We start from the raw sequence: 115,343 nt of genomic DNA on the forward strand, positions 1-115,343 counted from the left end.
GAAAAGTGCCGCCGAGTATCAGACCTCGAGTTAGCTTGAGGTCAAGCGCGCTGTAGGACTTTTCACATGACGCGGTCAGCGTGTTGAACCACGTGTGTGTTTTCAGCGGCGTCTGCCTGCCGCTAGAGTGCAAAACCCGGCACGGAGGCCTGCCCGCAACAAGGAAAGCGACAATGACCAAGCACCACTTTCAACTTGCCTACACCATTAACCCACGGCATGACGGCGATGACGACGAGGCCGCCCGCGCCCGGCTGCACTTGCGCAAAATCGGCTGGGACACCGTGGACCACATCGAAACCACCCTGCTAGGCGTGGTCCAGCTTTACCAAAGCACCACGGCAGCCCGTGTCGATGAAGCCGAAAAGCAGATTCGCGACCGCATACACGAAGAGCTCAAAAGCCTGCGTGTGGTGTCGCGGGTGAAGTTTCACGGCAGCCTGATGGTCGACGGCCTGGGCCAGGCCATTCACTTCAGCATCGTGCCCTGAGCCGCGAGCAGTGACCGCACCAGGCGCCCCCGCGCCTGGTGCCATGGCCATCACTTTTCTTGCAGCACTGCCCTGCCCTTCACTGCTCGCGGCCCGCGCCACGCCCAGAACAACAGGCCGGGGAACGGCGCATAGACCACGAAGACGACCCACAGCATCTTGCGCTCGGCGCGGCGGTCACTGCCGATGATGTGCCAGATGGCCCAGATTTCCAACAGGATCACAAAGGCCGCGATGATGATCCAGATCGTTCCGATTTCCATGAGCGCTCTCCCATTTGGCATGTAATGGGTTGGGTTGCCTTGGGCGCTGAGGGTTCAGATTGATTTCCCGGGGAACGTGCCGTCGGGCTTGCAGCGCCTGTTGGATCGAGCGCCGCGATGGCGGCGCTTCGCAGCACAAGGCTGCTCCTACAAACCCTACGCGCGGGCGGCGCTCGATTTCACAACCACCCTTCAACCCATTGCCTTAACACGACCTGAAATACGACAGGCCCACCCGAGAGATTGTCTTTCCCCCGGCCACCCGCCACACTCCGCCTGGCCAGCCAGGAAGCGGAGTCCAGAGTGCCCACCCCACGCCAGTTCAGCAAGAAGACCAGCACCAGCAACATGCTGAGGCTAAAGTCCACCACCGGAAATGCCCAAGCGCCCTATCGGGTCGACTTCGTATTGCTCGAACACTTCTCCATGGCCAGCTTCACCGTGGCCATGGATGTGCTGGTCACGGCCAACCTGCTGCGCGCCGACAGCTTCCAATTCACCCCACTGTCGCTGGACGGCGACCGGGTGCTGAGCGACCTGGGGCTGGAGCTGGTCGCCAGCGAACTGTCCGCCGAAGCGCTCAAGGAACTCGACCTGCTGATCATCTGCGGTGGCCTGCGCACCCCGCTCAAGTACCCTGAGCTCGACCGCATGCTGGACGACTGCGCCGCCCATGGCATGGCCCTGGGCGGCCTGTGGAACGGCGCCTGGTTCCTGGGCCGCGCAGGCGTGCTGGACGACTACGGTTGCAGCATCCACCCCGAGCAACGCGCCAGCCTCTCTGAACGCAGCCCGCAAACCCGCATCACCCCGGCCAGCTTCACCCTCGACCGCGACCGCCTCAGCGCCGCCAGCCCCAATGGCGCGATGGAGCTGATGCTCGGCCTGGTCCGCAGGCTGTACGGCGATGGCCTGGCCGAAGGCGTCGAAGAAATATTGTCGTTCTCCGGCGCGCGCTATCGCCAGGTCGGGCCCGGGGCGAAAAAGTCCATGAGCCTGCACATGCGCACCATTGTCGAGCTGATGGAAAACAACCTCGAAGAAACCCTCAGCCTTGATCAACTGGCCGCCTACAGCGGGCGCTCACGCCGGCAGATCGACCGCCTGTTCCAGGCCCAACTTGGCACCTCGCCGCGGCGCTACTACATGGAATTGCGCATCACCAAAAGCCGCCGGCTGCTGCAGTATTCCGACCTGTCGGTGATGGAAGTGGCAGTGGCCTGCGGATTCGTGTCGGTGTCGCACTTCAGCAAGTGCTATGCGGCGTACTTCGGCTACCCGCCGTCACGCGAGCAACGGCTGGGCGAGTGACCCCGCTCAGGCGCGGATATAGCGGATGACTGCGTCACAGATCATGTTCTTGTGGCGCTGCTTGATCTCGTCGTCGGCGAGGTCTATCTGGAAGATCTCGCCGAAGGTGTGGCGGTTCGACACCCGGTAGAAGCAGAACGAACTCATCAGCATGTGCAGGTCGATGACCTCGATTCCGGAACGGAACACGCCTTCCTGCTCGCCCCGACGCAGGGTGCTGCCGAGCGCTTCGAGCACCAGGCTGCTCATCTCGCGGATGACCGGCGACTGCTTGACGTACTCGCCATAGTGAATGTTTTCGGTGCAGATGATGCGCACGAAATCGACATTGCGGTCGTGGTGATCGAAGGTGAACTCCACCAGGCGACGGATCGCCTGCTCGGCCGGCAGCGACTCCAGGTCCAGGCTTTGTTCGGTCTTGCGGATATCACCGTAGAGCTTGACCAGGCACTCGACGTACAACTGCTCCTTGCTGCCGAAGTAGTAGTAGATCATGCGTTTGGAGGTGGCGGTGCGCTCGGCGATGGCATCGACGCGCGCGCCGGCCAGGCCCTGCTGGACGAACTCGTTGATGGCGGCCTGAAGGATGTCCTCGCGCGTTTTCTCGGGGTTGTTCTTGCGCGACTTGCGCACCCCTTCGATCTCAGGCTGGCCGAGGCTGACTACGGAATCACTCATACCCACTCACAGGCTGTTTATTGGAATGAGGGGATTATCCGTGAGCGCGGCCATGCAGGGAAGCACGCTGTTGGTCGGGTAGCCATCAAAGGGCATTACAGGCAAACCACTGGCGGCGCTTGTAGTCACGCCCCTCAACCCGCTAGCCTGCGTTTCTCTGCCCCGGACGGACCCTGCCCCATGCAACCGCGTGACCTTGCCGCTTACCTGTTTCTGGCCATTGCCTGGGGCTTTTCCTTTCTGGTGGTGCTCAAGACGGTGCACGCCTTTGGCTGGGTCGGCGCGGTCAGCCTGCGCTCGCTGATTGCCGGCAGTACTTTGGCCATTCTGGGCGCGGTGTGCGGCCGTGCCTTGCGCCTGCGACCGTTGCTGAAACCGCTGCTGGTGATCGGCGCCACTACCGTGGCCGGGCAGTTGATCGGGATGTCTTACGCCACGCCACGGATCGGCACCGCCATGGCGGCGATCTTCGTGGCCACCATCCCGCTGTTTTCGATGATCATCGGCCGTGTCTGGGGGCTGGAGAAGATCACCCTGCAAGGCCTCATCGGCCTGCTGCTGGGCTTTGTCGGCATCGCCATGCTGGTGGGCTTTCCGGCCCAACCGGTCAACGACGTCTTCATCCACGGCTGTATCGCGTCGCTGTTCGGTGCCTTGAGCGCGGCGTTCGGCAGCAACTACGCCAGCCTGCACGTTCGTGGCCAGGACCCATGGACGGTGACCGGCGGCGCATTCCTGGCCGGCGGCCTGATGACCTTGCCGCTGTTGCTGGTGGTGCCCGTGCCTAGCGTGCCCCAGGCCAGCGACTGGCTTTACCTGCTGATCAGCGGCGGGGTCATGAGCGCTACCACGTATGTGCTGTTTTTCGGCCTGGTCGCCCGTATCGGTGCCACCCGCGCCATCAGCGTAGAGTTCGTGGTCACCCTGGTGGCGGTGCTGGTGGGGGCGTTGTTCCTCGATGAAACCTTGAGCCTGCTGCAGGTCGCCGGCGGCGGGGTGATCCTGCTCGGCTGCATGCTGGTGCTGGGCTTGCTGCCCGGGCGCAAGCAACGCCTGCCGAGCTGAACGATTGGTCAGTCACGCTGCGCGGTGCTGCGCTCCACCGGTGGGGTCAGGTGCAGCACGCGGTTGCGCCCGCCCTCAGCCAGCAGGTAGCCGCCCTTGCCATCGGCGACGATTGACTGCGGCGCCTTGAGGAACGACAGCACGGTCTGGCGCGAGCCATCAGCGTCGATACGCAGCAGGCGGGCGCGGTGCGTGTTGTCTTCGCTGATCCACAAACCGCGCTGGTCGCAGAACAGGAAGGTTGGGTTACGCAGGCCATCGACCACCACCGGGTCCTGGCCGTCTTCGGACAACGCGCGGACCTTGCCGTTGGCTTTCTCGGTATACAGCAGGCGGCCATCGCTGCAGCGGGTCAGGCCTTCGGTTTCGGTAAGCCCGGAACGCAGCACGTCAAGCTGGCCAGTGCGCCAGTCATAGCGCATCAAGCGGCCATTGCCCTTGCGGTCCTCGATGGCATAGAGGAAATCGCCATCATTCCACAACCCTTGCACGCTCTCGCCGTCGAACAGCCGGGTCACCTGGCCATCGCGCGACAGGCTGACCGGCGCGAAGCCCCCTTCCTGGCTGAACACCCAGCCGCCGTCGACGGCGACCATGCCATCAGGTTTGGACAGGTTGTCGATCACCACGACCCGGTCGCCCTGGGCGGTGATCTTGAGGATGCTGCCTTTGCCGTCGTCCAGTTCGCGGCTGACCAGCAGGCTGCCGTCAGCTTGTGGCAGCAACGAGGCTGCTTTGGCCACGTCGCGGTGCAACACGTCGACGTCCCAGCCGCTGGCAGCCTGGACGGGGTAGAAACTCTGCCAGGCAAAGAAGCCAAGCGTGGCCGCGAGTAGGCTGGCAGTAGCGGTCAGGGCGATGCGGGTGCTGCGCTTGCGCAGGGTGTGCGGCATGAAAAGGCTCCTCAAACGTGATCGGGATCCTAACAAAGCGATGTGAAAAAAAAGTGATGGCACAGTGCCCTTCTGTGCAATCGCACGCCGCTAAACTACAAAAAGGATATAAAAATAACTAAACATTCTAACCAAATGGAATTAAAAAATTGAAAGCCAAACGCCACCTCCTTAGTCTGGGCGCACGGATTACCACCCCCTTCCAGGAGCCCCCTCATGCCCACCCGTGCCTTTTCCCCCTTGCGCCGCCTGTTGATCGGCGGCCTATTGGCCAGTGTCGCCAGCGCCTTGCTGCCCTGGTCCAACGCCCTCGCCGAAGACGCCAAAACCCTGCGGATCGGCTATCAGAAATTCAACAGCATCAACATTCTCAAAGGCAGTGGTGCCCTAGAGAAGGCCCTCGCCCCGCAGGGGGTGACCGTCAGCTGGCACGAGTTCGCCGCGGGCCCGCAACTGCTCGAAGCGCTGAGCACCGGCGCCATTGACCTCGGCCACGCCGCCGACGCCCCCTCGGTCTTTGCCCAGGCCGCCGGCAAACCAGTGGTTTACCTGGCCGCCGAGCAACCCTACCCGCGCGGTATCGGCCTGGTGGTGCGCGAACAGGACCACCTCACAGGCGTGCAGGACCTTAAAGGCAAGCGGGTAGCCACCGGCCGTGGCTGGAACGCGCAATACCTGTTGGCCGTCGCACTGGAGCAAGCTGGCCTGAGCTACCAGGACATCACCCCCGCCTACGTCAATAACGCGGCTGATGCCGTGGCCGCCCTGCAATCGGGCAGCGTCCAGGCCGTGACCCTGTGGGACCCGTTCCTCGCCGCGGCAGAAAGCCAGCCGGGCCTGAAGAACCTGCGTGACGGCAGTGGCTTGTCCAATAACCGCACCTTCTACCTGTCCACCGCGGCATTCGCCGACCAGCACCGCGCCCTGCTGAAGACCTTCTTCGCCGAGCTGGGCAAGGTCAGCCAATGGGCCAACGCCAAGCCCGCCGACGTCGCCGCGCTGCTGGCGCCGCAGTTGGGGATCAAGGCTGATGTGCTGGAAGTGGCCAGCGAGCGCCGTAACTACAACGCCGTCGCCATCACCCCGCAGATCGTCGCCGAACAGCAAAAGCTGGCCGACACCTTCCAGGGCCTGGGCCTGATCCCGCGTAAGTTGCAGGTAGCCGATGCGGTCTACCCGGCTTCCGTGCTGCCGTGACCGGAGACTGACCGCCATGCCCCGCCCGATCCGCTTCAACGCGTTCAGCATGAACGCCGCCAGCCACCAGTCCCCCGGCCTGTGGCGCCACCCGCGTAACACCAGTGTGGCTTTCAACCGCCTGGGCTACTGGACCGACCTGGCCCGCCTGCTGGAGCGCGGCCTGTTCGACGCGCTGTTCATTGCCGACGTACTGGGCATCTACGACGTCTACCAGGGCGGCCCTGAAGCGGCCTTGCGCGGGGGTGTGCAGGTGCCGGTCAACGACCCGCTGCTGCTGGTCCCGGCCATGGCCGGCGTAACCGAGCACCTGGGCTTTGGTGTGACTTTTTCACTGACCTACGAACACCCCTACCCCTTTGCCCGGCGCATGTCCACGCTCGACCACCTGAGCAATGGCCGCGTCGGCTGGAACATCGTCACCGGTTACCTGGACAGCGCCGCGCGTAATTTGGGCCTGGCCCGCCAACTGGGCCACGACCAGCGTTACGACCTGGCCGAGGAATACCTGCAGGTGCTGTACAAACTGTGGGAAAAAAGCTGGGACGACGACGCGGTGGTGCTGGAGCGTGACAGCGGCCGGTATATCGACCCTTCCCGGGTCCACCCGATCGGCCACGTCGGCCAGCACTTCCAGGTGCCCGGCACGCACCTGTGCCAGCCCTCGCCGCAACGCACGCCGGTGTTGTTCCAGGCTGGCGCCTCGGCACGCGGCCAGCAGTTTGCTGCGCAGCATGCCGAGTGCGTGTTCATCAGCGGGCCGACGACTACGGTACTGCGCCGCTATGCCGATGGCATTCGCCAGGCCAGCGAAGTGGCCGGGCGTGGCCGCGACGAGGTGTTGATCTACGCCCAGGCACTGTTGATCGTCGCCCCCACGCGTGAAGAGGCCGAAGCCCGCTTTGCCGAGTACCGGGGCTATGTCGACCTGGACGCCGCGTTGGCCCTGCTGTCGGGCTGGACCGGCATCGACTTCGCCGGCATCGACCCCGACGCACCGATCGAGTATGTCGAGAACGATGCCGGCCGCGCCGCCCTGGCCGCCTTCACCGCCGCCGACCCCAACCGCCGCTGGACCGTGCGCGAGGCGGCCGAATTCGTCGGCCTGGGGGGCCGTGGTCCGGTCCTGGTCGGCGCTGCCACTGACATCGCCGACCAGTTGGAAACGTGGCTGGACGAGACCGGCATCGACGGTTTCAACCTCACGTACGCGGTGCAACCGGATGACCTGGCCAACGTCGTCGAGCTGCTGGTGCCCGAGCTGCAACGCCGCGGCCGCTACCCCTTGCACTACCAGGACGGCACCCTGCGCCACAAGCTGTTCGGCCAGGGCGACCGCTTGCCGGAGCAGCATGCAGGGCGCCAGGTTAGCATTCAGCAAGCAAATACCGGGTATTCCAACATTTAATTTGTAGATGGCACGCGCTCGACCCTATTCTGTCGGCACATCCCCTGCGCCGCACCGGCCGGTGCGGTTCACGGCACGGGGAGAGAACAACAAGTCGAGATCGTCCATGTCGAATCATTCCTACTTCGCCCCCCACGGTGGGCACCCAGCTCAAACCGAGCTGCTGACTGACCGTGCCATGTTCACCGAAGCCTATGCCGTCATCCCCAAGGGCGTGATGCGTGACATCGTCACCAGCCACCTGCCGTTCTGGGACAAGATGCGCATGTGGGTCATCGCCCGCCCATTGACCGGCTTTGCCGAGACCTTCTCGCAATACATCGTCGAAGTGGCCCCGGAAGGCGGCAGCGAGCGCCCAGAGTTGGACGTAAACGCCGAAGCCGTGGTGTTCGTGGTCGAGGGTGAGCTCGACATCACCCTGGAAGGCAAGCACCACACCCTGAAGCAAGGCGGCTACGCCTTCATCGCCCCAGGCGCCGAATGGAGCCTGCGCAACCACAGCAAGGCCAACGTCACCTTCCACTGGCTGCGCAAGCACTACCAGAAGGTTGAAGGCCTGGACCTGCCAGAGTCCTTCGTCACCCACCGTGACAACGCCACCGTCATCGAGATGCCAGGCACCGAAGGCCGCTGGAAAACCACCCGCTTCGTCGACATGGCCGACATGCGCCACGACATGCACGTCAATATCGTGACCTTCCAGCCAGGCGGCGTGATTCCGTTCGCTGAAACCCACGTCATGGAACATGGCCTGTACGTGCTGGAAGGCAAGGCGGTATACCGCCTGAACCAGGACTGGGTCGAAGTCGAAGCCGGTGACTTCATGTGGCTGCGCGCCTTCTGCCCGCAAGCCTGCTACGCCGGTGGCCCAGGCAACTTCAGCTACCTGCTGTACAAGGACGTCAACCGCCACGTGCACCTGACGCTCAACCCACAGCGCTAAGCGTTTAGTTAAGCCCAGCCTGTTGGACCGAAGCCCGCCTCCCTGGCGGGCTTTCTGTTTGCCGCTCATACTGAACAATCCTGCCCTGCGCGGTGCTCACCATGAACCGCTACCGCCTGCTTGCCGCCTTGTTGCTGGCGCTGTCCAGTACCGTTCAGGCGACCGACGACTGGAACCTGGCCTACGACAGAGAAGGCATCCGTGTCTACCTCAGCGGCGACGGCGATTCCCCCTACCAGCAGTTTCGCGGTGTCAGCACCATGAAGGCCAGCGTACGCACGTTGACAGACCTGCAGGAAAACCTGCGCGTGGCCTGCAAATGGCTGTATGCCTGCGCCGAGATGCGCTTGCTGGAGGTCGACGGCGACAGTACCTGGGTCTACCTGACCACCAACCTGCCGTGGCCGACCCTGCCGCGCGACATCGTGGTCAAGGTGACCACTGAACAGCGCGACGACGGCACCCTGCTGCGCCACCTGAGCGCCGACCCTGGCAAGATCCCCGAAGTGGAGGGGCTGATCCGCGTGCAGCGCCTTAGTGGCCAGTGGGTGATGAAACCGCTGGGTGACAAGCAGACCGAAGTCACGTACCAGCTCAAGGCAGACCCGGCCGGGGATGTGCCGGGGTGGCTGGCCAACCGCTTTGTGGTGGATGCACCGGTGGTGACGTTGCGCACGCTGCGGGCGGTGGCCGAGCGCCAGCACTGAAGGCATGCTGGCGACTACCGCCCTGGCGGTTTTTCTGCCACTGTCTGGGCGCGACGCGGACCAGCGCGTCGCGCCTTGCCAGGACGTCGCATGAAAACACAAGAATACGGCAACAAGCACAAAGGCTACCGGCGCATCATCCCGTCGATGACGGCACTGCTCGAATTCGAAGCCGTGGCCCGGCACAACAGCTTCACCCTGGCCGCGCAGGAGTTGGGCGTGACCCAGGCAGCGGTGAGCAAACAGGTCAAGCAGCTCGAAGAAACCCTCGGCAGCCAGCTGTTCCAGCGCCTGCACCGGGGCGTGCGACTGACCAGCGAGGGCCAGGCCCTGTATGTGGTCATTTCCGATTCGCTGCAAAAGATCGCCGCGGTCTTCGACCGCCTCAGCGAGGGTGGCAACGAGCAAGAACTGGTGCTGAGCTGCACCGCGACGTTTTCCCAGCTGCGGGTCATGCCGCGCCTGGGCACCTTGCGCACCGCCCTGCCCCACGTGCGCCTGCGCCTGGCCACACAGATGTTCATGGGCGACCTGCGCAATCACGATGTCGATCTGCTGGTGCGCTATGGCAACGGGCGCTGGGAGGACGGCACCGCCGTGCAGCTGTTCGAGGAAGAAATATTTCCGGTGTGTTCACCCGACTGGCTCACCCGCAACAGCCTGCCGGAGTCACTAGAAGGGTTGTACGGCGCCGACTTGCTCGATGCCGATGCCACGACCGAGGGCTGGATGACCTGGCCTACCTGGTTCCGCGAAGCGGGTGGGCACCCGCCCAAACTACGCTACAGCCTGCGTTGCCACTTGTACGCCGACACCGTCCAGGCAGCGCTGCATGGGCATGGTGTGGCGCTGGGGTGGGGCCGAATGGTCGATCACCTGTTGGCGTCCGGTGAGCTGGTGCGCCTGACCGACCTGGTGGTCAAACCCCGCGAGGCCTACTACTTGGTAGTGCCCCATGGCCGCAGCACTACCCCGACCACTCTGGGCTTGGTGGACTGGCTGCGCGACAGCTGAAAGCGGCAATGGCCGTGGGCGTTACCCCACGGCCAACTGCACTGCGTTTCAGGAAGCCGTAGCCGCTACTTGCCGCGCGCACACCTTAACCCGGCGCCGGTAGGCGAGCAGCAAGCCGATGTACCACAGCGGCATCACATACAGCGCGGTGCGTGTGTCAGGCTCGAGCGCCAACAGGCACAACACGAAGATCAGGAACAGCTGCGCCGATGCCGCCGTCACTTTGCCCCCTGGCAGCTTGAACCTGGACTGCTCATGCGCCTTGGGGTTCTGGCGGCGGTAGGCAAAATAGGACATCAGGATCAGCGACCAGGTGACGATGATCATCACCGCCGAAATGGTCGACACCAACGTGAAGACCGTCATGACCTCCGGGATCACGAACAACAGCGTCAGCGCAATCGCCATGCACACCCCCGAAAACACCAGCGCCCTGACCGGCGTGCCCGACCCGGACAGCCGCCCGAACGCGGTCGGCGCCTGTTGCTGGTGGGACAGGCCGTAAAGCATCCGCGACCCCGAATACACACCGCTGTTGGCCGACGAGGCGGCAGACGTCAACACCACGAAATTGATGATGCCGGCCGCAGCCGGCAGGCCGCCCAGCAGGAACAGCTCGACGAACGGGCTGCGGTTTGCCGGCACATTCGCCCACGAGACCACGCTGATGATGCACACCAGCGAGCAGATGTAGAACAGCAGGATGCGCACGGGAATGGTGTTGATCGCTTTGGGCAGGGTCTTTTCCGGGTCCTTGGCCTCTGCGGCCGCGGTACCGATCAGTTCGGTGCCCACGAACGAGAAAATCGCGATCTGGAAGCCGGCGAGGAAGCCGAGAATGCCATGGGGCATGACCACGCCGGGTGCCACCAGATGGCTGAAGGACGCCGTAACCCCGGCTGGCGACGTGTAGGACGTGGCCACCATCACCAGCCCCGTGACCACCAGCAGCACGATCGCGACAATCTTGATCAGCCCGAACCAGAACTCGACCTCGCCAAACGCCTTTACCGCCAGCATGTTGAGGCCCAGCAGCAGGAACATCGTGGCAAATGCCGGTAGCCAGGTGGGCACATCGGGGTACCAGTACTGGAAAAAGCCTGCCACCACGACCACATCACCCACCGCCGCGACCACCCAACTGAGCCAGTAGGACCAACTGAGGATGAAACCGGCGCGCGGCCCCAGGTAGTTGTGTACCAGGTCTGCGAACGACTCCATGTGCAGGTTAGCCAGCAGCATCTCGCCCATCGCACGCATGATGCAGAACACGAAAAAGCCGATGATGGCGTACACCAGAATGATCGAAGTGCCGGAAAGCGCGATGATCTTGCCCGAGCCCATGAACAGCCCGGTGCCGATCGCACCACTGATCGAAATGAGCTGAATGTGCCTGTTTTCCAGCCGTCGCTTCAGCGTACGGCCAGGCTGCCCAGTCGCGTCTTGCGAGTTGCACGTTTGCTGCATAGTTGACCTCTTATTCTTTTTCTGTGAAACCACATGCCCTTCACTGCGCACTTTAATTGGTACGCACGTGCACACGTGTTGTAATAACAAGCGCAGCAGGCATGGGTATTAACGCAGACGGAAATACACGCCCCGATGAAACTTCTCATCAGGCTTAATTAATCATGAAAGCCCATCACACGTGCACGCCGATTAATCTGGTCATGCCCGGCAAGACGTTTAAACGTGAAACACAGGGTGCTGACGCTGTTTCATTTTGCCAGCCGTTGTAGTCAATCGGAACGCTACAGACTGCACACACGAAATGGGATTTGTTGCACTGTGAAAGGCCGGGGTGACAGTTTGCGCCAGGCGCCTGCCCATTCCGGCTATCGCGGTGCTCACATCTTGAAGGTGGAGAGCAAAATGCTGGTCTCGGTGTTCTCGATGTGTTGTATCGAGCGAATGGTGTTCAACGCCCGGTCGAAGGCCTCGAGGGTGTCCGCCCGCAGCTCGGCCATCAGGTCCCAGCGGCCATTGGTGGTGTGGATGGCCACCACGTTGGGGTGCCCGCGCAGCGCGTGCTTGACCTCCGCAGCATGGTGGCCGCTGATGCCGATGCTGGTAATTGCCCGTACGCCTTGCTCCAGGGCATCTGACCTGAGGCGAATCGTGTAGCCCATGATCACCCCTTGTTCCTCAAGCTTGGTGATGCGGTTCTGCACCGTTGCCCTGGCAACCTTGAGTTTCTTGGCAAGGGTGAGGATCGGCGTGCGTGCATTATCACGCAACAGCGCGATCAGTTCCCGGTCTACAGTGTCCATGGTGCCTGCCCATTAATCAGATTGTTATTCTGGGGTCGCAGATTGTCTAGAAAGATGACGAAACTGGCAACCTGCTCTCTTCAATTTGACGCAACCTTTCATCAAACTCTTCGTGCTGGCAACCCCTCAACAATCTTAAGCGTTCACCCTGCAGGCCTTGAGGTGAGAGCGCGCGCATAAAAGGTGCAAGAGCATGACGTATTTCATTGATGTTCCAACCATGTCCGATTTGGTCCATGACATTGGCGTAGCGCCCTTCATTGGTGAACTGGCCGCGGCCCTGCGCGAAGACTTTAAACGTTGGCAGGACTTTGATAAGTCCGCCCGTGTTGCCAGCCATTCGGAAGTGGGTGTGATCGAATTGATGCCGGTCGCCGACACGCATCGCTATGCGTTCAAATACGTCAACGGGCACCCTGCCAATACAGCAAAAGACCTTCATACCGTCATGGCCTTTGGCGTGTTGGCCGACGTGGCGACCGGTTACCCGGTGCTGTTGTCTGAACTGACCATCGCCACCGCCCTGCGCACTGCCGCCACATCGTTGATGGCCGCCCAGGCGCTGGCCCGGCCGAACGCGAAAAAAATGGCGCTGATCGGCAACGGCGCGCAAAGCGAATTCCAGGCACTGGCCTTCCACAAACACCTGGGTATCGAAGAAATCGTCGCCTTCGACACCGACCCGCTGGCCACCGCCAAGCTGATCGCCAACCTCAAGGAGTACAGCGGCCTTACCATTCGCAAGGCCCGCTCTGTTGCCGAGGCGGTCAAAAGCGTCGACATCATCACCACGGTGACCGCCGACAAGGCCTACGCGACCATCATCACCCCCGACATGCTCGAACCCGGCATGCACTTGAACGCAGTGGGCGGCGACTGCCCAGGCAAGACCGAACTGCATGCCGATGTATTGCGCAGCGCACGCGTGTTCGTCGAGTACGAACCGCAGACCCGTATCGAAGGTGACATCCAGCAATTGCCTGGCGACTTCCCAGTGGTCGACCTCTGGCGTGTACTGCGGGGTGAAACCGAAGGCCGCCAAAGCGACAGCCAGGTAACCGTATTCGACTCGGTGGGCTTCGCGCTCGAAGACTATACCGTACTACGGTATGTACTACAGGAAGCCGAAAAACGCGGCCTGGGCTCAAAAATCGACCTAGTACCCTGGGTGGACGAAGACCCGAAAGACCTGTTCAGCCACACCCGCGGCCGCGCTGCCAAAAGCCGCATCCGACGCGTTGCATAACCCTACGGTCAGCTCTTAATTTCGGTATTCCAGATGGCATTTCCAACGCGTTCGATTCAAGCACCTGCGGCAGTGGTCATGGTCAGGCCGCACGCCTTCACCCCCAACCCGGAAACAGCGGCAGACAACTCGTTCCAGAGCACCCACCCTGACGTCGCCGCGCAGGCCGTGGCCGATGTGGCGCGCGACGAAGTCACCCAGGCCGCGGGGCGGCTTGAAGCCGAGGGCGTGCGCGTGCACCTGTTCGACGACTTTGGCGAGCAGAACACGCCGGACTCGGTGTTCCCGAACAACTGGTTTTCCACCCACCCGGGCGGCCACATCGCGATCTACTCGATGTACTCGCGCAATCGCCGCCGCGAACGGCGGGCGGATGTCATCGAAATGCTCAAGCATGAGTACCGGGTGCAGGATGTGATCGACTATTCCGGGCTGGAACAGGACGAGCTGTTTCTCGAAGGTACTGGGGCGATGGTGTTCGACCATTTGTCCAGGGTCGCCTATACCGCCCGCTCCAACCGCGCCGACCCGATCGCCCTCGAGCGTTTCAGCACGCACTTCAACTTCGAGCCCATGGTGTTCGACACGGCCGACGAACAAGGCACGCCGATTTACCACACCAACGTCCTGATGTGCGTGGCGACTGAGTTTGCACTGGTGGGGTTTGACACGTTCACCAACCCGAGCCGTGCACAGGAGGTGCGCATGCGCCTGATCGAGTCAGGCCGTGATGTGATCGACCTGAGCAACCAGCAGATCAGCCAGTTTGCCGGCAACGCCATCGAGCTTTCTGGGCGTGATGGTCGAATCCTTGCGCTTTCGCGCAAAGCGTTCGACAGCCTTACGGGTGAGCAGCGTCAGCGCATCGAGCGTTCGGCGCGGCTGGTACCTTTGGATGTGCCGACCATCGAGATGGCCGGGGGCTCGGTGCGCTGCATGATCGCCGGGATTCACCTGTCACCGAGAAGCTCACGCCCGCTTTCGATCAATTGATTGAAAGCCACCTGTAGGAGCAGCCTTGTGCTGCGAAGAGGCCGGTACAGCTGTTGCAGATGATGTGCCTGCAATGGCCTCTTCGCAGCGCAAGGCTGCTCCTACCCGCCGTTACTGCACAACCCCGCATGCCATCCGCGCACCACCACCGCCCAGTTTTTCCGGGTGGTCACTGTGGTTGTCGCCACCGGCATGCACCATTAACGCATGGCCTTTGAAGTCCGCAGCCTTGAGGCGTGGCGCGAGCACCGGATAGCTGGCCTTACCATCGGCACCCACGTACAGCGCCGGCAAGTCACCCCGGTGGCCGCTGTCATCGTAGGGGCCTTTATGCGCCTGGGTCGAATCCGGGTCCCAGTGGCCACCCGCCCCGCCAGCAGGCACCGGCTTGCCGTTCTCCTCGGTGGGTGCGCACGACGCATTCTGATGCAAATGGAAGCCATGCACGCCGGGCGGCAGGTCCTTGAGATCAGGGGTCAGAAGCGTGCCGTATTGGTTTTGCTCGATGCTGATGGTCCCGATCGACTTGCCTGGGCCGTCGGGGCCTGCCAGCTTGAGTTCCACCGTCTGGGCGGCCTGCGCAAGGCCGGTGCTGGCCAGCAATGCAACGAAAAGCGCTGCTTTCATGTTGGTTCTCCATGGCATGGGATGACGGGTGTCGTACCCAGGTAACAGTTGGGACTGCGCAGCCCGCCAGGTATTCCAGTTGGCCACAGACTGAAACACTTACACGTGTGCGGTGTACCCTCAGGCAGGTTGCTTGCGCGGTGTCAGCGACACCCAGTAGCGGGTCCGGTAATGCACCTGCAGCGGCAGGCTGGCGGCCAACAAGGCAAGGATGCGGTCGTTGTCGTCGAGCTGGAAGGTGCCGGTCACGCTCAGGCGCTCCAGGGCCGGGTCCCAACGCAGCAGCCCGGGGCGATAGCGGTCGAGTTCGCGCAATACATCGCCCAAGGGCTGGTTGTCGACCATCAACAGGCCTTGCTGCCAACCCGGTAACTGCGCGTCGAACGCCTCTATAGGCCCTGCCCCGCTTGCAGCAAGGGTTACCCTCTGCCCAGCCTGCAATGACAGCGCGCCGCCCTGGGCCGTTTGCAGGCGCACGGCGCCATCGCTGACCGACACGTGGTAGTGCTGCCCTTGCTGACGCACGCAAAAACTCGCCTGGGTAGCAAAGACAGCGCCTTGGGCGGTCTGCACCTGCAACGGGCCGACGCAGTCCACGGCAATCTCACCCCGTACCAGTTGCACAACGTGCTGGCCGCCCTGCACAGACAGGTTCACCGCACTGGCAGTGTTCAAATGCACGCGCCCTCCCCCTGCCAGCACGTGGCCACGCCGTTCGCCGGTGGCGGTGTGCAGGTCGGCGCGCCAGCTGTCCACGGGTAGCTGACGGTAGCCATACCAAGCTAGCGGCGCCAGCGTGCCGATCGCCAGGGCCTGGCCCAGCAACCGGCGGCGGTCAGGGTCCGGACGGTCCAGGCAGGCCACGGCAAGCGACGATGGCACGGCGGAAAACTGCGTGCGCAGGGCCTCGGCTTTTTGCCACAGCGCTTCATGGGCAGCGCTGCGTGCACGCCAGCTAAGCAGCGCGGCAACCTGCCCATCATCCAGTGGGCCAGCGTCCTGCAAGGCCAGCCACTGCGCGGCCTCGCGGGCCAGCTGCCGAGCGCGGGCGTCGACGGACGCGCTCACAACGCCACCAACAGGCAATGCGCGTACGCCTTGACCATGTAGCGTTTGACCGTACGCTCAGAAACCTGCAAACGCTCGGCAATGGTTGCGTAGTCGACCCCTTCCAACTGCGCCCACAAAAAAGCCCGGCGCACGGCGCGTGGCAGGCCGTCGAGCAGTTCGTCCAGGGCCTGCAAGGCTTCAAGCAGTATCCAGCGTTGCTCCGGCGAGGGTGCCAGCGCTTCGGGCAGGTTGGCCAGGGCTTCCAGGTAAGCGCGCTCCAGGCTGCGTCGCTTGTAATGGTTGATCAGCAGCCGCTTGCCCACGGTCAGTAGATAGGCCCTGGGCTCACGCAGACTGGGCAGCTTTTGCCCCGGGTGCGCGGCGAGCACCCGCAAAAAGGTGTCCTGGGCCAGGTCGGCAGCCTCCCAGGCATCGCCCAGGCGGCGCGAGAGCCAGCCTTCCAGCCAACTGCGATGGTCGCGGTAAAGCGTGCCGAAGGAGGTTTCGTCTGCCGGGGTGGAGTCGGTCATTCAAGGGCACGCTAGCGGGCTAAAGGTATGAATGCGACTGATTCTAATTGCTTTTAGATCCCACCTCCAGCCAACAATTGCGTCATCACCTCGGCCAGTGCCTTGACCATCACGTCTGCGGTGGGCCGATGGACGATGACGATTTCGTAGCTGTCGACCTCGGGCAGCCCGTGCTCGCCCCCCAGCACCCGGTGCTCGCGCGTTGCCGCCCGCGGCGGTAGCAAGCTGATGCCCATGCCATCGGCGACTGCAGCCTGGATGCCGCTGAGGCTGGAACTGGTAAAACTGATGCGCCAGCGCCGGCCCATGCCTTCGATGGCGGTGATCATGTCATCGCGGTACAGCCCGCGTGGCGGAAAGGTCACCAACGGGATCGGGTCGAGTTCAAAAGCCGGCGTGCGCGCACTGTCGATCCACTGCAGGCGCTCTGGCCAGCAGGCCACCCCTTCGCGGCTGTTGCGCCGCTGCTTCAGCAGCACCAGGTCGAGCTCGCCATTGTCGTAGGCTTGGCTGAGGTCACGGCACAGCCCGCTGGTCACTTCCAGTTTGACCTGCGGGTGCAGCCGGCTGAACGCCGACAGGGCGTTGGTGGTGCGCCCACCGACGAAATCCTCGGGCACGCCAAGGCGCACGGTGACACCGACCATCGCCCCTGCCAGCGCTTCGAGCATCTGGTCGTTCAAGGCCAGCATATGGCGGGCATAGCCGAGCAAGGTCTGCCCAGCGTCGGTGGGCAGCACGTCACGGTTGCCGCGCACCAGCAAACGGTGGCCGACCATTTCTTCGAGTCGCCGCACCTTCTGGCTGATGGTGGACTGGGTCGAGTGCAGGCGTGCGGCGGCGGTGGTGAAACTGCCGCAATCGGCCACCACGACGATCGCGCGCAGCAAGTCGAGGTCGAACAGTGCTCTATTCGATTTCACGCTGATAGACATCTGGGTATTCAACTTCTGAATGGCAAGGTAGCGTTCTATCACGCCACCTAATACCCCGCAACGCGCTTGCTCAATCGCCGAGTGCCGCGCCTTCGCGTCGCGGGTCGGCGCCCCCCGACCAGCCAGCGCCAGTGCGCTGGATGATCTGCATGCCGCTGGTCATGGTCATGGGCGTGACCTCGTGCCCCCAGGCCGCCAGTTGCCGGATCAGCGCCGGGCTGGTCAGCCCCGCTTCCACCTCGGTGCCGGCATTACGGCTGCCGAAATTGGGCAGGTTGCTGGCTTGTTGCGGGTTTAGTTGCCAGTCCAGCAGGCCGACTAGCGCTTTGTTCACGTAGCCGATGATCTGCGAGCCGCCGGGGGAACCGAGGCTGGCCACCAGTTCACCCGATGACCGCGAAAACACCAAGGTCGGCGCCATGGCCGACAAGGGGCGCTTGCCCGGCTCGACCCGGTTCGCCACGGGCTTACCTTGCTCCTGTGGCAAAAACGAGAAATCGGTCAGGTGGTTGTTCAGCAAAAAACCTTTGACCATCACGTGTGCGCCGAACGCCGCCTCCACTGACGTGGTCATGGCCAAGGCCTGGCCACTGTCGTCCACGGCAGAGAGGTGCGACGTGGAAATACGCAGCGGCGAACGGTCGGGGGCCATGGCCAGGTCGGCGCCCTGCGGGGTACCGGGGCGGGCGCGCTTCATGCTGTAGGTACCGATCTGGGCGGCGCGCCCAGCGAGGTAGGCAGGGTCGATGAGGGCTTTGACCGGCACCGGCACGTAGTCGCTGTCGGCCAGGTATTGGGCGCGGTCGGCATAGGCCAGGCGTTCGGCTTCGGCGATCACGTGAACCGCCAGCGGCGTGGGCTCCAGGCCGGCGGGCGATGACGTGGCGCGTGGCGCAAGTTTCGCCAGGTCATAGTATGGCGACGCGCGCTGTAGCGCTTCAAGGATGCCCAGTGTCTGCAGTACAGCGACCCCGCCCGAAGAAGGCGGCGGCATGCCACAGATACGCCACAGTTTGTACGGGCCACAGACCGGCTCACGCTCGCGTGCACGGTACTGGCTCAGGTCCTGCAATGACAGTTGCCCGGCATTGGCATGCCCACGCACCTGGGCAACGATCGCTTCGGCCACCTCGCCGGTGTAGAACGCATCAGGCCCCTGCGCGGCGATGCGCGCCAGGGTCTGCGCAAGCTCGGGGTTGCGCAGCATCGTGCCGACCGGCAGTGGCTTGCCGTTTTCGCCAAGGAAATAGCGGGCCATGCTGGGTGAGCGGGCGACATAAGGGTCAGCTGCCAGCAAGGTGTGTAGACGCTCAGAGACTGGAAAGCCGTTTTGCGCCAGCGCTATCGCAGGCGCGAACAAATCCTGCCACGGCAGCTTGCCATGCTGTTCATGGGCCAGTTTAAGCGCCCGCAGCACGCCAGGAACGCCGACCGCGCGCCCACCGATTTGCGCCGCCCTGAATGGCATCGGCGATCCGTCGGCTTGCAGGAAGAGTGATTCCGTGGCCGTTGCAGGCGCCGCCTCACGGCCGTCGAACGCCTGCACACGCTTGCCGTCCCAATAGAGGATGAAGGCCCCACCACCAATGCCACTGGATTGTGGCTCGACCAGGGTGAGCACCATCTGCATGGCGATCGCCGCATCGATGGCACTGCCACCGGCGCGCAGCATCGCACGCCCCGCCTCGCTGGCCAGCGGGTTGGCAGCTGCGGCCATGTGCCGGCTGGCGTGGACGGGTTGCAAGGCGCTGCGGTAGCCGGACTGCAATTCTGGGGGTGGGGGTAGTACCTGGTCGGCCCAGGCTGGGCCAGCGGTGGTGGCCAGGCACAGGGCGGTTATCAGTTGCCGGGGACGTGATGAGAGGCTTGAGTGCATGGCGATGGATTTTTTTCGCTCTTGAGGTCGAGCGCCGCTGGCGCGGCGCTTCGCAGCACAAGGCTGCTCCTACAGTTTAATTCGGGCTAATTATGCCTGTGGACTCACCGGCCCGATACAAACTGTAGGAGCAGCCTTGTGCTGCGAAGCGCTGCGCCAGCGGCGCTCGATCTTTACCCCTACGCCACCTCTTCGAACGGCAAGCCCACATAGTTCTCGGCAATGTTCACCAACCCCGCCGGCGACGACAGGAAGTACTCGCGGTCAGCCTCCTGCATCTTCTGGTCCCAAGCGTCCTTGTGCGTGCCAAAGTCATGCAGCAACTGGGTCATGAACCAGCTGAAACGCTCGCCCTTCCAGACCCGGCGCAAGGCCAGCGGCGAGTACTGCTGCAACAGGTCGGTGCGCCCTTCGTGGTAGACCTTGACCAGGATCCGGTACAGGTAATTGACGTCCGATGCCGCCAGGTTGAGGCCCTTGGCACCGGTAGGCGGGACGATGTGGGCGGCATCGCCGACCAGGAACAGATGCCCGTACTGCATCGGTTCGACCACCAGGCTGCGCAGCGGGGCAATGCTTTTTTCCAGCGCAGGGCCGGTCACCAGGCTCGCCGCCACGTCCTCGGGCAAGCGGGCCTTGAGCTCGTCCCAGAAACGCTCGTCGGACCAAGCTTCGACCTGGTCGTCCAACGGCACTTGCAGGTAGTAGCGGCTGCGCGTCTGCGAGCGTTGGCTGCACAGCGCGAAGCCCCGCTCGTGATGGGCATAGATCAGCTCGTGATTGACCGGCGGGGTGTCCGACAACAAGCCCAGCCAGCCAAACGGATACACTCGCTCGTACTGCTTGAGCACACCCTCGGGGATGCTCTGCCGGGAAACGCCATGGAAGCCATCGCACCCGGCGATGTAGTCACAGTCCAGGCGGTGAACCTGCCCGTCCTTTTCGAACGTGAGGTACGGACGCTCGCCTTTGAGCTCATGCGGCTGCACATTGCTCGCCGCGTAGATGATCGGTGCACCACTGGCTTCACGGGCTTGCATCAAGTCACGGGTGACCTCGGTCTGGCCGTAGACCATCACCGTCTTGCCACCGGTCAGGGCCTTGAGGTCGAGGCGCTGGCGACGCCCGCCGACCAGCAACTCGACGCCTTCATGCACCAGCCCTTCGCGGTCCATTCGCGCAGCCACGCCGGCCTCACGCAACAGGTCGACCGTGCCCTGCTCCAGCACGCCGGCACGGATGCGGCCGAGCACGTATTCGGGAGTCTGGCGTTCGACGATGACCGTCTCGATGCCGGCCTTGTGCAGCAACTGGCCGAGCAGCAGGCCGGAGGGACCTGCACCGATGATTGCAACCTGAGTTTTCATTGTTGTTGTCTCTAGTCGGGCGATGCCGGCCCTGGACTGGCAGTGGCATGGCATCTGCTGTTAGGGTTTACACCTGCATTTTTACTGGCAAAGGCTGCCGGTTAAGTGTGCTATTCCATGCAAAACCTGCACTTTTACAAAAAACGTTCGATTAACGGACAGGCAAAACCGCATGAAATCCACCCTCCCCGGCATTCCGTTGTTCCAGCTGTACGGCGAAAACCAGGCGTGGCCTGGCACCGACCTGTTGCACTGCGAGTCGATCCCGGCACGCAGCCGCTTGCACCACTGGGAGATCAAGCCGCACCAGCATGCCGAGCTGTTCCAGTTGCTGTATGTGCAGCGTGGCCAGGCCGAGGTGGAGATCGAAGGTGTCCGCAGCTCGATCAGCCAGGCCGCCATCCAGGTGGTACCGCCACTGACCGTGCACGGCTTTCGCTTCAGTGCCGACATCCAGGGGCATGTACTGACCTTCGGCACCGCGCTGGTGGCCGAACTGGAACAGCAACTGGGCGCGCCCGTGGGCATGCTGGCCACGCCGGCGTGCTATGCGTTGGGCAAGGACCGCCAGCGTTTACGCAGCCTGATCGACACACTGCAGCAGGAATACCAGGGCAATGCCCCGGCACGGGCGACGATGCTGCAGGCGCTGGTGACCGCGTTGATGGTCTGGATCAGCCGCCGGCAGCAACTGGGCCAGGCGCCCCGTAACCGTGACGAACGGGACCGGCAGTTGCTCGGGCAATACCTGCGCCTGGTCGAGGCGCATTACCGCGAGCATTTGTCCGTGGAGGACTTCGCCGCGCGCCTGAACGTCTCGAGCCTGCAGCTCAACCAGCTGTGCCGGGCACTGAGCGGGCAAACGGCTTTGCAGGTGGTGCATCAGCGGCTGCTGCTGGAGGCGCGGCGCAACCTTCTTTATACGCGCATGAGCATTGGGCAATTGTCGGATAGTCTCGGGTTTACCGACCCCACCTACTTCGCGCGGTTTTTCAAGCGGCTGAGCGGGCAGACGCCCAATGGCTATCGCCGGGTGGGGGTGCCTGAATAGCGCCCCTGCTTGACGTAAACGTCAACCTGCATTCAGGATAGCCCCATACCCCACGCCGAGCCCCCGCATGAGCCTGCAGACCTACAGCATCTCCGACCTGTCCCGCGAGCTGGACATCACCACCCGTGCCATCCGCTTCTACGAGGAACAGGGCTTGCTGAGCCCCGAGCGACGTGGCCTGGAACGCATCTACTCGGCGCGTGACAAAGTCAGCCTGAAGCTCATCCTGCGCGGCAAGCGCATTGGTTTTTCCCTCGCCGAATGCCGTGAACTGATCGAGCTGTATGACCCCACCAGCGGCAACCTGAAACAGCTCAACAGCATGCTGGTGAAAATCGCCGAACGACGTGCCCAGTTGGAGCAGCAGATGCTCGACATCCACCAGATGCAACTGGAGCTCGACACCGCCCAGGAGCGCTGCGAGCAGGCCCTTGCCGCGACCTTGAACAATAAAGACAACCGTTGACCCGCCACAGGAAACCCGCCATGCCCTTGCCTAAAGAAGTCCGTCTGGTCGAAGTAGGCCCCCGCGACGGTCTGCAGAACGAAGCCCAGCCCATCAGCGTCGCCGACAAGGTGCGCCTGGTTGACGACCTTACCGAAGCAGGCCTTGCCTACATCGAAGTCGGCAGCTTTGTCTCGCCCAAGTGGGTACCGCAGATGGCTGGTTCCGCAGAGGTGTTCGCAGGCATCGTGCAGCGCCCCGGTGTTACCTATGCCGCCTTGGCGCCGAACCTGCGCGGCTTCGAAGATGCGCTGGCTGCCGGGGTGAAAGAGGTGGCGGTGTTTGCCGCAGCGTCCGAGGCGTTCTCGCAGCGCAACATCAACTGCTCGATCAGCGACAGCCTCAAGCGCTTCGAGCCGATCATGGAGGCTGCGCGCAGCCACGGCGTGCGCGTGCGTGGCTATGTGTCGTGCGTCTTGGGCTGCCCTTATGAAGGCAAGGTCAGCGCCGAACAGGTCGCCCCGGTCGCCCGCGCCCTGCATGACATGGGCTGCTACGAGGTATCGCTGGGCGACACCATCGGTACCGGCACTGCGGGCGATACCCGCCGGCTGTTCGACGTGGTCTCGGCCCAGGTGCCGCGCCAGCAGTTGGCCGGGCACTTCCACGACACCTATGGCCAGGCCTTGGCCAACGTCTATGCCAGCCTGCTTGAAGGTATCAATGTGTTCGACAGCTCGGTGGCCGGGCTGGGGGGCTGCCCCTATGCCAAGGGCGCCACCGGCAATATCGCAACCGAAGACGTGGTGTACCTGCTACAGGGGCTGGGCATCGAGACGGGCATCGACCTGGACCGCCTGATCGCCGCAGGGCAACGCATCAGCACGGTGCTGGGCCGCGCCAATGGGTCGCGAGTGGCGCGCGCACGCAGCGCGCACTAGTCACACGGGTGTCACATGAATGTGGGTGGAGTGTTACCTCCCCCACGTTTCGCAGCAAAAAATCGGGTAACAGGGAAACAAATCGACAAAATTTCAGGTCGAGCGTTTTCAACCAAAACACCTAAGTGCTTGATTTTAAAGGATTTGAAAAAGTTGGCACGGGCCATGCTATATCTTTGGTACAAGAACAATAAAAATGTGACACCCAATAAAAACAACAGGTAACGGCTCTGACATAACAAGAACAACACGGCAGAGGCGTAGCAAGCAGATTTTTTTGGAGTAGACACGCTTTTCAGGGGTACGCCCCGCGGTCTGGCACAGAACAATAAAACTACCTCAAGGTAGCGGCAGTCAGCATCGGATCAGTCATGATGAAAGCAGGTCAGCGCTCAAAAAAATACGTTTGTTCTTGACCCCGCATGGGGGTCGCCCGCGACACAAAGACAGGCTGACAAAAACAACAAAAGGCCGTCTTCAATAATAAAAAGAGCAGGCAACAACGCTTTGGGGGGAGCTTCGGCTCCCCTCAGTGCTTCCTGCCCTCCTCCTCGCTCTGTTTCTCCTCATCCTGTTTCTCGACCTTGTCCACCAACATAGGCATCGTGCCCAGCACCAGCAGTGCCAGCACCGTGCTGATCAATGCCGTGGCTTCGCGCCCCATGCCGGCGGCCGTACCGATCGCGGCAGTCATCCACAGCCCTGCTGCGGTAGTCAGCCCTTTCACATGGCTGGTGTCTTGGCCGTTACCCTTGAGAATGGTACCCGCCCCCAGAAAACCGATCCCGGCGACAATGCCCTGGATCACCCGGCTTAGCGCCTGCTCGTCGGCCCCGGCCATGCTTGGCGCCAACACGAACAGCGCAGCGCCCAGCGAGACCAGCATGTGGGTGCGCACGCCGGCAGACTTGCCTTTGTGCTCACGCTCAAAACCCAGCACCGCACCCAGCACGGCCGCCATCAGCAGGCGCACCAGCACTCGCGTGACTTCGCGCTCGTCGCCGAGGTCGGCGAACTCGGCCTGAATGGTTTGCCAAATCGGATGCCACCAAGGGTTCATCGTGACGCTCCTAATCAGAATGCGCTGGGGCTGCCTCTGTGAGAGTTGACTCGCGCAGCGCCGGCAAGTGCGATACATCCCGCCCAGCGGATCGATGCAGCAACCACCTCTGCACAGTGGTCACACGTGTAACCGCCACCAAGAGGACATTCCCATGCCGGTTGAAATCGACGAAAGCACCCGCCGTTGCACGCTCATCGGCGACCATGTGCACCTCGAAGGCGATGGCCCTGCCATCGAAATCATCACCGATGAGCAGCTGCGCATGTCGGTGGCGGTGCTGGCGGGGGAACGGGTGCCGATCACCGAAGCGGAAGCTGATGCCCTGACCGTAGCGGGTGCGGTGGATAGCCGCAGGCATCTGAAGACCAGCGTGCCAGGCTCGGTAATCTAAGGCCTGGCGTGGTTTTGCTGATCATCTGATACGGTTTTTATCGCCAAACCTGAGCCTGTGCTGATAACAGCTCGGGGGCCATAGTGCTCATGCCTGATCGAGGCCTGATGAGCACCGAGCCATGAACGATAGAATCCCCTTTACCGAGATCGCCGCGCCCGCAAGTTCAGCCGCCAAACGCCACGTTGACAGCGGCCTTCACACCCGCAGTTTCACCGGGCTGTACCGCAACCTGCGGATCGGTTTTGCGGGGGCGTTGTTCGCACTGTTCTTCGGCACCGCCTGGCTGACCTGGAACGGCCGCCAGGCAGTGCTCTGGGACTTGGGCAGCAGCAAGTTCCATATCTTCGGCGCAACCTTCTGGCCGCAGGACTTCATCCTGCTGTCTGCGCTGTTGATCATCTGCGCCTTTGGCCTGTTCGCCATCACGGTCTACGCCGGCCGTGTGTGGTGCGGGTACAGTTGCCCACAAAGTACCTGGACCTGGTTGTTCATGTGGTGCGAAAAGGTCAGCGAAGGTGACCGCAACCAGCGCATCAAGCTTGCCGCTGCCCCCTGGAGCCTGGAAAAACTGGCCCGTCGGGCGCTCAAGCACAGCCTGTGGCTGGCCATCGGCTTGCTCACCGGCCTGACCTTTGTCGGCTACTTCACCCCGATACGGCCCCTGGCGGCAGAACTGTTCACCTTGCAGTTGGGTGGCGTCGCGCTGTTCTGGGTGTTGTTCTTCACCGCCGCCACCTACATCAATGCCGGCTTGCTGCGCGAGGCGGTGTGCCTGCACATGTGCCCTTATGCCCGCTTCCAAAGCGTGATGTTCGACAAGGACACCCTGGCGGTGGCCTACGACCCGCGCCGCGGCGAAACCCGTGGCCCGCGCAAGAAAGGCAGCGACGCCCACGGCCAAGGCCTGGGCGACTGCATCGACTGCACGATGTGCGTGCAAGTCTGCCCTACCGGCATCGACATCCGCGACGGCCTGCAGATGGCCTGTATCGGCTGCGCGGCCTGCATCGACGCCTGTGACGGGGTTATGGACAAAATGGGTTATGCCCGCGGCCTGATCGGTTACAAGTCCGAGCACAGCCTGCAGGGCGGCACCACCCACTGGCTGCGCCCGCGCCTGTTGGGCTACGCCGCGGCACTGGTGGTGATGATCGGCGCGCTGGTAGTTGCCTTGCAACTGCGCCCGATGGTGTCGCTGGACGTGATCAAGGACCGTGGCCTGTTCCGCGAGAACGCCCAAGGCCAGATCGAGAACATCTACCTGCTCAAGGTCATCAACAAGACCGAAAGCACCCAGCGCTATCACCTGCGTCTGCTGGACGCTGACGGCTTCACCCTGCAGGGCAAAACCGAGTTCATCATCCCGGCTGGCGAAATGAGCGAACTGCCGGTCTCGGTGGCGATGCTTGCAGAACGCCCGACCAGCAGTTCGCAAACCTTGAGTTTCGAAGTGCAGGAGAGTGACGAACCTGCCGTGCGCAGCGTGGCACAAAGCCGCTTCGTCGCACCGATGAACCGCTGATCCCTTACACTGTTTTTCCACCTTGCCTGCCAGGCTTCGACAGAAGGCCAGAATGAAACGCTACGAACGATTCGCCGATGACATTGCCGAACTGATCCGCTCGGGTGTGCTAGGCCCTGGCCAGCGGGTGCCCTCGGTGCGCTATGCCAGCCAGACCCACGGGGTCAGCCCATCCACGGTGTTCCAGGCCTATTACCTGCTGGAACGGCGCGGGTTGATCCGCGCGCGCCCGCGTTCGGGGTACTTCGTCAACGCCCATGCACCGCGCCAGTTCTGCGAGCCGCAGGCCTTGCAGCCGGTCAGCGAGTCCACCGATGTCGACGTCAGCGCGCTGGTGTTCTCCATCCTCGACTCGATAAAGGACCCCAACACCGTGCCGTTCGGTTCGGCCTTCCCAAGCCCCGAACTGTTCCCGCTGCAGCGTTTGTCGCGCTCGCTGGCCAGTGCCAGCCGTGCGATGGACCCGCGCATGGTGGTCACCGACCTGTCGCCCGGCAACCCTCAATTGCGCCGGCAGATTGCGCTGCGCTACATGGTCGGCGGGCTGATGCTGCCGATGGAAGAGCTGCTGATCACCAATGGCGCGCTGGAAGCCCTGAACCTGTGCCTGCAAGCCGTGACCGAACCCGGCGACCTGGTGGCGATCGAAGCGCCGGCCTTCTATGCCTGCCTGCAAGTGTTGGAGCGGCTCAAACTCAAAGCTGTGGAAATTCCCGTTCACCCCCGCGAAGGCATGGACCTGAGCGTGCTGGCGCAGACCCTGGAGAAGCACCCGGTCAAGGCCGTATGGTGCATGACCAACTTCCAGAACCCGGTTGGCGCCAGCATGCCGGAGGCCAAGAAGCAGGCGCTGGTGGAGTTGCTGGCACGCCATCAGGTGCCGCTGATCGAAGACGACGTCTACGCCGAACTGTATTACGCGCAACAGGCGCCCAAACCCGCCAAGGCCTTCGACACCCAAGGCCTGGTGATGCACTGCGGTTCGTTCGCCAAGAGCCTGGCGCCCGGATACCGCATCGGCTGGGTGGCCGCCGGGCGTTTCGCGCAGAAGATCGAACGCCTCAAGTTGATGACTTCGCTCTGCGCATCGATGCCGGCACAGGCGGCCATCGCCGACTACCTGCAACACGGCGGCTATGACCGCCACTTGCGCAAGCTGCGCTACGCGCTGGAAGGCCAGCAAGCCAACATGCTCGCCGCCATCTCCCGCCACTTCCCGGCGCAGACGCGGGTCAGCCAACCGTCTGGGGGCTACTTCCTGTGGCTTGAACTGCCAGAGCAGATGGATGCGCTCAAGCTGTTCCACATGGCCTTGGCCCAGGGCATCAGCATCGCGCCCGGCCCCATCTTTTCACCGACCCGTCGCTTCGGTAATTGCATCCGCCTGAACTACGGCAGCCCCTGGCATGACGGCGCCGAAAAGGCCATGGAAACCCTGGGGCGAATCATTCGTTCATTTTGATAGCTGTCAGCCTGCGCCGCGTCTATAGTTGCCCGATCCGCTCACCGGTTCGCCACCATGCAGCCAGTCACGCAAGCTTCCTACGAGCAACTGCAGGCACGTGTCGCAGAGCTTGAAACCCTGCTGGCCCAGCGCGGTGACATTGCGCAGGCAAACAACAATCTGCTCGGCGAACTGGTCGATAACAGCTTGGCCAACGTATTTGCAGCCGACCGCAAAATGCGCCTGTTGGCGATCAATCGCACAGCCCGCGAAACCTTCCAGCGGTGGCGCGGTTTTGTGCCGCAGATCGGCGATTACATCCCGCAGTTTCTGGCCAACCAACCGGACATCATGGGCCGCTTGGCCCCGGTGTGGCCGCGCCTGCTGGCCGGCGGAGCGTTCATCGACACCATCGCCCTCGGGCCACCTGACGCCCTGCGCCACTATGAAATCCGCTACCACCCGCTGCTCGACGCGCAGCAGCGCATCCAGGGCGGCTATATGTTCGCCTACGACATTACCGAGCGCATTGCCGAGCAGGAACGCCTGCACCAAACCGAAGAGGCGCTGCGCCAATCACAGAAAATGGAAGCGGTCGGCCAATTGACCGGTGGCATTGCCCATGACTTCAACAACCTGCTTGGCAGCATCCTCGGCGCACTGGAGCTGGCCGAGCAACGCCTGAGTCAGCATCGTGTGTCCGACACCGCCAGGCTGCTCGAACTCGGCAAGAACAGCGCGCTGCGTGCAGCCTCGCTGGTGCAGCGCCTGTTGGCTTTTTCCCGCCAGCAGACACTGCTGCCGCAACCCGTCGATGTACAGCGGTTGGTGGCCGGCATGCACGACCTGATCCGCAGTTCGATCGATGCGCACATCGACTTGCAGGACCGGACACTGGCCGGTCAGTGGTCGATCCGCATCGACCCCCAACAGTTAGAAAACGCCCTGCTGAACCTGTGCATCAACGCCCGCGATGCCATGCCCCTGGGCGGCACCCTGCGCATTGGCTGTGAGAATGCCGAGCTCGACGACGAGCAGGCCCGCCGCCTGGACGTGCCGCCAGGGCAATTTTTGCACATACGGGTGGACGACACTGGCATGGGCATGAGCAAGGACGTGATGCAGCGTGCCCTCGACCCGTTCTTCACAACCAAACCCATGGGCCAGGGTACTGGCCTGGGGCTGTCGATGGTCTATGGCTTCGTGCGCCAGTCTGGCGGGCAATTACGCATTGACAGCACGCCTGGGCAAGGCACCAGCGTCCACCTGTATCTGCCCCGGAACGAAAGCACCACCCCCGAGCATCCTTGCGCTGCGCCTGAAAATACTGACGCCAGGCCGCTTCACAGGCCACACCGGATCATGCTGGTAGAAGACCAAGCGACCCTGCGCCTGGTACTCGGCGAAGTGCTAAAAGAGCTGGGCCACGAGGTCCAGGTTTTCGAGGACGGCCGCAGCGCACTCCAGGCGTTGCAGCACAGCCCATTGCCTGACTTGTTGATCACCGATGTTGGCCTGCCCGGCGGCATCGACGGCAACCAGCTCGCAGAGGCCTATCGGGGCCTTGCCAACGAAGCACCGGTGATACTGATCACCGGCTACGACATTGCCAGCAGCATGGCCCTAGGCTGGCCTGCAGAGCGCACCGAGGTGCTGTCCAAGCCCTTCGAGCTCAAGGCACTGGGTGAGCGGATCGATCGCTTGCTGGGCGTGGATGCGCATTTGCGTTAAGGGTGTTCTCGCCCTTGGGGTGAACACGTTAGAGTTTGGGCCTTTAATTTCGTCGGACGTCGGCATGCCTTCCCGCGACCTGCTTTCCCTGCGCCAACATGTCGAAGACCTGGAGCGCCGTAACGCGCTGCTGGAGTCGCAGTTGGCGAGCCACCAGGAGCACGATCAGATCCTCTATCGTTCGTTGTTTGACACCATGGACGAAGGGTTCTGCATCATTGAATTCTTCGATGGGCCACATGGCCCATTGAGTGACTACGTGCATGTCGTGGCCAATGCGGCGTATGCGAAACATGCCGGCATCCCCAATGTGGTCGGGCAAAAACTGCGCGAGATGGTCCCCGATGAGGCCGACGATTGGGTAGCCCGCTACGGTGAAGTGCTGCGCACCGGCGAGCCGCTGCACTTCGAACAGGAGCTGGTTGCCACTGGCCATGTCCTGTCCGTCACGACCTTTCGCGTCGAACCCGCCGAGCGGCGCCAGGTGGCGGTGCTGTTCAAGGATGTCACCGCACGGCGTCGTGCAGAGCTGGCCTTGCAGCGCATGAACGAAGAGCTCGAAGAACGGGTCAATGCGGCGCTGGCAGAGCGCCGGTTGTTTGCCGAAGTGGTCGAGCACAGCCTGGCTAACGTGCACATGATCGATAGCAACATGCGCTGGCTGGCGATCAACCGGCAGGCCAAGCTGGAATTTCATTACCTGTACGGCGCCACCCCGGAAGTGGGCGACTCTGTGACCACGCTGATGGGCGACAACCTCACCGACCTGAACGTGATCATGCCGATGTGGCAACGTGCGCTGGGGGGCGAGCAGTTCACAATAACTCAGCGTTTCGGCAAGGGGGCTACACAACGGCATTACGAGCTGCGCTTCAACTGCCTGCGCGACCCTGATGGCGCGATTCTTGGTGCCTACTTATTCGCGTATGACATCAGCGAACGCGTCGCCGCCCAGCAGCGCCTGCTCAGCGCTGAAGAGGCACTGCGGCATGCGCAGAAAATGGAGGCCGTGGGGCACTTGAGTGGTGGCATCGCCCATGACTTCAACAACCTGCTGGGTAGCATTCTGGCGGCCCAGGAATTGATGCAGCAACGCTTGCAACAGGCGCGTCACGACCAACTCGGCAGCCTGCTGGACGTTGCCAGTGGCGCGGCGCAGCGTGCCGCCGCCGTCGTGCATCGCCTGCTGGCGTTCTCGCGCCAGCAGACGCTGCAACCCCAGCCCACCGATGTCACCCAATTGGTCAATGACATGGAGCAGCTGGTCCGTGGCAGCATCGGTCCGTCCATCCAGTTGCACAGCCACTTCCCGCAGCACCTGTGGCCAACGTTCATCGACCCGCCACAACTGGAAAACGCCCTGCTCAACTTGTGCATCAACGCCCGAGACGCACTGCCAGAAGGTGGCGCGATTACCCTCAGCGGCGACAACCTGACCCTTGACCTGCAGCGTGCCCAAGGGCTCGACCTGGCTGCAGGCGATTACCTGCGCCTTGGGGTCAAGGACAACGGGCGAGGCATGTCGGCAGAGGTCGCGGCGCGCGCCGTGGATCCGTTCTTCACCACCAAGCCGATGGGCCAGGGCACTGGCCTTGGGCTTTCCATGGTTTACGGCTTCGTGCGTCAGTCAGGGGGGCAGATGCGTATCCTGTCCAAGCCCGATGAAGGCACGCTGGTCGAACTGTATCTGCCCCGCCACCTTGCGTGGCAAGCGATGAACAGCTTCCAAACCCCGGCTCAGCGCCCGGCGAGTTGCAACACCGTGCAGGCTGGGCAAATCGTGCTGGTAGAAGACCAGGAGCCCCTGCGCTTGGTCATCCACGAAGTACTCGAAGAGCTCGGCCATGACGTCCAGGCATTCGCCGACGGCCCAAGCGCGCTGGCGTACCTCGAGCGCTGCCCGCCGCCGCACCTGCTGATCAGCGATATCGGCCTGCCCGGGGGCCTGAACGGTCGGCAGGTCGCCGACCGATGCCGCGTACGGCACCCGCACATAAAAGTGCTGTTCATCACCGGTTACGATGAAAGCGCTGTACTCAGCCACGGCCAACCCCTGGAAGCATCCAGTGTATTGACCAAACCCTTTGACCTGGCGGCACTCGTGGAAAGGGTCGCACAGCTGCTGATGCATTAGCGGCCTGTGGTTTATCGATGGAGCGAAATGAATGCCCGGTGAATGCTTGAATACAACCGATGAGCTGGAGGGTTTACGCCAGCGAATCGATCAGCTCGAACAGCAAAACAGCCAGTTGAACAGCGAACTGTTGCGCTTGAACGCACGCGCGCAGGCGTCGGAAGGCTACCGCTTTCTGTTCGAGAACATGGAAGAAGGCTTCTGCATCATCCAGTTCATCGATGGACCGCTTGGGCCGTTGAGCGATTATGTACACCTGATGGCCAACCCGGCTTACTGCAGGCATGCCGGGCTGCCCAATGTCGTGGGCCGGACCCTGCGGGAAGTGATACCCGACGAGGCCCATGTCTGGCTGGACTACTTCGGCACCGTGGAGCGGACTGGCAATCCGCTGTACTTCGAGCATGAGTTGCTTGCCACCGGCCGCTGCCTTGGCCTAGCGGCAATCCGTATCGAACCGGCCCACAACCATCAGGTGGCGGTGATCTTTCGGGATGTGACAGCGCGCAAGCGCGCTGAGAGTGCCCTTCAAGACCTCAACGCAGCGCTTGAGCAGCGTGTCGAACAAGCCGTGGCGCAGAGCCAGAAGGCCGAAGAGGCTTTGCGCCAAGCGCAGAAAGTCGAGGCTGTAGGTCAGCTGACAGGGGGCGTTGCGCACGACTTCAACAACCTGCTCGGCGGCATACTCGGCGCACTGGAGCTGGCCAGGGACAGGGTGGCCATCGACCAGCCCAAGGCAACCATCACCCCCTTGCTGGAAAGCGCCCATAGCGCGGCACAACGGGCTGCGGCGCTTGTTCATCGATTACTCGCGTTCTCCCGTCAACAGACCTTGCAGCCACGCGCCACCGACGTCGCGGTGCTGGTCACCGGCATGCTAGACCTGATCAGCCGCAGCACCGGCCCCCACATCGAACTCGACTACCAGTGCAGCGACGCTTGCTGGACGGTGCATATCGACCCTCCTCAACTTGAGAGCAGCCTGCTCAACTTGTGCATCAACGCACGCGATGCCCTGCCCGACGGGGGCAGGGTCCGTATCGCCCTGTGCAATGTCTCGTTGACCAGCGAGCAAGCTGCGCAGCTTGAGCTGACGCCTGGCGACTACCTCTGCCTCAGCGTCGAAGACAACGGCAGTGGCATGACGGATGAGACCCTGACCCGCGCCGTCGACCCGTTCTTCACCACCAAACCGCTTGGCCGCGGCACGGGCCTGGGGTTGTCGATGGTCTTCGGTTTTGTGCGCCAGTCCGGTGGGCAACTGCACATCGCATCGTCCCTGGGCCAGGGCACCACGGTGCGCTTGCTGCTGCCCAGACACCACGCGCAGCCTGCGCCTGCCGTACTCAAACCCGTTGCACCGGCACCGCGCTCCAATACAAGCGCGACAAAGCGAATCGCCGTGGTCGAAGATGTCAGCGCCATGCGCCTAGTGATTGCTGAAGTGCTGCATGACCTGGGCCACGACGTGATGATGTTCGAAGATGGCCCCCAAGCGCTTGCAGGCTTGGCAGAGCAACCCGCGCCCGACCTGCTGATCAGCGACGTGGGCTTGCCGGGCGGGATCAACGGGCGCCAGTTGGCCGGCACGTTGCGCGGGCGTTACACCGGGCTCAAGGTGCTCTTCGTCACGGGCTACGACGAAAGTGCAGCGCTGGCTAACGGCAACCTGGAAACCGACATGCGCGTGCTGACCAAGCCCTTCAGCCTCGAGGCACTGGCCGAGCAGGTCGGCCAGTTACTGGAAGGATAAGGCGCCTCAGCGCCCGCCGCCCAAATCGACGAAGCTGCCGGTGGAATACGAGGCCTTGTCCGAGAGCAACCAGACAATGGCCTCGGCAACTTCTTCTGGCCGACCGCCGCGGCCCATGGGCAACCCGGGTTCGAGCTTGGCGACCCGGTCCGGGTCCCCGGAAAGCGCATGGAAGCCGGTGTGTATATAGCCTGGGCGCACGCCATTGACCCGCACGCCCTCGCCTGCCACTTCCTTGGCCAGGCCAAGGGTAAAAGTATCCAGCGCGCCCTTGGAGGCCGCGTAGTCGACGTATTCGTTGGGCGAGCCCAGGCGCGCAGCCACTGAAGAGACGTTGACGATCGCCCCGCCCTGCCCGCCATGCCGACGCGCCATGCGCAACAGCGCATGTTTGGCGCAAAGCATGGGCCCAACGACATTGGTCTTCATCATCTTGAGCAAGCGAAACTCGGACATCTCCTCGACACGGCTCTGCTGGCCGATGGTGCCCGCGTTGTTGACCAGCGCAGTCACCGGGCCAAGCGCCTCATCGACACGCTGGAACAGCTGAATGATCTCATCCTCGACACTGACATCGGCCCGCACCGCAATCGCTTCGGCGCCAAGCGCGCGAACCTGCCCAAGGACGCGCTCGGCAGCCTGGTCATCCGCGTGGTAATTGATGCAGATACGATACCCCTGCCGAGCGGCCAGCAGGGCTGTCGCCGCGCCGATACCTCGGCTGGCGCCAGTAATGACGATGACGTTCTCCATGGGCCTGCCAATGCTGTTGAAAGTGGGCTTTCGACAATAGGACAAATGCCAACGCATGGGAATGCCACCCCTTCCCAAAGCGCGCAAGAGCACGCGACGTTGACCCAGCTCTTGATCCGGCCCTTGATCCAGCTCTTGATCTTGATCTTGATCTTGATCTTGATCTTGATCTTGATCTTGATCTGGCTTTTGACCTTCAGCGACTCAGGAGGCCGAGCGCAGGCCTTGCGGAGGGAGGTGACGGGCAAGGATGCCCGTCAAGCGCTGGGGCCCAGGATGGGCCCTGCAGCGCGGCCCTCCCGGGAGCAAGGCCGGAGCGAGGGGACCCCGAAGCGCAGCGTAGGGGCCGGATGATGGAGCGCAGCCCTTTTTGGTTACTTTTTGGGGCGTTTGCCAAAAAGTGACCCGCCGTAAGGGCGGAAAGGTGATTAAGCGTCGCCTTGGCAACTGGCCCCTGCCACACCTTCAACACCAACAACACCAACAACACCAACAACTACTATCCCATCAGTGCCCCGCAGAAGGCCCAGCCTTAGCCGTAAACGGCGGCCGCGCAAACCAAACCAACAAAATCAACCCCGCAAACACCCAAGTCATCATCATGAAATAGTCCACCGTAGACATCATGTAAGCCTGCGCATTCACGATCTGCTCCAACCGCGCATAGTTCTGCACACTGCCCCCCCCAAGCTGCTCCAGCGTATGCCGCGTCGCCGGATCAAACTGGCTGATATTCTCACTCAGATACGCATGATGCTGATCCGCCCGCCGTATCCAGATCCACGTCGTCAGCGACGCCGCAAAACTCCCCCCCAACGTACGCAGGAAAGTCGCCAGCCCCGAGCCATCGGCAATCTGATGCGGTGGCAAGTCCGACAGCAAAATGCTCAACGTCGGCATGAAGAACAGCGCCACGCCAATCCCCATGAACAATTGCACCAACGCCACATGCTGGAAGTCCACCTCACTGGTAAACCCAGCCCGCATGAAGCAGCTCGTGCCAATCGCCAGAAACGCCAACCCCGCCAGCAGCCGCAAGTCGAACCGATGCGCGTACTTGCCGACAAAGGGCGACATGATCACCGGCAACAGCCCGATCGGCGCAACCGCCAACCCCGCCCAAGTCGCCGTATAACCCATCTGCGTCTGCAACCACTGCGGCAGGATCAGGTTGATACCGAAGAACCCCGCATAGCCCCCGACCAACACGATGGTGCCGACCCGGAAGTTGCGGTGCACGAACAGCCGCAGGTTGACCACCGGATGCCGATCGGTCAGCTCCCAGATCACGAACACCGCCAGGAACACCACCGAGATCAAGCTGCCCATGATGATGAACGACGACTCGAACCAGTCCAGGTCATTGCCCTTGTCGAGCACCACCTGCAACGCCCCCACCCCCACGATCAGCGTCAAAAGGCCGATGTAGTCCATCGGCTGGCGGCTGGTCACCACCGGCCGCGAGCGCATCTGTTGGCGTACAACAGCAGCGGCGAACAGGCCGATCGGCACGTTGATGAAGAAGATCCACGGCCAGCTGTAACTGTCGGTGATCCAGCCCCCCAGTATCGGCCCGGCGATCGGCGCCACCACCGTGACCATCGCCAACAACGCCAGGGCCATCCCCCGTTTCGCCGGCGGGTACACTGCTATCAGCAAGGTCTGGGTCATCGGGTACAACGGCCCCGCCACCACGCCCTGCAACACACGAAAGCCCACCAGCTCCGGCATCGACTGGGCGATGCCGCACAAGAACGATGCCAGCACGAACAACAACGTGGCCCAGATGAACAGCTTCACCTCGCCAAAGCGCCGGCTCAGCCAACCCGTCAGCGGCAAGGCGATAGCGTTGCTCACGGCGAACGAGGTGATCACCCAGGTGCCCTGCTCATAGCTCACCCCCAGGTTGCCGGAAATGGTCGGCAAGGCCACGTTGGCGATGGTGGTGTCGAGCACCTGCATGAACGTTGCCAGCGACAGGCCGATGGTGGTCAGCAACAGACTCGGCGGCGTGAACTGGGCGGCAGCCTGGTTGCTCATCGCTGCGCCGTCTTGCCGGATGCGCTGTTCTCGTGAATCAGCCGGGCGATCAGGTTATCGGCATCGACCAGTTGGCGGTCGTACACCTGTGTGGTGTAGCTGGCCTGCTGCGGCGGTTGCTGGGCCAGGGTCGGGCCACTCTGGTCGTGCAAGTCGACCTCCACCAGCGTCGACAGGCCGATACGCAGCGGATGGTCCTTGAGCTGGTCCGGGCTTAGGTGAATACGCACCGGCACCCGCTGCACGATCTTGATCCAGTTGCCGGTGGCATTTTGCGCCGGCAGCAGGGCGAACGCGCTGCCAGTGCCGGCACCGAGGCTGTCGACCGTGCCGCTGTACTTGACCGCGCTGCCGTACAGGTCGGCGCTGATTTCCACCGGCTGGCCGATACGCATGTCGCGTAGCTGGGTTTCTTTGAAGTTGGCATCGATCCACACCTGGTCCAGGGGGATCACCGCCATCGTCGCGGTGCCCGGCTGCAGGCGTTGGCCCAGTTGCACGGTGCGCTTGGCGACATACCCGGTCACCGGCGCCACCAAGGTGGTGCGGGCGTTGTCGAGGTAAGCCTGGCGCAGGTCGGCAGCGGCTGCCATCACTTCAGGGTGCGAGGAGACCACGGTGTCGTCGACCAGCGCGGTGCTGGTGTTGAGCTGCTGACGGGCACTGGCCAGGGCGCTCTGGGCCACACTCAGGTCGTCACGGGCGTGGGAGATTTCTTCTGCAGCAATCGCACCGCTGTCGGCCAGCACCTTGCGCCGGTTGTAGTTGTCCTGGGCCTTTTGCAATTCGGCCTGGCGCGTCTGCAACTGGGCCTTGAGCCCATCGACGTTACTGTACAGGCCACGCACCTGGCGCACCGTGCGCGCCAGCTTGGCTTCGGCGGACTGCAGCGCCACCTCGCTGTCGGACGGGTCGAACTGCAGCAGCACTTGGCCGGCGTGAACCAGGTCGCCGTCATCGGCACCAATGCTGGTGACAGTGCCGGTCACCAGCGGGGTGATCTCCACCACGTTGCCATTGACGTAGGCGTCATCGGTGCTTTCGTGCCAGCGCCCGACCAGGGAATACCAGGCCCAGGCGCCGACACCGCCAAGTATCAGCAGCAGAAGCAGGCCAAGCAGCCAGGCCTTGCGTTTGCGCGACGGCGCAGGTGGGTCGGCGGGGGTTGGGGTGTCTGTGGAAGTGGCCATGACAATACCTTGGATAATGCGTAACAGGGGTCAACGATCGCCAAAGCGGCGGATCGTCAAAGGGTCGCCAGCGCTGAGCAGCACCTTGGCCAACAAGCGCTCGAGCGTTTTGAGCTCTTCGGGTTCCAGTGCGCCGCACAATTCGTTCATCGCTGCCGCACCGATTTCTGGCAGCCGGTCCGCCAAGCGCTGGCCATCGGCGGTCAAGGCCAGGCGCACCTGGCGTCGGTCATCGGCGCAGCGGTTGCGCAGGATCAGGCCCTTCTGCTCGAGGCGGTCGAGCATGCGGGTCATCGAACCGCTGTCCAGGCCCAGGTAGCGGCACAGTTCGGCCGGGGTGTCCACCTGGTACTGGGTGACGATGATCAACACCTTGAACTGCGCGGCGGTGACGCCCTCTGATTCGAGGTGCCAGTCGAGAATGCGGTCCTTGAGGATCGCCGCGCGGCCCAGCAGCATGCCGATGGCACAGGTCTGGAAGTTTTCTGGAGAGAAATGCGCCATGGAGTCTGCCCGGGTAATTGTTTAAAAATATTACTGCCTAGGCAGTGAATGTCAAAGCTTTGATTAGGGTGCTATGCAAAATTTCATGATTTGGCCGCGCTTTTCTTGAACAAGGCACAACCCTTGTGGGAGCCGGCTTGCCGGCGATGAGGCCGGCACAAGCACCACAAGACAGTTGCTCCCACAAGTCCCTGCCAGATCAAATTTCTGTTAGGTCACCGCTCAGGTGCCAAACCCAACGCTGGCACCGCGCCGCAGGCGATCGCCATGCCTACCAGTTCCGCCAGGCTTCCTGCTTGCAGCCGTTTCATCACCCGCCCCCGGTACAGGTCAACGGTCTTCACGCTAACCCCGAGGCGCTCGGCGATCTCACGGTTGTTCAAGCCTTGGGCCAACGGCACGAACACATCGCGCTCACGCGGCGTCAGGCCATCGACCCGCGCCTGAACCTGGGCCAACGCCTGGTCGCCCTGACGCGCGCGCCCTGCCCGCTCCAATGCCGCCTGCACACTGTCGAGCAGCAACTGGTCGCTATAGGGTTTCTCGATGAAATCGCAGGCACCCGCCTTGAACGCCCTAACCACGATCGGCACGTCGGCATGGCCACTGACAAAGATCACCGGCAGGTCCAGGCCCCGTTCCTTCATCAACTGCTGCACCGCCAGCCCGCCCAGCCCAGGCATGCGCACATCCAACAGCACACAGGCCGGGCCGTCATCGATGCACGCGTCCAGAAACGCCTGCCCACCGGCAAACGACAGGGCCTCGAGCCCCACCGACTGCAGCAGCCAGACCGTGGAATCACGCATGCCCTGGTCGTCGTCGACCACATACACCTTCGCTTGCACCCTGACCTCCCGTTATTCCCTGCTCACTGCCAAGCGGCAGCACAACACCAACCCACCGTTCGCGCCCGCACGCGCCCATAAGCTGCCACCAAAGCCTTCGATGAGGCTGCGGCTCATGCTCAGGCCCAGCCCTAGGCCATCAGCCTTGCTGGTGGTGAACGGGGTAAAGATTTCATCCAGGCGCTCGGCCGCCACGCCCGGCCCTTGGTCCGTCACTTCGACCAACACGCCGTCGCCTTCGCGCACGGCGCCCAGCAGGATACGTGAGGGCCGTGCGCCCTGCTGCTCGCGATTGGCATCGATGGCATTGCGCAGCAGGTTCAGCAGCACCTGCTCCAGCAACACCCGGTCGGCATACACCGCCGGCAATTGCGCGCTCATACGCAGTTCGATGCTGACCTGGTCACGCGCCACCTCCCAGGCACACAGGCGCATGGCTTCATTGGCCACATCGAGCATGTCGAGCGCTTGCAGCCGGCGGGGCCCTTTACGCAGGAACACACGTAGCCGGCGGATCACCTGCGCGGCGTGGGTAGCCTGCTCGGTGATGCGCTGCAGCCCCTGCCCGACCCGCTCACGCGCCTGCGGGTCGCGCTCCAGGCCTTGCAGGTAACGCTGGCTGGCGTTGGCATAGTTGACCACCGCCGCCAACGGCTGATTGATCTCGTGGGCGATACCGGACGCCAACTCGCCCAAGGTAGCCAGCCGCGCGCTGTGGGCCAGGCTCTCCTGGGCTTCGATGCGCAAGGTGATATCACGGGAAACACTGACGATTTCCACCACTGCCCCGGTGTAGGTCTCGCGGATGGCGCGGCTGGCAATCTCGAACCAGCGGTAGCCGCCCGCCGCCTGGCGCACCCGGCAGGTCATGGTGTGGTAGCCGTCCTGGTCCAGGGCAGCAGCAGCCTGGGCCAGCACCTGGCGGCGTTCACGCGGGTGCAGCAAGGTCCGCACGGCCATGCCCCGCAGTTGCTCGGGCCACCGGCCCAACAGGCGGAAGGCCGCCGGCGAGGCGTCGAGGAAGCGCCCGTCAGGGCTGTGCCGGGAGATCAGGTCCGTGGTGTTCTCGATGATCAAGCGGTACAAGCGCCGGGCGCGGCTGGCTTCGCGTGCACCCTGGCGTTCGGCGCTGGCGTCACGGCAGCGGCCAAGCACCTGCTGGCCCCGGTCATCTGGGATGAACGTCCACAGCACGATGCGCTCGCCAACCTGTACTTCCACGTCGGCAATTGCCCGGTGCTGCCGCAGGCAGGCCCGCACCAGCGCGGCGCAGTTGGCCGGTAGCCAGGCCGCCAGCGGCGGGCCTTCCTGCAGCAAGGCCTGCAAGGCCGGGTTGGTGGCCAGCGGCCTGGCATCGGCGGCCAGCAACAGGCTGGGCTGCGGGTCTTTGGCAAGCAAGGGAGACAGGGTCTTGTCCACGGCGTACAACTCGTTGTTATAGTAGTTTTACTATATTGCTATAGTCGATATTCCATCTACCATAGCGACTCGCGTAAAACTGCGACAGGGGAAAGCGGCCAACCGTACGCTTTTCCACACCCTGAACAGAGCTAACAATCAGCCACCGGGGGTCACGCGCACAGGCTGCGCCTGCCTCCCCTACAGGATTACCGCATGTCGATCTATGCCCAGGGCCTGATGCCCGCTGCCGTCAACCATGTCGCCCTCACCCCACTGAGCTTCATCGAACGCACCGCTGCGGTGTATGGCAACTACCCGGCTGTCATCCATGGTGCCATCCGCCGTAACTGGCAGGAAACCTACCAACGCTGCCGGCGCCTGGCCAGCGCCCTGGTGGGGCGCGGCATCGGCCGTGGCGACACGGTCGCGGTGATGCTGCCAAACACCCCGGCCATGCTCGAAGCGCACTTCGGCGTGCCCATGACCGGTGCAGTGCTCAACACCCTCAACGTTCGCCTGGACGCCGAAGCCATCGCCTTCATGCTGCAGCACGGCGAGGCCAAGGTGCTGATCACCGATCGCGAGTTCCACACGGTCATCGAAGCCGCCCTGGCCTTGCTCGAACACCCGCCCCTGGTGGTCGACGTCGATGACCCGGAGTACGGCGAAGGCCGCGCGGTCAGCGCGCTTGACTACGAAGCCCTGCTGGCCGAGGGCGACCCGGAATTTGCCTGGGAATGGCCCGATGACGAATGGCAGGCCATTTCGCTCAACTACACCTCCGGCACCACCGGCAACCCCAAGGGCGTGGTCTACCACCATCGCGGTGCCTACCTCAACGCGCTGGGCAACCAGATGACTTGGGCCATGGGCCACCGCCCGGTGTACCTGTGGACCCTGCCCATGTTCCACTGCAACGGCTGGTGCTACCCCTGGACCATCACCGCCTTGGCCGGGACCCACGTGTTCCTGCGCCGGGTCGACCCGCAAAAGATCCTCACCCTGATCCGCGAACACCGGGTCACCCATCTGTGCGGCGCGCCCATCGTGCTCAACGCCCTGGTCAACATGCCTGAGGCCGCCAAAGCTGCCATCGAGCACCCGGTGCAGGCCATGGTCGCAGGCGCCGCACCACCCGCCAAGGTGATTGGCGCGGTGGAAGAAATGGGCATTCAGGTGACCCACACCTACGGCCTGACCGAGGTGTACGGCCCGGTGACAGTCTGCGCCTGGCATGAGGAATGGGACGCGCTGCCGCTGGAAGCGCGCGCGCGCATCAAGTCCCGCCAGGGCGTGCGCTACCCGACGCTCGACGGCCTCATGGTCGCCGACCCGCAAACCCTCGCCCCGGTGCCGCGCGACGGCAACACCCTGGGCGAGATCTTCATGCGCGGCAACACGGTGATGAAGGGTTACCTGAAAAACCCTGAGGCCACGGCCGAAGCCTTCCGCGGCGGCTGGTTCCACACTGGCGACCTGGCAGTCTGGCATGCCGATGGCTATGTCGAAATCAAGGACCGGCTCAAGGACATCATCATTTCCGGTGGCGAAAACATCTCCACCATCGAAGTCGAAGACGCCCTCTACAAACACCCAGCGGTGCTGGAAGCGGCCGTGGTGGCGCGCCCCGACGACAAATGGGGCGAAACGCCCTGCGCCTTCGTGGCACTCAAGCCTGGCCGGGAAGACACCCGCGAAGCCGACATCACCCACTGGTGCCGTGAGCACCTGGCCGGGTTCAAAGTGCCGAAGACCGTGATTTTTGGCGAGCTGCCCAAGACCTCCACCGGCAAGATCCAGAAGTACGTCCTGCGCGACCGCGCCAAAGCCCTTTAAGGCTGTACCTGCCTCTTCGCGGGTAAACCCGCTCCCACAAGAACAGCGCCGTTCTTGGGAACTGCATTAAACCAGTGGGAGCGGGTTTAACCGCGAAGAGGCCCGGCCAGACAACCTATTACTCACTTCCTCGAGCCGACGATGCCCCACTACACCGCCCCACTGCGCGACATGCGCTTCATTCTCCACGATGTGTTGCAGGGCCCTGCCCTGTGGGCACGCCTCCCTGCCCTGGCCGAGCGCATCGACGCCGACACCGCCGACGCCATCCTCGAAGAAGCGGCCAAGGTCACCAGCCAGCTGATCGCCCCGCTCAGCCGCAACGGTGACGAGCAGGGTGTGCACTTCGAAGCCGGCCAGGTCACCACCCCGGATGGCTTTCGCGACGCTTGGCGCACCTACCGGGAAGGTGGCTGGGTTGGCCTGGGCGGCAACCCCGAGCATGGCGGCATGGGCATGCCGAAGATGCTGGGCGTACTGTTCGAAGAAATGCTCTACGCCGCCGACTGCAGTTTCAGCCTGTATTCAGCCTTGAGTGCCGGCAGTTGCCTGGCAATCGACGCCCACGCCAGCGAAACACTCAAGGCCAGCTACCTGCCGCCGCTCTATGAAGGCCGTTGGGCCGGCACCATGTGCCTGACCGAACCCCACGCCGGTACTGACCTGGGGTTGATCCGCACCCGCGCAGAACCCCAGGCCGATGGCAGCTACCGCATCAGTGGCAGCAAGATTTTCATCACCGGCGGCGAGCAGGACCTGACCGAAAACATCGTCCACCTGGTGTTGGCCAAGTTGCCGGACGCACCGGCGGGGGCTAAAGGCATCTCGCTATTCCTGGTGCCTAAGTACCACGTCAATGACGATGGCAGCCTGGGCGAGCGCAACGCTGTGCAGTGCGGGTCGATCGAGCACAAGATGGGCATCAAAGCCTCGGCCACCTGCGTGATGAACTTCGATGGCGCCATCGGCCACCTGGTCGGCGATGCGAACAAGGGCCTGGCGGCCATGTTCACCATGATGAACTACGAGCGGCTGTCCATTGGCATCCAGGGTATCGGCTGCGCCGAAGCGTCGTACCAGAGCGCCGCACGCTACGCCAACGAACGCCTGCAAAGCCGTGCCGCCACGGGCCCGCAGGCGAAGGACAAGGGGGCCGACCCGATCATCCAGCATGGCGATGTGCGGCGCATGCTGCTGACCATGCGCACGCTTACCGAAGGTGGCCGGGCCTTTGCGGCCTACGTGGGGCAACAGCTGGACCTGGCCCGCTATGCCGAAGACGCCGGAGAACGCGAACATGCCCAGCGTCTGGTGGCACTGCTGACGCCCGTGGCCAAGGCGTTTTTCACCGACAATGGCCTGGAAAGCTGCGTGCTCGGCCAGCAGGTGTATGGCGGCCATGGCTACATCCGCGAATGGGGCCAGGAACAACGCGTGCGCGACGTGCGTATCGCACAGATCTATGAGGGCACCAACGGCATCCAGGCCCTCGACCTGCTCGGGCGCAAGGTGCTGGCAGACGGTGGCCAGGCGCTGGCCAGTTTCACCGCCGAAGTGCGCGCCTTCAGCGTTGCCGCGCCACTGTACCGCGAAGCCCTGCAAGCCAGTGTTGCGCGCCTGGAAGCCACCAGCGCCTGGCTGCGGGCACGCGCAAGCCAGGACGCCAACCTGGTCAGCAGCGTGGCCGTGGAGTATTTGCACCTGTTCGGCATGACCGCTTACGCCTACATGTGGGCGCGCATGGCCGCCGTGGCGCAGGCCAAGCGCGAACAAGACCCGGCCTACCATGAGGCGAAACTGGCGTGTGCAGCGTTCTTCTTCCAGCGCGTGTTACCACGCAGCCTGGGGCTGGAAGCCAGTATCCAGGCCGGCAGCGCGAGCCTGTACGGGTTGACCGCGGAACAGTTCTGATCAGCGTGGGGGCGTAAAGCGCCCCCAGGCACTGCCCGCGAAGGGTTCTCAAACGCTGAAATTCCATTGCAAATCCGACGAAAAACCGGCACAACTGATAGTCATTCGCCATTACCTCGGTTCTCGGGAACCCTCTAGCAAGGGTAGAATGCGCAAAACCCGGAGCCGCAATGAATCACGACCGCCTCAATCCCAGCCCAGACGATGCCATTACCGACGCCGCCGCGCAGTGGTGCATGCGCCTGCACGCCGATGATTGCACGGCGGCAGAGCGCGAGGCGTTCGCCCGCTGGCTAGCGGCTGACCCACGGCACGCTGAGGAATACCAGGCGATGCTGGAAATCTGGCAGACTGCCGACCTGCTGCCGCGCAACGCGACCGTGGTCGACTTCAACCCGCCGTCACGCCAGGCCGCACGCGTGCGCAACTGGCGCCCGCTGGCCTCGGCTGCGGCCATCGCCCTGGCGGTACTGCCATTGGCAGGCTGGATGGGCTGGGAACAAGGTTGGCTGCCCAACCATTACCAGCACTTCGAAGCCAGCGACCGGATGCAGACAGTAGAGCTGAGCGACGGCAGCACGGTGCAGCTCAACCTCAATACCGAGCTGACATACCTCAACTTCAAGGACCAGCGCCAGGTTACCCTCAAGCGCGGCGAGGCGTTCTTCAAGGTCCAGCACGACAGTGCGCACCCCTTCATCGTCCACGCTGGCCGCGGCCAGACCCGAGTAACCGGCACCCAGTTCAACGTCTGGAAGTACCAGGACCAGGTTAAGGTCACCTTGGTGGAAGGTTCGGTGCTGGTGTCCAGCGACGGCAGTGCCGGTGGCTACCGCCTGGGCCCTGGGATGCAGGCCAGCTATCACAAGGGCGATTTCGAGCCGCAACTGGCGCAAAGCGACGATTACGGCAATGCCCTGGCTTGGCGCAATGGCAAGCTGGTGCTCGATAACCTGAGCCTGGAACAGGCGTTGCCGGTGATCAACCGCTACCTCGACGCCCCGCTGCTGCTGGCCGATGCCAGCACCGGGCGGATCCGCATCAGCGGCATCTATAACACCCGCGAAGTCGCGCGCCTGGTCAACAACCTGCCCAAGGTGCTGCCGGTCTACCTGACCCGCAGCAAGGACGGCAGCACAGTCCTCAACAGGATCTCGCCGCCGCCCGACAAGGGCTGACGCCCTTCCCGCCTTACAGCGTCATCGCCGCCAACCAGCCAAACGCCAGCAGCGGCAGGTTGTAATGGATGAAGGTCGGCACCACCGTGTCCCAGATATGGTGGTGCTGGCCGTCCACGTTCAGGCCCGAGGTCGGGCCCAAGGTCGAGTCCGACGCGGGCGAACCTGCATCCCCCAATGCCCCGGCGGTACCCACGATGCACACCGTGGCCACGGGGTCGAAGCCCAGTTGCACGCACAGCGGTACAAAGATCGCGGCCAGAATCGGCACGGTGGAGAACGACGAGCCGATGCCCATGGTCACCAGCAATCCCACCAGCAGCATGAGCAAGGCGCCAACGCCCTTGCTGTGGTCGATCCACTGCGCCGATGTCTCGACCAGGCTCTTGACCTCGCCGGTGGCCTTCATCACGTCGGCAAAACCCGATGCGGCAATCATGATGAAGCCGATCATGGCCATCATCTTCATGCCTTCGGTGAACAGGTCGTCAGTGTCTTTCCAGCGCACGATGCCCGACAGCGAGAAGATCAGGAACCCGACCATGGCGCCAATGATCATCGAGTCCAGCAACAGCTGGACGATAAACGCCGCCGCGATCGCCAGGCCAGCGACCATCAGGGTCAACGGGTTGTATTGCACGCTGACCTGCTCGACCTGCTCGATACGCGCCAGGTCGTAGTCGCGCTTCTTGCGGTAGCTGAAGAACACCGCCAGCAACAGGCCGGCGAGCATGCCCGCCGCCGGAATGGCCATGGCATGGGTGACATTGACGCCGCTCACATCGACCCCGGCGCGGGCGACGTTGGCCAACAGGATTTCGTTGAGGAAGATGTTGCCAAAGCCCACCGGCAGAAACATGTACGGGGTGATCAGGCCAAAGGTGATCACGCAGGCGATCAGCCGACGGTCGATGCGCAGACGCGTCAACACATACAGCAGCGGCGGCACCAGCAGCGGGATGAAGGCGATGTGAATGGGCAGGATGTTCTGCGACGACACCGCCACCACCAGCATCAGGCCGATCATCATCCACTTCACCTTGCCGCCATTGGCATGGCCCTGGCGGTCGATCATGGCCAAGGCCCGATCGGCCAGGGCGTGCGCCAGCCCTGACTTGGCGATGGCCACGGCAAAGGCGCCCAGCAGCGCATACGACAATGCCACGGTGGCGCCGCCACCCAGCCCGCCATTGAAGGCCTTCAGCGTGCCCTCGATGCCCAAGCCGCCGACCAGGCCGCCGACCAAGGCACCAATGATCAGGGCGATGACCACGTGTACCCGCGACAGGCTGAGTATCAGCATGATGCCGACCGCGGCGATCACTGCATTCATGGTTGGCTTACCTCATAAGGACAGAAAAAAAGCGCGCACTCTGAAGCAGTGGGCGGCAGATGTCAAAAGCGCCATGTTGCGGCGCATTACTCAGCCCCGCCTTAATTTAAATTGAACGTTTGAATAAAGAAAAAAGCGCGATGGCCGACACAGTCGACAGCCAGAACTATTACAAGGGATTCGCCCCATGCCTTTGCGACAACTTTCCATCCAGTGGAAGATCACCCTGCTCGCCGGTCTGTGCCTGGCCGGCATCGTCACCCTGCTCGTCGGCCTTTCGCTGTACCGCATGGACCACAGCTCGGACCTGGTCAAGGCGAGCAGCATGCAGATGCTCACCGATGCGGCCCAGGGGCGCATCGAGTCGCAAGGTGAAGTGCAAGCCTTGAACATACGCCGTCAATTCATGGACGCCTATCAGTACGGCGCCGGCTTCGCCCGCCAAGTGCTGTTCCTGCGCGAGCAGGCTGAAAAGCGCTTCCTCGACGCCTACGACCTGCGTGAGGACATGACCCGCCAGGTGCGCGCCGCGTTGCAGGCCAACCCTGACCTGCTCGGCATGTCGCTGGTGTTCGAGCCCAACGCCCTGGACCACAAGGACAACCTGTTCACCGCCAAGCCAGCGCTGGGCAGCAACGAAACCGGGCGTTTCGCGCTGTACTGGTCGCAACCACGTGCCGGTCAGCTGACCGCCATGGCCCTGCCCGAGCATGACATGGCCAACACCGAGATCGGCCCCAGCGGCCAGCCCGCGAACACGTGGTGGGTGTGCCCACGCAGCAGCGGCAAGGTCTGCGTGGTGGAGCCCTACTTCTATGACATCGATGGCCAGCGGGTGCTGATGACCAGCATCGTCTTCCCCCTGGCCGTCAACGGCAAGGTGATCGCCACCCTGTCGATCGACATCAACCTCAACAGCCTGCAGGCCTTGACCCAGAACGCCAGCCGCAGCCTGTACGAAGGCCGCACCACCGTGGGCATTCTCAGCCCGGCGGGCCTGTTGGCCGGTTACAGCGCCGATGCCGGCAAGCTGGCTCAGCGCTTCGACCAGGTCGACACGGCCAAGGGCGCCGAACTGGTGCGCAAGCTGGCCGAGGGCAAGCTGAGCATCCTGCACGACCAGCAACGCCTCAAGGTGCTGGCGGCCTTCGAGCCGATCCCCGGCGCACAGCCCTGGGGCGTGCTTCTGGACGTGCCGGAAAACGCCCTGACCGGGCCCGCCGAAACGTTGAAACAGGAACTCGATACACTGAACACCAGTGGCACCTTGCTGGAGCTGGGCCTCGGCCTGGCCGCTGCAATCGCCGGCCTGCTGCTGGTGTGGCTGATGGCACGTGGTGTGACCCGGCCGATTCTGGGCGTGGCAGCGATGCTCAAGGACATCGCCAGTGGCGAAGGTGACCTGACCCGCCGCCTGACCTACCAGAAGCAGGACGAACTGGGCGAGTTGGCCGGTTGGTTCAACCGCTTCCTCGACAAGCTGCAGCCCACCATTGCCGAGGTCAAACGTTCGGTGCAGGCCGCCCGTGGCACGGCTGACCAGTCCTCGGCGATCGCCAGCGAGACCAGCGCTGGCATGGAGCAGCAGTACCGCCAGGTTGACCAGGTGGCGACCGCCTCGCACGAAATGAGCGCCACCGCCCAGGACGTTGCCCGCAGCGCTGCCCAGGCTGCGCAGGCAGCCCGCGAGGCCGACCAGGCCACCCGCGAGGGCCTGGCCGTGATCGACCGCACCACCCACAGCATCGATGCCTTGGCCGCCGACATGAACAACGCCATGGCCGAAGTCGAGGGCCTGGCGCAGAACAGCGAGAAGATCGGCTCGGTGCTGGAAGTGATCCGCTCGATTGCAGAGCAGACCAACCTGTTGGCACTCAACGCCGCCATCGAAGCCGCCCGCGCCGGTGAGGCCGGCCGTGGCTTTGCCGTGGTCGCCGATGAAGTGCGCAACCTCGCCCGGCGCACCCAGGAGTCGGTGGAAGAAACCCGCCAGGTGATCGAGGCCTTGCAGGCCGGTACCCGCGAAGTGGTCGGTGCCATGGACAACAGCCATCGCCAGGCCCAGGGTGGCGTGGAGCAGGTCGGCCAGGCCGTTACTGCACTGCAGCGCATCGGCCAGGCAGTGACGGTGATCACCGACATGAACCTGCAGATTGCTTCGGCCGCCGAAGAACAAAGCGCGGTGGCCGAAGAGATCAACAGCAATGTCGCAACCATTCGCGACGTCACCGAATCGCTGTCAGGGCAAGCCAACGAGTCGGCGCGGGTCAGCCAGTCGCTCAACAGCCTGGCCAATCAACAACAGGCGCTGATGGATCAATTCCGCGTCTGATGCGTTAGAGGCCGGCGCTTGCCGGCCTCACCTCAAGGTTCGAAGCGGCCGTTGCCGAGTATGCGATCGAGCATGACCAACGCACCGTGCACGTTGGGCCTGGCCCCCATCGGCAGTACATCGGTACCCGGCTCGGTGGCGTCTTCATATCCGGACGCCATGACCAGCAAGTGCATCTGGTCGGCATTCAGGTAGACGTGATGGTGCTCCATGGCATACGACTGGATCAGGCTCAGGGCGCCCGTCACCATGGGGGTTGCACTGGAGGTGCCGGCGTAGTTCTCGGAGTAGTCCCTGTTTTCACCCGGCAAGTCCTGCAAGTCACCCCTGGACAGGGTTACCACACTGTCGCCCCAGGCGTTGAGCATGCGATGGCGGTAGCGGTAGTTGGAGTACGTGTGGGGCTTGCCGCTGTACGATTGGCACGCGCCAATCAAGATGACACCGGCGTCGCCGTAGTCGTCGAAGTAGGGCCAATTGGCAAGGTCGACGCCCTGGTTGGCTTGAGTCCCTTGTTGCGCCAGGGTCTTGCTGCTGCCATTGGCCGCCGCGTTGACCACCACAGCGCCGCGCTGGGTCAGTTGCTGCATCACTGTCCACCAGGCCTTATCGTGCAAGGACGGCAGCAGGGTGCTCAATACTGCGGGGTTGGCGGATTGACGATTGATGGCGACAATATCCCCGGGTTCCACGTTGCGCAGCAGGTCTTTGAGCACCTGATTGTTGCCGTGAATATCCTTGGAGCGGTTGTGGTACAGGTACAATTCGCTGTCGTGACTGACCCCCGTTGCCCCAAACCCATTGCGCGCTGCCAGAATGACTCCCACAGAGGCAGTCCCGTGCTTGGGATCGTCGTTGGGTGCTAGCGACACGATCTTCAGGTCAGGGTTGCCCCGCAGGTCCTCGTGTTCCGCAAACAACCCGCCGTCACTGAAATGGATCCGCGAGCCTCGCCCAGTTACTCCCCCGGCCCACGCCTTGCGCACGTTCAATCCTTTCCATCTTGGCCCTGGTGCGTCGAGGTAATACTGGCGATGCTCGAAGTCGGGCGTGGGCTGGGCATTTTCGTGGGCTCGATTGCCCGCCACCACGGCGGCGCCGGTCAACAGCGTGGCTACCACCGCCGCCGCGCCAAGCAAAATAAGGTTTGGCTCAGCGCTGGCTTGCAGAAAGTGCATGGACTGCACGTACTCCAGCGCGGCCAGGGTCTTGAGCAGTGCGAGGTAAGTGTCGTTGAGCATGCTGGGGGGCTGCTCCAGATAGCAGAACTGGCGTAATGCCTGAAGCCGATCGTCATGCTGCTCCTGCTCATCCAGAATAGGCCGGTGGGTAAGCACGGTATTCAGATTCGGCCAATAACGAACCAGTACCGAGCCTGAATCGGGCTGCAGATCATCAAGCAGCCGTTGGTAGCCACCCGCTTCGAACGCGATAACCAGCGTGGGGTACGCGGCACCTGGCGCCACTGCCGCAAGGCCTTGCGCGAGCTGCTCACGAGGTTCGTATTCGCGGCTGCTCTGGCCCACCTCACGCTTGCCTCGCCCGCCCGCAGACGGCAGCGGTATTTTTTCGAGCACGCGTTGGTTCAACTCCTCGGCCTTGATCTCGAGCACCAAGGGCGGCAAGTCAATGATCCCGGAAGCGCCGGTAGGCCGGTTCATGGCCCGGGCATGTTCATCCAACAGGACGACTCTTGGCCGGATGCTATAGACACCTGACGCTTCTTCGGCGATCAACGTGGCCGGGCATCCATGGTCCCCCAAGCGGCCAGTGTGCACCTCGGACTGTACCGAAACCCCTCTGAACGACACCGCACCCTCAGGCCCGGCCCGCTCCAGCTCGTAGCGAATACGGCTGACCTTGTGCAGGTCTGCACCCATGCACCGAACGTGAAATTTTCCATCGAAACAGAAGTTGCGGTAATAGACGAAACTCAAATCAAGGGTCATCAGGAATGCCTCGCGCCGTGGGCCAAGTGTGCTGCCGAAATGGCAACGCACACTCTTGCAACCGCGCGCCACGGGGCACAGAGAGAGCGCCTTCCCTGCCTCCCGCCAGGCAAAGCAGGCAAAGGTGTCGTCTACACTTGCCGGCACTGACTCAGCGGCTACCGAGGAGGCCCCGATGAAAAAAATTCCAACGCTGCTGGCCGGCCTGCTGCTCACTGTTGGCTTGGCCAGCACCGACAGCGCCGCCTCAGCGGAACGCAACGCGCCGATTCACTTTGGCGCAATTGGTTGGGAAAGCGGTGCACTGACCACCGAGATACTGCGCCTGATCGTCGAACGGGGTTACGGCTACCCCACCGACACACTGCCCGGCAGCACCGTGAGCATGGAAGTAGCCTTGGCCCGCAACGACCTGCAGGTGATCGCCGAGGAATGGGCCGGGCGTAGCCCCGCGTGGATCAAGGCCGAGCAGGCCGGCCAGGTGTTCGCCCTTGGCGACACGGTCAAACACGCTGAAGAAGGCTGGTGGGTGCCAGCCTACGTGATCCAGGGCGACCCGTCGCGCAACCTCAAGCCCTTGGCACCGGACCTGCACAGTGTCGACGACCTCAAGCGTTACCCCAAGGTGTTCAGCGACCCTGAAATGCCGGACAAAGGGCGCTTCCTCAACAGCCCCAGTGGCTGGACGTCCGAGACGGTCAACAGCCAGAAACTCAAGGCCTATGGGCTGGATGCGCTGTACAACAACTTCCGCAGTGGCTCTGGCGCAGCGCTGGATGCCGAGATCAGCTCGTCCATCCGTCGCGGCCAGCCAGTGCTGTTCTATTACTGGAACCCGACCCCTCTCATGGGGCGCTACAAGCTGATCCGCTTGCAAGAGCCGCCCTTCAATGAAAAGGCCTGGGCCACCCTGACAGATGCCAGCAACCCCAACCCGCAAGGTAGCCAGTCACTGCCAGCCAAATTGTCGATTGGCGTTTCCAAGGCGTTCAAAGAAGGCTACCCGGACCTGGTGGCGGTGTTCGAAAAAGTCGACCTGCCGATCGATCGGCTCAACAGCGCCCTGGCCGAGATGAGCGAAAAGCGCATCCCGCCCAACCAGGCTGCCCTCGCCTTTTTGCGCGATAACCGCGATGTGTGGAAAGCCTGGTTGCCTGCGCAGGTCGCAGCCAAGGTCGAGGGCAGCCTATGAGCGGCGGCTTTCCCGAAGCCCTGCAATTTTCCTTCGCGGGTCGCGTCAACCAGCTAGTCGACTGGCTGGTGTTGAACTACGGCGACCACTTGCGCAGCCTCTCGGATCAACTGCTGCAACTGCTGGTGGGGCTGGAAAACCTGCTGCGCCTGTTGCCTTGGTGGGCGCTGTTGCTGGTGGTCGGGCTGCTCGCCTGGCATGCCAGCCGCAGCCTGTTGCGCAGCCTGATGATGGTGGCCCTGCTGGCCTTGATCGGCGTGCTCGGGCTGTGGGACAAGCTGTTGCAAACCTTGGCCTTGGTCCTGATCAGCACGGGCTTGTGCGTGATGGTCGGCGTGCCGCTGGGCATTCTGCTGGCGTCCCGCCCGCTGGCTCGACGACTATTGATGCCGGTGCTGGATGTGATGCAGACACTTCCGGCCTTCGTCTACCTGATCCCGGTGCTGATGCTGTTTGGCCTGGGCAAGGTGCCGGCGGTGTTCGCCACCCTGATCTACGCCTTGCCGCCACTGGTGCGGCTGACCGAACTGGGCTTGCGGCAGATCAACCCGTCCTTGTTGCAGGCTGCGCACGGCCTGGGTGCCAGCCGCTGGCAGCGGCTACGTCGCATCGCCCTGCCACTGGCCCTGCCCAGTATCATGGCCGGGCTCAACCAGTCGGTGATGATGGCGTTGTCGATGGTGGTGGTGGCTTCGATGATTGGCGCCCGCGGGCTGGGTGAGGATGTGCTGGCGGGGATCCAGACCCTTAACGTCGGCCAGGGCGTCGAGGCCGGGTTGGCGATCGTGGCGCTGGCCATGGTGATTGACCGCATCAGCCAGGCGTATGGGCGCACGGGGCGTTGAAGTACGCAGATGCCGGCTTGCCGGCGACCGGCCCCGCACTGACAATGCACGCCTACCCGCTCAGCCCTGGAGCCCCTTCGCGTGTCCCTCAAAGCCCTGCGCACCCTGGTGACCATCGCCCGCCACGGCACCTTCGCCCGTGCCGCCGACCTGCTCAGCCTCACCCCTTCGGCCGTGAGCCTGCACATCAAGACCCTCGAAGACGAACTGCAGGTCACCCTGTTCGATCGCAGCCGTCGGCAAGTCGTGCTGACCGAAGCCGGGCAGTTGGCGGTCGCGCGCGCCGAGAGCATCCTCGGCGCCTATGACGAGCTGGCCGATGCCTTGGCCAGTAGCCCGAGCCTACGTGGCCGCTTGCGCCTGGGGGCGATCCACACGGTGCTGGCCCGGCGCTTGCCCAAAGCCCTGCTGTGGATCAAGACTCACCACCCGCAGTTGCACATCAGTGTCGCGTCGGGCATGTCGGCGGAATTGGCCCGGCGCGTCGAAGACGGCGAACTCGATGCAGCGATCACCACCGAGCCGGTCAGCCCCTACCCGCAGAGCCTGGTCTTCACCCCGCTGTTCGCTGACCGCTTCTGGGCCATTGCCAGCCCCGACCTGGCTGGCCAGAGCGTGCCCGAGCTGCTGGCCAGCCAACCGTTTCTGCGCTTCGACAAACGCGCCTGGGCCGGACGGCAAATCGAACAGGAGCTGCGCCGCCAGCACCTGCAAGTCAGCGAACAAATGGAGCTGGACAGCCAGGAAGCCCTGGCCAGCATGGCGGTGATGGGCCTGGGCGTGGCCATCATCCCCATGGCCGACGCGGACCTGCAGCGCTTGCCGCCGGCAACCTGCCTGCCGTTTGGCGAACCGCAACTGACGCGCCGGGTGGTGCTGCTGGAGCATGAGAAAAGCCAGCGGCGGCACTTGAGTGCGGTGCTAAAGACGGCCCTGGACGCCTAAATCGCGGCAACCGTGCAGTTATTCTCAACGGTCAATGAAGAAAACAACGTTTTTACAAACCAAAGCGCCCCCGTAGTCTGTAGCGGTACCCGACGACGGAACGCCGACCATGCTCCACCTGCTGCTGACCACACTGCTACCCATCATCCTGCTGATCGCCCTGGGCACCTTTCTGCGTGTGCGTGGCTTTCTGGCGGAAACCTTCTGGCCCGGTGCCGAACGCCTGAGCTATTACGTGCTGCTGCCGTCGCTGTTCCTGCATGGCCTGGCCACCGCCAACCTCGACGGGGTACCGATACTGGGCATGGTCGCAGTGCTGATGCTGTCGACCCTGCTCGGCGCCTTGCTGCTGGTGCTGTGCCAAGGCGCGGTGAACCATGACGGTGCCGATTTCACCTCGGTGTTCCAGGGTGGCATTCGCTTCAACAACTACATCGGCGCAACCCTGGCGGCGGGCATCTATGGCAGTGCTGGCATTGCCTTGGCGGCCGTTGCCAACGCCGCCATCGTGCCCTTGGTCAACCTGCTGTGCGTACTGGTGTTCGCCCGTTTCAGCGCACGCCACAGCTCACCGGCCACGGTACTGCGGGCGATCTTCGCCAACCCGCTGATCGTTGGCTGCGCGGGTGGCCTGCTGCTGCGGGTCACAGGGCTGGGCTTGCCGGCAGGGCTTGAACCGACGGTCAAGGCGCTCGGCCAGGCCGCCCTGCCCTTGGGCCTGCTGTGCGTGGGCGCAGCCTTGGGCGGTGCCAGCGTCGGCCGCCAGGTGCGCCCGTTGATGGCCGCCTCGGCGTTCAAGTTCCTGGTCATGCCGCTGACGACCTGGGGCCTGTGCCGTGTGCTCGGCCTGGGTGGGCAGGCGGCAGTGGTGGCCGTGCTGTTCCAGGCCTTGCCTACGGCGTCCTCGTCCTATGTGATGGCCCGGCAGATGGGCGGCAACGCACCGCTGATGGCTACCATCATCGCTCTGCAGACCGTGGTAGCCGCCGCAACCCTTCCTTTGGTGCTAATGCTTACGCTTGGCTAGACTCTGAATCATCTCAGCGATCGGAAGCTCGGCCATGCGCCTCTCGTGGATGGTAATCGGCTTGACCTCGGCCCTGCTTGCAGGCCCATTGCACGCCGCAGACACGGCCAAGGCCGCGGTCGCCGAGGACAAGGCCGAAGTCCTTGAAGAAAAGGTGGTCGAGGACGCCCCGCCGCCGAAAAAGGCCGAAACCATCACCCCAGGCGAAGTGAAAGCAGTCGACCCGGCAGGCCAATCGCCGCTGGACGACAGCATCACCTGCCTGGCACGCACCATCTATTGGGAAGCCAAGGGGGCCAACGAAAAGGACATGACGGCAGTGGCCAGTGTCGTGCTCAACCGCCTGGGGCATGATGGCTTCCCGGACACCATTTGTGGCGTCGTCAAACAAGGCGTGGAAACCAAGGCCTGCCAATTTTCCTGGTGGTGTGACGGGCGCTCGGACCAGGTCGAGGAAGCGCAGCGTTACGACATCGCCAAAGAGATCGCGCGCAAGGCGCTCAACCAGCAGCTCAAGGACCCTACCGGCGGTGCGCTGTACTTCCACGACCGCAATGTGCACCCGGATTGGGCCAAGGCCTACCGCAAGACTGCGGTAACTACACATTTTCTGTTCTACAAGCCTAAGCAGGCGCAGGCCCGCTGACGTGTGTGTGTGTGTGGGTGTGTAGGTGTGTAGGTGTGTAGGTGTGTAGGTGTGTAGGTGTGTAGGTGTGTAGGTGTGTAGGAGCAGCCTTGTGCTGCGAAGAGGCCGGTGAAAGCACAGTAAATCTTAGCTGCTGTCACCGGCCTCTTCGCAGCACAAGGCTGCTCCTACAGTGAGCGTCAGAAGTCTATCGAGCCGGAGAACTTGACCAGGCGCGGGTCGCCTTGGGTCAGGTAGCCGCCGTTGGCCGAGGCCCAATAGTTCTTGTCAGTGAGGTTCTCCACGTTCACCCGCAAGGTGACCTCTTTCTGCTGCACCTTGAACCGGTAACGTGCGCCTACATCGAAGCGGTTCCAGGTTGGCAGGGTGAGCGTGTTGGCCGGGTTGGCGTACTGGCCACCGGTGCGCAGCATGCGGGCATTAAGCGCTACGCCTTGCAGGCCAGGCACGTCCCAGTCGACGCTGGCGTTGAGCTGGAAGGTCGGTACACCGACCGCATGGTTGCCATCATTGGTACCGTTCTGGGTGTTTTTCAGTTCTGTGTCCATGCGGGTGCCGCCGGCCATCAGGCGCAGCCCCTGCAGCGGCTCGCCAAACACGCTCAGCTCAACGCCCTTGTTTACCTGCTCGCCATCCTGGACGAATACATTGCCCTGCACGAAGCCATCGGTGGGCCGCTCGATACGGAACAGCGCCAGGTTGGCACCGAAGGTCTGGTAGTCGAGCTTGACCCCTGCTTCGATCTGTTTGGTCTTGGCGGGTGGGAACACTTCCCCGGCGTTGATGACTTGCCCCGACGCCGTCGCGCCCTGCGCCAGGCCCTCGATGCGGTTGGCGTACAGCGAGATCGACGGGTTGAGCTTGTAGACGATGCCGTAGACAGGCGTGGTCACCGACTCGTCGTAGAATGCGTTGCGCCCAAGGTCCGCGCCCTCGCCGTCATAGGCATACCCTTCGACCCGCAATTGCTGGCGCCTCACCCCCACCGTGACCAGCAGGCTATCGTCAAACAGGCCCAGCGTATCGGACACGGCAATGCTGCGGTTGCGCGTCTTACCGGTCACCCCAGGGTCGTCCAACTTGCCACCGGTAAAGGTTGGGGTGGTGGGCTTGGGCAACGGGTCAGTGTGATAGAGGTTGGTAGCCTGCGCATTGTAGAAGACGAACGCATTTTCTTGCTGGGTCCAGATGCTGGCCGCACCGATGTTCAGCTGATGGCTGACCGGGCCGGTCTGCACGCGGCCGTTGATGCCACCCATGAAGGTGGTGTTGTCTTCATTGTGGGGGATTTTCGAACCGGCGATGGTGGCGTCGCCCGTGGCGGCGTTGGTCAGAATCGGCGTGCCGTAGAAGCCGTTCTCATGGGTGTGCTTGACGCCACCGGCCAGGTAGCCGCTCCAATTGTCGTTGAAGTCGTAGTCGCCCCGGGCCATGCCGAACGTGTCTTCGGTTTCAGTCCAGGCCCAGTCCTGGCCATAGTTGTGGTCGGCATCCGGCGCCCGCGGGATATCAGTAAGGCCGGCCCCCAGGCGCACCGAGTTACGCAGGTGGTTGACGCGCTGCTTCTGGTAGCCGAAGTCGGTAGACAGGCGGAAGTTGTCGCCCCGGTAGTCAAGGCCGGCAATGAACAGCTTGCTGCGTTGATCCTGGTCGTCGACTGCGGTTTCGCCTTCACGTTGCGACAGGTTCAGGCGCACGCCAAAGCGGTTGTCCTCACCGAAACGCTGGCCGATGTCCAGGTGTTCGCCAACGCGGCCGTCGCTGCTGATGTCTTGGGTGTAGCGACGCGTGGGTACATCAACGGCACGCTTGGGCTGCAGGTTAACGTTACCACCCAGGCCGGTTCCGGTCGGGCTGGCGCCGTTAAGGAAGGCGTTGGGCCCCTTGAATACCTCGACCCGCTCTACCGCATCGGTTGAGATCATCTGCCTGGGCAACACGCCATACAGGCCATTGAACGCCACATCATCACCGCTGAGTGGCAACCCGCGGATGACGAAAACCTGCGACTGGTTGCCGAAGCCAAACGACTGGCGCACGGACGGGTCGTTGAGCAGCACATCGCCGATATCCTCGGCCTGCTGGTCCTCGATCAATTGCGCGGTGTAGCTGGTCATGGTGAACGGCACGTCCATCATGTCCTGATTGCCCAGCACGCCCATCTGCCCGCCCCGCGCGACCTGCCCACCGGCAAAGGCTTGCGGGAGTTCGCCCTTGACCTTGGCAGACTCGGCGTCGATAGCAGTGGCATCCAGCTGGATCACGCCATCAGCCGCCTGTGCAGTAACCGCAACGGAACAGCAGACAGCGAGAAAGGTCGATTGATAATGACGGGGTCGTGCCATGAAAGGCTCCTGGGTATCGGATGGACGCCTTCCTGGCAACGTGGGGTGGAGGGCATAAATTAATCGCGATTACGAATTGTTTCCAGCTGAAGTTACGAATAATTACCAAGTGATCGCACTTTTTGCGCGTCCAGTGGTCTACTTCCTCTTATGCCGCCTGCAACGATTGCCGTCGTTTGTATTGCTTTGCACGGGACTGGGCCAAAAACCCTGTGCTTGTGTAGGATGAGCAGCGCTTACCCCGACGCTGCCAGTCATAGGGAGATTCACATGCGCGTCCTGTCATCTGTTGCCGCCTTGTCGCTGGGCCTGGTCGTCTCGACCGGGGCCTTGGCCGTCACCGGCGAGGAGGCGCAACTGATCGAATCGATCAACGTCTACCGCAGCAAGGCCCAGCCCTGTGGTGGCGAGGCGTCGCTGGAGCTGCCGCCACTCAACAGCGACACCCGCCTGGCGCTGTCGCCCGAGGGCACCCGCGACTTGCAACAGGCCATGTCCCGCGCCGCCTACCCGATGGTCAACGTGCAGGCCATCAGCCTCTCGGGCCCGCGCGATGCGCGCGCGGCCATGCATGCCATCGAGGAAAGCTTCTGCCAGGTGGTGCTCGACCCGCAGTTCGTCGACATCGGTGTCAGCCAAGAAGGCCGCGACTGGCGCATCGTCCTTGCCCGCCCCCTGCTCAGCAGCCGCCTGGGGGATTGGCAGGCTGAAGGGCAGAAGGTGCTGCAAGAAATCAACGCGGCGCGCAAGCTGCCACGCCAATGCGGCGGCCAGCCGTTTGCCGCCGCGCCCGCGCTGAGCTGGAGCACCGTATTGGCCGGCGTTGCCGCCAACCATACGCGGGCCATGGCCAACCAGAACTTTTTCGACCATATCGACCGCGACGGCCGCACCCCTGGCGATCGGGCCGAGCTGGCCGGTTACTTGTATCAGCAGATCGGCGAGAACATCGCTGCAGGCCGCGACACCGCGCATAAGGTGGTCGACGGCTGGCTGGCCAGCCCTGGGCATTGCGCGACCCTGATGAACCCGGATTTTCGCGAGCTAGGGGCGGCCTATGCTGTCGACCCGAAAAGTGATGCAGGGATCTACTGGACGGGGATGTTTGGCACACCGCAGTAAACGCCAGACCAGCCTGGCGGGCGATGCGGCCGCTCAGGCAACAGCGGCACCCTCGCGCAGTTGCAGTGCCGTGCAGCCAAAGCGCCGCCGCACGCATTTACCCAGGTGGCTGGCATCCCCCAACCCCACTTCATCGGCAATCTGCGCCAGGCCGTGGCTGGAATTGAGCAACCGCCAGCGCGCTTGCTGCAAGCGCATTTCCAACCACCAGGCCTTGGCGCTCATCCCGTGGCTGGCCTGGAATTGACGATCAAGCTGACGCCGGCTGATGCACAGCTCTGCCGCCAGTTGCTCGATCGACAACGGTGAACCCAGGTGATGCCGCATCAACGCCAGGGCACGCTGCACCGCTCGCCCGTGCCCCACCCCCGGCTCCAACGAACGCAAGGCATGGCGGCTGTCGCGCGTCTCGTCCACCAACATGTCGGCCAAGCCCTTCAGCGCCCGAGCCCGGCCACAGGCACGCGACAGCAGTTCTACCGCCAGGTCGATTGCCGCGGTCCCTCCCGCGCAGGTAATGCGCCCACCTTGAATGTGATAGAGCTGGTCGCGCAGTACCTTCAGATGAGGGAACGTCGCTCGAAACTCGGCTTCATGCCGCCAATGGACCACTACGTCATGCCCATCCAACAGGCCGCAAGCGGCCAAGAGGAAGGCGGCGTTGTCGACGGCCACCAGCTTCACACCCGCCTTGGCAGCCCGCTTCAGCAACGCCTTGTAGCGCAGTGCCAGTTCAGCGGTGGCCATGGCGTTGCGGCCGCCGAACAGCACCAGGTAGTCGTAGTGGGCCATGTCGAGCTGTTCGGCAATGGCTTCCACCTGCACCACCGCAGCACTGCTCGCGGGCACCGGGTCGAGGGTCAAGCCTGCCAGGGTCCAGCTGCAATAGCGCTGCTGGCTGTAGTCTTCGTCATCGGCGCTGAAACGCAGCTTGTCGAGAAATGCACCGAACGGCAGCAGGGCAAACGCCGGCAGGGGCAGGATCAGCAGGCGGATATCAGGGGGCATGAGAGCACGTCCAGATCAGACCATCGAATGTCTAGATCATACCTTCGAAAAAACGCGTTGTGCCCTAGACTGGCGCTCTCCAACCCTATCAGGCACTCCCCCATGGCATTCGACACCTGGCTTATCTACCTGCTGGCCAGCATCGGCCTGTCGCTGACTCCAGGCCCCAACAGCTTGCTCGCGTTGACCCACGGCGCGCTGTATGGCGCACGCCGTACGCTGTTCACCATCGTTGGCGGGGTAGTTGGCTTCAGTGCCTTGATCGCCCTGGCAATGTTCGGCCTCAGTGCCCTGCTGCAAACCTCTGCAGCAGTGCTTGGCATACTCAAATGGGTGGGCGGCGCTTACCTGGTCTGGCTGGGTATCCAGCTGTGGCGCAGCCCGGCGCTGCACCTTGAAGTGACGCAGCGGGCCCGCAGCCTGGGCAATGCGGGCCTGTTTCGTCAGGGCCTGCTGTCGGCCATGGCCAACCCCAAGGTGTTGCTGTTCTACGGTGCGTTTCTGCCGCAGTTCCTCGACCCGCAGCGGGGGCTGTTGATGCAGTTCGTGGTGATGGCGGCAACCTTTGCCAGCGTGGAATTCCTGGTCGAATACTGGCTCGCGCGTTTGGCGTTTCGCATCCGGCCCTGGCTGGCCAAGGGTGGCAAAGGGTTCAACCGCTGCTGTGGCAGCTTGTTCGCAGTGATCGGCGTCGCGTTGCCACTGGGGCGCTGATTCAGCTCAGCCGCGGCGCCCTTGCAGGAGGAACACCAACAGCGCCAAACCCGGCAGCCCGGCACCCACCAGCGCAACCCCCTGCCAACCATACTGGGCAAACACGGCACTGGCCACCGACGAACCCAGCGCCCCGCCCAGGAAGATACTGGTCATGTACACCGCGTTCAGGCGCCCGCGGCTTGCCGGGTCCAGCGCATAGACTTCGCGCTGGCCAATCACCATGTTCATCTGCACCGCGAAGTCCAGCAACACACCGGTCAGCCCAAGGCCGATCACACTGAAGCCCGGTGCCGTCAGCCCGACCAGTAGCGCCACAGGCGCCAGTACCAACGCCGCCAGGGAACCTGCACGGGCATGCCCGGCATCGGCCAGGCGGCCGGCGATGGGCGCGGCCACGGCCCCTACCGCCCCTACCAGGGCGAACAGCGCGATCTGGCTCTGCGACAGGCCATGCACCCCCGCCAACGCGAGGGGTACAGCCGTCCAGTACAGGCTGAACGCAGCGAACATCAACGCCTGGTACAGCGACCGTTGACGCAGCACCGGGTAACGGCGCAGCAACGCCACCAGCGACAGCATCAGCCCGGCATAGCTGGCGTTGTGCTCCGGGACCCGGCGTGGCAGGGTCAACGCCAACAACAGGATGATCGCCAGCATCACGCCCGCCGCGCCGATGAACACGGTGCGCCAGCCGAAGTGATCGGCCACCAGGCTCGACACCGGCCGCGCCAGCAGAATGCCCAACAACAGCCCCCCCATGATGTTGCCGACCACCCGGCCACGCTGTTGCTCAGGGGCCAGGTGCGCTGCCAGGGGGATCAGCATCTGCACCGCGACCGAACTGAAGCCGATCAACAGTGCATAGCCCAGAAACAGCTGCCCTTGGCCACTGCTACTGGTACCAGCCAACAGCAGGCTGACGCAGGCCAGCACCGCGGTAGCGATCATCAGGCGGCGGTTTTCCAGCAGGTCGGCCAGCGGAACCAGTAACAGCAGGCCTAGGGCATAGCCCAGTTGGGTCAGGGAAACGATCAGGCTCGCCCGTTCAGTGGACAGGCCCAGGTCGGGGGCGATCAGCCCAACGATGGGCTGGGCATAGTAGATATTGGCAACGATGGCGCCGCAGCAGAACGCCAACAGGGTCACCAAGGCCCGGCTCAGGCCAGTGGCCGACGGCTGCTCTGCGGCTAGGGAGGGGTTCATGCGATGTTCCTCGACAAGGGACGAAATATGCCACACACCTTACCCAGACGTGCCGCGGCCGAGAATCCGGCCGGCGCGCAACAGGGCTTTGCACCCTGCGCAACGCTGACGGCTCAGTGCGCCAACAGGCCTTCGCAAAAGGTGATGAAGGCGTTCACGCGGCGCGACCCGCGATGGTTGGGCAAGTACAGCGCGTTGATCCTGTCGTTGGCAGTACCGGGGCTGACCTGCCAGTCGCCGAACACGCGCTGCAGCGTGCCATCGGCCACGTCCTCACGCACCAGCCAGTCGGCCAGCAGGGCAATGCCGCTGCCAGCCAACGCGGTTTCGCGCAACAGGTCGGCATTGGCGCTGCGCAACGGCCCGCTCACGTCCAGTTCCAGCACCTCCTGGCCCCGCGTCATGCACCAGGGGCGCGCCTTCTGCCCATAGCGAAAACGCAAGCAGGCGTGCTCCAGCAATTGCTGCGGGTGCTCCAGTGCTGCACGACCGGCCAGGTAGCCCGGGCTGGCCACCAGCCAACGCTCGAACCGGCCCAGTGGGCGGCACACCAGTTCGTCATTGGGCGCTGGGTCACCCAGCCGGATAGACAGGTCGTAACGGCCATCGAGCAAGTCGTCCAGGCGGTCGCTCAGGTCGATGTCCAGCTCAAGTGCCGGGTGTTTGGCCAGAAAGGGCCCCAGGTGCGGCGCAATCACCCGCCGGCCGAACTCCACCGGCAGGCACAGCCGCAGTACACCGACCGGTTCTTCGCCCCTGTCAGCGACACTGGCATCGGCTTCATCCAGCGCTTCGAAAATGCCCCGGGCCCGCGCGTAGTAACGGGCGCCCGCCTCGGTCAGGCTGACCTGGCGCGTCGAGCGGTTCAACAAGGTGGCCCCCAGCTCGGCCTCCAGTGCATCGACCAGGCGGGTCACCGACGAGGTCGCCACGCCAAGCTTGCGCGCGGCCGCGGAAAACCCCTGGGCATCGACCGTCGCCGCGAACATCTTCATGGCCAGCAGCTTGTCCATGTGTCTTCCGTCTTTTAAAGCTCGGAACAGTCCTACAAACCGCAGGGATGGTCAAGAAGCGCACGCCCCCGCAATCACGTCCATAGTGGAAGCACCTCCCTTTGAACGAGATTTCAGATGGCCCCCTTCAACATGCTGAATACCTTGCCTCCCTGCGACCCGACCGCTGCCGAGCGCGTCGACGAACTGCTCAGCCGCCCCGGTGTGCGCATCGAGCGCATTGTTTCCAGCGGCCAATCCAGCCCGCCCGGGTACTGGTACGACCAGGCCGAAGGTGAGTGGATCGTGCTGCTCAGCGGTGCCGCGGGCCTACGCTTCGAGCATGAAAACCATACGCGGCTCCTTCAGCCCGGCGACTGCGTCGATATACCAGCGCATTATCGCCACCGCGTGGAATGGACCGCGCCGGGCATCGCGACAGTATGGCTGGCCGTGTTCTACAGCAGCGCTAGCCCTTGGCCGGAATAGGTGTCGAACCGTCCAATCGGGGCCTGCTGGCGCAGCGTGGCCCCTGCACACATTGCTTTTCGACGACTCGACCAAAGTATGAGTACTGATTCCATATCTGTCATGAACGCTTTGTTTACTGCATTTTTCGCTGCCTGATCTAGACTTTTGCCAACACCTTGGCAAGTTCAACCCTGCGACAATCAGCCTCACAAAACTTTGTACTAACTTGTTAATTAGCTTGCTAAGGGCTTAAACTGCGCCCATTCCACCTGCTGAGATCCCTGGCATGAAAGAAACACCGCGCGCCTCTGGCGCCACAAACCTCATTCTGGTCGGCCTAGGCGTTATCGTCGCCCTGCTCGGCCTGCTCCTGGCCGCCGGCGGTATCAAGCTGGCCGGCCTCGGCGGCTCCTGGTACTTCCTGATCGGCGGCCTGGCCATGGCCATCGCCGGTATCCTCATCGCACGCCGCAAGGTCGCCGGTGCCTGGCTGTATGCCCTGTTCCTGATCGGTACCGCAATCTGGGCCGTGATCGACACCGGCCTGGTGTTCTGGCCGCTGTTCTCGCGCGTGTTCATGTTCGGCGCAATCGGCATGGTCGTGGCGCTGGTCTACCCCCTGCTGGTACGTGCCAACGGCGGCACCGCTGGCCGCGGCGCGTACGGCATCGCAGGCGTGATGGCGGTGGCACTGGTCATTGCCGCAGGCAACATGTTCGTTGCTCACCCAAGCGTCGCCCCGACCGGCAAAGGCCCTGGCATGACCCCGGTCGAAGCCGGCAAAGAGCAGAAAGACTGGGCCCACTACGGCAACACCGAAGGTGGCAGCCGCTTCGCCGCGCTGGACCAGATCAACCGCGACAACGTCAACAAGCTCAAGGTGGCCTGGACCTACCACACCGGTGACGTCGCCATCAGCGACGGCAACGGTGCCGAGGACCAACTCACCCCACTGCAGGTTGGCAACAAGGTGTTCATCTGCACCCCGCACAACAACCTGATCGCCCTCGATGCCGACACCGGCAAAGAGCTGTGGAAAAACGAGATCAACGCCCAGTCCAAGGTCTGGCAGCGTTGCCGCGGCATGGCCTACTTCGACGCCACCGCGCCGTTGGCCCAGCCAACCCAGCCGAACAGTTCGCCCATCGCCATGGCCACTGTCCCGGCCGGTGCCAACTGCCAGCGCCGCCTGCTGACCAACACCATCGACGGCCGCCTGATCGCCGTCGACGCCGACACCGGTGAGTTCTGCCAAGGCTTCGGCAACAACGGCCAGGTCAACCTCATGGCTGGCCTGGGCGATGTGCCGGATTCCTTCTACCAACTGTCGTCCGCGCCACTGATGGCCGGTACCACCGTGGTGGTTGGCGGTCGCGTTGCCGATAACGTTCAGACCGACATGCCAGGTGGCGTCATCCGTGGCTTCGACGTCATCACCGGCGCCATGCGCTGGGCCTTCGACCCAGGCAACCCGGAAGACCGCAACGCCCCGGCCGACGGCAGCACCTACGTGCGCAGCACCCCGAACAGCTGGGCCCCGATGTCCTACGACCCGGCAATGAACACCGTGTTCCTGCCGATGGGTTCGTCGTCCACCGACATCTATGGCGTAGAGCGCAACAAGCTGGACCACACCTACGGTGCTTCGGTCCTGGCACTGGACGCCACCACCGGCAACCAGAAGTGGGTGTACCAGACCGTTCACAACGACCTCTGGGACTTCGACCTGCCAATGCAGCCAAGCCTGATCGACTTCACCAAGGATGACGGCAAGACCGTGCCTGCGGTGGTGATCGGCACCAAGGCCGGGCAGATTTACGTGCTTGACCGTGCAACCGGCAAGCCGCTGACCCAGGTCGACGAAGTTCCGGTCAAACCGAGCAACATCCCGAACGAGCCGTACTCCCCGACCCAACCAAAATCGGTGGGCATGCCACAGATCGGCGCGCAGACCCTGACCGAGTCGGACATGTGGGGCGCCACCCCGTATGACCAGCTGCTGTGCCGCATCGACTTCAAGAAAATGCGCTACGACGGCCTGTACACCGCGCCGGGCACCGACCTGTCGCTGAGTTTCCCAGGCTCGCTGGGCGGCATGAACTGGGGCAGCATTTCCACCGACCCGGTGCATGGCTTCATCTTCGTCAACGACATGCGTCTGGGCCTGTGGATCCAAATGATCCCTTCGCAGAACAAAGGCAACGCGGCCTCCGGTGGCGAAGCGTTGAACACTGGCATGGGCGCTGTACCGCTCAAGGGCACGCCGTATGCGGTGAACAAGAACCGCTTCCTGTCGGTCGCCGGTATCCCTTGCCAGGCTCCGCCGTTCGGCACCCTGACCGCGGTTGACATGAAGACCCGCCAAATCGCCTGGCAGGTCCCGGTCGGCACCGTCGAGGACACCGGCCCGCTGGGTATCCGCATGCACCTGCCGATCAAGATTGGCCTGCCAACCCTGGGCGGCACACTGTCCACCCAAGGCGGCCTGGTGTTCATCGCCGGCACCCAGGACTTCTACCTGCGCGCCTACGACAGCAGCAACGGTAATGAAATCTGGAAGGCCCGTCTGCCGGTTGGCAGCCAGGGCGGCCCGATGACCTACGTTTCGCCGAAAACCGGCAAGCAGTATGTGGTTATCACCGCCGGTGGCGCGCGTCAGTCGACTGACCGTGGCGACTATGTGATTTCTTACGCCCTGCCGTAAGACTGCGTCGCCTGCTTCGCGGGTGAACCCGCTCCCACAGGATGATCACTGCACTTGCAAAGGGTGCAGGCCCTGTAGGAGCGGGTTCACCCGCGAAGAGGCCCTAGAACACTACCCGAGACCCCGCAATGCCATCCGCAATTCGCATCACTTCTCCCCTCCTGCTCGCCCTGGCCAGCACCACCGCCCTCGCCGACGGCGACCTGATGACCCGCAACACCCTGACCGGTGACTGGGGCGGCCTGCGCCATCAGCTGGAAGAAGACGGCGTCAAGTTCACCGGCGACTACAGCGGTGAAACCGCCTACAACGCCCACGGTGGCCTGCACCGTTCGGCCCGCTACTCGCAGAACCTCAAGCTGGGCGTGCAGTTCGACCTGTCGAAACTGTACGGCCTGGAAAACGGCGGCAAGGTGCAGTTGACCATCAATGACCGTCGCGGCAACAGCGCCTCGGAAGACCTGGTGGGCAACCGCTTGCCGATCCAGGAAAACTACGGTGGCCTGTACACCCGCCTGACTGAACTGAGCTACGAGCGGACCCTGTTCACCCCGGCCTTGAACGTCAAGCTCGGCTACATGGCCATGGGCAACGACCTCGGCGGCTTGGACAGTGGCATCCTGTGCAACTTCATGAACGCCGGCTTCTGTGGCCACCCACTGAACATGTCGGGCGGCAGCGGCTGGACCAACTACCCCAACGCCCACCTGGGCGTGCGGGTGAAATACGACCTGTCGCCGTCCTGGCAGCTGCGTGTCGCGGCCTTCAACGTCGACCCCGAGAGCAACGGCAATTCCAGTCGTGCCTGGCACTTGGGGCCCAAGCACACCACAGGTACCGTGGTACCGGTTGAGCTGGTGTACAAACTGCAAGGCGAACTGCCAGGTGAGTACAAGCTGGGCTACTACTACGACAGCTCCGATGTGAAACGCATCGGCAGCGACAAGGAAGTGTCCGGCCGCGGCGGCCATTACCTGCTGATCGACCAGGCCGTGTGGAATGACCCAAGCTCGCCAGGCCGCAGCCTGCACGCCTTTGGCCAGTACTCGGCATCGAGCGAGGCCGCTTCGCCGTTCACCAAGTGGTATGGCACCGGCGTTGTGCTGTACAAGCCGTTCGAAGGCCGCCCGCGCGATACCCTGTCGCTGGGCTATGGCCGTGCCGTGCCAAACCCACGCAGCCGCGATGTGCTGGAAGACGCTGCGTTCAACGCAGGGCAACAGTTCCCGAACATCGACAGCGCCGAGCAGTTGATTGAACTGAGCTACGGCTACCAGGCCACGCCATGGCTGAACCTGCGCCCGGATGTGCAGTACATCATCGAGCCGGGTGCGTTCTCGGGCAAGGATATCGACAATGCGCTGGTAGTGGGCCTACAGGTCAAGGCGACGTTCTGATTCATCACGGCATTGCCCGCATCCTGTAGGAGCAGCCTTGTGCTGCGAAGAGGCCCGTGACAGCACAGTGAATTTTCTCTGCTGCCACGGCCTCTTCGCAGCACAAGGCTGCTCCTACCAGGAATGCTGAAAACCGGCAAAAATAACTCAACCTTCGCGCAGGTAATCCACCAGCCGCAGCAGCATCTCATCGCACCCCTGCAACTGCTCGACACTGACAAACTCGTCCGGCTTGTGCCCCTGCTCCATGCTCCCCGGCCCGCAGACCACCGTCGGGATTCCGGCCTGGTCGAACAAGCCGCCTTCAGTACCAAACGCGACCGTGCCGAACGCCGCTGAACCACTGAGCAAGGCGACCAAACGTGCCGCTTCGCTGTCAGCCGGCGTGGCCAGCCCCGGGTAAGCACTCAGCGCCTCAAGGCGAATATCGGCGCCCTGGTTGACGGCGCGCATGCGCGGCAGCAACTCTGCCTCGGCGTAGCCCTGCAACTGGTCAGCCACCCCCTGAGCGTCGAACCCAGGCAATGCGCGCACCTCGAAGTCGAATTCGCATTCCTCGGGCACGATGTTCAACGCCCTGCCACCTTTGATCACGCCGGTCTGTACCGTGGAAAACGGCGGGTCGAAACGCGTGTCATGGTGCTCAGGCTGCGCCAAACCATCACCGATCTCACCCAGCTTGCCGATCAATCGCGCGGCGTACTCGATGGCGTTCACCCCATAAGGCGCATAAGCCGAGTGACAGGCCGCACCGTGCACCTGGCAACGCATTGCCAGCTTACCCTTGTGCCCCAGCACTGGCTTGAGCTCGGTCGGCTCGCCGATCAGGCACAACCGCGGCTTGTGTGGGCGCTGTGCAAGCGCCGCAAGCATCGAGCGTACCCCCAGGCAACCCACTTCTTCGTCATAGGAGAACGCGAGGTGCAGCGGAATACGCAAAGGCTGCGCGAGAAACGCGGGGACCGCTGCCAGGACAGAGGCGATGAAGCCCTTCATGTCCGCAGTACCCCGCCCATACAGGCGCCCCTCCCGCTCACTCAAGGCAAACGGCTCGACCGTCCAGGCCTGGCCGTCAACCGGCACCACATCGGTGTGCCCCGAAAGCACTACACCGCCAACGTCCTGCGGGCCGAGGGTGGCAAACAGGTTGGCCTTGGTGCCCTCGGCGTTATGGAACAACTCGCATTCCACGCCGAGGTCCGCCAGGTAGTCACGGATGAAACCGATCAGCGCCAGGTTCGAATCGCGGCTGACCGTGGCAAAACCGATCAGCCGGGCAAGCAACGCGCGGCTGGTGCGCTCATTCATTGCCCGGCACTCCATAGCTTGGCGCCGCCGTCGGGTCGAGGGCGCGGGTCACGTAGTCCTGCATCTGAGGGCGATAGGCCTGCCACAGGCCATCGAGCTGGCCGATCGGGTCTTCATCGGCCCAATCGACGCGCAGGTCCACCAGCGGCCAGGTCAGCTCGCCGGCGATCTTCAGCGCTGCGGAATGCACCGGCCCTGCCTCGCCCCCGGCCGCCATCGCCGCCTGCATGGCCGTCAACAGGCGATCGGCCAGGTGCCCGCCGGCCTGTTCAAACGCGTGCACCATGGCCTCGATCACCTGCTTGGACGCCAGCAAGTTACCCGCAGCAGCGCACTGCTCGCCGGCCACGGCATTGTGCACCCCAAGCGCCTGCTTGCCGGTGAACAACGCGACCTGGCCCTGGCTGTCGATTACGGTGACCTGGCGGTATTCGCTCCAGCCATTGGCGTTCAGCACCCTGTCTAGTGCAGCTGCCGGCGGCAACTGGCCCTGCTCCAGCACATCGAGCAACTGCGGCCCCAATGCCGGCAAGGTGATGTTCTGCGTTGCGACCGCCCCCACACCTGCGCGCACCCAGGGGCAACGCGCCCCGACCGCGATGCTCGACGAGCTGATGGCGATACCGACTTGGCCGGTTTCCTGGCAACGACCGATGATGGAGAAAGTCATGTGATGGTTCCTGTTGTTCTGTCCGATGCAGGGCATTCTGGGTGGAACCCTCCAGGGCGCGAAACCACCTTTTTCCGAGGGCTTGAAGAGGAAAAAACTAAGGCCGCCCGCACCACCCCGAACGGCATCAAAAATCCCCCTCAAGCACCGCGGCAAGCCCTATGAATCAAGGCCTTCGCCGTTTTATCGGCAAGCCCTAGCTAAATACTATTTTCGCCATTTGCGCAGCGTCCCTAGTCTGGCCTCAGGCAACGGCGGTCCTCCAAACCGACCTGACAAAAACCGCCTGATAAAGGGCTCGGACATGACTTTGAACAACCTCGAAATCGACACCCTCGTCGTCGGCGCCGGCCAAGCCGGCGTGGCCATGAGCGAACACCTGAACAAGCTCGGCGTGCCGCACCTGGTGCTGGAGCGCAAGCGCATCGCCGAAGCCTGGCGTACGGGCCGCTGGGACTCGCTGGTCGCCAACGGCCCGGTCTGGCACGACCGCTTCCCTGGCCTGGAATTCAACCTCGACGCCGATGCCTTCGCTGGCAAGGATCAGGTTGCCGACTACTTCGAACAGTACGTGCGCAAGTACAACCTGCCGGTGCGCACCGGCATCGAGGTGAAGAAGGTGGTGCGCAACAGCGATCGCCCAGGCTTCACCATCGAAACCAACGAGGGCGTAATCCGCGCCAACCGCGTGGTTGCTGCCACTGGCCCGTTCCAGCGCCCGGTGATCCCTGCCATCGCGCCAAAGGACGAGCGCCTGCACCAGATCCACTCCGCCGCCTACTACAACCCCGAGCAGCTGCCCGCCGGTGCCGTGCTGGTGGTGGGCGCCGGTTCTTCGGGCGTGCAGATTGCCGAAGAACTGATGCGCGCCGGGCGCCAGGTATACCTGTCGGTCGGTGCGCATGACCGCCCGCCGCGTGCCTACCGCAACCGCGACTTCTGCTGGTGGCTGGGTGTGCTGGGCGAGTGGGACGCAGAAATCGCCAAGCCTGGCCGCGAGCACGTGACCATTGCTGTCAGCGGCGCACGCGGCGGCCACACCGTGGACTTCCGCGCCCTCGCCCACCAAGGCATGACCCTGGTCGGCCTGACCCAATCGTTCGCCGATGGCATTGCCACCTTCCAGGACAACCTGGCAGACAACATCCGCCGTGGCGACGAAAACTACCTGGCCCTGCTCGATGCAGCCGATGCCTACATCGAACGCAATGGCCTGGACCTGCCTGAAGAGCCGGAGGCGCGCAAGCAACTGCCCGACCCTGAGTGCCTGAGCAACCCGCTGCACACACTCGACCTGGCCCAGGCCGGCGTCAGCACCATCATCTGGGCCACCGGCTACGGCGTGGACTTCAGCTGGTTGCAGGTCGACACCTTCGACGCCAACGGCAAGCCACAACACCAACGCGGTGTTGCCCGCGAACCCGGTGTGTACTTCCTCGGCCTGCCCTGGCTGTCACGCCGCGGCTCGTCGTTCATCTGGGGCGTGTGGCACGACGCCAAGCACGTCGCCGGGCACATCGCCACGCAACGGACCTACCTGGCCTACCGCGACAGCCAGCAACGCGCCGCGGATGAGCAGCAGCAACCCACAATCAACAACGTCAGCACCCTTGGAGCCCACTGATGCCAACCCATACCCGTATCCGCATGTTCAACACCAAGGTCACCTACCCTAACCAGACCCTGGACAACGACCTGTGCCAGGCGGTGCGCGCCGGCAACACCATCTACGTACGCGGCCAGGTGGGTACTGACTTCGAAGGGCGCCTGGTAGGCCTGGGCGACCCTCGGGCACAAGCCGAACAGGCGATGAAAAACGTCAAGCAACTGCTTGAGGAGGCCGGCTCGGACCTGTCGCACATCGTCAAGACCACCACCTACATCACCGACCCGCGCTTCCGCGAGCCGGTGTACAAGGAAGTCGGCAAATGGCTCAAAGGCGTGTTCCCGATCTCCACCGGGCTGGTGGTGGCGGGCCTGGCCCAGGCCGAGTGGTTGATGGAAATCGATGTAATCGCAGTGGTGCCGGATCAGGCCTGACCTGCCGGCAGCCCGCTCAGCCAGGCCTGCGTGACTCGCGCAGCTGCCCTTAGCCGCTCTGCCCCGTGCAAATGGGCAGACGGCACCTCGACGCTGAGGCTGACGTCGCGGGGCAAGGCTGCGAGCAACTGCGCCAACGGCAGTTGCCCGTGGCCAGGCAACTGCCTGCCCTCGCGCGCTTCCTGGATGATGCCGCTGTCGGGTGGTGCCTGCAGTGGGGCATCGCACAACTGCACGGCGCGCAAGTAACGCGGGTCGATTCCGGCAAGGTCCGCTACCGCTGCGCCAGCGCGAAACAGGTGCAGGGCATCGACCAGCACGCTGCTGTTGTCCTGCCCCGCCCCTGCCACCACGGTATAGGCCTGGTGCACGTTCGCCACCGGCCGCCAGCGCATGAATTCAAGGTCCACGCGCACGCCATAACCCCCTGCCAGCTCGCACAAGGCCGCGAAATGCCCGGTCAGCCGCGCGACATCGGCATCATCGCCCGACACCGTCAGGCTTACCGCCCCCAGCTCCGCACCTGCCGCCAGCAAAGGCTCGTAATCGGCGACCACCACCTCGGGCGTCAATGACACGAACTCGATATCAGCGACCCGTACGCCCTCACCCGCCATGACCGCCTTGAGCTCACGCAGCGCCAGGCTGCCCGCCGTTACCGGGTAGGCCAGCGCACCCGGCATTACCGGATGCAGGCGCAGCCCCACCGCGCTGAAGCCGGCACGGCTCGCCTCGCGCACCAGCACGGCAGGCGCCAGATCCAGTGCCGTCAAGTGAGCGACGCCCAGGCCCCTCAATAGGTCGCCCTCCCGCCACTGAGGTCGAACACGAAGCCGGTGGTGAAACTGCACTCTGGCCCGGCGATCCAGCTCACCATGTTGGCGATTTCCTCGACCTTCAGGAAGCGCCCCATGGGGATTTTGGCCTTGCTCGCTGCGATGTGCTCCGGGGTCATTTCGGCCATCAGCGGGGTTTCTACCATCGCCGGCGCCACGCAGTTGAGCAGCACGCCATCTTGCGCCAGCTCCTTGGCTGCGGCCTTGGTGAAAGCGATCACGCCTGCTTTGGCCGCCGAGTACGCCGAGATGTACTGCACGCCATCCTTGCCCGCCATCGAGGCGACGTTGACGATGCGTCCGTAGCCGCGCTCGCGCATGTGCGGGATGGCGGTGCGGCAGCAATAGAACACTCCGTTCAGGTCAATGGCGATGACCTTGTCCCAGGCCGCTGGCGGGTATTCCCAGGCGGGTACCACTGGGCCATTGATACCGGCGTTGTTGACCAGGATCTCGACCTGCCCGACGTGTGCAAGCACGTCGGCAAATGCCGCTTCCACCGACGCCAGTGATGAAACATCGACAGACTGGCGCAGCACCGGCTCAAAGCCGTTTTCGGCTGTGTCCCAGCCATCGACCGCCAAGTCCCAGATCACCACGTGGGCACCTGCGGCGTGCAGCCGCTGTGCAATCCCCAGGCCGATGCCACGCATGCCGCCGGTTACGATTGCAGTCTGCCCTTGCAGGTATTGGCTCATTGCTTTGCTCCATTTTCGAGGTTAGGGATGTCTGGCAGACGACGCAGGTCGCTCACCATGAACAGGTAACACAGGGCACCGAGGACGGTGATCGACGACACGAAGGCCAAGGCCCAGACGAACGACCCGGTCATCGAAACGATGATGCCGATGGTCAACGGCGTGACGATGCCCGCCGCGTTGGCGAACAGGTTGAACAGGCCACCGCTCAAGCCCAGCAGGCCCTTTGGCGCGATGTCGGAAACGATCATCCAGGCCAGCGCCGACATGCCTTGGGCGAAGTAGGCGATGCAGAGAATGGCGATTACCAGCGCGTCGGACTCGACATAGTTGGCCAGCACGATCACCGACGCGGTGAGCAGGCCGGCAATCACCGGCAGCTTGCGCGCCACGTTCAGGGAGTAGCCGCGGCGCAGCAAGGCATCGGACAACCAGCCACCGACCAGGGTGCCCAGCGAGGCGGCGATGAACGGCAGCACCGCGACCCAGCCAACCTTCAGCCACGGCATGTGCCGCTCGGTGACCAGGTAGGTCGGGAACCAGGTCAGGAAGAACACGTTGGTCGAGTTGCAGGCAAGCTGCCCCAGGCAGATGCCCAGCATGTTGCGGTGCTTGAGCAGAGCCGGGATCTGCGACCAGCGGAATACCGTGGCTTTCTGGCCACCGTCGACCACGCCACCGCCCGCTGCGATGTAGTCGAGTTCGGCTTTGTTCGCCGTGGTGGACTGGTGCGGTTCATGGTACTTGCGCCACCAGACCAGGCCGTAAAGGATGCCCATCAGCCCGACCGCCATCAGCAGAAAACGCCAGCCGTAGGCGTGCAGTACCCAGAACAGCAGCGGCGTAAGAAACGCCAGCCCCGTGTACTCGGCAAAGGTGTAAATGCCAGTCGCCCTGGCCCGCTCACTCTGTGGGAACCAGGTCGCCACCACGCGGCTGTTGGTGGGGAAGCACGGCGCTTCGGTCACCCCCACCAGAAAACGCATGCCCAACAGCGACAAAAAGCCCTGGGCCAACCCTTGCAGGCCAGTGAACAGCGACCACAGCGTCAAGGCCAGCCAGTACGTGAACTTGGTGCCCAGCCGGTCGATGAGAATCCCGCCGGGGATCTGGGCCGCCGCGTAGGTCCAGGAAAACGCCGAGAAGATCACCCCCATCATCGCGGCGTTAAGGCCCAGGTCGGCACTGATGCTAGGCGCCGCAATGCCCATCACGCTGCGGTCGAGGTAGTTGATCATCGTGCCGCCGGAGATCAGCGCCAGGATCATGAAGCGGGTGCGGGTACGTTGTTGCAGGCGTGCAGGCGTGTCGAACGCCCCCACACCGAGGTTCTGTTCAGTGTTCATGACGGTTGCTCTCTTGTTATTGGAATGGCAAAGGGCGGTGCGCTAGGCAAACCCGAACAGACGTCGCGGCGTGTCCCACATGACGGTGCGGCGCAGTTGCGCATCTGGCATCAGTTGCTCGGCCAGTTTCAGCAGCGGCCCGTAGTCCACCCGCGAGCGCTGGCGAATGAACGGCCAATCGGAGCCCCACACGCAGGCCTGTGGGCCAAACGCTTCGAGCAGGGCATGAACGTAGGCACTGCTCTGCGCCTGCAGCGCATCGGCCGAGGCGAACTTCTGCATGCCGGACAGCTTGACGCTGGCCCGGCCGCTCGCGGCCAACCGCAGCAAGGCCTGGAAACCCGGTTGGTGAATACCGGCGCTCACCTCCGGGCGGCCGCAATGGTCGATCAACACGCGCGCCGACGTGCGCTCAAGCAGCCCGCGCAGCGCCAGCAACTGGTCTTCGCACACCTGAATCTGCGCAAACAGGTCGAGCTCGGCGAGCTTGCCGAACAACCCGTCGGCTGCATCCAGGCTCGCCACACCGTACAACGCCGGGTTGAAGGCCACCCCGACCACCCCTTGCGCCTGCAACGTAGCCAGCGCATCCAGGGTGATGTCAGGGCTAACCACCGCCACCCCCTTGAAACGCCCCTGCCCAGTGGCGAGCGCGCTCAGCAGGCAGCTATTGTCGGTGTGGTAGCCACTGTTCGGCCCCACCAGCAAGGCATGCTGCACGCCATAGGCGTCCATCACCCGGTTGAATTGCTCGAGGGTGGCGACCTCCTGCCCGGACGGGGCGTAAGGCGCGTCGGGGTGGTAGGGAAAGCGCGCGGGGTCAAACAAATGGTTATGGCAATCGATCTTGGGTTCATCGAAGATGTTCACGCAACACTCCCGTCAAGCGCCGCTGCGCTTGCCTGCAGATCTTGTTATTGTGCGCCGCGAAGGCGACTCGGCAGGCTTCAAGATACTGCGTGCCCGGCGTCTGCGCTCATACCCAGATGGCGAAGACCATAACCAAAGGTAATGCTTATGCCCCTCGACCATGACGGCCCGGAAGCCCGCAACCTGGTGTTCAAACTGCGGCACATGGAAGTGTTTCGTGCGGTGATGTTGACGGGCTCGATCAGCGCGGCGGCGAAGATGCTCTACGTGTCGCAGCCGGCCGTGAGCAAATTGATCCAGTACATCGAGGGGCGGCTGGCATACCGCTTGTTCGAGCGCATCAACAACCGCCTGGTGCCGACCCACGAAGCGCAGATTCTGTACCGCGAAGTCGAGCGGGTATATCAGGCCGCGCTGGAGGTCAATGAATGTGCGTTGTCACTGGGCAGTGGCGGCCACCGTAACCTGCGCATCTCGTGCAGCGCCTCGCTGTCGACCGTGGTCATCCCGATTGCGCTGGCCCAACTCAAGCGTGAGTCACCCTCGCTGAACATCGAGTGGCAGACCTCGTTGATGGGTGAAATGCCGAACCAGATCCTGTCGAAGAAGGTCGACCTGTCGATTGCCGCCTTGCCGGTGATCCACGATCACCTGCATTCACGCGCGTTCATGCGCGGGCGCATGGTGGTGGTGATGCCGCCGGAGCATGCCTTGGCGCGGCATCCGTCACTGGCGCTGGAGCAACTGCAAGGCCATGCCCTGCTGCTGTTCAGGCCCGACATGCCGTTCGGCAAATTGCTGGCCGAACACATCCACCAGCGCGGGCTGCAGTTGGAGTCGCTGTTGTCGTTCACCAATGCCAACGAAGCTGTGGCCTTGGTCAAGCAGGGCATGGGCATTAGCTTGATCGACGAGTTCGTGGCGCAGGACAGCGGCTTGACGGTGGTCCCCCTGGCCGACGAAATCCACTTCGACATCAGTGTCGTCTATTCGCGCTTCGAGCCACCTTCGCACTCGGCGCTGCACCTGATGCAGGTGCTGCATGCGCAGGCCCTGAAGCTGGGGCGGGGGATCGAGGGGTTCGCGTTGCCAACCCCTTGATGAACCGGGGCCGCCCGGCACCCCATCGCCGGCAAGCCGGCTCCCACAGGTAACTGCGCAGGCTCAGACCTTGCGAAGACCCTGTGGGAGCCGGCTTGCCGGCGATGGGCTGCAAGGCAGCCCCTTGAGTACAATCAGGCGATCGCCGCGTCCACCAACACCTGGGCTTCCTGCACCAGGCGCTGCAGGTGCGCCTCGTCGATAAAGCTTTCGGCGTAGATCTTGTAGATGTCCTCGGTGCCCGACGGCCGTGCGGCAAACCAGCCGTTGGCGGTCATCACTTTCAACCCGCCAATCGCCTGGCCGTTACCCGGCGCATGGCTGAGGATCTGCACGATTGGCTCACCAGCAAGCTCTGTCGATTTGACCTGCTCAGGTGCCAGCTTGCTCAACAACGCCTTCTGCCGAGCATCCGCCTTGGCCTCGACGCGCGTGGCGTACGGCTTGCCCAGTGCTGCGGTCAGGTCGGCATAAGCCTGGCTCGGGTTGCGACCGGTGCGTGCGGTCATCTCGGCGGCCAGCAAGGCTGGGATCAAACCGTCCTTGTCAGTGGCCCAGACCGACCCATCGCGCCGCAGGAACGAAGCCCCCGCGCTCTCCTCGCCACCAAAGCCCAACGACCCGTCGAACAGGCCCTGGGCGAAGAACTTGAAGCCCACCGGCACTTCGAACAATTTACGGCCCAGGCGCTCGGTAACGCGGTCGATCAGGCCACTGGACACCACGGTCTTGCCCACGGCTGCGTCGCTGCGCCATTGCGGGCGGTGGCGGAACAGGTAGTCGATGGCCACGGCCAGGTAGTTGTTCGGCTGCAGCAGGCCATCCGGGGTGACGATGCCGTGGCGGTCGTGGTCCGGGTCGCAGGCAAAGGCCACGTCAAAGCGCTCGCGCAGGCCAATGAGGCCCTGCATGGCGTAGGGCGAGGATGGGTCCATGCGGATCTGGCCGTCCCAGTCGACGGTCATGAAGCGGAAGGTCGGGTCGACCTCGCTGTTGACCACTTCCAGGTTCAGCTTGTAATGCTCGGCAATCGCCGACCAGTAGTTAACACCGGCGCCGCCCAGCGGGTCGACGCCCAGGCGCAGGTTGGCGCTGCGAATCACGTCGAAGTCGATGACATTGGCCAGGTCTGCCACGTAGTGGCTCACGTAGTCGTGGCGGTGCGTGGTGGCAGCCTGCAGTGCCTGGGCATGGTCCATGCGTTTGACGCCAGCCAGGTTCGCAGCCAGCAGCTCGTTGGCCTTGGCCTCGACCCACTTGGTCACGTCGCTGTCGGCTGGGCCGCCATTGGGCGGGTTGTACTTGAAGCCACCGCTTTGCGGCGGGTTGTGCGACGGCGTGATGACGATGCCATCGGCCAGGCCCTGCTCGCGGCCACGGTTGTAGCACAGGATGGCGTGGGACACCGCTGGGGTCGGCGTGTACTCGTCGTCTTTGGACAGCATCACCTGCACGCCATTGGCCGCCAGCACTTCCAGGGCGCTGGCCGTGGCCGGTGCCGACAGCGCATGGGTGTCGGCGCCAATGAACAGCGGGCCATCGATGCCCTTCTCCTGGCGGTACAGGCAGATGGCCTGGGTAATGGCCAGTACGTGGTACTCGTTGAAACTCAGCTCCAGCGAGGTGCCTCGGTGCCCCGAGGTGCCGAAGGCCACCCGTTGGGCCACCACGCCAGCATCGGGGCGGCCGGTGTAGTAAGCGGTGAGCAGTCGGGGGATATCGACCAGCACGCTGGCCGGAGCCGGCTTGCCTGCCAAAGGACTGAGCGTCATGCAGAAACCTCGAGTTCAACGAATGTTGGTGTTGGAACGTGCAGTGTACTGAGAGTTGCAACGCCGCGCGACGGGCGACGCGATGAAAGCCGTCAGCACCTGGCAATGGTCTAGAGTATTAGCCACCACTCCCCGGCAACGAGGCCCCATGGCTTTTCACCGCCTGACACGTACCCACCCTCGCCTCACGTTCGCCACCCTGGTCGGCATTATCGGCGCCTGGCTGATCCCTGCCGGTGACACGGTCCAGCACATTCTGGTCGGCTGGAACCTCGGCGTCTGGCTCTACCTGCTGCTGGTCCTGTGGCTTACCTGGAGCGCCAACCCGGAAAAGGTCCGCAACGTTGCCCAGGTCGAGGATGAGAACGCCGGCCTGGTCCTGCTCACCGTCTGCATCGCTGCCATCGCCAGCCTGGCCGCGATCACCTTGCAACTGGTCTCCAGCCGCGGCCTGCAAGGCAGCGCCCTGGCCCTGCACTACCTGTACACCGGATTGACCGTGGCCGGCTCCTGGCTGTTGATCGGCTGCATCTTCAGCCTGCACTACGCCCGGCTGTTCTATACCGGCCATAACCATGAGCCCCCGCTGCGCTTCGCCGATGGCGAGCGCAACCCGGATTACTGGGACTTTCACTACTTCTCGTTCACTATCAGTGTGGCGGTGCAAACGTCCGATGTTGGCGTCGCTGGCAGGGGGTTACGCCGGGTGGTGCTGGCACATTCAGTGGTAGGGTTCGTGTTCAACACCGCCATTCTGGGGTTCACCATCAACATTGCGGCCGGCCTGCTGGGGTAGCACGCACCGCTCGTCCGAAAACCCTGTGCGGTAAATGCGGCCGTTACCTGCGGCACCCCGCAAGGAAAACGTTTGCCAGGCGAGCTGCCGGTGGATAGCGGCCATAACAGCACTGTGACCTAGGTCAAACCTCCACGATTCCGGCGTATTCCCACCCTGGGCAATGGCGTGGCAGGTGCTATGGTTACATTCCCGGCGGCCGTGCACGCGGCCTCCCGCTCACCGCGTCCAGGTACGGACAAGGAGGCTGGCATGAACAAAATGACGTTCCCGAACGCCTGCCAGGTGATGCGCTGGCATTTCCACCCGCTCGGCTTCGAAGCCAGCATGGATGCACCGCGCAGCATGATCGCGCGCCTGTTCGACCGCGCCACCGGAGAAACCTTGCTGGCTATTGCCGGCATCCCTTGCGCTGCGATCATGGCCGCTGCGGATGTCGAGCGCATCATTGAAGCGGTCGAGGCTGAGATGGACGCCTTCGTACCCGTCTTCGCCCTGCGCGACGCAGGCTAGACTGCCACCTCAGGCGTCTCCCGCATGGCCTGCAATTTGCCCATGAATTGCTCGGCCGGCACCGGTTGCCCGAGCAGATAACCCTGCAGCGAATCGCACCCCAGGCGGGTGAGGAAGTCTTGCTGCTTGTCCGTCTCTACCCCTTCGGCAACGATGCGCAAGCCCAGCGCCTGGCCCAGTGCGACAATCGCCGAGACGATCGCGGCGTCATCGCTGTCCTGCTCCAGGTCACGCACAAACCCCCGGTCGATCTTCAGTTCGTTGGCCGGCAGTCGCTTCAGGTACATAAGGCTGGAATAGCCCGTGCCGAAGTCATCGATGGACAGGTCCACGCCCATGTCGGAAAGGCGCTGCAACACTGTCAGGCTGGCATCGGCATCATGCATGGCGGTGGTCTCGGTAATCTCCAGGGTCAGGCAGTTGGCCGGCAGGCCGTTTTCGCGCAGGGCCCGGGCCACGCTGTCGACCAGCCCCGCATGGCAAAACTGGATGGCCGACAGGTTGACTGCCATACGCCACCCCTGGTGGCCCTGGTCCAGCCACTGGCGCATCTGCCGGCAGGCTTCGTCGAGCACCCACTCGCCAATCGGGATGATCAGGCCGGTTTTTTCCGCCAGGCCGATGAACCGGTCAGGCAGCAGCAGGCCCTGCTGCGGGTGCTCCCAGCGCAGCAGCGCTTCGGCACCGATCGGCTGGCAAGCCTGGGCATCGAACTTGGGCTGGTAGTGCAGGCGGAACTGACGCTGCTCCAGGGCCTGGCGCAGGTCCTGCAGTAACTGCAATTGCTGCCGGGCGTTGCTGTTCATCGACGCGTCGAAGAAGCTGTAACCGTTTTTACCGGCGCTTTTGGCGTGGTACATCGCGGCATCGGCATTGCGCAGCAACTCGTGCTGATCCTGGCCATTGCCGGGGTACAGGACAATGCCCAGGCTGGCCGTGAGCTGCAAATCATGCTCGGCGACGCGGAACGGCCGCGACACCAGGTTGACCTGCTTGACTGCCACATCCATGGCATCGTTGGGCTCCTGCAACTCCACCAGCAGCACGAACTCGTCGCCGCCAATGCGCGCCAGCGTGTCCTGGCTGTGCAAATGGCCGCGCAGGCGCGCCGCCACGGCCTTGAGCAGCAAGTCGCCGACGTGGTGACCAAAGGCATCGTTGACCGGTTTGAAGCCATCCAGGTCGATGAACATCAGCGCAAAACAACCGCCCTGCTCCGCCACCTTGGCGATGGCTTGCTCGATGCGGTCGGCCAACAAGGTGCGGTTGGGCAGGTCGGTGAGCGTGTCGTGCAGGGCCAGCTGGGTCAGTTCCTGGTTGGCCAGGGTCAGCGAACGGGCCAGTTCCGCCGTGCGCGCTTCCAGGCGTGCGTCCAGTACCGAGGTCAACAAAGCTACCGCCAGCACTGCCAGGGTGGTGATCAACACCAGGTAGACCAGCCCGTCGCCTTGCAGCCCACCGGCCAGCGCACCACAGAAACTGCCCTCGCGGAAATTGGCTGCGGCCATGCCGGTGTAGTGCATACCGACGATGGCCATCCCCATGATCACTGCTGCCAGGCCACGAATCTGCCGGACGTAAGGGGTGTGCTTGCGCAAGCGGAACGCGATCCACAACGCCGCTGCCGAGGCGCCCACGGCGATCATCAGCGAGGCGCCGAACAGCGTAGGGTCATAGTCGATGCCCGGCAGCATGCGCAGCGCGGCCATACCGGTGTAGTGCATGCAACTGATGCCCGCGCCCATGATCAACGCGCCAAAGCCCAGTTGCAGCCAGGGCAGGCTCGGCTGGCTTACCAGCCACAAGGCAAAGCCTGACGACAGCACCGCAATCAACAGCGAGAACGCAGTCAGGCCAAGGTCGTAGCCCAGGTCAATGGGCAGGCTGAACGCGAGCATGCCGATGAAGTGCATCGACCACACGCCGACCCCCATGGCCAACGCACCGCCCCCCATCCACAGGTGCACAGCCCTGCCCTTGGCCGTCGCGATACGGCCGGTCAGGTCAAGGGCGGTGTAGGACGCCAGGATCGCCACGCACAGCGAAATCAACACCAGCGAAGAGGAGTAGCTACCGGTCAGCATTGGGAGTTCCAGCGACGGGCCAGGGGGCCCGGAAAAAGCTGACGATTGTACTCAAGCTTTGGCGAAACGCACGGGGTTTTTGCGAATGGGAATGGATCCAAGTGCTGGGATGCCACGGCTGGGCATACGTACCTTGCGCTGCGAAGAGGCCCGTATGCCTGGTAGCGATGTATTAGCCGTTAGGGCCTCTTCGCAGCACAAGGCTGCTCCTACAAGGAAGGGCTAAACTCCGATGTTCAATGCGAAGTTCGTAATCCTCAAGGCCCGCACGTAAGACTCAGCGGCTGCCAAAATCCAGTCATGCGCACGTCTTTGTAGGAGCAGCCTTGCGCTGCGAAGAGGCCCGTATGCCTGGTAGCGATATATTAGCCGTTAGGGCCTCTTCGCAGCACAAGGCTGCTCACAAGGAAGGGCTAAACCCCTATGTTCAATGCGAAGTTCGTGATCCTCAAGGCCCGCGCGTAAGACACAGCGGCTGCCAAAGCCCAGTCATGCGCACGTCTTTGTAGGAGCAGCCTTGTGCTGCGAAGAGGCCCGTATGCCTGGCAAAGATGTAGTAGCCGTAAGGGCCTCTTCGCAGCACAAGGCTGCTCCTACAGTGATCGAGGCATGAGTCCACGAAGTGGCGCTTATAGCCCAGCATGAATGGCCGGCCATCACTCCTGTTCGGCAAACGCCTGCTCGGCATCCCAGCCGCCGCCCAGCGCAGCAATCAGTTGCACACTGGCCACCAACCGCCCCTGCAGCAGGTTCAGCACACTGCGCTCGTTGCTCAGCGCGGTGGTCTGCACGTTCACCACATCCAGGTAGCCTATCAGCCCTGCACGGTACTGGTTTTCAGTCAGGCGCAGCGACTCACGCGCCGCGTCCAGTGCCTCCTGGCGCACCACCGCTTCATCGCCGTACACCTTCAGCTGCACCAGGAAGTTCTCCACTTCCTTGAAGCCATCCAGCACGGTCTGGCGGTACTGCGCCACGGTCTGGTCGTACACCGCCACGGTGCGGTCCACCTCGGCGCTGCGCTTGCCCGCATCGAACAAGGTCATGGCCAGCGAAGGCCCCACCGACCAGTAACGGTTTGGCAGTTCGATCCAGTTGCTGAAGCTGCTGCTGGAATACCCACCACTCATGCTCAGGCTCAGGTCGGGGAAGTAAGCAGCCCGCGACACGCCAATATTGGCATTGGCTGCCATCACATTGCGCTCGGCCGAGGCAATGTCCGGGCGGCGTTCGAGCAACTGCGAGGGCAACGTCACTGGAATTTGCGGCAGCGCCGGGATGGTCTTGCTGTCTGCCAGGGCAAAATTCGCCGGGGCCTTGCCCAGCAACACGGCAATGGCATTTTCGAACTGCGCACGCTGCCAGATCAGGTCGATCAGGTCCGCCTGGGTGCTTTTCAGCTGCGTGCGCGCCTGCGCCACCGCATCCGGGCCAGACACTCCGGCACGGTATTGGTTTTCAGTCATGCGCAGCGAGCGTTCGTAGGTGGCCACGGTCGCTTCCAACAGGCGCTTCTGCTCGTCGATCACACGCAACTGCAGGTAGTTCTGCACCAGCTCCGACTGCTGGCTCAGGCGGATCGAGGCAAGGTCGGCGAAGCTGGCTTCGGCACTGGCTTCGTTAGCGTTCAACGTCTCACGCAGCTTGCCCCACAGGTCGATCTCCCAGCTCACGCCGAGCTGGGTGTTGTAGGTGTTGCGGATGCCGCTGCTGTTGTTCGACAGGCTGGAACTCGAGCTGCCAGTACCCTGGGCAGAGCGGTTCTTGCTGGCGCTCAGGTCCAGGCTGGGGAACAGCGCGGCGCGGCTGCTGCGCACCAGGGCCTGGGCCTGACGGTACTGGGCCTCCGACTGCGCAACCGTCTGGTTGCTGCGGTTAAGCTCTTCGACCAGCGCATTGAGCCCGGCATCGCCGTAGACTTCCCACCAGGCGCCACGGGCGATCGCGTCCGAGGGCTTGGCCTGGGTCCAGCCCTCGGCCTGCTTGTACTGCGCCGGGGTGCTCAGCTCGGGGCGGTGGTAGTCCGGGCTCAAGGTACAGGCACTGAGCAGCGCCACGCACAAACTGGCGCCGAGCAGACGCGAGCCACGCCCCAGGGTCAATGACTGCAGGGCACGGTGAAGCGGTGTCTGGGCAAAATTCATAGCGGGGTTTCCAGAGCGGCGTCGGTGCGCACGCCGCGCCAATGGTTGAAACGGTGACGCAGGCGGTCGAGGTACAGGTAGACCACCGGCGTCGTATAAAGGGTGAGGATCTGGCTGAAGACCAGGCCGCCGATGATGGTCAAGCCCAAAGGCTGGCGCATTTCCGCCCCCTCGGCACGGCTCACCAGCAACGGCAAGGCGCCGAGGATGGCCGCCAGGGTGGTCATCAGGATCGGCCGCAGGCGCAGCAGGCAGGCGCGACGGATCGATTCCTCCGGCGACAGGCCTTGTTGGCGCTCCAGCTGCAGGGCCAGGTCGATCATCAGGATCGCGTTCTTTTTCACCACGCCAATCAGCAGGAACAGGCCCAGCAGCGAGATCAGGCTGAACTCGCCTCCGGTGACGTAGAGCGCCAGCAAGGCACCGACGCCGGCCGAGGGCAGGGTCGACAGAATGGTCAGCGGGTGAATGTAGCTTTCATACAGAATGCCCAGCACCAGGTACACCAGCACCAGCGCGCCCAGAATCATGAAGGGCTGGCCTTCCTGGGTCTTGGCAAAGGCGTCGGCGGTGCCACCGAGTTTGGCGATGACTTCCTCGGGCAGGCCAAGCTTGGCCACCGCCCGCTCCACTGCAGCCATGGCTTGGTCGGGGCTGTAGCCTTCGGCGACGTCGAAGGCGATGTCTTCGGAAGCGAACTGCCCTTCGTGGCTGACTCGGTCATTGGCCAAGCTGTTTTCGTAGTGGGCGATGGTCGACAGCGGCACGCGGGCACCGTCGCTGGTGATCACCTGCACCTGTTCCAGCGTGCTCGGGTCCCAGGCGTATTTCGGGTTGATCTCCAGCACCACCTGGTACTGGTTGAGGCTGTCGTAGATGGTCGAGATCTGCCGCTGGCTGTAGGCGTTGTTGAGCACCGTGGTCACCATGTCCATGTCGATGCCCAGGCGCTTGGCCTGATCACGGTCGACCACCAGGGTAACCTGCGGGGTACCCGCGCCATCACGGGCGTCGATGGCGGTCAGTTCGGGCAATGCGCGCACCGCCGCGACCACTTTCGGGAACCACTCGCGAAGTGCCGCCAGGTCGCCACTCTGCAAGGTATAGAGGTACTGCGACGACGTCTGGTCACGCCCACCGCCACCTAACTGCAGGTCCTGGTCGGCCATCAGGAACAGCCGCCCGCCGGGCACCTTGGGCATCTCTTTGCGCAGACGCTCGATCACCTTCTGGGCATCCATCTTGCGCTCGCTGATCGGTTTCAGGCGCACAATCACCATCGCATTGTTGGTGCCACTGTTGCCGCCGATGAAGCCAGCAACGCTCTGTACCGCAGGGTCGGCCAGCAAGGCGCGGCGGTAGGTTTCCATCTTCGGCTGCATCACGCTGAACGACAGGCCATCGTCACCACGGATAAAGCCAATCAATTGGCCGGTGTCCTGCTGCGGCATCAGCGTCTTGGGCACCACCACATACAACGCGATGTTGATACCGATGGTGGCCAGCAGGCTCAGCAAGGTCAGGCGCTTGTGCCGTAGCACCCAGCCGAGGCTGCGGTCATAGCCGTTGACCATGCGCTGATGAACCTTGTCGCTCCAGCGCTGCAGGCGGCTCTGTTCGGCCTGGTGCGGTTTCAGCCAACGGGCGCAGAGCATCGGCGTGAGGGTCAGCGAGACCACCAGCGAGACAATGATTGCAGCCGCCAGGGTGATGGAAAACTCCTGGAACAGGCTACGTACGATACCCCCCATGAACAGAATGGAGACGAACACCGCCACCAACGAAACGTTCATCGACAACAGCGTGAAGCCCACTTCCTTGGCACCGAGGAACGCCGCACGCATCGGCGGCTGGCCGTCCTCAATGTGCCGGGAGATGTTCTCCAGCACCACAATGGCGTCGTCCACCACCAGGCCCGTGGCCAGGATCAGCGCCATCAGCGACAGGTTGTTGAGGGAGAAACCGCACAAATACATGACTGCGAACGTGCCTACCAGCGACACCGGCACTGCCAGGCTCGGGATCAACGAGGCACGCAGGCTGCCGAGGAACAGGTAAACCACCAAAATTACCAGCCCTACCGCGATCAGCAGCGTGTGCTCGGCCTCCTTGAGGGTGGCCTTGATCACCAGCGAGCGGTCCATGGCCACGTTCAGCTGCACGCTGGCTGGCAACAACGACTGCAACGCCGGCAACTGCGACTTGATCTGGTCGACCGTCTCGATGATGTTGGCGCCGGTCTGGCGGTTGACCACCAGCAACACCGCGCTCTGGTCGTTGAAGAAGCCGCTGTTGTAGCGGTTTTCAACGCTGTCTGTGAGGGTGGCTACGTCGGACAGGCGCAGGATGGTGCCGTTCTGCTGGCGTATCACTACCGGCTCGTAGTCCTTCGCCGTTTCCAACTGGTCATTCGCCCGCACCTCCCAGCTGCGTTCGGCATCCTCGACGAAGCCCATGGGCCGGCGCTGGTTGGCGTTGGACACGGCGGTACGCACCTCGTCCAGCGACAAGCCGTACTGGTTGAGCAACTGCGGCTCCACCGAGATGCGCACGGCGGGCAGCGAACTGCCGCCGATCTGCACCTCCCCTACCCCGGATACCTGGGCCAGGCTCTGGGACAGGATGGTGTCAGCCAAATCGTACAACTGGCCTTTCTTCAGCACGTCAGAGGTCAACGACAGCACCATGATCGGTGCCTGCGAGGGGTTGATCTTCTTGTACGTCGGCATGCTGCGCATGCCACTGGGCAGCAGGTTACGGGTGGCGTTGATCGCCGCCTGCACCTCACGCGCCGCACCGTCGATGTCACGGCCCATTTCGAAGCCGATGACCACCCGCGTCGAGCCCTGGTTAGAGCTACTGGTCAGCGTAGTGACGCCCGCGATACTGCCCAGCTTGCGTTCCAAAGGCGTGGCCACCGTGGCGGCCATCACCTCAGGGCTGGCGCCGGACAGGTTGGCCTGCACCACGATCACCGGGAAGTCCATCTGCGGCAGCGGCGCAACCGGCAACAGGCCGAAGCTGACGCCGCCCAGCAACATGATCGCCAGGCTCAGCAGCATCGTCGCCACCGGGCGACGAATAAACGGTCCGGACAGGTTCATGCCTCAGCCTGCTTGGCATCAGTGGCCGGGCGCCAGCGACGGGCCAGGCGGTCGAAGTACAGGTAGATGACCGGCGTGGTGAACAGTGTCAGCACCTGGCTGACCAACAGCCCGCCCACCATCACCAGGCCCAGCGGCTGGCGCAGCTCAGCACCGGACCCGGTCGCCAGCATCAGCGGCACGGCGCCGAACAGCGCGGCCAACGTCGTCATCAGAATCGGCCGGAAACGCAGCAATGCGGCCTGGTAGATGGCGTCCTGCGGGCTCATGCCCTGGTTGCGCTCGGCTTCAAGGGCAAAGTCGATCATCATGATCGCGTTTTTCTTGACGATGCCGATCAGCAGGATGATGCCGATGATGGCGATCATCCCCAGGTCGTTGCCACTGATGAGCAGCGCCAGCAAGGCCCCCACCGCCGCCGAGGGCAAGGTCGAAAGAATGGTCACCGGGTGGATGTAGCTCTCGTAGAGCACACCCAGCACGATGTACATGGTCACCACGGCGGCGAGAATCAGCAGCAAGGTGCTCGACAGCGAGGCCTGGAAGGCTTCTGCAGCGCCCTGGAAGCGGGTCTGCACGCCGATCGGCATGCCGATGTCCTGCTGCACCTGCTCGATCACCTTGACCGCCTCGCCCAGCGACGCGCCATGGGCCAGGTTGAACGACATCATCACCGCCGGGAACTGGCCGATGTGCGAGATCGCCAACTGCGCCTGGCGCTGCTCGATACGGGCCAACGCCGACAGCCGCACCTGGCCGCCATCGGTGGCCTTGACGTGGATCGACTCCAGGGCCTGCGGGCCGATGCTGGCGGCGGCTTGCGACTGCAGCACCACGCGGTACTGACTGGCCTGGGTGTAGATGGTCGAGATCTGCCGCTGGCCAAAGGCGTCGTACAAGGCGTTGGTGATCTGCGAAACCGAGATGCCCAAGCGGCTGGCCATGTCGCGGTCGATCACCAGGTACACCTGCAGGCCCTTGTCCTGCAGGTCGCTGGCCACATCGGCAAGCTCTGGGCGCTGTTGCAGCGCCTGCACCAGCTTGCCGCTCCACTGCGCCAGCAGGTCGGCGTCAGGTGACGACAGGCTGAACTGGTACTGAGTGCGGCTGACCCGGTCCTCGATACTCAAGTCCTGCACCGGTTGCATGAACAGGCGGATACCCACCAGCTTGTCGAGCTGCGGCTGCAGGCGGCTGATGACCTCGCCAGCGGTCACATCCCGCTCGCCGTGCGGCTTGAGGTTGATCAGCAGGCGCCCGCTGTTGAGCGTGGCATTGTCGCCATCCACGCCGATGTAGGACGACAGGCTCTGCACCGCCGGATCCTGCAGGATCACCTTGCTCAGCGACTGCTGGCGTTCGCTCATGGCGGCGAACGAAGTCGACTGTGGCGCCTCGGAAATACCCTGGATGACGCCGGTATCCTGCACCGGGAAGAAGCCCTTGGGCACGGCGATGTACAGGACCACGGTGAGCCCCAGGCTGGCCACGGCCACCAGCAGGGTCAGCGGCTGGTGTTTGAGCACCCACTGCAGGCCACGGCCGTAGTGTTCGATGAGCCAGTCGATCCAGGCGCCGCTGGCGCGGTAGAAACGGCCCTGCTCTTCTTCCTTGGGCTCACGTTTGAGCAACCGCGCGCACATCATGGGCGTGAGGGTCAACGACACGACCAGGGAAATCAGAATCGCCACCGCCAGGGTGATGGCGAACTCGCGGAACAGGCGGCCGACCACGTCGGCCATGAACAGCAGCGGAATCAGGACCGCGATCAGCGAGAAGGTCAGCGATATGAGGGTGAAGCCAATCTGCCGGGCGCCCTTGAGCGCGGCCTGCATCGGCGTTTCGCCTTCTTCGATGTGGCGGGAGATGTTCTCCAGCATGACGATGGCGTCATCCACCACGAAGCCGGTGGCGATGGTCAGGGCCATCAGGGTCAGGTTATTGACCGAGAACCCGGCCAGGTACATCACGCCAAAGGTGCCGATCAACGACAGCGGTACGGCGATCGAGGGGATGATGGTGGCGCTGAAACGGCGCAGGAACACAAAGGTGACCATAACCACCAGGACGATGGCGATCAGCAGCTCGTGCTGCACGTCCTTGACCGCGGCGCGGATGGTCTGGGTGCGGTCGGTCAGTACCGACACGTCCAGGCCGGCAGGCAGGTTGTCGGTGATCGAGGGGAGCAGTTCCTTGATCCGGTCGACCACTTCGATGACGTTGGCGCCCGGCTGGCGCTGGATATTCAGCAACACCGCCTGGTTTTCGTTGGCCCAGGCCGCGAGGCGCTCGTTTTCGGCACCATCGACGATCTCGGCGACGTCCTTAAGGCGCAGCGGCGCGCCGTTGTTATAGGACAGGATCAGGTTGGCGTATTCCGCGGGGGAACGCAGTTGATCGTTGGCATCAAGCATCGACACCCGGGTCGGGCCATCGAAGTTGCCCTTGGGCTGGTTGACGTTGGACGCCCCGATCAACGTCCGCACGTCCTCGAGGTTGAGGCCGTTGGCGGCCAATGCATCGACGTTGACCTTGATACGTACCGCCTGGCGCTGGCCGCCAGCGATGCTGACCATGCCCACGCCACTGATCTGGGCAAGCTTCTGGGCCACACGGGTGTCGACCAAGTCGTTGAGCTTGGGCAGCGGCATGGTCTTGGAGGAGATGGCCAGGGTCAGCACTGGCGTGTCGGCCGGGTTGACCTTGTTGTAGACCGGTGGCGCCGGCAAGTCGCTGGGCAGCAAGTTGCTGGCAGCGTTGATCGCGGCCTGCACCTGTTGCTCGGCAACGTCCATGTTCATGTCGAGGCTGAAACGCAACGTCAGCACCGACGCCCCGCCGGAGCTGGTCGAGGCCATCTGGGTCAGCCCCGGCATCTGCCCGAACTGGCGTTCCAGCGGCGCGGTGACCGCACTGGTCATGACTTGCGGGCTGGCCCCTGGGTACAGGGTCATGACCCGGATGGTCGGGTAGTCGACCTGCGGCAGCGCCGATACCGGCAGCAGCTTGTAGGCAATCAGGCCGGCCAGGACGATGGCCAGCATGCTCAGCGTGGTGGCGACCGGGCGCAGGATGAACAGGCGCGAGAGGTTCATGCGCCCGCCTTGCCTGCTTCACCGGCTTGGGCCGAGCCCTTGGCGTCCTGGCCCTGCAGGTGCTGGCCTGGGGTGGTTGGCACCTGCGAGCTGTCTTCGACCACCTCTACCTTGGTGCCTTCACGCAGGCGATCGGTGCCTTCCAGCACCAGGCGATCGCCGGCAGCCAGGCCTTCAACGATCACGCTGTTCTCGCCGTCGCTGGCGCCAACCTTGAGCTTGCGGATATTGACGGTGTTCTGGGCGTTGACCACATAGGCAAAGGTGCCATCGTTGCCAAACTGGATAGCCGCAGCCGGGGCCAGCACCACCTGTTTGAGGGTGTCGGCCAACAGGCGCACATTGACGAACTGGTTGGGGAACAGCGCCAGGTCCTTGTTCTCGAAGCGGCCCTTGAACTTGAGGGTGCCGGTGGTGGTGTCGATCTGGTTGTCGATACTGCCCAGTACCCCGGTGGACTGCAGCTTGCTGTCGCTGCGGTCCCACGCCTCGACCGGCAGGCTGGCGCCGCTGCGGTAGCGTTCCAGCACGGTGCTCAGTTCGGTTTCTGGCAGGGTGAACGCGACGTTGATCGGCTCGGTTTGGGTGATGACCACCAGCGCGGTAGCGTCGTTGGCAGCCACCAGGTTGCCCAGGTCGAGCTGGCGCAGGCCTACCCGGCCATTGATCGGCGAGCGGATCTGGGTGAAATCGAGGTTCAGGCGCGCATCGCTGACCTGTGCCTGGTTGGTCTTGACCAGGCCTTGAAATTGCGCGACCTGGGCTTCTGCGGTGTCGAGGGTCTGCTTGGCGATGCTGTCCTCGGCATACAGGCCTTTATAGCGCGCCAGGTCGACCTGGGCGTTTTTCAGCTGTGCCTGGTTCTGCGCCAGGGTGCCTTCAGCCTGCTGCAAGGCGATGCGGTAGCTGCGAGGGTCGATCTCGGCCAGCAGTTCACCAGCCTTGACCTGTTGGCCTTCCTTGAAGTGGATCTTGACCAGCTCACCGGCTACACGGCTGCGCACGTTCACGGTGTTGGTCGCGGTGACCGTGCCCAGCGCCTTGTAGTACAGCGGGAAATCGCCCACCCGAACCGGCTCGACACGCACCGGCACCGGGTCGCTGGAGGCCCCGAAACCTGGGCGCCCGCCTTTGCCCATGCGCCCGCTGCTGGCTTCTTTATGTGCAGGCGATGCGGGCCACAGCCACCAGGCCAGCAAGGCCACCAGCAGCAGGATCAGCAGGCCGACGAGCCAGCGACGGGGGGAACGGGAATTAGACGCTTGCATGGGTTGAACGAACCTTGTTCGGAGTGACGACTTGGGAGGGTTGAACGATAAGCACTGGCATCGTTTTAGCAAAGGCCCTTTACCAGAGGTTTACCTTTGCCTGACGTTGCCAAAACACTGAACTTTAAACGAAAACGGCCCGGAAATCGTTCCGGGCCGTTACAGGGTGTTGCTTGGAGCGGTGGGCAGGGCTGGAGTTCCGTTGCCTCTGCCGGCCTCTTCGCGGGTAAACCCGCTCCCACAGGATTACCACTGTTTCTAAGACCAGTGGCCATCCTGTGGGAGCGGGTTTACCCGCGAAAGGGCCGGAACAGGTAAACCCACCGGCCCGACCTGCCTTTATTTCAGAACAGCCAGCGCAGCCTCGTAGTTCGGCTCGTCAGCGATTTCACCGACCAGCTCGCTGTGCAGCACGTTGTCGTTTTCGTCCAGCACGACCACTGCACGTGCAGCCAGGCCAGCCAGCGGGCCGTCGGCGATGGCCACACCGTAGTTTTCGAGGAACTCGGCGCCACGCAGGGTCGACAGGTTCTTCACGTTCTCCAGGCCTTCGGCACCGCAGAAGCGCGCCTGGGCGAATGGCAGGTCGGCGGAGATGCACAGCACCACGGTGTTGGCTACATCGTTGGCCTGGGCATTGAACTTGCGCACCGACGTGGCACAGGTTGGGGTGTCGACGCTCGGGAAGATGTTCAGCACCTTGCGCTTGCCGGCGTAGTCCTGCAGCGACTTGTCAGCCAGGCCTTCACCCACCAGCGAGAAGGCTGGCGCCTTAGCACCGGCTTGCGGCAGGTTGCCCTTGACCTGAACCGGGTTGCCTTTGAGAGTCACTTGAGCCATGGACGAAATCCTTATGCGGGGTTTGAAAAGGACACCGAGTTAAGCATGAAGGCGGCCGGGTGCCTATGGGTGAAGCAAAAATTGTTTTATTGCCAGACAATTCTTGTGGACAAAAAAATGCCCAGGTCGCAACAGGCGACCTGGGCATTGCTTGTCACGGGCGGTGGATCAGCTCAGCAAGCCGTAAACCACCGACGTCAGCGCAACCACGCCAACCGCGACCACAAACACGTTGGACATCGCCCCACTGTACTTGCGCATCGAAGGCACGCGGCGAATGGCGTACATCGGCATCAGGAACAGCAGCACCGCGATGATCGGGCCGCCCAGCGATTCGATCATGCCCAGAATGCTCGGGTTGAGCGTGGCGACGATCCAGCACACCACCAGCATCAGCGCCGCGACCACGCGGTCCAGGGCTTTGGCGCCCGGGCGCGCGCCGGTTTTGGCAATGATGCCTTTCAGGCCTTCACTGGCACCGATGTAGTGGCCCAGGAACGACTTGGCGATAGCAATGAAGGCAATCAGCGGTGCGGCAAACTCGATGGTCGGGTTGCTGAAGTGATTGGCCAGGTACGACAGGATCGACAGGTTCTGCGCCTTGGCTTCCGCCAGCTGGGCGCTGCTGAGGGTCAGCACGCAGCTGAAGACGAAGAACAGCACCATGGCCACCATCAGCAGGTGGGCGCGGGCGAGGATCTGGCCGCTGCGCTCATCGGCATGCTCGCCGTAACGGCGCTTCTGATCGACCGCGAACGCCGAGATGATCGGCGAGTGGTTGAACGAGAACACCATCACCGGAATCGCCAGCCACACGGTGTGCAGGAAGGCCGAGCCCGACGGCAGCTGGGTGGCGCTGTCGAGAATACCACCGGTCCAGTGCGGTACCAGGTACAGGCCCAGCAGCGCCAGGGCCACGATGAACGGGTAGACCAGCAGGCTCATGACCTTGACCGTGGCCTGCTCACCGCAGCGCACGATGGCCAGCAGGCCCAGGATCAGCACGAACGACAGGATCGCCCGCGGCGGCGGCGTCATGTGCAGCTGGTGCTCCATGAAGCTGGTGACGGTGTTGGTCAGCGCCACGCTGTAGATAAGCAGGATCGGGAAGATGGCGAAGAAGTACAGCACGGTGATCAATGCACCGGCGGTAATGCCGAAATGCTCCTCGACCACTTCAGTGATGTCCCCGCCCTTGCGCCCGGAGAGGACGAAACGGGTCAGGCCACGGTGGGCGAAGTAAGTCATCGGGAAGGCCAGCACGGCCAGGATGATCAGCGGCCAGAAGCCACCGAGGCCAGCATTGATGGGCAGGAATAACGTACCTGCGCCGATGGCGGTGCCGAACAGGCCCAGCATCCAGGTGGTGTCTTGACGTGCCCAGCTGCCCAAGGCTGCCGGGGTCGATTCTTCATAGCGCCGTTCGACGCTTGGGGCCTGCTCATTCATTCCGGGTGTAGCTCCACTCGCAAGACTGCAACAGGGCTGGGAATGGCGAACCAGACGCTTCGCGCTCCCCAACCAAAAAAGAGGGGCGCGATTGTGCACTGAAAGTGGGCGGTTGCGAAGCCCCGTCCGAGGGACGATTGCACTTGTCATGACAACTGGGTGAAACCGGGGGCCGCTTCGCGCCCCTTTCGCGACGCAAGGCCGCTCCTAAAGGTGTTGCGCGAAGCGGCCCCTATCACATCACTTCTGAACGGCGGCAAACGCCTCGGCAACCCGTTGCAGGTTGGCCGGACGCAGGCCGGACATGCATACCCGGCCGCTGTCGATCAGGTAAACGCCGAACTCGTCACGCAGGCGACGCACCTGCTCGACGCTGAAACCGGTGTAGCTGAACATGCCGCGTTGGCGCAGGAAGAACTGGAAGTCCTGGCCTGGCAGCAGCGTGGCCAGCGCATCGACCAACGCCTGACGCATGTCCAGGATGCGTTTACGCATCACTTCGACTTCAGCTGCCCATTGGGCATTGAGCGCGGCATCGCCCAGTACGCCGGCGACCAGTTGGGCACCGAAGTTGGGTGGGCTGGAGTAGTTGCGGCGCACGGTAGCCTTGAGCTGGCCAAGCACGCTCTGCGCGGTGGCGTCATCGTCGCAGACCACCGACAGGCCCCCTACCCGCTCGCCGTACAGCGAGAAGATCTTCGAGAACGAGTTGCTGACCAGGCACGGTACGCCGGCACGGGCCATTTCACGGATGGCGTAGGCGTCTTCCACCAGGCCTTCGCCGAAGCCTTGGTAGGCGATGTCGAGGAACGGGATCAACTGACGCGCCTTGACCACTTCCACCACCTGCTGCCACTGGTTCTGGTCCAAGTCGGCGCCGGTCGGGTTGTGGCAGCACGGGTGCAGCAGCACGACGCTGTTGGCCGGCAGGGTCTGCAGGGTTGCCAACATGCCGTCGAAGTCGACGCCACGGCTGACCTGGTCGAAGTACGGGTAGGTATGCACCTTGAACCCGGCACCTTCGAAGATGGCGCGGTGGTTGTCCCAGGTCGGGTTGCTGACCCAGACTTCGGACTGCGGGAAGTAGCGCTTGAGGAAGTCGGCACCCACTTTCAGTGCGCCAGAACCACCCACGGTCTGCACGGTGGCCACGCGGCCGCCGGTCACGGCCGGGTGATCGGCACCGAACAGCAGTGCCTGGATGGCTTGGCGGTAGCTGGCAAGGCCTTCCATCGGCAGGTACAGCGACGCTTCGTGAGCAACGCCTGCGATGCGTTTTTCGACGGCATCCACAGCCGCCAGTTGTGGCACCACGCCGGCTTCATCGTAGTACAGGCCGATACTCAGGTTGACCTTGTCGGCGCGGGGATCGGCCTTGAAGGTTTCCATCAGCGAGAGGATCGGGTCGCCGGCATAGGCATCGACATGTTTGAACACAGCGTGCAGCTCCTTGGATCAGGACAGTTCGGAATGGCTGCCCTGAGGATACCCGGAGTCGCGGTGGAGGAACATCACCGATTGTGCAGGTTGTCTATGCAAGATTGCACAGCCCTAGATTCGTGCTGCCTGTAACGGCCCTTTCGCGGGTAAACCCGCTCCCACAACGCCAAACCTGTGGGAGCGGGTTTACCCGCGAAGAGGCCGGTTCAGGCAACTAATGCCTTGAGGCCCTGCAGTTCCTGCTCGGTCAATGCCACGCCCTCTTCCTCGGCCACCTCGCGCTCGCGGTAACGCCGCTCCCCGGGCATCCGCGTCAGGCCCACGGCCTGCATCTGCTCCACCAGCTCGCGGCTGCGCTGGGCAAACCGCTCGCCTTCGGCCTTGCTTGGGTCGATGACGATGATCAACTGCCCGGTCCAGGGCGTTTTGGCCCCAGGGTGCGAGGACCAGTCGAACTCCCACGAGAAATGGCCGCCCGTCAGCGCCGCCGCCAGCAGCTCGACCATCATCGACAACGCCGACCCCTTGTGCCCGCCAAACGGCAGCAAGGCGCCGCCTTCGAGAATGGCCTTGGGGTCGGTGGTCGGCTGGCCGTTGGCATCTACGCCCATGCCCTCGGGCAACTGCTGGCCGGCCCGTGCAGCGATCTGCACATCGCCATGGGCCATGGCGCTGGTGGCCATGTCAAAGACGATCGGATCATGTTCGGCACACGGCGCGGCAAAGGCGATGGGGTTGGTGCCAAACAGCGGTTTGCGTGCACCATGCGGCACCACGCAGGTCATGCTGTTGACCACACTCAGGGCCACCAGGCCCTCTTCGGCGAACGGCTCTACATCCGGCCACAGCGCCGCGAAGTGGTGCGAGTTGTGGATCGCCAGCACTGCGATGCCGGCATTGCGTACCTTGGCCACCAACAGCTCACGGGCCGCCGCCAGCGCCGGCTGAGCAAATCCGCCCGCTGCATCGACACTCACATAGCCAGCCGCCACGTCGCTGACCTTCGGCCTGGCCTGGCCATCGACCCAGCCACTGGCCAAGGTCGAGACATAGCCCGGAATACGGAACACACCATGGCTGTGAGCGCCATCGCGCTGGGCGCTAGCGCAGTTGTGGGCCAGCACCTGGGCCACGGTTTCGCTGCAGCCATGACGCTGGAGGATCGCCTGCAACAGGTTCTGCAGCTCGTTAAAAGGCACACGCACGGCAGTGCCAGTGGAAGGTGCGGACATCTGAAGCTCCTTGTTGGAATTAGAGTGGCTACAGCGTTGCAACGACAAAAACTTTCCTGCATGTGACAGCTATCTGTCAAATATTGACTTGATGACAGAAAACATTCATTTTCTATCGCAAGCCTCACCCCCGGAGAAACAGCATGAGCCAACCGATCAAGCAACGCCTGGAAAACAGCCTGCAAGGGGCTGCCGCCTCAGGCCGCACGATCGCCAGCTACATGCTCGCCAACCTGCACGAACTGCCCTTTCAGACCTCGGCCAGCATCGCTGCCAAGCTGGGTGTCAGCGAATCCAGTGTTGGCCGTTTTTGCCGCTCGTTAGGTTATGCCCACCTCAAGGCGCTCAAGCAAGACCTGCAGAACGACCTGGGCGATGGCCCGTGGCTGGTCGGTGACCGCCTGCAAGACTACCGCCAGAACCATGATGCCAGCGACAACGCCGGCAGCCTGGAGCTGGAAATCGCCGCCCTGGTGCGTGTGCACGAGTACCGCCAGAGCGAGCCCTGGCACCGCGTGGCACAGCGCCTGGCAAGCAAACCACGGGTGTTCATCGCCGGCTTTCAGACCGAGCGCGGCGTCGCCATGTGCATGAGCCACCTGCTGCAGTACCTGCGCGACGGCGTGCAACTGGTCGACCTCAGCGCCGGGCACTTCGGTGAGGTGCTGTTGGGCCGCGCCGAAGACAGCGCCCTGGTGGTGTTCGAGGCGCGTCGTTATTCCCGCCACGCCCTGCAGCTGTGCCAGAAGGCGCGCGAGGCTGGCATTGCGGTCACCCTGGTGACCGATACCTTCTGTGACTGGGCCGATGCCAACGCCGACGAGGTGTTCCGCATCCCCACCGAATTCAACCTGTTCTGGGAATCCACCGCGACCATGCTGTCGTGGGTGCACCTGATGGTCAACGAGGTCTGCAAGAAGCTCGGGCCGGATGTTGAAAAACGCTTGGAAGCGACTGCCGCTCTACATAACGAATTCGTCGGCTACACCTCGTGGCCGGCGGGAAAACAACAATAGCAAGAGTGCAAGAGGTGCGAGATGAACAAGACCATGGCTATGGTAGGTGCGTGTGCCCTGCTGCTGGCGGGCGCCGCCAGTGCTGAAACCCTGCGTTTCGCCACCGAAGGTGCCTACCCGCCCTTCAACTATGTCGACGCCGATAACCAGCTGCACGGCTTCGACATCGACATCACCCACGCCCTGTGCGAACAGATGAAAGTCGAATGCACCCTGGTCGCCCAGGATTGGGAAGGCATCATCCCGGCCCTGATGGCGCGCAAGTACGACGCCGTGGTCGCGTCGATGATCAATACCGAAGAGCGCCGCAAGAAAATCGCCTTCACCGATCATTACTACCGTACCCCGCTGACTGTGGCTGTGGCCAAGGACAGCAAGATCACCGATGCCCAGAACAACTTCGTCGGCTACACCGTGGGCGCCCAATCCTCGTCGACCCAAGCCATCTATGCCGAAGACGTCTACGGCAAGGCCGGTGCCGACGTGAAACTCTACCCGACCATGGATGAAGCCAACGCCGACCTGGCCGCAGGCCGCCTGGATGGCGTGATCGCCGACAAGTTCCCCCTGCACGAGTGGATGACCAAGAACGGCCAGGACTGCTGCAAGATCCTCGGCGACGTGGCCGACACCAAGGCCGACGCGGCCATTGCCGTGCGCAAGGATGACGAGGCGCTGCGCCAACGCCTGAATACCGCACTGCAACAGATCGTTGCCAACGGTACCTACCAGAAGATCGCCAGCAAGTATTTCGCCTTCGATATCTACAACTGATCTTCAGGAAACGACGCAATCCTGTAGGAGCAGCCTTGTGCTGCGAAAGGGCCACAGAGTGGCCCCCTGCAATCTGTGCCGCGGCATACACCCTGGGGCTGCTCCGCAGCCCTTTCGCGACACAAGGCCGCTCCTACCAAGAGAACGCGTTGCTCACCTTAGGGGTTTGTCATGCTCGATCAATTGTCCTTGCTGTCCTTCGCCAGCGGAGGCTGGGGCCAGGCGTTGCTGGCCGGCGCCTTGGTCACCGTTTCGCTGGCCCTCGCCTGCCTGCCCATCGGCCTGCCGCTGGGCTTGGCCGTAGCGTTTGCCGCACGTTCGCGCAAACGCCTGCCACGGGCCTGGGCCACGACCTTTTCTACCGTGTTCCGCGGCCTGCCCGAACTGCTGACGCTGCTGATCATCTATTACGGCTGCCAGATCGCCGCGCAAAAAGTGTTGGCCGCCCTCGGCTATCAAGGCGAATTCCTGATCAACACGTTCCTGGCCGCCATGATCGCCTTCAGCCTGGTGTTTGCCGCATTCTCTAGCGAAATCTGGCTGGCAGCCTTCAAGACCCTGCCCAAAGGGCAACTTGAAGCGTGCTCGGCACTGGGCCTGAGCAAGCGCACAGGCTTCTTCAAGGTGGTGCTGCCACAACTGACGCGCATCGCCCTGCCCGGCCTGTCCAACAACTGGTTGTCGCTGCTCAAGGACACCTCGCTGGTGTCGACCATCTCGCTGGTCGACCTGATGCGCCAGACCAACTTGGCCGTCAGCGTGACCAAAGAGCCGATGTTCTTCTATGGCGTTGCCTGCCTGGGTTACCTGCTGTTCTCGGCGGTCTCGGGACGGGTCTTTGCCTTCATTGAACGGCGCAGCAGCCGTCACCTGCAAGGAGCCCGGGCATGAATATCGAACAATGGCTGGCAGCCGTCCTCGACCCGGACCTGCTGGAACGCTACGGCCCGCGCTTCGTCGATGGGCTGCTGGTGACAGCCAAGCTAGTGGCGATTTCATTCACCCTGGGCGCCGTACTCGGCCTGCTGCTGGCACTGGCACGCTTGTCGCGCAGCCAGGTGCTGCAGCGCCTGTCGGCCGGTTATGTGTACTTCTTCCGCGGCTCACCGCTGCTGGCGCAGTTGTTCCTGCTTTATTACGGCCTCGGCTCGTTGAAAGGTTTCTGGCAGGACGTCGGCCTCTGGTGGTTCTTCCGCGAAGCGTGGTTCTGCACGTTGCTGGCATTCACCCTGAACACCGCCGCCTACCAGGCCGAGATCTTCCGCGGCAGCCTGATGGCCGTCGCGCCTGGGCAGCATGAGGCGGCGCGGGCACTGAACCTGAGCCGCTCGACCACCTTCTTCAAGGTGATCCTGCCGCAGTCGCTGCTGGTGGCCATCGGCCCTCTGGGCAATGAACTGATCCTGATGATCAAGGCCAGCGCGATTGCTTCGCTGGTGACCATCTACGACCTGATGGGCGTGACCAAACTGGCGTTCTCGCGCAGTTTCGACTTCCAGATCTACCTGTGGGCCGCCGTGCTCTACCTGGTGATCGTCGAGCTGGTACGTCGCCTCCTGAAACACCTGGAAGCCCGCCTGGGCCGCCACCTGAACTGACCGAAGGATACGTTCCATGCATTGCCAGACTCTCGTTCTCGGCGCCGGCATTGTCGGCGTCAGCACCGCGCTGCACCTGCAGGCGCGCGGGCGCCAGGTGATTCTGATCGACCGCGACGAACCCGGCAGCGGCACCAGCCATGGCAACGCCGGGCTGATCGAGCGCTCCAGCGTGATTCCGTATGCCTTCCCCCGGCAAGCGGGCGCGCTGCTGCGTTACGGCCTGAACCGCCAGCCCGACGTACGCTACAGCTTGCTGCACTTGCCCAAGGCCGCACCGTGGTTGTGGCGCTACTGGCGCCAGTCGGCGCCGGGGCGCCTGGCGGGTGCCGCCGCCGACATGTTGCCGCTGGTACAGCGCTGCGTCGAAGAGCATGACGCGCTGATCGAAGCCGCCGGCCTGGAAGGGCTGGTTCAGGCCAAAGGCTGGATCGAGGTGTTCCGCGACCCGGCCCTGTTCAATCAGGCCAAAGAGGACCTCAAAGGCTTGAGCCGTTACGGCCTGCAGTACGAGATTCTCGAATGCGGGCAGCTTCAGGCACGCGAACACCAACTGGACAGCACCGTGGTGGGTGGCATTCATTGGCTCGACCCGAAGACCGTGAACAACCCCGGCGCCCTCACCCGCGGCTATGCGGCGCTGTTCGTCCAACGTGGCGGGCAGTTCCTGCATGGCGATGCGCGCAGCCTGCGCCAGGTCGAAGGGCAATGGCAGGTCGACAGCCGTCGCGGCCCGGTCACCGCCGACGAAGTGGTGGCCTGCCTAGGCCCACAGTCGGCCGACCTCTATGAAGGCCTTGGCTACCAGATTCCGCTGGCGATCAAGCGCGGCTACCACATGCACTACGCCACCCGTGACGGTGCGCAACTCGAGCATTCGATCTGTGATACCCAAGGTGGCTATGTACTGGCGCCCATGGCCCGGGGCGTGCGCCTGACCACCGGTATCGAGTTTGCTGCCAGCGACGCGCCAGGCAACGAAATCCAGCTGCGCCGCTGTGAAGCCTTGGCCCGGCGGTTGTTCCCAGCACTCGGCGAACGCCTTGATGACACGCCATGGCTGGGCCGGCGCCCGTGCCTGCCAGACATGCGCCCAGTGATTGGCCCAGCGCCGCGGCACAAAGGCCTGTGGTTCAACTTCGGGCATGCACACCATGGCCTCACCCTGGGCCCGGTCAGTGGCCGGCTGCTGGCAGAACTGCTGACCGGCGAGCGCCCGTTTACCGACCCTGCGCCCTACAGCGCGACACGTTTCGACTGAACCCTGCGGAGAACAACAATATGACCGCCCCTTTGAGCCTTGCCAGCCTTGCTCCAGCACCCGACCCGCGCCCGGTACTGATCCGTATCGAGGGTTTGAACAAGCACTATGGCGCGTTTCATGTCTTGCGCGACATCGACCTGCAGGTCCGCGAAGGCGAACGCATCGTCCTGTGCGGCCCGTCCGGTTCGGGCAAGTCGACGCTGATCCGCTGCATCAATCGCCTGGAAGTGGCCGAAAAAGGCAGCGTCCAGGTGGATGGCACCGACCTGGCCGCCACCACGCGCCAGGCGGCGCAGATCCGCAGCGAGATCGGCATGGTGTTCCAGCACTTCAACCTGTTCCCGCACATGAGCGTGCTCGACAACTGCCTGCTGGCACCCACCAGCGTGCGCGGGCTGTCGCGCAAGGACGCCGAGGAACGCGCGCGCATGTACCTGGCCAAGGTCGGCATCGAAAGCCAGGCGCACAAATACCCCAGCCAGCTGTCCGGCGGCCAGCAACAACGCGTGGCCATCGCCCGCGCCTTGTGCATGAAACCCCGCATCATGCTGTTTGACGAGCCGACCTCGGCGCTGGACCCAGAGATGGTCGCCGAGGTGCTGGATGTGCTGGTGAAACTGGCCGACACGGGCATGACGATGCTCTGCGTCACCCATGAAATGGGCTTTGCCCGGCAGGTGGCCGAGCGGGTGCTGTTCCTTGAAGGTGGGCAGATCATCGAGGACAGCCCGCCGCAGGTGTTCTTCAACCAACCGAAGACCGAGCGGGCCAAAGGGTTCCTGGCGCAGATACTGCACTGAATCCGTGTAGGAGCAGCCTTGCGCTGCGAAGAGGCCAGTGCAGACACGAAGATTTACGCTGCTGCCACTGGCCTCTTCGCAGCACAAGTCCATCGATTACAGGTGGCGTGCCAATGCATACGCCGCCTTCATTGCACCGCTGCAATGAACCAACTGCGTCGTTAAATATAATTGACCTCACCCCCTGCCAAACCCTTGCCGCCACAGGCCTGCAACGGTTTAACCCCCCTGAAATCGGCGTATACCCCCCTCTAAAGCCTCTACCAGTCGTTTGACATATCGAACGGCTCTGGCAAGCTAGCAACAAGTCCCGACCGGAATCGTCGCCTCTGACGAGCCGGCAGTGCTCGGGGCTTCAGGTCGCACTCAAGGCCCCGGCCGTGCGCCTGCACAACAACGACAGGTCGAACCTGTCCCAAGGTGACATATGTCCAACAGCAACATTGGCAACAAGCAACCTTCCCTGCGCAAACCCGTCGTTCTGATGACCATGGGCAGCCAAGAGCGCAAAGGCCATGACTATCAGGTCATGACCCACAAATACATTACTCCGCTGGTCGACTTCGCCGGTTGCGTCCCGGTCCTGGTGCCCACCTGCTGTGGCACTGAAGACCTCGAGACCTACCTGGACATGGCCGACGGCGTCTACCTGACCGGTGCCGGCAGCAACATCGACCCGGCCCTGTACGGCCAGGAGAACGAAACCCCCGGCAAAGGCCAGGACAAGGCACGCGACCTGTTCGACATCCCGCTGGTCAAGGCAGCCCTCAAGCGTGGCCTGCCGATCTTCGGCATCTGCCGTGGCATGCAGGAAATCAACGTGGCGCTGGGTGGCGACATCTACCAGAAGGTGTACGCCGAGCCAGGCTTCAACGACCACCGCGAAAACCCCGAAGACCCGGTCGACGTGCAGTACGCTCAAGTGCATGCCGTGAAGGTCAAGCCAGGCAGCTGGCTGCGCGACACCCTGGGCTGCGACGAGATCCGCGTGAACTCGCTGCATGGCCAAGGCCTGCGCAACTTGGGTATAGGCATCGAGCCGATCGCCCTCGCCGAAGACGGCCTGGTCGAGGCTATTCATGCCCCGAGCATTTCGCCCTTCCTGTTCGCGGTGCAGTGGCACCCCGAGTGGCAAGCCGCGAAAAACCCTGATTCGATCAAGATCTTCCAAGCCTTCGGCGACGCTTGCCGCGCCCAGGTTCGCAAGTCCCAGGTCAAGCACCATCAGGCTGCCTGACACAAAGCTTCGTTAGCTTTGATCGCGGGGCGGCGCAAGGCCGCCCCCGCTTCCCCGGTCACCCTCTGCTGGTCCCAGAACACTTCCCGTGGATGCGGGCGGCGGGCTTGTGCCTGTCTCCGCGATCGTTTTTTCCTCCCCCCTCAAGAGATACGATGACTGTTTGCCATGAACCTGAGTGCCAGGCTTCATGCATGATCGGTTGTCGCCTACTACGCCCCATCCGCGGGCAAGCCCGCTCCCACAGGGTTTTCTAGGTGCTGAATGTTTGCGATTTCCCTGTGGGAGCGGGTTTACCCGCGAAAGGGCCGCCTGCAGAAACACGCCTTCCTCAGCCCACCAGGGAAAAAAAATGCATCGAGGGACTAGTCATCGTACAAGTTGTACGATAACTTACCTCCATCGCTTCTACACACCCTCACCCAAGCGCCACAGGATGCCTATAACAATGAATCCACAAGAACTGAAATCCATCCTCTCCCACGGCCTGCTGTCTTTCCCGGTCACCGACTTCAATGCCCAGGGCGACTTCAACCAGGCGGGTTACATCAAACGCCTGGAATGGCTGGCCCCTTATGGCGCCAGCGCCCTGTTCGCAGCCGGCGGTACCGGTGAGTTCTTCTCCCTGGCGGCCAGCGAATACAGCCAGGTGATCAAGACTGCCGTCGACACCTGCGCCACTTCGGTGCCGATCCTCGCCGGCGTTGGTGGCTCGACCCGCCAGGCCATCGAATACGCGCAAGAAGCCGAGCGCCTGGGTGCCAAGGGCCTGCTGCTGCTGCCGCACTACCTGACTGAAGCCAGCCAGGACGGCGTCGCCGCCCACGTCGAAGCCGTGTGCAAATCGGTGAAGATCGGTGTAGTGGTCTACAACCGTAACGTCTGCCGCTTGAACGCCGACCTGCTGGAAAAACTCGCCGAGCGTTGCCCGAACCTGATCGGCTACAAAGATGGCCTGGGTGATATCGAGCTGATGGTGTCGATCCGCCGCCGCCTGGGCGATCGTTTCAGCTACCTGGGTGGCCTGCCGACCGCCGAAGTGTATGCTGCTGCCTACAAGGCCTTGGGTGTGCCGGTCTACTCGTCGGCCGTGTTCAACTTCGTGCCAAAGACCGCGATGGACTTCTACCACGCCATCGCCCGCGAAGACCACGCCACCGTTGGCAAGCTGATCGACGACTTCTTCCTGCCGTACCTGGACATCCGTAACCGCAAGGCCGGCTACGCAGTCAGCATCGTCAAGGCGGGCGCCAAGATCGCCGGTTACGACGCAGGCCCGGTGCGCACGCCGCTGACCGACCTGACAGCTGAAGAATACGAAATGCTCGCAGCCCTGATGGACAAGATGGGTCCGCAATAAGCGAACCCCCGCGGCCTGTCTCAGCCGCACCCGGAGTGGGAAGCCCCCACTCCGGTTACACCTCGTGAGCCCGCACAAAAATAACTAGTGGGAGTACTACCAGCATGCAAGCGACTAAGAAGACGCATGTGCGCTACCTGATCCTGTTCATGCTGTTTCTGGTGACCACGATCAACTATGCCGACCGCGCTACCATTGCAATCGCAGGTTCCAGCCTGCAGAAAGACCTCGGCATTGACGCCGTCACCCTCGGTTATATCTTCTCTGCCTTTGGATGGGCTTACGTGGCTGGCCAGATCCCTGGTGGTTGGCTGCTCGACCGTTTCGGCTCCAAGAACGTCTACGCCTTCAGCATCTTCACCTGGTCGCTGTTCACCCTGTTGCAAGGGTTTGTCGGTGGCCTGCCGGTGGCATGGGCAATCGTAACGCTGTTCACCCTGCGTTTTCTGGTCGGTTTTGCCGAAGCTCCGTCGTTCCCGGGCAACGCCCGCATCGTCGCGGCCTGGTTCCCCACCGCAGAACGCGGCACGGCCTCAGCCATCTTCAACTCGGCCCAGTACTTCGCCACCGCACTGTTTGCCCCAATCATGGGCTGGATTGTCTTCAGCTTCGGTTGGGAACACGTGTTCGTGGTCATGGGCGGCCTCGGCATCCTGTTCTCGTTCGTGTGGATGAAGACCATCTACAACCCCAAGCAACACCCGCGCATCAGCCAAAGCGAGCTCGAGCACATCGAGCAGAACGGCGGCCTGGTGGACATGGACCAGAAACGCGGCAACGACGGCCCGAAATGGGGCTACATCAAGCAGTTGCTGACCAGCCGCATGCTGCTGGGCGTGTACCTGGGCCAGTATTGCATCAACGCCATCACCTACTTCTTCCTGACGTGGTTCCCGGTGTACCTGGTGCAAGAGCGTGGGATGACCATCCTCAAGGCGGGCATCATTGCCTCGCTGCCGGCCATTTGCGGCTTCATCGGTGGCGTGCTGGGCGGGGTGCTGTCGGACTGGCTGCTGCGCCGCGGCAATTCGCTGACCTTCTCGCGCAAGCTGCCGATCGTCTGCGGCCTGTTGCTGTCGACCACAATGGTCTTCTGCAACTATGTCGACGCTGAATGGATGGTGGTCGGTTTCATGACCTTGGCCTTCTTCGGCAAAGGCATTGGTGCACTGGGCTGGGCTGTGGTCGCCGATACCTCGCCCAAGCAGATCGCCGGCCTTTCGGGCGGCCTGTTCAACACCTTCGGCAACATCGCCTCGATCACCACGCCCATCGTCATCGGCTACATCATCAGCGCCACCGGTTCGTTCAAGTGGGCCCTGGTGTATGTAGGCGCCAACGCCCTGGTCGCGGTGTTCAGCTACCTGGTGATCGTCGGCCCGATCAAGCGCATCGAGCTGCATGAACCCCCAAAGGCTGAAGCCGACGTCACCGCCAATGGTGACCTGGCAAGCGCCCGACACTGAGTGAACACGCCCGCGCCCGGCACCTGCCGGCCGCGGGCGGATGTATAAAGCCTGAGCAATCACAAGAAGGGCCCGAACATGCAGTTGATCGAACATTCCGACTCGCCCCGCTACGTCCGCCTGCACGATGACGACAATGTCGTGGTAGTGGTCAACGACGGTGGCCTGGGCGAAGGCGCCCGCTTTCCCGACGGCCTGACCCTGGTCGAAGGCGTGCCGCAGAGCCACAAGGTCGCCACCGTACTGATCGCCAAAGGCGAGCCGGTGCGCCGCTATGGGCAGATCATCGGTTACGCCCTTGAAGACTTGCCCCAAGGCAGCTGGGTTCAGGAAAGCCAGCTGGCCATGCCAGAAGCCCCAGCGCTGGACAGCCTGCCGCGCTGCGACGCCGTCCCCGACGCCTTGCCGCCGCTCGAGGGGTTTACCTTCGAGGGCTACCGCAATGCCGACGGCACCGTCGGCACCCGCAACATCCTCGGCATCACCACCACCGTGCAATGCGTGACCGGCGTGCTGGAGCATGCGGTCAAGCGCATTCGTCAAGAGTTGCTGCCGCTGTACCCCAACGTCGATGACGTGGTCGCCATCACCCACAGCTACGGCTGCGGCGTGGCGATCAACGCCCGCGATGCCTACATCCCGATCCGCACCGTGCGCAACCTGGCGCGTAACCCTAACCTTGGCGGCGAAGCGCTGGTCATCAGCCTGGGCTGTGAAAAGCTGCAGGCCGGCCAGGTCATGCACGACAACGACCCCTCGGTAGACCTCAGTGACCCGTGGCTGTATCGCCTGCAGGACGCCAGCCTGGGCTTCGGCGAAATGATCGAACAGATCATGGCGCTGGCTGAAACCCGCCTGAAGAAGCTCGACCAGCGCCGTCGCGAAACGGTGCCCGCCAGCGAGCTGATCCTGGGCATGCAGTGCGGCGGCAGCGATGCCTTCTCCGGCATCACTGCCAACCCCGCGCTGGGCTATGCCTCCGACCTGTTGGTACGCGCCGGCGCGACCGTGCTGTTCTCGGAAGTGACCGAAGTGCGTGACGCCATCTACATGCTGACCTCCCGCGCCGAGAACCAGGACGTGGCCGATGCGCTGGTGCGCGAGATGGACTGGTACGACCGCTACCTGCAGCAAGGTGCGGCCGACCGCAGCGCCAACACCACGCCGGGCAACAAGAAAGGCGGCCTGTCGAATATCGTCGAAAAGTCCTTGGGCTCGATCGTGAAGTCCGGCAGCGGCTCTATTCAGGGCGTGCTCGGCCCTGGCGAGCGAGTCGCCCGCAAAGGCCTGATCTTCTGCGCGACCCCGGCCAGCGACTTTGTCTGCGGTACCTTGCAGCTCGCAGCTGGCATGAACCTGCATGTCTTCACCACCGGCCGCGGCACGCCGTACGGCCTGGCCATGGCACCCGTGGTCAAGGTGTGCACCCGCACCGAGCTGGCCGAGCGCTGGCCTGACCTGATCGACATCGACGCCGGGCGCATCGCCACAGGCCGCTCGAGCATCGAGGAACTGGGTTGGGAGCTGTTCCACTACTACCTGGACGTGGCCAGCGGCCGCAAGCAGACCTGGGCCGAACAACACCGGCTGCACAACGACATCACCCTGTTCAACCCGGCGCCGATTACCTGATGTAGCGGTTTGGCATGGCCCCTGTGGGAGCGGGCCATGCCGTCCTTCAGCCTTTTATTTCTTCAAAGGAGCACCCCATGCCTGAGATCCTCGGCCACAACTTCATCGCCGGCCAGCGCAGCGCCGCTGGCGCGCAACGCCTGCAGAGCCTGGACGCCACCACTGGCGAGGCCCTGCCCTACAGCTTTGCCCAGGCCACCGAGGCTGAAGTGGACCAAGCCGCCCAAGCCGCCGCTGCCGCCTTCGCCGAATTCCGCCAACTGGCCCCGGCGCGCCGCGCCGAATTCCTCGATGCCATCGCCGCCGAACTGGATGAGTTGGACGACGCCTTCGTCGCCATCGTCTGCCGCGAAACCGCCCTGCCTGCAGGGCGTATCCAGGGCGAGCGCGGGCGTACCAGTGGCCAGATGCGCCTGTTCGCGCAAGTCCTGCGCCGCGGTGATTACCTGGGGGCACGCATCGACCTGGCCCTGCCGGATCGCCAACCGCTGCCTCGTGTCGACCTGCGCCAGATGCGCATTGGCGTAGGCCCGGTTGCCGTGTTCGGTGCCAGCAACTTCCCGCTGGCCTTCTCGACTGCCGGTGGCGACACCGCCGCCGCCCTCGCCGCAGGCTGCCCGGTAGTGTTCAAGGCGCACAGCGGCCACATGGCCACAGCCGACCTGGTCGGTTGTGCCATCCAGCGCGCCGCTGAGCGCACCGGCATGCCCAAGGGCGTGTTCAACATGGTCTTCGGCGGCGGGGTCGGCGAATGGCTGGTCAAGCACCCGGCGATCCAGGCCGTCGGCTTTACCGGCTCGCTCAAGGGTGGCGATGCGCTGTGCCGCATGGCCGCCGAACGCCCACAGCCGATCCCGGTGTTTGCCGAGATGTCGAGCATCAACCCGGTGATCATCCTGCCCGGCGCCCTGGCCAAACGTGGCGAAGCCATCGCCCGCGAACTGGCTGGCTCGGTGTGCCTGGGTGCCGGCCAGTTCTGCACCAACCCTGGCCTGGTGATCGGCCTGCAATCGCCGCAATTCAGCCAGTTGCTGGCTGACCTCGGCCAGCACCTCGACCAACAGGCTGGCCAGACCCTGCTCAACGCCGGCGGCCTGCGCAGCTACGTTGGCGGCCTGGAGCACCTGCACGCCCACGCTGGCATCGAGCACCTGGCCGGCCAGGCACAGGAAGGCAACCAGGCCCGCGCCCAGCTGTTCAAGGCTGAAGCCCGCCTGCTGGTCGACGCCGACCCGTTGCTGCAAGAAGAAGTGTTTGGCCCAACCACTGTGGCCGTCGAAGCCCAGGACAACGAACAACTGCGCGCCGCACTGCTCGGCCTGCGCGGCCAACTGACCGCGACCCTGATCGGCGAGCCGGAGGATTTCGAAGCGTTCGCCTGGCTGGTGCCGCTGCTGGAAGAAAAGGTCGGCCGGATTCTGGTCAATGGCTACCCGACGGGTGTCGAAGTGTGCGACGCCATGGTGCATGGCGGGCCGTACCCGGCAACCTCAGATGCACGCGGCACGTCGGTCGGCACCTTGGCCATCGACCGTTTCCTGCGCCCGGTGTGCTACCAGAACTACCCGCAGGCGTTGCTGCCTGAGGCGCTGCGCGATGGCAACCCGCTGGGGCTGCGTCGCCTGGTGAATGGGCAGTGGAGCGAAGAGGCGATCTGATCGTCTTTAGAATGGAAAAAGCCCCGCACATGTCGGGGCTTTTTCTTTTGTCTGTACCGGCCCCTTCGCGGGTGAACCCGCTCCCACAGGATCACTGCAGGCCTGAAATCTGTGCCACCCCTGTGGGAGCGGGTTTACCCGCGAAGAGGCCGGCCTGGGCGACAGAGGGCTCAGACCCCCTGCGCTTCCGCCTCTTCATGCGCCTGACGCAATCGCTCGCGGCTGTTGCTCAAGTGCATGCGCATGGCCATCTTCGCCCCTTCGCTGTCTTGCCGGGCAATCGCTTCGTAGATCGCCTCGTGCTCATGCATCAACCGGCTCATGTAGTGCGCCTGGTCATCATGGGCCAGGCGTGCCGAATTGAGCCGGGTACGTGGAATGATGCTGGTACCCAGGTGGTTGATGATGTCGGCAAAGTAGTGGTTGCCGCTGGCCTGGGCGATGCGCAAGTGGAACTGGAAGTCCGCGGACACGGCATCGGTCGCATGGGCCGCGCCTTCGTTGAGCTCGTCCAGCGCTGCGCGCATGCCAACCAGCTGTTCATCACTGCGCCGCTGCGCCGCCAACCCTGCCGACTCGATCTCCAGGGCAATGCGCAACTCCAGCACTGCCAGCACTTCGCGCAGGGTCACCACGGTCGCCGGGTCGATGCGGAAACCGCCCGTAGCCGGTGCGTCCAGCACAAAGGTGCCGATGCCATGGCGGGTCTCCACCTGGCCTGCGGCCTGCAGCCGCGAGATGGCCTCGCGCACCACGGTGCGGCTGACGCCCTCTTCCGCCATGATCTGCGATTCGGTCGGCAGCTTGTCGCCGCGCTTGAGCTGGCCGCTGCGAATTCGCTCGGTCAGCACCGTGACCAGTTCCTGGGCCAGACTGCGCGGCTTGCGCCGGGTCCTTGCCTGTACCTGCTGCTCTGTCATGCCCTGTATTTCACCTTGAAAGACAGCGCCCATGATAGCGCAAGCAGTTGTACGATCACATACACCCAATGCGGTATTTCACACTGTGTCTGCGACACGCGGAATGCGAAAAATCAGCGCCACATGCTGGCCCAAAGCCAGCGAAAGGCTGTACCGTGCGGCTTCGCGCTCACTTATCCATGGAAGGAAACGACAGCATGAAACCGCTCGACCGAATTCTGCTCGCCACTGGCCTGCTGATCCCCCTGTGGCTACTGGCTGGCGTCTGGCTGACCGCCCAGGCGTACCCCGGCTATGACCACCTGCAACAGGCCATGAGCCAACTCGGCGCCGTGGGTGCAGCCACCCAGCACTGGTCTGCGTTGGTCAACAACTTCCCACTGGCCGTGTTGTTCGCACTGTTTGCCTGGGGCCTGGCCCGTCGCTGGCAGGGATCGACCCTGGCGCGGGTCAGCGCGGCCCTGGTGCTGCTGCATGGCCTGGGCAGCCTGGGCTCCGGCTGGTTCCCCTGCGACCAAGGGTGTGCACCGGCACAGCCTTCGCTGTCGCAGCAGTTGCACAACCTCTCAGGCTTGCTGATGTTCCTTTCGTTGACTTGGGCCAGTGCGCTGTGGGCCTGGCTAGGCAACCGGGTGGCCGGCTCACGGGCCTTGAGCCTGTTCTCCTTGGCAGCCGTAGTGCTGGCGATCGTGACCGTCGCGCTGATGGGCCAGGCTGTTGAAAGTGGCCATCTGTTCGGCTTGTACCAGCGCTTGAACTACGGCGTATCGGTCATCTGGGTGGCAGGCCTTGCCTGGGCCAGCCTGCGTGCCCCCGCCTCAGCGCGGTTGCGAATGGCCACTGCCTGACGGCAAATTGCTGGCCCCCAGGCGTTTGAAGGGAAGGCAAACTCCCTTCTCCTTCAGATGCTTAGGACAGCAACATGCGAGTACTTCTAGCAACGATGGCCGGCTGCCTGCTGGCCACGGCCGCCTTCGGCGTGCAGGCCAGGACGCTGAGCCAGAATGATCGCCAGACCTGTGGCTGGGGCGCACAGATCGCCGCAGAAGCCCAGCAGGCCAAGCTATCAGGGGTAACCCTGTATGCCACGCGCAAGAAGTTACAGGCGCGCAAGTTCGCCAAGCCGTGGATGCGCATGACCGCGTTCGGCATTACCGAGCAGACTTACAACAGCCGTTCGCGATTGAAACCTGCGGCGATCAAGCAGACCTATTACGAGCAATGCGTGCAGCATGCCGTCGCAAAGCGATAAATTCATATTTTTCAGTACTTTAGCCTGATCATTTGCAGCAAAACGTTAACAACAGGCGGAACAACCACAAATAGTTTTATCGTTTGATTTCAACTAGTTAAACAATAAAATTAAGGCGAAATCTAAAGATGATCGCCCTGGTGCCGCCAGGGCGCTCCCGCACTGAACTGCTCAGTCACCCACGCCTTGAAAACCCCGAGTGCAGCGGTGTTCAGCCGTGCCGTAGGCCGCACCAGGTAGATCCCTGCCGCCACGTCGAGCTGCCAGTGCGGCAGCACCCTCACCAAGCGCCCACTGGCCAAATCCTCGCCCATCAGCCAGTCGCCGCCAGCCAATATGCCCACACCCCGCCGAGCAGCTTCGAGCAAGGCTTCGTTGTCATTACTGCGCAACGAACCACTGACTTTGACACTGACTTGCTGCGCTTGCCGGGTGAGGCGCCATTCGGGAAACGAACGCAAGCCGCTGAAGCCGAGGCAGTTATGCCCGGCTAGCTGCTCAGGCTGCTGCGGCGTGCCATGACTGGCCAAGTAGCCCGGCGAGGCGCAGAGGATGCGGCGGTGATCGCACAGCTTTTGCGCCACCAGGCGGTTATCGGCCAACTCGCCAATACGGATGGCAGCGTCAAAGCCCTCGCCGATCAGGTCAACGAAGCGATCGGCGTATTCGGCCTCCACTGTGACCTGCGGATAGGCCAGCACAAAATCCGCCAACATCCCGCTCAACCAGCGCCGCCCCATGGCCGCCGGCAAGGCGAGGCGCAAACGCCCCCGCACCGTTACCGCCCCTTGCGTGGCTTCCTGTTCGGCTTCGGCGATCAGCCGGCTGGCCTCGCGCACCCGCGCCACCAACCGCTCACCTTCGTCGGTGAAGCGCAGTTGCCGCGTGCTGCGCTCAACCAGGCGGATGCCAAGGCGTGCTTCGAGTGCGCTCAGGCGCTTGGACAGCACCGTGGGGTGGCGCGCCAGTTGCTGTCCAGCAGCCGCGAACGACCCCTGCTCGTGCAAGGCCAGCAAGGTGGCAAGTTCATCGGCGCGGCGGCTGTCGAAGGCGTCCATGGCAAGGCTCGGCAGAAGGTAGGAAAGTCAGGCAATGAGAATCAGCGCCCCTTCCGACAGCCCTTGCTCCAGGTCCGCGTGGGCCCTGGCCGCTTCGGCCAGCGGGTAGCGACGCCAGACCCGAGGCTGGATGATACCTGCGTCGACCGCCGCCAGCACATCGGCGGCGCGCTGCTGGTACTCCTCGACGGTGCGCGTATGGGCTGCCAGTGACGGGCGCGTCAGGTACAGGGAGCCCTTGGCATTGAGCGTGGCCACTTCAATGGCCGCCGGCGCGCCGGAGGTGCCACCAAACGACACCAGCAACCCGCGCGGGCGCAGGCTGTCCAGCGAGGCCTCCAGCGACACCTTGCCGACACTGTCATACACCACGTCCACGCCCTCGCCGTGCGTCAACTCACGCACCTCCCTGGCCAACGTGGCCGCCTCGAACACCATCACGTGATGGCAGCCCGCCGCCCGCGCCCGCTCGACGCTCTGCGGTCGCGACACCACGCCAATCACGGTCGCCCCCAGGTGCCTGGCCCAAGACGCCATGAGCTGCCCCAATGCCCCGCCCGCGCCATACAGCAGCACCTGGGTACCCGGCCCCACGCGGTAGGTGCTCTTCAGCAGGTACTGCGCGGTGATGCCCTTGAACAATACGGCTGCGGCGGCTTCGTCATCCAGTGAGTCCGGCAGCTTGACCAGGCGCTCGGCAGGGAACAGCCGCCCGCTGGCATAAGCGCCTACCGGGCCCATCGCATACGCCACCCGGTCCCCCACGCGCACATTGCTCACCCCTTCACCCACCGCGCTCACCCGCCCGGCGCCCTCCAGCCCCAGGCCAGACGGCAATGCCAGGGGCGCCCCGCCCTTGCGCTGCAGTACGTCCAGCGGGTTGACGCCCATGGCGGTCTGCTCCAGCCAAACCTCGCCTGGCCCTGGCACTTGCGGTTGGACGTGCTGCACCTGCATGACATCGGCAGTACCGGTGGCGTTGAGTGTTATACGGTTGGCCATGATCGACTCCTGTGAGGATGACGGTTTCGATACAGGCTAATTAGGCATGGCAAGTTGAACAATACGGCGCAGTGCAGATGATTTCTGCAACCCGTGCAGCAATAGCCGACCGCCATGCGCACCGCCGCGCACCCAAACCAGAGCATCTGTTAGGCTGATCAAAGCCCGCCCAACCAGCCTCGACTATTCGCCCCATGGATGAACTGCGCAAGATCGACCTCAACCTGCTGCTGGCCTTGCATGCACTGCTGACAGAGAAGCACGTGACCCGCGCCGCCCTGCGCCTGCACCGCAGCCAGCCGGCGGTGAGCCATGCGCTGGCACAATTGCGCAGGCACTTCGATGACCCCTTGTTGATTCGCCAGAACGGCCGCATGGCCCTGACCGCACGTGCGCAGGCACTGGCCAAGCCGCTGCAAGATGCCTTGGGCAACCTCAACGCGCTGCTGGCCGCTCCGCTGTTCGACCCTGCCAAGGCGCAGCGTCGGTTCCGTTTGTCGTTGTCCGACTATGCTTCGCGCATCATCCTTCCGCCCCTGGTCCGCCACGTGCGCCAGGTAGCACCCGGTGTAGACCTGGCAATCAGCCAGGCCAGCCGTGAAACCATGCTGGCCCAGCTGCTCGACGGGGAGCTCGACCTCGCCTTGGGCCTATTCCCCGAGCTGCCGCAGAGCATCACCGCCCAGCCCCTATTCGAGGAACACTTCATCAGTGTTGCCGACCGCCAGGTGCTGCCTGCCAGTGGGGGCCTAGCGTTGGCCGACTGGCTGACTCGCCCCCATGTGTTGATGGCCATGCACCCCGATGCCCATGATGAAATAGAACGCGCATTGGCCGCCCACGGCCTGCAGCGGCGGATAGCCCTGGCACTGCCGCACTGGAGCGCAGCGGTCGAGGTGCTTGCGGGCACCGATCTGATTCTCACGGTGGCCAGCCGCGCGGTAGGCTCATTGCGCCAGCATCAGGCGTTGCGCCGGTTTGAGCCGCCACTGACCATTCCTTCGTTTGCCTATCAGCAGGCCTGGCACAGCCGCAAAGACAGCGACCCCGGGCATCGCTGGCTGCGCGAGGCCGTGTGGGCCTGCAGCCAGCCAGGCACTTGATCAGCGCTGTGACTGCTCGAGCACCACAGGCTTGGCCGCAGCGCTGCTCCCCCAGCCCCCCTGGACCAGGAAGACCCCACACAGGATCAGCACCACGCCTGCCAACCGGGCCAGGCTAACCGGTTTGCCCCCTAGCCCCATTATCCCGAAATGGTCAGCGATGACCGCCGTCAAGATCTGCCCTGCCACCACCAGCACTAGAAAGCCCGCGGCGCCCAGTTTCGGCGTCAGTGCTGCCGCGCCGGCCACGTAGAGCGCGCCCAGCACGCCGCCAATCCACAGCCACCACGGCCCTTGGAGGGCCTTGCCCAGATCTGGCGTTGGCACCCGCAGTATCAGCAGCGCCGCAATCACCACCACTGAACTGACCGTCAGCGAGGTGAACGCCCCCCATAACCAGTGGCCCAACGCCCGGCCAACAGCGGCGTTGCCAGCTGCCTGAAACGGCAGCACGGCACCCGCCAGCAACGCCATCGCCACAGGGATACCCAACAGAACCATCGACTTGCTCAACATGACTTGCCTCACCTTGTAGTGTGATGGAGGCCATGATCGATGGATCTGCACCGGTTATGGAAATCAAACACATGCACCCCGACTATTCGCCGCGTGAATAGCCGGGCACCTCACACGCCGAACCTAGCGTGAGGTCTCCACGCGCAGCACTTCGGTGTAGATGGCATCGACCGTCTGGCCGACCTTGAGGTTCTTCATGCGCGCCTGCAGGTCAGGGTTCTCGACCTTCACCACCTGCAGCTTGCCTTCCGGCGGCAGCAGGCTCACCTCATGCTTCTTGAGGTCGATCTTCTTGATCTGCGACGTGACCTTGACCTGGCGGAACGCCTCACCGCCGGGGTTGGGGTTGTCCTTGGTGGCGCGAATGCTGCCGGACTCATCACTCACTTTAGGCGCGCCGCCCACGTCGGTATTGAGCACATAAGCCACAGCGCGGGTCACGTAGATGTCGACCGTGTCGCCGACCTTGAGGTTGGGCAGCGCCTTGGCCTTCTCGGTCAGTTGGAAGGTCACAGGCTTGCCGTTGGCGCCCTCCACCGTGACCTGGCGGCTGGCCAGGTCGATAGCCTGCACCTTGGTGGTGACATGGCTTTCCAGCGCTTCGCTACCAATCGGCACATCAGCGGCCTGGGCCGTGAAGCTGCCAGCGAAGACCAGCGAGGCGAGTGCGACAGCGCGAGCGAGTGAGCTAATGGGTTTCATAGGCCTGCTTCCCTGTATTCGTTTCCGGGTTGGCGCGTGAAAGGTTCACGCGCCAACAAGCATAGTCATTACTGGCTGCGCGTCACCCGCCAGACCGTATTGGCCAGGTCGTCGGCAATGATCAAGGCACCGCGCGGGTCGACGGTGA

At 63.4% G+C, this 115,343-nt stretch carries 98 protein-coding genes and 1 pseudogene (1 of these 99 cut by a window edge); 53 read left to right on the top strand and 46 right to left on the bottom strand.

Going from position 1 to position 115,343, the window contains the following annotated elements; all coding sequences use genetic code 11:
* Positions 1-173 precede the first annotated feature (173 nt).
* Complete coding sequence (locus D886_RS0108580; RefSeq protein ID WP_027593521.1) at positions 174-491, top strand: hypothetical protein; 318 nt, start codon at positions 174-176, stop codon at positions 489-491.
* A 50-nt stretch (positions 492-541) separates the two neighbouring features.
* Here the strand turns inward: D886_RS0108580 and D886_RS0108585 are convergent, their stop codons facing one another.
* Positions 542-754 (bottom strand): PLDc N-terminal domain-containing protein, encoded by a 213-nt coding sequence (locus D886_RS0108585; RefSeq protein WP_027593522.1) that lies wholly within the window; start codon positions 752-754, stop codon positions 542-544.
* A gap of 303 nt (positions 755-1,057) precedes the next feature.
* Here D886_RS0108585 and D886_RS0108590 point away from each other — a divergent pair, with 303 nt between their 5' ends.
* On the top strand, positions 1,058-2,065 hold the full coding sequence (locus D886_RS0108590; RefSeq protein WP_027593523.1) for a GlxA family transcriptional regulator: 1,008 nt from the start codon (positions 1,058-1,060) through the stop codon (positions 2,063-2,065).
* A gap of 6 nt (positions 2,066-2,071) precedes the next feature.
* On the opposite strand, the gene D886_RS0108595 is transcribed toward D886_RS0108590, so the two are convergent.
* The gene (locus D886_RS0108595; RefSeq protein WP_027593524.1) at positions 2,072-2,743 is read right to left on the bottom strand and encodes a TetR/AcrR family transcriptional regulator; all 672 of its coding nucleotides are present in this window, start codon (positions 2,741-2,743) and stop codon (positions 2,072-2,074) included.
* A gap of 180 nt (positions 2,744-2,923) precedes the next feature.
* Between D886_RS0108595 and D886_RS0108600 the strand changes: the two genes are divergently transcribed.
* Positions 2,924-3,808: a DMT family transporter gene (locus D886_RS0108600; RefSeq protein ID WP_027593525.1), complete on the top strand. Its 885-nt coding sequence runs from the start codon at positions 2,924-2,926 to the stop codon at positions 3,806-3,808.
* An 8-nt stretch (positions 3,809-3,816) separates the two neighbouring features.
* Here D886_RS0108600 and D886_RS0108605 read toward each other — a convergent pair whose 3' ends face one another.
* The gene (locus tag D886_RS0108605; protein WP_027593526.1) at positions 3,817-4,701 is read right to left on the bottom strand and encodes a hypothetical protein; all 885 of its coding nucleotides are present in this window, start codon (positions 4,699-4,701) and stop codon (positions 3,817-3,819) included.
* A 216-nt stretch (positions 4,702-4,917) separates the two neighbouring features.
* On the opposite strand from D886_RS0108605, the gene D886_RS0108610 reads away from it, so the two are divergent.
* From D886_RS0108610 to D886_RS0108630, 5 genes are all read left to right on the top strand, one after another.
* Complete coding sequence (locus D886_RS0108610; RefSeq protein ID WP_027593527.1) at positions 4,918-5,898, top strand: aliphatic sulfonate ABC transporter substrate-binding protein; 981 nt, start codon at positions 4,918-4,920, stop codon at positions 5,896-5,898.
* 16 nt (positions 5,899-5,914) lie between these two features.
* Positions 5,915-7,306, top strand: a complete 1,392-nt coding sequence (locus tag D886_RS0108615) for an LLM class flavin-dependent oxidoreductase (protein ID WP_027593528.1) — start codon at positions 5,915-5,917, stop codon at positions 7,304-7,306.
* A 106-nt stretch (positions 7,307-7,412) separates the two neighbouring features.
* Positions 7,413-8,249 carry a bifunctional allantoicase/(S)-ureidoglycine aminohydrolase gene (locus D886_RS0108620; RefSeq protein WP_027593529.1) on the top strand — a complete coding sequence of 279 codons (837 nt, stop codon included), beginning with the start codon at positions 7,413-7,415 and terminating at the stop codon, positions 8,247-8,249.
* Positions 8,250-8,350: 101 nt separating this feature from the next.
* On the top strand, positions 8,351-8,956 hold the full coding sequence (locus D886_RS0108625) for an START domain-containing protein (RefSeq protein ID WP_027593530.1): 606 nt from the start codon (positions 8,351-8,353) through the stop codon (positions 8,954-8,956).
* Between the two features lie 90 nt (positions 8,957-9,046).
* Entirely contained in the window at positions 9,047-9,970 is a 924-nt protein-coding gene (locus D886_RS0108630; RefSeq protein ID WP_027593531.1) for a LysR substrate-binding domain-containing protein, read from the top strand.
* Between the two features lie 48 nt (positions 9,971-10,018).
* On the opposite strand, the gene D886_RS0108635 is transcribed toward D886_RS0108630, so the two are convergent.
* Both D886_RS0108635 and D886_RS0108640 read right to left on the bottom strand, forming a co-directional pair.
* Positions 10,019-11,437, bottom strand: a complete 1,419-nt coding sequence (locus D886_RS0108635; RefSeq protein WP_027593532.1) for an amino acid permease — start codon at positions 11,435-11,437, stop codon at positions 10,019-10,021.
* Positions 11,438-11,817: 380 nt separating this feature from the next.
* Positions 11,818-12,240: an Lrp/AsnC family transcriptional regulator gene (locus D886_RS0108640; RefSeq protein ID WP_027593533.1), complete on the bottom strand. Its 423-nt coding sequence runs from the start codon at positions 12,238-12,240 to the stop codon at positions 11,818-11,820.
* Between the two features lie 193 nt (positions 12,241-12,433).
* Here D886_RS0108640 and D886_RS0108645 point away from each other — a divergent pair, with 193 nt between their 5' ends.
* Both D886_RS0108645 and ctlX read left to right on the top strand, forming a co-directional pair.
* Positions 12,434-13,486 carry an ornithine cyclodeaminase gene (locus tag D886_RS0108645; protein ID WP_027593534.1) on the top strand — a complete coding sequence of 351 codons (1,053 nt, stop codon included), beginning with the start codon at positions 12,434-12,436 and terminating at the stop codon, positions 13,484-13,486.
* 33 nt (positions 13,487-13,519) lie between these two features.
* Positions 13,520-14,479, top strand: a complete 960-nt coding sequence (gene ctlX, locus D886_RS0108650; RefSeq protein ID WP_177323884.1) for a citrulline utilization hydrolase CtlX — start codon at positions 13,520-13,522, stop codon at positions 14,477-14,479.
* Between the two features lie 111 nt (positions 14,480-14,590).
* Here ctlX and sodC read toward each other — a convergent pair whose 3' ends face one another.
* The 6 genes from sodC to pobA form a co-directional block, all read right to left on the bottom strand.
* Positions 14,591-15,106, bottom strand: a complete 516-nt coding sequence (gene sodC, locus D886_RS0108655; protein WP_027593536.1) for a superoxide dismutase family protein — start codon at positions 15,104-15,106, stop codon at positions 14,591-14,593.
* A 120-nt stretch (positions 15,107-15,226) separates the two neighbouring features.
* Positions 15,227-16,174: a FecR domain-containing protein gene (locus D886_RS0108660; RefSeq protein ID WP_027593537.1), complete on the bottom strand. Its 948-nt coding sequence runs from the start codon at positions 16,172-16,174 to the stop codon at positions 15,227-15,229.
* Positions 16,171-16,686, bottom strand: coding sequence for a sigma-70 family RNA polymerase sigma factor (locus D886_RS0108665; RefSeq protein WP_027593538.1), 516 nt, complete (start codon positions 16,684-16,686; stop codon positions 16,171-16,173). Before D886_RS0108665 ends, D886_RS0108660 begins: the two co-directional genes overlap by 4 nt.
* Positions 16,687-16,739: 53 nt before the next feature.
* The gene (locus D886_RS0108670) at positions 16,740-17,621 is read right to left on the bottom strand and encodes a LysR substrate-binding domain-containing protein (protein ID WP_027593539.1); all 882 of its coding nucleotides are present in this window, start codon (positions 17,619-17,621) and stop codon (positions 16,740-16,742) included.
* A 70-nt stretch (positions 17,622-17,691) separates the two neighbouring features.
* The gene (gene ggt, locus D886_RS0108675) at positions 17,692-19,497 is read right to left on the bottom strand and encodes a gamma-glutamyltransferase (protein ID WP_033694027.1); all 1,806 of its coding nucleotides are present in this window, start codon (positions 19,495-19,497) and stop codon (positions 17,692-17,694) included.
* Positions 19,498-19,676: 179 nt separating this feature from the next.
* Positions 19,677-20,864, bottom strand: coding sequence for a 4-hydroxybenzoate 3-monooxygenase (pobA, locus tag D886_RS0108680; protein ID WP_027593541.1), 1,188 nt, complete (start codon positions 20,862-20,864; stop codon positions 19,677-19,679).
* A gap of 172 nt (positions 20,865-21,036) precedes the next feature.
* Between pobA and D886_RS0108685 the strand changes: the two genes are divergently transcribed.
* The 3 genes from D886_RS0108685 (at position 21,037) to D886_RS0108695 (ending at position 23,301) form a co-directional block, all read left to right on the top strand.
* Positions 21,037-21,915, top strand: a complete 879-nt coding sequence (locus D886_RS0108685) for a helix-turn-helix domain-containing protein (RefSeq protein ID WP_027593542.1) — start codon at positions 21,037-21,039, stop codon at positions 21,913-21,915.
* 67 nt (positions 21,916-21,982) lie between these two features.
* Entirely contained in the window at positions 21,983-22,381 is a 399-nt protein-coding gene (locus D886_RS0108690) for a MerR family DNA-binding transcriptional regulator (protein WP_027593543.1), read from the top strand.
* A 20-nt stretch (positions 22,382-22,401) separates the two neighbouring features.
* Entirely contained in the window at positions 22,402-23,301 is a 900-nt protein-coding gene (locus tag D886_RS0108695; RefSeq protein WP_027593544.1) for a hydroxymethylglutaryl-CoA lyase, read from the top strand.
* Between the two features lie 529 nt (positions 23,302-23,830).
* Here the strand turns inward: D886_RS0108695 and D886_RS0108700 are convergent.
* Complete coding sequence (locus D886_RS0108700) at positions 23,831-24,361, bottom strand: MgtC/SapB family protein (protein ID WP_027593545.1); 531 nt, start codon at positions 24,359-24,361, stop codon at positions 23,831-23,833.
* Between the two features lie 154 nt (positions 24,362-24,515).
* On the opposite strand from D886_RS0108700, the gene D886_RS0108705 reads away from it, so the two are divergent.
* The 6 genes from D886_RS0108705 to D886_RS0108730 all read left to right on the top strand — a co-directional run bounded on the left by D886_RS0108705 (position 24,516) and on the right by D886_RS0108730 (position 33,342).
* Positions 24,516-24,755, top strand: coding sequence for a DUF3203 family protein (locus tag D886_RS0108705; protein ID WP_027593546.1), 240 nt, complete (start codon positions 24,516-24,518; stop codon positions 24,753-24,755).
* A gap of 121 nt (positions 24,756-24,876) precedes the next feature.
* Positions 24,877-26,280 (top strand): cytochrome c oxidase accessory protein CcoG, encoded by a 1,404-nt coding sequence (gene ccoG, locus D886_RS0108710; RefSeq protein WP_027593547.1) that lies wholly within the window; start codon positions 24,877-24,879, stop codon positions 26,278-26,280.
* A gap of 52 nt (positions 26,281-26,332) precedes the next feature.
* Positions 26,333-27,742 carry a GntR family transcriptional regulator MpaR gene (mapR, locus tag D886_RS0108715; protein WP_027593548.1) on the top strand — a complete coding sequence of 470 codons (1,410 nt, stop codon included), beginning with the start codon at positions 26,333-26,335 and terminating at the stop codon, positions 27,740-27,742.
* A gap of 57 nt (positions 27,743-27,799) precedes the next feature.
* Positions 27,800-29,455, top strand: coding sequence for a PAS domain-containing sensor histidine kinase (locus tag D886_RS0108720; protein WP_027593549.1), 1,656 nt, complete (start codon positions 27,800-27,802; stop codon positions 29,453-29,455).
* 64 nt (positions 29,456-29,519) lie between these two features.
* Complete coding sequence (locus tag D886_RS0108725; protein ID WP_027593550.1) at positions 29,520-31,589, top strand: PAS domain-containing sensor histidine kinase; 2,070 nt, start codon at positions 29,520-29,522, stop codon at positions 31,587-31,589.
* 46 nt (positions 31,590-31,635) lie between these two features.
* Positions 31,636-33,342, top strand: coding sequence for an ATP-binding protein (locus D886_RS0108730; RefSeq protein ID WP_256214970.1), 1,707 nt, complete (start codon positions 31,636-31,638; stop codon positions 33,340-33,342).
* A gap of 6 nt (positions 33,343-33,348) precedes the next feature.
* Here the strand turns inward: D886_RS0108730 and D886_RS0108735 are convergent, their stop codons facing one another.
* The 6 genes from D886_RS0108735 to D886_RS0108765 all read right to left on the bottom strand — a co-directional run bounded on the left by D886_RS0108735 (position 33,349) and on the right by D886_RS0108765 (position 40,096).
* Complete coding sequence (locus tag D886_RS0108735) at positions 33,349-34,095, bottom strand: SDR family oxidoreductase (RefSeq protein ID WP_027593552.1); 747 nt, start codon at positions 34,093-34,095, stop codon at positions 33,349-33,351.
* 507 nt (positions 34,096-34,602) lie between these two features.
* A complete protein-coding gene (locus D886_RS0108745) occupies positions 34,603-36,135 on the bottom strand; it encodes a DHA2 family efflux MFS transporter permease subunit (protein ID WP_027593553.1) in 1,533 nt (510 codons plus the stop codon).
* On the bottom strand, positions 36,132-37,325 hold the full coding sequence (locus D886_RS0108750; protein ID WP_027593554.1) for an HlyD family efflux transporter periplasmic adaptor subunit: 1,194 nt from the start codon (positions 37,323-37,325) through the stop codon (positions 36,132-36,134). Before D886_RS0108750 ends, D886_RS0108745 begins: the two co-directional genes overlap by 4 nt.
* A 30-nt stretch (positions 37,326-37,355) precedes the next feature.
* Complete coding sequence (locus D886_RS0108755) at positions 37,356-37,829, bottom strand: MarR family winged helix-turn-helix transcriptional regulator (protein WP_027593555.1); 474 nt, start codon at positions 37,827-37,829, stop codon at positions 37,356-37,358.
* Positions 37,830-38,044: 215 nt separating this feature from the next.
* Positions 38,045-38,677: a response regulator transcription factor gene (locus D886_RS0108760; RefSeq protein ID WP_027593556.1), complete on the bottom strand. Its 633-nt coding sequence runs from the start codon at positions 38,675-38,677 to the stop codon at positions 38,045-38,047.
* A 12-nt stretch (positions 38,678-38,689) separates the two neighbouring features.
* Positions 38,690-40,096 carry a sensor histidine kinase gene (locus tag D886_RS0108765; RefSeq protein WP_027593557.1) on the bottom strand — a complete coding sequence of 469 codons (1,407 nt, stop codon included), beginning with the start codon at positions 40,094-40,096 and terminating at the stop codon, positions 38,690-38,692.
* A gap of 195 nt (positions 40,097-40,291) precedes the next feature.
* Here D886_RS0108765 and D886_RS0108770 point away from each other — a divergent pair, with 195 nt between their 5' ends.
* The 3 genes from D886_RS0108770 to D886_RS0108780 all read left to right on the top strand — a co-directional run bounded on the left by D886_RS0108770 (position 40,292) and on the right by D886_RS0108780 (position 45,003).
* A complete protein-coding gene (locus tag D886_RS0108770) occupies positions 40,292-41,914 on the top strand; it encodes an acyl-CoA synthetase (RefSeq protein ID WP_027593558.1) in 1,623 nt (540 codons plus the stop codon).
* A gap of 141 nt (positions 41,915-42,055) precedes the next feature.
* Positions 42,056-43,825, top strand: coding sequence for an acyl-CoA dehydrogenase C-terminal domain-containing protein (locus tag D886_RS0108775; protein WP_027593559.1), 1,770 nt, complete (start codon positions 42,056-42,058; stop codon positions 43,823-43,825).
* A gap of 170 nt (positions 43,826-43,995) precedes the next feature.
* On the top strand, positions 43,996-45,003 hold the full coding sequence (locus D886_RS0108780; RefSeq protein WP_027593560.1) for a FecR family protein: 1,008 nt from the start codon (positions 43,996-43,998) through the stop codon (positions 45,001-45,003).
* Positions 45,004-45,016: 13 nt separating this feature from the next.
* Here D886_RS0108780 and D886_RS0108785 read toward each other — a convergent pair whose 3' ends face one another.
* Positions 45,017-46,336: a Na+/H+ antiporter family protein gene (locus D886_RS0108785; RefSeq protein ID WP_027593561.1), complete on the bottom strand. Its 1,320-nt coding sequence runs from the start codon at positions 46,334-46,336 to the stop codon at positions 45,017-45,019.
* Between the two features lie 508 nt (positions 46,337-46,844).
* On the opposite strand from D886_RS0108785, the pseudogene D886_RS28765 reads away from it, so the two are divergent.
* Both D886_RS28765 and D886_RS28770 read left to right on the top strand, forming a co-directional pair.
* Positions 46,845-47,810 (top strand): annotated as a pseudogene (locus tag D886_RS28765) (HAMP domain-containing protein); the annotation flags it as partial.
* Positions 47,811-47,912: 102 nt separating this feature from the next.
* Positions 47,913-48,668: a methyl-accepting chemotaxis protein gene (locus D886_RS28770; protein WP_371097434.1), complete on the top strand. Its 756-nt coding sequence runs from the start codon at positions 47,913-47,915 to the stop codon at positions 48,666-48,668.
* Between the two features lie 32 nt (positions 48,669-48,700).
* Here D886_RS28770 and D886_RS0108795 read toward each other — a convergent pair whose 3' ends face one another.
* The gene (locus D886_RS0108795) at positions 48,701-50,617 is read right to left on the bottom strand and encodes a S8 family serine peptidase (RefSeq protein ID WP_027593563.1); all 1,917 of its coding nucleotides are present in this window, start codon (positions 50,615-50,617) and stop codon (positions 48,701-48,703) included.
* 175 nt (positions 50,618-50,792) lie between these two features.
* Between D886_RS0108795 and D886_RS0108800 the strand changes: the two genes are divergently transcribed.
* From D886_RS0108800 to D886_RS0108820, 5 genes are all read left to right on the top strand, one after another.
* Entirely contained in the window at positions 50,793-51,809 is a 1,017-nt protein-coding gene (locus tag D886_RS0108800) for an ABC transporter substrate-binding protein (RefSeq protein WP_027593564.1), read from the top strand.
* Positions 51,806-52,654, top strand: coding sequence for a proline/glycine betaine ABC transporter permease (locus tag D886_RS0108805; protein ID WP_027593565.1), 849 nt, complete (start codon positions 51,806-51,808; stop codon positions 52,652-52,654). Before D886_RS0108800 ends, D886_RS0108805 begins: the two co-directional genes overlap by 4 nt.
* Before the next feature lie 81 nt (positions 52,655-52,735).
* A complete protein-coding gene (locus D886_RS0108810) occupies positions 52,736-53,599 on the top strand; it encodes a LysR family transcriptional regulator (RefSeq protein WP_027593566.1) in 864 nt (287 codons plus the stop codon).
* A 109-nt stretch (positions 53,600-53,708) separates the two neighbouring features.
* On the top strand, positions 53,709-54,626 hold the full coding sequence (locus D886_RS0108815) for an AEC family transporter (RefSeq protein ID WP_027593567.1): 918 nt from the start codon (positions 53,709-53,711) through the stop codon (positions 54,624-54,626).
* Between the two features lie 34 nt (positions 54,627-54,660).
* Positions 54,661-55,272, top strand: coding sequence for a cell wall hydrolase (locus tag D886_RS0108820; RefSeq protein ID WP_027593568.1), 612 nt, complete (start codon positions 54,661-54,663; stop codon positions 55,270-55,272).
* 179 nt (positions 55,273-55,451) lie between these two features.
* Here D886_RS0108820 and D886_RS0108825 read toward each other — a convergent pair whose 3' ends face one another.
* Positions 55,452-57,617 (bottom strand): TonB-dependent siderophore receptor, encoded by a 2,166-nt coding sequence (locus D886_RS0108825; protein ID WP_027593569.1) that lies wholly within the window; start codon positions 57,615-57,617, stop codon positions 55,452-55,454.
* Positions 57,618-57,887: 270 nt separating this feature from the next.
* Here D886_RS0108825 and D886_RS0108830 point away from each other — a divergent pair, with 270 nt between their 5' ends.
* Entirely contained in the window at positions 57,888-58,739 is an 852-nt protein-coding gene (locus D886_RS0108830; protein WP_027593570.1) for a CAP domain-containing protein, read from the top strand.
* Between the two features lie 33 nt (positions 58,740-58,772).
* Here D886_RS0108830 and D886_RS0108835 read toward each other — a convergent pair whose 3' ends face one another.
* Positions 58,773-59,747 carry a GlxA family transcriptional regulator gene (locus tag D886_RS0108835; RefSeq protein WP_027593571.1) on the bottom strand — a complete coding sequence of 325 codons (975 nt, stop codon included), beginning with the start codon at positions 59,745-59,747 and terminating at the stop codon, positions 58,773-58,775.
* Between the two features lie 102 nt (positions 59,748-59,849).
* On the opposite strand from D886_RS0108835, the gene D886_RS0108840 reads away from it, so the two are divergent.
* Positions 59,850-60,461, top strand: a complete 612-nt coding sequence (locus D886_RS0108840; protein WP_027593572.1) for a LysE family translocator — start codon at positions 59,850-59,852, stop codon at positions 60,459-60,461.
* A gap of 6 nt (positions 60,462-60,467) precedes the next feature.
* On the opposite strand, the gene D886_RS0108845 is transcribed toward D886_RS0108840, so the two are convergent.
* Positions 60,468-61,667 (bottom strand): MFS transporter, encoded by a 1,200-nt coding sequence (locus D886_RS0108845; RefSeq protein WP_027593573.1) that lies wholly within the window; start codon positions 61,665-61,667, stop codon positions 60,468-60,470.
* A 113-nt stretch (positions 61,668-61,780) separates the two neighbouring features.
* On the bottom strand, positions 61,781-62,680 hold the full coding sequence (locus D886_RS0108850; RefSeq protein ID WP_027593574.1) for a LysR family transcriptional regulator: 900 nt from the start codon (positions 62,678-62,680) through the stop codon (positions 61,781-61,783).
* A gap of 117 nt (positions 62,681-62,797) precedes the next feature.
* Here D886_RS0108850 and D886_RS0108855 point away from each other — a divergent pair, with 117 nt between their 5' ends.
* The 3 genes from D886_RS0108855 to D886_RS0108865 all read left to right on the top strand — a co-directional run bounded on the left by D886_RS0108855 (position 62,798) and on the right by D886_RS0108865 (position 67,231).
* Complete coding sequence (locus D886_RS0108855) at positions 62,798-63,148, top strand: cupin domain-containing protein (protein ID WP_027593575.1); 351 nt, start codon at positions 62,798-62,800, stop codon at positions 63,146-63,148.
* A 268-nt stretch (positions 63,149-63,416) separates the two neighbouring features.
* Complete coding sequence (locus D886_RS0108860; protein ID WP_027593576.1) at positions 63,417-65,834, top strand: glucose/quinate/shikimate family membrane-bound PQQ-dependent dehydrogenase; 2,418 nt, start codon at positions 63,417-63,419, stop codon at positions 65,832-65,834.
* A gap of 128 nt (positions 65,835-65,962) precedes the next feature.
* Complete coding sequence (locus D886_RS0108865) at positions 65,963-67,231, top strand: carbohydrate porin (RefSeq protein WP_027593577.1); 1,269 nt, start codon at positions 65,963-65,965, stop codon at positions 67,229-67,231.
* A gap of 147 nt (positions 67,232-67,378) precedes the next feature.
* Here D886_RS0108865 and argE read toward each other — a convergent pair whose 3' ends face one another.
* Positions 67,379-68,539 carry an acetylornithine deacetylase gene (gene argE / locus D886_RS0108870; RefSeq protein WP_027593578.1) on the bottom strand — a complete coding sequence of 387 codons (1,161 nt, stop codon included), beginning with the start codon at positions 68,537-68,539 and terminating at the stop codon, positions 67,379-67,381.
* Complete coding sequence (locus D886_RS0108875) at positions 68,532-69,209, bottom strand: DUF1028 domain-containing protein (protein WP_027593579.1); 678 nt, start codon at positions 69,207-69,209, stop codon at positions 68,532-68,534. Before D886_RS0108875 ends, argE begins: the two co-directional genes overlap by 8 nt.
* 304 nt (positions 69,210-69,513) lie before the next feature.
* Between D886_RS0108875 and D886_RS0108880 the strand changes: the two genes are divergently transcribed.
* Together D886_RS0108880 and D886_RS0108885 are read left to right on the top strand one after the other, a co-directional pair.
* Entirely contained in the window at positions 69,514-70,833 is a 1,320-nt protein-coding gene (locus D886_RS0108880; protein WP_027593580.1) for an NAD(P)/FAD-dependent oxidoreductase, read from the top strand.
* Positions 70,833-71,249, top strand: coding sequence for a RidA family protein (locus tag D886_RS0108885; protein ID WP_027593581.1), 417 nt, complete (start codon positions 70,833-70,835; stop codon positions 71,247-71,249). Before D886_RS0108880 ends, D886_RS0108885 begins: the two co-directional genes overlap by 1 nt.
* On the opposite strand, the gene D886_RS0108890 is transcribed toward D886_RS0108885, so the two are convergent.
* From D886_RS0108890 to D886_RS0108905, 4 genes are read right to left on the bottom strand one after another with little or no spacing between them, the layout of a single operon-like run.
* Positions 71,240-72,046 (bottom strand): sugar phosphate isomerase/epimerase, encoded by an 807-nt coding sequence (locus tag D886_RS0108890; protein ID WP_027593582.1) that lies wholly within the window; start codon positions 72,044-72,046, stop codon positions 71,240-71,242. The genes D886_RS0108885 and D886_RS0108890 overlap by 10 nt on opposite strands.
* Positions 72,043-72,783, bottom strand: a complete 741-nt coding sequence (locus D886_RS0108895; protein ID WP_027593583.1) for an SDR family NAD(P)-dependent oxidoreductase — start codon at positions 72,781-72,783, stop codon at positions 72,043-72,045. Before D886_RS0108895 ends, D886_RS0108890 begins: the two co-directional genes overlap by 4 nt.
* Positions 72,780-74,129 carry an MFS transporter gene (locus D886_RS0108900; protein WP_027593584.1) on the bottom strand — a complete coding sequence of 450 codons (1,350 nt, stop codon included), beginning with the start codon at positions 74,127-74,129 and terminating at the stop codon, positions 72,780-72,782. Before D886_RS0108900 ends, D886_RS0108895 begins: the two co-directional genes overlap by 4 nt.
* A 42-nt stretch (positions 74,130-74,171) precedes the next feature.
* Positions 74,172-74,999, bottom strand: coding sequence for an amidohydrolase (locus tag D886_RS0108905; protein WP_027593585.1), 828 nt, complete (start codon positions 74,997-74,999; stop codon positions 74,172-74,174).
* Between the two features lie 147 nt (positions 75,000-75,146).
* Here D886_RS0108905 and D886_RS0108910 point away from each other — a divergent pair, with 147 nt between their 5' ends.
* Positions 75,147-76,100 carry a LysR family transcriptional regulator gene (locus tag D886_RS0108910; protein ID WP_027593586.1) on the top strand — a complete coding sequence of 318 codons (954 nt, stop codon included), beginning with the start codon at positions 75,147-75,149 and terminating at the stop codon, positions 76,098-76,100.
* A gap of 134 nt (positions 76,101-76,234) precedes the next feature.
* On the opposite strand, the gene pgm is transcribed toward D886_RS0108910, so the two are convergent.
* Positions 76,235-77,872 (bottom strand): phosphoglucomutase (alpha-D-glucose-1,6-bisphosphate-dependent), encoded by a 1,638-nt coding sequence (pgm, locus tag D886_RS0108915; protein WP_027593587.1) that lies wholly within the window; start codon positions 77,870-77,872, stop codon positions 76,235-76,237.
* 148 nt (positions 77,873-78,020) lie between these two features.
* Here pgm and D886_RS0108920 point away from each other — a divergent pair, with 148 nt between their 5' ends.
* Entirely contained in the window at positions 78,021-78,668 is a 648-nt protein-coding gene (locus tag D886_RS0108920; RefSeq protein WP_027593588.1) for a DUF1345 domain-containing protein, read from the top strand.
* 252 nt (positions 78,669-78,920) lie between these two features.
* Positions 78,921-79,181, top strand: a complete 261-nt coding sequence (locus tag D886_RS0108925) for a DUF1652 domain-containing protein (RefSeq protein ID WP_027593589.1) — start codon at positions 78,921-78,923, stop codon at positions 79,179-79,181.
* Here the strand turns inward: D886_RS0108925 and D886_RS0108930 are convergent.
* From D886_RS0108930 to D886_RS0108970, 9 genes are all read right to left on the bottom strand, one after another.
* The gene (locus D886_RS0108930) at positions 79,178-81,265 is read right to left on the bottom strand and encodes a bifunctional diguanylate cyclase/phosphodiesterase (protein WP_027593590.1); all 2,088 of its coding nucleotides are present in this window, start codon (positions 81,263-81,265) and stop codon (positions 79,178-79,180) included. The two genes, D886_RS0108925 and D886_RS0108930, sit on opposite strands and share 4 nt — an antisense overlap.
* A gap of 656 nt (positions 81,266-81,921) precedes the next feature.
* Positions 81,922-83,409, bottom strand: coding sequence for an efflux transporter outer membrane subunit (locus tag D886_RS0108935; protein WP_027593591.1), 1,488 nt, complete (start codon positions 83,407-83,409; stop codon positions 81,922-81,924).
* On the bottom strand, positions 83,406-86,513 hold the full coding sequence (locus D886_RS0108940) for an efflux RND transporter permease subunit (RefSeq protein ID WP_027593592.1): 3,108 nt from the start codon (positions 86,511-86,513) through the stop codon (positions 83,406-83,408). Before D886_RS0108940 ends, D886_RS0108935 begins: the two co-directional genes overlap by 4 nt.
* Positions 86,510-89,608 (bottom strand): MdtB/MuxB family multidrug efflux RND transporter permease subunit, encoded by a 3,099-nt coding sequence (locus D886_RS0108945; protein WP_027593593.1) that lies wholly within the window; start codon positions 89,606-89,608, stop codon positions 86,510-86,512. The genes D886_RS0108940 and D886_RS0108945 overlap by 4 nt, the downstream gene beginning before the upstream one ends.
* On the bottom strand, positions 89,605-90,876 hold the full coding sequence (locus D886_RS0108950; protein ID WP_027593594.1) for an MdtA/MuxA family multidrug efflux RND transporter periplasmic adaptor subunit: 1,272 nt from the start codon (positions 90,874-90,876) through the stop codon (positions 89,605-89,607). Before D886_RS0108950 ends, D886_RS0108945 begins: the two co-directional genes overlap by 4 nt.
* Before the next feature lie 339 nt (positions 90,877-91,215).
* The gene (gene tpx, locus D886_RS0108955) at positions 91,216-91,716 is read right to left on the bottom strand and encodes a thiol peroxidase (RefSeq protein WP_027593595.1); all 501 of its coding nucleotides are present in this window, start codon (positions 91,714-91,716) and stop codon (positions 91,216-91,218) included.
* A gap of 168 nt (positions 91,717-91,884) precedes the next feature.
* The gene (locus tag D886_RS0108960; RefSeq protein WP_027593596.1) at positions 91,885-93,165 is read right to left on the bottom strand and encodes a serine/threonine transporter; all 1,281 of its coding nucleotides are present in this window, start codon (positions 93,163-93,165) and stop codon (positions 91,885-91,887) included.
* 240 nt (positions 93,166-93,405) lie between these two features.
* Complete coding sequence (locus tag D886_RS0108965; protein WP_027593597.1) at positions 93,406-94,602, bottom strand: amino acid aminotransferase; 1,197 nt, start codon at positions 94,600-94,602, stop codon at positions 93,406-93,408.
* Between the two features lie 209 nt (positions 94,603-94,811).
* Entirely contained in the window at positions 94,812-95,837 is a 1,026-nt protein-coding gene (locus D886_RS0108970; RefSeq protein WP_027593598.1) for an Ldh family oxidoreductase, read from the bottom strand.
* A gap of 143 nt (positions 95,838-95,980) precedes the next feature.
* Here D886_RS0108970 and D886_RS0108975 point away from each other — a divergent pair, with 143 nt between their 5' ends.
* The 11 genes from D886_RS0108975 (at position 95,981) to D886_RS0109025 (ending at position 108,642) form a co-directional block, all read left to right on the top strand.
* Positions 95,981-96,853, top strand: a complete 873-nt coding sequence (locus D886_RS0108975; protein WP_027593599.1) for a MurR/RpiR family transcriptional regulator — start codon at positions 95,981-95,983, stop codon at positions 96,851-96,853.
* A 21-nt stretch (positions 96,854-96,874) separates the two neighbouring features.
* Positions 96,875-97,627 (top strand): transporter substrate-binding domain-containing protein, encoded by a 753-nt coding sequence (locus D886_RS0108980; RefSeq protein ID WP_027593600.1) that lies wholly within the window; start codon positions 96,875-96,877, stop codon positions 97,625-97,627.
* Positions 97,628-97,798: 171 nt separating this feature from the next.
* On the top strand, positions 97,799-98,518 hold the full coding sequence (locus D886_RS0108985; RefSeq protein ID WP_027593601.1) for an ABC transporter permease: 720 nt from the start codon (positions 97,799-97,801) through the stop codon (positions 98,516-98,518).
* On the top strand, positions 98,515-99,225 hold the full coding sequence (locus tag D886_RS0108990) for an ABC transporter permease (protein WP_027593602.1): 711 nt from the start codon (positions 98,515-98,517) through the stop codon (positions 99,223-99,225). Before D886_RS0108985 ends, D886_RS0108990 begins: the two co-directional genes overlap by 4 nt.
* A gap of 16 nt (positions 99,226-99,241) precedes the next feature.
* Positions 99,242-100,486, top strand: a complete 1,245-nt coding sequence (locus tag D886_RS0108995) for an FAD-binding oxidoreductase (RefSeq protein ID WP_027593603.1) — start codon at positions 99,242-99,244, stop codon at positions 100,484-100,486.
* A 20-nt stretch (positions 100,487-100,506) separates the two neighbouring features.
* Positions 100,507-101,289, top strand: coding sequence for an amino acid ABC transporter ATP-binding protein (locus tag D886_RS0109000; RefSeq protein ID WP_027593604.1), 783 nt, complete (start codon positions 100,507-100,509; stop codon positions 101,287-101,289).
* A gap of 427 nt (positions 101,290-101,716) precedes the next feature.
* Positions 101,717-102,526 (top strand): gamma-glutamyl-gamma-aminobutyrate hydrolase family protein, encoded by an 810-nt coding sequence (locus D886_RS0109005; protein WP_027593605.1) that lies wholly within the window; start codon positions 101,717-101,719, stop codon positions 102,524-102,526.
* Between the two features lie 448 nt (positions 102,527-102,974).
* The gene (gene kdgD / locus D886_RS0109010; RefSeq protein WP_027593606.1) at positions 102,975-103,886 is read left to right on the top strand and encodes a 5-dehydro-4-deoxyglucarate dehydratase; all 912 of its coding nucleotides are present in this window, start codon (positions 102,975-102,977) and stop codon (positions 103,884-103,886) included.
* A gap of 104 nt (positions 103,887-103,990) precedes the next feature.
* The gene (locus D886_RS0109015; protein ID WP_027593607.1) at positions 103,991-105,352 is read left to right on the top strand and encodes an MFS transporter; all 1,362 of its coding nucleotides are present in this window, start codon (positions 103,991-103,993) and stop codon (positions 105,350-105,352) included.
* Positions 105,353-105,430: 78 nt separating this feature from the next.
* The gene (garD, locus tag D886_RS0109020) at positions 105,431-106,984 is read left to right on the top strand and encodes a galactarate dehydratase (protein WP_027593608.1); all 1,554 of its coding nucleotides are present in this window, start codon (positions 105,431-105,433) and stop codon (positions 106,982-106,984) included.
* 77 nt (positions 106,985-107,061) lie between these two features.
* On the top strand, positions 107,062-108,642 hold the full coding sequence (locus D886_RS0109025) for an aldehyde dehydrogenase (NADP(+)) (protein WP_027593609.1): 1,581 nt from the start codon (positions 107,062-107,064) through the stop codon (positions 108,640-108,642).
* Between the two features lie 170 nt (positions 108,643-108,812).
* Here the strand turns inward: D886_RS0109025 and D886_RS0109030 are convergent, their stop codons facing one another.
* A complete protein-coding gene (locus tag D886_RS0109030) occupies positions 108,813-109,562 on the bottom strand; it encodes a FadR/GntR family transcriptional regulator (RefSeq protein ID WP_027593610.1) in 750 nt (249 codons plus the stop codon).
* A gap of 197 nt (positions 109,563-109,759) precedes the next feature.
* Between D886_RS0109030 and D886_RS0109035 the strand changes: the two genes are divergently transcribed.
* Positions 109,760-110,410, top strand: coding sequence for a DUF998 domain-containing protein (locus D886_RS0109035; RefSeq protein ID WP_027593611.1), 651 nt, complete (start codon positions 109,760-109,762; stop codon positions 110,408-110,410).
* Between the two features lie 74 nt (positions 110,411-110,484).
* Positions 110,485-110,814 (top strand): hypothetical protein, encoded by a 330-nt coding sequence (locus tag D886_RS0109040; protein ID WP_027593612.1) that lies wholly within the window; start codon positions 110,485-110,487, stop codon positions 110,812-110,814.
* A 122-nt stretch (positions 110,815-110,936) separates the two neighbouring features.
* On the opposite strand, the gene D886_RS0109045 is transcribed toward D886_RS0109040, so the two are convergent.
* Positions 110,937-111,872: a LysR family transcriptional regulator gene (locus D886_RS0109045; RefSeq protein WP_027593613.1), complete on the bottom strand. Its 936-nt coding sequence runs from the start codon at positions 111,870-111,872 to the stop codon at positions 110,937-110,939.
* Between the two features lie 27 nt (positions 111,873-111,899).
* Positions 111,900-112,874, bottom strand: a complete 975-nt coding sequence (locus tag D886_RS0109050; RefSeq protein ID WP_027593614.1) for a quinone oxidoreductase — start codon at positions 112,872-112,874, stop codon at positions 111,900-111,902.
* A 194-nt stretch (positions 112,875-113,068) separates the two neighbouring features.
* Between D886_RS0109050 and D886_RS0109055 the strand changes: the two genes are divergently transcribed.
* Positions 113,069-113,977, top strand: a complete 909-nt coding sequence (locus tag D886_RS0109055) for a LysR family transcriptional regulator (RefSeq protein WP_027593615.1) — start codon at positions 113,069-113,071, stop codon at positions 113,975-113,977.
* Here D886_RS0109055 and D886_RS0109060 read toward each other — a convergent pair whose 3' ends face one another.
* The 3 genes from D886_RS0109060 to D886_RS0109070 all read right to left on the bottom strand — a co-directional run.
* The gene (locus tag D886_RS0109060; RefSeq protein ID WP_027593616.1) at positions 113,978-114,493 is read right to left on the bottom strand and encodes a DMT family transporter; all 516 of its coding nucleotides are present in this window, start codon (positions 114,491-114,493) and stop codon (positions 113,978-113,980) included.
* A gap of 123 nt (positions 114,494-114,616) precedes the next feature.
* On the bottom strand, positions 114,617-115,195 hold the full coding sequence (locus tag D886_RS0109065; RefSeq protein ID WP_027593617.1) for a hypothetical protein: 579 nt from the start codon (positions 115,193-115,195) through the stop codon (positions 114,617-114,619).
* Between the two features lie 68 nt (positions 115,196-115,263).
* A protein-coding gene (locus tag D886_RS0109070) for a sorbosone dehydrogenase family protein (RefSeq protein ID WP_027593618.1) crosses the window boundary here: on the bottom strand, positions 115,264-115,343 show its 3' end. 1,213 nt of this gene lie beyond the right edge of the window; 80 of the gene's 1,293 nt are visible here — the last part of the coding sequence; the start codon falls outside the window, past its right edge; the stop codon is at positions 115,264-115,266.

Origin of the sequence: Pseudomonas sp. LAIL14HWK12:I7 (assembly GCF_000483465.1) — a bacterium.
GTDB classification, from domain to species: Bacteria; Pseudomonadota; Gammaproteobacteria; order Pseudomonadales; family Pseudomonadaceae; genus Aquipseudomonas; species Aquipseudomonas kermanshahensis.

Coding starts and splice junctions, on each gene's coding strand:
- D886_RS0108580 (WP_027593521.1), top strand. CDS start 174: ATGACCAAGCACCACTTTCAACTTGCCTACACCATTAACCCACGGCAT.
- D886_RS0108585 (WP_027593522.1), bottom strand. CDS start 754: ATGGAAATCGGAACGATCTGGATCATCATCGCGGCCTTTGTGATCCTG.
- D886_RS0108595 (WP_027593524.1), bottom strand. CDS start 2,743: ATGAGTGATTCCGTAGTCAGCCTCGGCCAGCCTGAGATCGAAGGGGTG.
- D886_RS0108600 (WP_027593525.1), top strand. CDS start 2,924: ATGCAACCGCGTGACCTTGCCGCTTACCTGTTTCTGGCCATTGCCTGG.
- D886_RS0108605 (WP_027593526.1), bottom strand. CDS start 4,701: ATGCCGCACACCCTGCGCAAGCGCAGCACCCGCATCGCCCTGACCGCT.
- D886_RS0108610 (WP_027593527.1), top strand. CDS start 4,918: ATGCCCACCCGTGCCTTTTCCCCCTTGCGCCGCCTGTTGATCGGCGGC.
- D886_RS0108615 (WP_027593528.1), top strand. CDS start 5,915: ATGCCCCGCCCGATCCGCTTCAACGCGTTCAGCATGAACGCCGCCAGC.
- D886_RS0108620 (WP_027593529.1), top strand. CDS start 7,413: ATGTCGAATCATTCCTACTTCGCCCCCCACGGTGGGCACCCAGCTCAA.
- D886_RS0108625 (WP_027593530.1), top strand. CDS start 8,351: ATGAACCGCTACCGCCTGCTTGCCGCCTTGTTGCTGGCGCTGTCCAGT.
- D886_RS0108630 (WP_027593531.1), top strand. CDS start 9,047: ATGAAAACACAAGAATACGGCAACAAGCACAAAGGCTACCGGCGCATC.
- D886_RS0108635 (WP_027593532.1), bottom strand. CDS start 11,437: ATGCAGCAAACGTGCAACTCGCAAGACGCGACTGGGCAGCCTGGCCGT.
- D886_RS0108640 (WP_027593533.1), bottom strand. CDS start 12,240: ATGGACACTGTAGACCGGGAACTGATCGCGCTGTTGCGTGATAATGCA.
- D886_RS0108645 (WP_027593534.1), top strand. CDS start 12,434: ATGACGTATTTCATTGATGTTCCAACCATGTCCGATTTGGTCCATGAC.
- ctlX (WP_177323884.1), top strand. CDS start 13,520: ATGGCATTTCCAACGCGTTCGATTCAAGCACCTGCGGCAGTGGTCATG.
- sodC (WP_027593536.1), bottom strand. CDS start 15,106: ATGAAAGCAGCGCTTTTCGTTGCATTGCTGGCCAGCACCGGCCTTGCG.
- D886_RS0108665 (WP_027593538.1), bottom strand. CDS start 16,686: ATGACCGACTCCACCCCGGCAGACGAAACCTCCTTCGGCACGCTTTAC.
- D886_RS0108670 (WP_027593539.1), bottom strand. CDS start 17,621: ATGTCTATCAGCGTGAAATCGAATAGAGCACTGTTCGACCTCGACTTG.
- ggt (WP_033694027.1), bottom strand. CDS start 19,497: ATGCACTCAAGCCTCTCATCACGTCCCCGGCAACTGATAACCGCCCTG.
- pobA (WP_027593541.1), bottom strand. CDS start 20,864: ATGAAAACTCAGGTTGCAATCATCGGTGCAGGTCCCTCCGGCCTGCTG.
- D886_RS0108685 (WP_027593542.1), top strand. CDS start 21,037: ATGAAATCCACCCTCCCCGGCATTCCGTTGTTCCAGCTGTACGGCGAA.
- D886_RS0108690 (WP_027593543.1), top strand. CDS start 21,983: ATGAGCCTGCAGACCTACAGCATCTCCGACCTGTCCCGCGAGCTGGAC.
- D886_RS0108695 (WP_027593544.1), top strand. CDS start 22,402: ATGCCCTTGCCTAAAGAAGTCCGTCTGGTCGAAGTAGGCCCCCGCGAC.
- D886_RS0108700 (WP_027593545.1), bottom strand. CDS start 24,361: ATGAACCCTTGGTGGCATCCGATTTGGCAAACCATTCAGGCCGAGTTC.
- D886_RS0108705 (WP_027593546.1), top strand. CDS start 24,516: ATGCCGGTTGAAATCGACGAAAGCACCCGCCGTTGCACGCTCATCGGC.
- ccoG (WP_027593547.1), top strand. CDS start 24,877: ATGAACGATAGAATCCCCTTTACCGAGATCGCCGCGCCCGCAAGTTCA.
- mapR (WP_027593548.1), top strand. CDS start 26,333: ATGAAACGCTACGAACGATTCGCCGATGACATTGCCGAACTGATCCGC.
- D886_RS0108720 (WP_027593549.1), top strand. CDS start 27,800: ATGCAGCCAGTCACGCAAGCTTCCTACGAGCAACTGCAGGCACGTGTC.
- D886_RS0108725 (WP_027593550.1), top strand. CDS start 29,520: ATGCCTTCCCGCGACCTGCTTTCCCTGCGCCAACATGTCGAAGACCTG.
- D886_RS0108735 (WP_027593552.1), bottom strand. CDS start 34,095: ATGGAGAACGTCATCGTCATTACTGGCGCCAGCCGAGGTATCGGCGCG.
- D886_RS0108745 (WP_027593553.1), bottom strand. CDS start 36,135: ATGAGCAACCAGGCTGCCGCCCAGTTCACGCCGCCGAGTCTGTTGCTG.
- D886_RS0108750 (WP_027593554.1), bottom strand. CDS start 37,325: ATGGCCACTTCCACAGACACCCCAACCCCCGCCGACCCACCTGCGCCG.
- D886_RS0108755 (WP_027593555.1), bottom strand. CDS start 37,829: ATGGCGCATTTCTCTCCAGAAAACTTCCAGACCTGTGCCATCGGCATG.
- D886_RS0108770 (WP_027593558.1), top strand. CDS start 40,292: ATGTCGATCTATGCCCAGGGCCTGATGCCCGCTGCCGTCAACCATGTC.
- D886_RS0108775 (WP_027593559.1), top strand. CDS start 42,056: ATGCCCCACTACACCGCCCCACTGCGCGACATGCGCTTCATTCTCCAC.
- D886_RS0108780 (WP_027593560.1), top strand. CDS start 43,996: ATGAATCACGACCGCCTCAATCCCAGCCCAGACGATGCCATTACCGAC.
- D886_RS0108785 (WP_027593561.1), bottom strand. CDS start 46,336: ATGAATGCAGTGATCGCCGCGGTCGGCATCATGCTGATACTCAGCCTG.
- D886_RS28770 (WP_371097434.1), top strand. CDS start 47,913: ATGGAGCAGCAGTACCGCCAGGTTGACCAGGTGGCGACCGCCTCGCAC.
- D886_RS0108795 (WP_027593563.1), bottom strand. CDS start 50,617: ATGACCCTTGATTTGAGTTTCGTCTATTACCGCAACTTCTGTTTCGAT.
- D886_RS0108800 (WP_027593564.1), top strand. CDS start 50,793: ATGAAAAAAATTCCAACGCTGCTGGCCGGCCTGCTGCTCACTGTTGGC.
- D886_RS0108805 (WP_027593565.1), top strand. CDS start 51,806: ATGAGCGGCGGCTTTCCCGAAGCCCTGCAATTTTCCTTCGCGGGTCGC.
- D886_RS0108815 (WP_027593567.1), top strand. CDS start 53,709: ATGCTCCACCTGCTGCTGACCACACTGCTACCCATCATCCTGCTGATC.
- D886_RS0108820 (WP_027593568.1), top strand. CDS start 54,661: ATGCGCCTCTCGTGGATGGTAATCGGCTTGACCTCGGCCCTGCTTGCA.
- D886_RS0108825 (WP_027593569.1), bottom strand. CDS start 57,617: ATGGCACGACCCCGTCATTATCAATCGACCTTTCTCGCTGTCTGCTGT.
- D886_RS0108830 (WP_027593570.1), top strand. CDS start 57,888: ATGCGCGTCCTGTCATCTGTTGCCGCCTTGTCGCTGGGCCTGGTCGTC.
- D886_RS0108835 (WP_027593571.1), bottom strand. CDS start 59,747: ATGCCCCCTGATATCCGCCTGCTGATCCTGCCCCTGCCGGCGTTTGCC.
- D886_RS0108840 (WP_027593572.1), top strand. CDS start 59,850: ATGGCATTCGACACCTGGCTTATCTACCTGCTGGCCAGCATCGGCCTG.
- D886_RS0108845 (WP_027593573.1), bottom strand. CDS start 61,667: ATGAACCCCTCCCTAGCCGCAGAGCAGCCGTCGGCCACTGGCCTGAGC.
- D886_RS0108850 (WP_027593574.1), bottom strand. CDS start 62,680: ATGGACAAGCTGCTGGCCATGAAGATGTTCGCGGCGACGGTCGATGCC.
- D886_RS0108855 (WP_027593575.1), top strand. CDS start 62,798: ATGGCCCCCTTCAACATGCTGAATACCTTGCCTCCCTGCGACCCGACC.
- D886_RS0108860 (WP_027593576.1), top strand. CDS start 63,417: ATGAAAGAAACACCGCGCGCCTCTGGCGCCACAAACCTCATTCTGGTC.
- D886_RS0108865 (WP_027593577.1), top strand. CDS start 65,963: ATGCCATCCGCAATTCGCATCACTTCTCCCCTCCTGCTCGCCCTGGCC.
- argE (WP_027593578.1), bottom strand. CDS start 68,539: ATGAATGAGCGCACCAGCCGCGCGTTGCTTGCCCGGCTGATCGGTTTT.
- D886_RS0108875 (WP_027593579.1), bottom strand. CDS start 69,209: ATGACTTTCTCCATCATCGGTCGTTGCCAGGAAACCGGCCAAGTCGGT.
- D886_RS0108880 (WP_027593580.1), top strand. CDS start 69,514: ATGACTTTGAACAACCTCGAAATCGACACCCTCGTCGTCGGCGCCGGC.
- D886_RS0108885 (WP_027593581.1), top strand. CDS start 70,833: ATGCCAACCCATACCCGTATCCGCATGTTCAACACCAAGGTCACCTAC.
- D886_RS0108895 (WP_027593583.1), bottom strand. CDS start 72,783: ATGAGCCAATACCTGCAAGGGCAGACTGCAATCGTAACCGGCGGCATG.
- D886_RS0108900 (WP_027593584.1), bottom strand. CDS start 74,129: ATGAACACTGAACAGAACCTCGGTGTGGGGGCGTTCGACACGCCTGCA.
- D886_RS0108910 (WP_027593586.1), top strand. CDS start 75,147: ATGCCCCTCGACCATGACGGCCCGGAAGCCCGCAACCTGGTGTTCAAA.
- pgm (WP_027593587.1), bottom strand. CDS start 77,872: ATGACGCTCAGTCCTTTGGCAGGCAAGCCGGCTCCGGCCAGCGTGCTG.
- D886_RS0108920 (WP_027593588.1), top strand. CDS start 78,021: ATGGCTTTTCACCGCCTGACACGTACCCACCCTCGCCTCACGTTCGCC.
- D886_RS0108925 (WP_027593589.1), top strand. CDS start 78,921: ATGAACAAAATGACGTTCCCGAACGCCTGCCAGGTGATGCGCTGGCAT.
- D886_RS0108930 (WP_027593590.1), bottom strand. CDS start 81,265: ATGCTGACCGGTAGCTACTCCTCTTCGCTGGTGTTGATTTCGCTGTGC.
- D886_RS0108935 (WP_027593591.1), bottom strand. CDS start 83,409: ATGAATTTTGCCCAGACACCGCTTCACCGTGCCCTGCAGTCATTGACC.
- D886_RS0108940 (WP_027593592.1), bottom strand. CDS start 86,513: ATGAACCTGTCCGGACCGTTTATTCGTCGCCCGGTGGCGACGATGCTG.
- D886_RS0108945 (WP_027593593.1), bottom strand. CDS start 89,608: ATGAACCTCTCGCGCCTGTTCATCCTGCGCCCGGTCGCCACCACGCTG.
- D886_RS0108950 (WP_027593594.1), bottom strand. CDS start 90,876: ATGCAAGCGTCTAATTCCCGTTCCCCCCGTCGCTGGCTCGTCGGCCTG.
- tpx (WP_027593595.1), bottom strand. CDS start 91,716: ATGGCTCAAGTGACTCTCAAAGGCAACCCGGTTCAGGTCAAGGGCAAC.
- D886_RS0108960 (WP_027593596.1), bottom strand. CDS start 93,165: ATGAATGAGCAGGCCCCAAGCGTCGAACGGCGCTATGAAGAATCGACC.
- D886_RS0108970 (WP_027593598.1), bottom strand. CDS start 95,837: ATGTCCGCACCTTCCACTGGCACTGCCGTGCGTGTGCCTTTTAACGAG.
- D886_RS0108975 (WP_027593599.1), top strand. CDS start 95,981: ATGAGCCAACCGATCAAGCAACGCCTGGAAAACAGCCTGCAAGGGGCT.
- D886_RS0108980 (WP_027593600.1), top strand. CDS start 96,875: ATGAACAAGACCATGGCTATGGTAGGTGCGTGTGCCCTGCTGCTGGCG.
- D886_RS0108985 (WP_027593601.1), top strand. CDS start 97,799: ATGCTCGATCAATTGTCCTTGCTGTCCTTCGCCAGCGGAGGCTGGGGC.
- D886_RS0108990 (WP_027593602.1), top strand. CDS start 98,515: ATGAATATCGAACAATGGCTGGCAGCCGTCCTCGACCCGGACCTGCTG.
- D886_RS0108995 (WP_027593603.1), top strand. CDS start 99,242: ATGCATTGCCAGACTCTCGTTCTCGGCGCCGGCATTGTCGGCGTCAGC.
- D886_RS0109000 (WP_027593604.1), top strand. CDS start 100,507: ATGACCGCCCCTTTGAGCCTTGCCAGCCTTGCTCCAGCACCCGACCCG.
- D886_RS0109005 (WP_027593605.1), top strand. CDS start 101,717: ATGTCCAACAGCAACATTGGCAACAAGCAACCTTCCCTGCGCAAACCC.
- kdgD (WP_027593606.1), top strand. CDS start 102,975: ATGAATCCACAAGAACTGAAATCCATCCTCTCCCACGGCCTGCTGTCT.
- D886_RS0109015 (WP_027593607.1), top strand. CDS start 103,991: ATGCAAGCGACTAAGAAGACGCATGTGCGCTACCTGATCCTGTTCATG.
- garD (WP_027593608.1), top strand. CDS start 105,431: ATGCAGTTGATCGAACATTCCGACTCGCCCCGCTACGTCCGCCTGCAC.
- D886_RS0109025 (WP_027593609.1), top strand. CDS start 107,062: ATGCCTGAGATCCTCGGCCACAACTTCATCGCCGGCCAGCGCAGCGCC.
- D886_RS0109030 (WP_027593610.1), bottom strand. CDS start 109,562: ATGACAGAGCAGCAGGTACAGGCAAGGACCCGGCGCAAGCCGCGCAGT.
- D886_RS0109035 (WP_027593611.1), top strand. CDS start 109,760: ATGAAACCGCTCGACCGAATTCTGCTCGCCACTGGCCTGCTGATCCCC.
- D886_RS0109040 (WP_027593612.1), top strand. CDS start 110,485: ATGCGAGTACTTCTAGCAACGATGGCCGGCTGCCTGCTGGCCACGGCC.
- D886_RS0109045 (WP_027593613.1), bottom strand. CDS start 111,872: ATGGACGCCTTCGACAGCCGCCGCGCCGATGAACTTGCCACCTTGCTG.
- D886_RS0109050 (WP_027593614.1), bottom strand. CDS start 112,874: ATGGCCAACCGTATAACACTCAACGCCACCGGTACTGCCGATGTCATG.
- D886_RS0109055 (WP_027593615.1), top strand. CDS start 113,069: ATGGATGAACTGCGCAAGATCGACCTCAACCTGCTGCTGGCCTTGCAT.
- D886_RS0109060 (WP_027593616.1), bottom strand. CDS start 114,493: ATGTTGAGCAAGTCGATGGTTCTGTTGGGTATCCCTGTGGCGATGGCG.
- D886_RS0109065 (WP_027593617.1), bottom strand. CDS start 115,195: ATGAAACCCATTAGCTCACTCGCTCGCGCTGTCGCACTCGCCTCGCTG.